109 protein-coding genes, 2 tRNA genes, 2 rRNA genes and 1 pseudogene (2 of these 114 cut by a window edge) are annotated in these 113,492 nt (G+C 59.1%); 41 read left to right on the plus strand and 73 right to left on the minus strand.

Going from position 1 to position 113,492, the window contains the following annotated elements; genetic code table 11:
• From CRP02_RS08075 to CRP02_RS08120, 10 genes are all read left to right on the plus strand, one after another.
• Window positions 1-1,466: ribosomal RNA gene (locus CRP02_RS08075) — 23S ribosomal RNA — on the plus strand (it extends 1,341 nt beyond the left edge of the window).
• A 283-nt stretch (window positions 1,467-1,749) separates the two neighbouring features.
• A 5S ribosomal RNA gene (gene rrf, locus CRP02_RS08080) occupies window positions 1,750-1,864 on the plus strand.
• A gap of 230 nt (window positions 1,865-2,094) precedes the next feature.
• Window positions 2,095-2,171 (plus strand) — tRNA-Met (locus tag CRP02_RS08085).
• A gap of 310 nt (window positions 2,172-2,481) precedes the next feature.
• The gene (locus tag CRP02_RS08090) at window positions 2,482-2,916 is read left to right on the plus strand and encodes an acetyl-CoA carboxylase biotin carboxyl carrier protein (RefSeq protein WP_097170749.1); all 435 of its coding nucleotides are present in this window, start codon (window positions 2,482-2,484) and stop codon (window positions 2,914-2,916) included.
• The gene (gene accC, locus CRP02_RS08095) at window positions 2,916-4,304 is read left to right on the plus strand and encodes an acetyl-CoA carboxylase biotin carboxylase subunit (RefSeq protein WP_097170750.1); all 1,389 of its coding nucleotides are present in this window, start codon (window positions 2,916-2,918) and stop codon (window positions 4,302-4,304) included. The genes CRP02_RS08090 and accC overlap by 1 nt, the downstream gene beginning before the upstream one ends.
• On the plus strand, window positions 4,301-4,729 hold the full coding sequence (locus CRP02_RS08100) for an acetyl-CoA carboxylase (RefSeq protein ID WP_097170751.1): 429 nt from the start codon (window positions 4,301-4,303) through the stop codon (window positions 4,727-4,729). The genes accC and CRP02_RS08100 overlap by 4 nt, the downstream gene beginning before the upstream one ends.
• A complete protein-coding gene (pxpB, locus tag CRP02_RS08105) occupies window positions 4,726-5,433 on the plus strand; it encodes a 5-oxoprolinase subunit PxpB (protein WP_097170752.1) in 708 nt (235 codons plus the stop codon). Before CRP02_RS08100 ends, pxpB begins: the two co-directional genes overlap by 4 nt.
• Window positions 5,430-6,425, plus strand: coding sequence for a biotin-dependent carboxyltransferase family protein (locus CRP02_RS08110; RefSeq protein WP_097170753.1), 996 nt, complete (start codon window positions 5,430-5,432; stop codon window positions 6,423-6,425). Before pxpB ends, CRP02_RS08110 begins: the two co-directional genes overlap by 4 nt.
• 31 nt (window positions 6,426-6,456) lie before the next feature.
• Window positions 6,457-7,224, plus strand: a complete 768-nt coding sequence (locus tag CRP02_RS08115) for a 5-oxoprolinase subunit PxpA (RefSeq protein WP_097170754.1) — start codon at window positions 6,457-6,459, stop codon at window positions 7,222-7,224.
• 49 nt (window positions 7,225-7,273) lie between these two features.
• Window positions 7,274-8,479, plus strand: a complete 1,206-nt coding sequence (locus CRP02_RS08120; protein ID WP_097171295.1) for a pyridoxal phosphate-dependent aminotransferase — start codon at window positions 7,274-7,276, stop codon at window positions 8,477-8,479.
• Between the two features lie 45 nt (window positions 8,480-8,524).
• On the opposite strand, the gene nac is transcribed toward CRP02_RS08120, so the two are convergent.
• Window positions 8,525-9,430 (minus strand): nitrogen assimilation transcriptional regulator NAC, encoded by a 906-nt coding sequence (gene nac / locus CRP02_RS08125; RefSeq protein ID WP_097170755.1) that lies wholly within the window; start codon window positions 9,428-9,430, stop codon window positions 8,525-8,527.
• Window positions 9,431-9,640: 210 nt separating this feature from the next.
• On the opposite strand from nac, the gene CRP02_RS08130 reads away from it, so the two are divergent.
• From CRP02_RS08130 to CRP02_RS08155, 6 genes are all read left to right on the plus strand, one after another.
• Window positions 9,641-10,420 carry an SDR family oxidoreductase gene (locus CRP02_RS08130; RefSeq protein WP_097100425.1) on the plus strand — a complete coding sequence of 260 codons (780 nt, stop codon included), beginning with the start codon at window positions 9,641-9,643 and terminating at the stop codon, window positions 10,418-10,420.
• Window positions 10,417-11,124, plus strand: coding sequence for an amino acid ABC transporter permease (locus CRP02_RS08135; RefSeq protein ID WP_003518018.1), 708 nt, complete (start codon window positions 10,417-10,419; stop codon window positions 11,122-11,124). The genes CRP02_RS08130 and CRP02_RS08135 overlap by 4 nt, the downstream gene beginning before the upstream one ends.
• Window positions 11,121-11,879, plus strand: coding sequence for an amino acid ABC transporter permease (locus CRP02_RS08140; RefSeq protein ID WP_097170756.1), 759 nt, complete (start codon window positions 11,121-11,123; stop codon window positions 11,877-11,879). The genes CRP02_RS08135 and CRP02_RS08140 overlap by 4 nt, the downstream gene beginning before the upstream one ends.
• A complete protein-coding gene (locus CRP02_RS08145; RefSeq protein WP_003518020.1) occupies window positions 11,876-12,637 on the plus strand; it encodes an amino acid ABC transporter ATP-binding protein in 762 nt (253 codons plus the stop codon). The genes CRP02_RS08140 and CRP02_RS08145 overlap by 4 nt, the downstream gene beginning before the upstream one ends.
• Window positions 12,638-12,667: 30 nt before the next feature.
• A complete protein-coding gene (locus CRP02_RS08150; protein WP_097099805.1) occupies window positions 12,668-13,504 on the plus strand; it encodes an ABC transporter substrate-binding protein in 837 nt (278 codons plus the stop codon).
• Between the two features lie 101 nt (window positions 13,505-13,605).
• Window positions 13,606-14,280 carry a 4-carboxy-4-hydroxy-2-oxoadipate aldolase/oxaloacetate decarboxylase gene (locus CRP02_RS08155; RefSeq protein WP_003518022.1) on the plus strand — a complete coding sequence of 225 codons (675 nt, stop codon included), beginning with the start codon at window positions 13,606-13,608 and terminating at the stop codon, window positions 14,278-14,280.
• 212 nt (window positions 14,281-14,492) lie between these two features.
• On the opposite strand, the gene speB is transcribed toward CRP02_RS08155, so the two are convergent.
• The 5 genes from speB to CRP02_RS08180 are packed head-to-tail and all read right to left on the minus strand — an operon-like array spanning window position 14,493 to window position 18,409.
• Entirely contained in the window at window positions 14,493-15,446 is a 954-nt protein-coding gene (speB, locus tag CRP02_RS08160) for an agmatinase (RefSeq protein WP_097170757.1), read from the minus strand.
• A 19-nt stretch (window positions 15,447-15,465) separates the two neighbouring features.
• Entirely contained in the window at window positions 15,466-16,248 is a 783-nt protein-coding gene (locus tag CRP02_RS08165) for an amino acid ABC transporter ATP-binding protein (RefSeq protein ID WP_003518027.1), read from the minus strand.
• A 1-nt stretch (window position 16,249) separates the two neighbouring features.
• Window positions 16,250-16,900 carry an amino acid ABC transporter permease gene (locus CRP02_RS08170; RefSeq protein WP_097170758.1) on the minus strand — a complete coding sequence of 217 codons (651 nt, stop codon included), beginning with the start codon at window positions 16,898-16,900 and terminating at the stop codon, window positions 16,250-16,252.
• Window positions 16,897-17,547 carry an amino acid ABC transporter permease gene (locus tag CRP02_RS08175; RefSeq protein WP_097170759.1) on the minus strand — a complete coding sequence of 217 codons (651 nt, stop codon included), beginning with the start codon at window positions 17,545-17,547 and terminating at the stop codon, window positions 16,897-16,899. The genes CRP02_RS08170 and CRP02_RS08175 overlap by 4 nt, the downstream gene beginning before the upstream one ends.
• Window positions 17,548-17,566: 19 nt before the next feature.
• Entirely contained in the window at window positions 17,567-18,409 is an 843-nt protein-coding gene (locus CRP02_RS08180; RefSeq protein ID WP_097170760.1) for a transporter substrate-binding domain-containing protein, read from the minus strand.
• 112 nt (window positions 18,410-18,521) lie between these two features.
• Between CRP02_RS08180 and CRP02_RS08185 the strand changes: the two genes are divergently transcribed.
• From CRP02_RS08185 to arsK, 3 genes are all read left to right on the plus strand, one after another.
• A complete protein-coding gene (locus CRP02_RS08185; RefSeq protein WP_097170761.1) occupies window positions 18,522-19,445 on the plus strand; it encodes a LysR family transcriptional regulator in 924 nt (307 codons plus the stop codon).
• 140 nt (window positions 19,446-19,585) lie between these two features.
• A complete protein-coding gene (locus tag CRP02_RS08190) occupies window positions 19,586-19,957 on the plus strand; it encodes an ArsR/SmtB family transcription factor (protein ID WP_097170762.1) in 372 nt (123 codons plus the stop codon).
• On the plus strand, window positions 19,935-21,158 hold the full coding sequence (gene arsK / locus CRP02_RS08195; protein WP_179783997.1) for an arsenite efflux MFS transporter ArsK: 1,224 nt from the start codon (window positions 19,935-19,937) through the stop codon (window positions 21,156-21,158). Before CRP02_RS08190 ends, arsK begins: the two co-directional genes overlap by 23 nt.
• 4 nt (window positions 21,159-21,162) lie before the next feature.
• Here arsK and arsH read toward each other — a convergent pair whose 3' ends face one another.
• From arsH to CRP02_RS08265, 14 genes are all read right to left on the minus strand, one after another.
• Window positions 21,163-21,891 carry an arsenical resistance protein ArsH gene (gene arsH, locus CRP02_RS08200; RefSeq protein ID WP_097170764.1) on the minus strand — a complete coding sequence of 243 codons (729 nt, stop codon included), beginning with the start codon at window positions 21,889-21,891 and terminating at the stop codon, window positions 21,163-21,165.
• Window positions 21,866-22,291, minus strand: a complete 426-nt coding sequence (arsC, locus tag CRP02_RS08205; RefSeq protein WP_097170765.1) for an arsenate reductase (glutaredoxin) — start codon at window positions 22,289-22,291, stop codon at window positions 21,866-21,868. The genes arsH and arsC overlap by 26 nt, the downstream gene beginning before the upstream one ends.
• A 2-nt stretch (window positions 22,292-22,293) precedes the next feature.
• Window positions 22,294-23,352, minus strand: a complete 1,059-nt coding sequence (gene arsB / locus CRP02_RS08210) for an ACR3 family arsenite efflux transporter (RefSeq protein WP_097170766.1) — start codon at window positions 23,350-23,352, stop codon at window positions 22,294-22,296.
• Window positions 23,352-23,708: an ArsR/SmtB family transcription factor gene (locus tag CRP02_RS08215; RefSeq protein ID WP_097170767.1), complete on the minus strand. Its 357-nt coding sequence runs from the start codon at window positions 23,706-23,708 to the stop codon at window positions 23,352-23,354. Before CRP02_RS08215 ends, arsB begins: the two co-directional genes overlap by 1 nt.
• A 261-nt stretch (window positions 23,709-23,969) precedes the next feature.
• A complete protein-coding gene (locus tag CRP02_RS08220) occupies window positions 23,970-24,689 on the minus strand; it encodes a ribonuclease activity regulator RraA (RefSeq protein WP_097170768.1) in 720 nt (239 codons plus the stop codon).
• Window positions 24,690-24,723: 34 nt separating this feature from the next.
• On the minus strand, window positions 24,724-25,521 hold the full coding sequence (locus CRP02_RS08225) for an NAD-dependent epimerase/dehydratase family protein (RefSeq protein WP_097170769.1): 798 nt from the start codon (window positions 25,519-25,521) through the stop codon (window positions 24,724-24,726).
• Window positions 25,522-25,537: 16 nt separating this feature from the next.
• A complete protein-coding gene (gene araD / locus CRP02_RS08230) occupies window positions 25,538-27,262 on the minus strand; it encodes an L-arabinonate dehydratase (protein ID WP_097170770.1) in 1,725 nt (574 codons plus the stop codon).
• Between the two features lie 39 nt (window positions 27,263-27,301).
• Window positions 27,302-28,381 (minus strand): ABC transporter ATP-binding protein, encoded by a 1,080-nt coding sequence (locus CRP02_RS08235; protein ID WP_097170771.1) that lies wholly within the window; start codon window positions 28,379-28,381, stop codon window positions 27,302-27,304.
• Between the two features lie 23 nt (window positions 28,382-28,404).
• The gene (locus tag CRP02_RS08240) at window positions 28,405-29,448 is read right to left on the minus strand and encodes a carbohydrate ABC transporter permease (protein WP_097170772.1); all 1,044 of its coding nucleotides are present in this window, start codon (window positions 29,446-29,448) and stop codon (window positions 28,405-28,407) included.
• A complete protein-coding gene (locus tag CRP02_RS08245) occupies window positions 29,441-30,409 on the minus strand; it encodes a carbohydrate ABC transporter permease (protein ID WP_003518048.1) in 969 nt (322 codons plus the stop codon). Before CRP02_RS08245 ends, CRP02_RS08240 begins: the two co-directional genes overlap by 8 nt.
• A 57-nt stretch (window positions 30,410-30,466) precedes the next feature.
• On the minus strand, window positions 30,467-31,735 hold the full coding sequence (locus CRP02_RS08250; RefSeq protein ID WP_097170773.1) for an ABC transporter substrate-binding protein: 1,269 nt from the start codon (window positions 31,733-31,735) through the stop codon (window positions 30,467-30,469).
• A 22-nt stretch (window positions 31,736-31,757) separates the two neighbouring features.
• Window positions 31,758-32,831, minus strand: coding sequence for a Gfo/Idh/MocA family protein (locus CRP02_RS08255; RefSeq protein ID WP_097099795.1), 1,074 nt, complete (start codon window positions 32,829-32,831; stop codon window positions 31,758-31,760).
• Entirely contained in the window at window positions 32,828-33,844 is a 1,017-nt protein-coding gene (locus CRP02_RS08260) for a Gfo/Idh/MocA family protein (protein WP_097099794.1), read from the minus strand. The genes CRP02_RS08255 and CRP02_RS08260 overlap by 4 nt, the downstream gene beginning before the upstream one ends.
• Window positions 33,837-34,889: a Gfo/Idh/MocA family protein gene (locus CRP02_RS08265; RefSeq protein WP_097170774.1), complete on the minus strand. Its 1,053-nt coding sequence runs from the start codon at window positions 34,887-34,889 to the stop codon at window positions 33,837-33,839. Before CRP02_RS08265 ends, CRP02_RS08260 begins: the two co-directional genes overlap by 8 nt.
• A 106-nt stretch (window positions 34,890-34,995) precedes the next feature.
• On the opposite strand from CRP02_RS08265, the gene CRP02_RS08270 reads away from it, so the two are divergent.
• Window positions 34,996-35,709, plus strand: a complete 714-nt coding sequence (locus CRP02_RS08270) for a GntR family transcriptional regulator (protein ID WP_174003823.1) — start codon at window positions 34,996-34,998, stop codon at window positions 35,707-35,709.
• 35 nt (window positions 35,710-35,744) lie between these two features.
• Window positions 35,745-36,668, plus strand: coding sequence for an SMP-30/gluconolactonase/LRE family protein (locus tag CRP02_RS08275; RefSeq protein ID WP_179783965.1), 924 nt, complete (start codon window positions 35,745-35,747; stop codon window positions 36,666-36,668).
• Window positions 36,669-36,817: 149 nt separating this feature from the next.
• Here CRP02_RS08275 and CRP02_RS08280 read toward each other — a convergent pair whose 3' ends face one another.
• From CRP02_RS08280 to CRP02_RS08300, 5 genes are all read right to left on the minus strand, one after another.
• Window positions 36,818-37,414 carry an NUDIX domain-containing protein gene (locus CRP02_RS08280; RefSeq protein WP_097170775.1) on the minus strand — a complete coding sequence of 199 codons (597 nt, stop codon included), beginning with the start codon at window positions 37,412-37,414 and terminating at the stop codon, window positions 36,818-36,820.
• A gap of 27 nt (window positions 37,415-37,441) precedes the next feature.
• Window positions 37,442-38,287, minus strand: a complete 846-nt coding sequence (locus CRP02_RS08285) for a PhzF family phenazine biosynthesis protein (protein WP_097170776.1) — start codon at window positions 38,285-38,287, stop codon at window positions 37,442-37,444.
• Window positions 38,288-38,330: 43 nt separating this feature from the next.
• Window positions 38,331-39,113: a pyrroline-5-carboxylate reductase gene (locus tag CRP02_RS08290; protein ID WP_097170777.1), complete on the minus strand. Its 783-nt coding sequence runs from the start codon at window positions 39,111-39,113 to the stop codon at window positions 38,331-38,333.
• Window positions 39,114-39,258: 145 nt separating this feature from the next.
• Window positions 39,259-40,782 carry an FAD-dependent monooxygenase gene (locus tag CRP02_RS08295; RefSeq protein WP_097171297.1) on the minus strand — a complete coding sequence of 508 codons (1,524 nt, stop codon included), beginning with the start codon at window positions 40,780-40,782 and terminating at the stop codon, window positions 39,259-39,261.
• Window positions 40,783-41,017: 235 nt separating this feature from the next.
• Window positions 41,018-41,866 carry a LysR family transcriptional regulator gene (locus CRP02_RS08300; protein WP_025595263.1) on the minus strand — a complete coding sequence of 283 codons (849 nt, stop codon included), beginning with the start codon at window positions 41,864-41,866 and terminating at the stop codon, window positions 41,018-41,020.
• Between the two features lie 151 nt (window positions 41,867-42,017).
• On the opposite strand from CRP02_RS08300, the gene CRP02_RS08305 reads away from it, so the two are divergent.
• Window positions 42,018-43,538, plus strand: a complete 1,521-nt coding sequence (locus tag CRP02_RS08305; RefSeq protein WP_097170778.1) for an MFS transporter — start codon at window positions 42,018-42,020, stop codon at window positions 43,536-43,538.
• Between the two features lie 25 nt (window positions 43,539-43,563).
• Here CRP02_RS08305 and CRP02_RS08310 read toward each other — a convergent pair whose 3' ends face one another.
• From CRP02_RS08310 to CRP02_RS08375, 14 genes are all read right to left on the minus strand, one after another.
• Entirely contained in the window at window positions 43,564-44,745 is a 1,182-nt protein-coding gene (locus tag CRP02_RS08310) for an acyl-CoA dehydrogenase family protein (protein ID WP_097170779.1), read from the minus strand.
• Between the two features lie 112 nt (window positions 44,746-44,857).
• Window positions 44,858-45,961, minus strand: a complete 1,104-nt coding sequence (locus CRP02_RS08315; protein ID WP_003518064.1) for an LLM class flavin-dependent oxidoreductase — start codon at window positions 45,959-45,961, stop codon at window positions 44,858-44,860.
• A 192-nt stretch (window positions 45,962-46,153) separates the two neighbouring features.
• The gene (locus CRP02_RS08320; RefSeq protein WP_097170780.1) at window positions 46,154-47,233 is read right to left on the minus strand and encodes an LLM class flavin-dependent oxidoreductase; all 1,080 of its coding nucleotides are present in this window, start codon (window positions 47,231-47,233) and stop codon (window positions 46,154-46,156) included.
• On the minus strand, window positions 47,230-48,969 hold the full coding sequence (locus CRP02_RS08325) for a dipeptide ABC transporter ATP-binding protein (RefSeq protein ID WP_097170781.1): 1,740 nt from the start codon (window positions 48,967-48,969) through the stop codon (window positions 47,230-47,232). Before CRP02_RS08325 ends, CRP02_RS08320 begins: the two co-directional genes overlap by 4 nt.
• On the minus strand, window positions 48,948-49,796 hold the full coding sequence (locus CRP02_RS08330) for an ABC transporter permease (RefSeq protein ID WP_097170782.1): 849 nt from the start codon (window positions 49,794-49,796) through the stop codon (window positions 48,948-48,950). Before CRP02_RS08330 ends, CRP02_RS08325 begins: the two co-directional genes overlap by 22 nt.
• Window positions 49,793-50,797: an ABC transporter permease gene (locus CRP02_RS08335; protein ID WP_097170783.1), complete on the minus strand. Its 1,005-nt coding sequence runs from the start codon at window positions 50,795-50,797 to the stop codon at window positions 49,793-49,795. The genes CRP02_RS08330 and CRP02_RS08335 overlap by 4 nt, the downstream gene beginning before the upstream one ends.
• Before the next feature lie 37 nt (window positions 50,798-50,834).
• Window positions 50,835-52,484 (minus strand): ABC transporter substrate-binding protein, encoded by a 1,650-nt coding sequence (locus CRP02_RS08340; RefSeq protein ID WP_097170784.1) that lies wholly within the window; start codon window positions 52,482-52,484, stop codon window positions 50,835-50,837.
• A 462-nt stretch (window positions 52,485-52,946) separates the two neighbouring features.
• Window positions 52,947-55,241 (minus strand): molybdopterin guanine dinucleotide-containing S/N-oxide reductase, encoded by a 2,295-nt coding sequence (locus CRP02_RS08345; RefSeq protein WP_097170785.1) that lies wholly within the window; start codon window positions 55,239-55,241, stop codon window positions 52,947-52,949.
• 18 nt (window positions 55,242-55,259) lie between these two features.
• Window positions 55,260-56,666, minus strand: coding sequence for an FAD-binding oxidoreductase (locus tag CRP02_RS08350; protein WP_097170786.1), 1,407 nt, complete (start codon window positions 56,664-56,666; stop codon window positions 55,260-55,262).
• Between the two features lie 121 nt (window positions 56,667-56,787).
• Entirely contained in the window at window positions 56,788-57,390 is a 603-nt protein-coding gene (locus CRP02_RS08355; RefSeq protein ID WP_097170787.1) for a 2-hydroxychromene-2-carboxylate isomerase, read from the minus strand.
• On the minus strand, window positions 57,387-57,965 hold the full coding sequence (locus CRP02_RS08360; RefSeq protein ID WP_097170788.1) for a TetR/AcrR family transcriptional regulator: 579 nt from the start codon (window positions 57,963-57,965) through the stop codon (window positions 57,387-57,389). The genes CRP02_RS08355 and CRP02_RS08360 overlap by 4 nt, the downstream gene beginning before the upstream one ends.
• A 49-nt stretch (window positions 57,966-58,014) precedes the next feature.
• The gene (locus tag CRP02_RS08365) at window positions 58,015-59,043 is read right to left on the minus strand and encodes a ketopantoate reductase family protein (RefSeq protein ID WP_097171298.1); all 1,029 of its coding nucleotides are present in this window, start codon (window positions 59,041-59,043) and stop codon (window positions 58,015-58,017) included.
• 320 nt (window positions 59,044-59,363) lie between these two features.
• Window positions 59,364-60,521, minus strand: coding sequence for an ATP-binding protein (locus CRP02_RS08370; protein ID WP_097170789.1), 1,158 nt, complete (start codon window positions 60,519-60,521; stop codon window positions 59,364-59,366).
• Window positions 60,518-61,216 carry a response regulator gene (locus tag CRP02_RS08375; protein WP_097170790.1) on the minus strand — a complete coding sequence of 233 codons (699 nt, stop codon included), beginning with the start codon at window positions 61,214-61,216 and terminating at the stop codon, window positions 60,518-60,520. The genes CRP02_RS08370 and CRP02_RS08375 overlap by 4 nt, the downstream gene beginning before the upstream one ends.
• A 170-nt stretch (window positions 61,217-61,386) precedes the next feature.
• Here CRP02_RS08375 and CRP02_RS08380 point away from each other — a divergent pair, with 170 nt between their 5' ends.
• Window positions 61,387-62,223 (plus strand): phosphatase PAP2 family protein, encoded by an 837-nt coding sequence (locus CRP02_RS08380; RefSeq protein WP_097170791.1) that lies wholly within the window; start codon window positions 61,387-61,389, stop codon window positions 62,221-62,223.
• Window positions 62,224-62,312: 89 nt separating this feature from the next.
• On the opposite strand, the gene CRP02_RS08385 is transcribed toward CRP02_RS08380, so the two are convergent.
• The 9 genes and pseudogenes from CRP02_RS08385 to CRP02_RS08425 form a co-directional block, all read right to left on the minus strand.
• Entirely contained in the window at window positions 62,313-62,597 is a 285-nt protein-coding gene (locus CRP02_RS08385) for a copper-binding protein (RefSeq protein ID WP_004431579.1), read from the minus strand.
• A 24-nt stretch (window positions 62,598-62,621) separates the two neighbouring features.
• Window positions 62,622-63,098 carry a plastocyanin/azurin family copper-binding protein gene (locus CRP02_RS08390; protein ID WP_004431582.1) on the minus strand — a complete coding sequence of 159 codons (477 nt, stop codon included), beginning with the start codon at window positions 63,096-63,098 and terminating at the stop codon, window positions 62,622-62,624.
• A gap of 41 nt (window positions 63,099-63,139) precedes the next feature.
• A complete protein-coding gene (locus tag CRP02_RS08395) occupies window positions 63,140-64,489 on the minus strand; it encodes a multicopper oxidase family protein (RefSeq protein WP_097170792.1) in 1,350 nt (449 codons plus the stop codon).
• A gap of 14 nt (window positions 64,490-64,503) precedes the next feature.
• Window positions 64,504-65,964, minus strand: coding sequence for a TolC family protein (locus CRP02_RS08400; protein WP_097170793.1), 1,461 nt, complete (start codon window positions 65,962-65,964; stop codon window positions 64,504-64,506).
• Window positions 65,961-66,191, minus strand: a complete 231-nt coding sequence (locus CRP02_RS08405) for a hypothetical protein (RefSeq protein WP_097170794.1) — start codon at window positions 66,189-66,191, stop codon at window positions 65,961-65,963. The genes CRP02_RS08400 and CRP02_RS08405 overlap by 4 nt, the downstream gene beginning before the upstream one ends.
• An 87-nt stretch (window positions 66,192-66,278) precedes the next feature.
• A complete protein-coding gene (locus CRP02_RS08410; RefSeq protein ID WP_097170795.1) occupies window positions 66,279-66,674 on the minus strand; it encodes a hypothetical protein in 396 nt (131 codons plus the stop codon).
• Between the two features lie 88 nt (window positions 66,675-66,762).
• The gene (locus tag CRP02_RS08415) at window positions 66,763-67,686 is read right to left on the minus strand and encodes a hypothetical protein (protein ID WP_097170796.1); all 924 of its coding nucleotides are present in this window, start codon (window positions 67,684-67,686) and stop codon (window positions 66,763-66,765) included.
• A gap of 122 nt (window positions 67,687-67,808) precedes the next feature.
• Complete coding sequence (locus tag CRP02_RS08420; RefSeq protein WP_179783966.1) at window positions 67,809-68,708, minus strand: helix-turn-helix transcriptional regulator; 900 nt, start codon at window positions 68,706-68,708, stop codon at window positions 67,809-67,811.
• A 105-nt stretch (window positions 68,709-68,813) separates the two neighbouring features.
• A pseudogene (locus CRP02_RS08425) lies at window positions 68,814-69,242 on the minus strand (acetyltransferase).
• Between the two features lie 239 nt (window positions 69,243-69,481).
• On the opposite strand from CRP02_RS08425, the gene bioB reads away from it, so the two are divergent.
• From bioB to CRP02_RS08450, 5 genes are read left to right on the plus strand one after another with little or no spacing between them, the layout of a single operon-like run.
• Complete coding sequence (bioB, locus tag CRP02_RS08430; protein ID WP_414896233.1) at window positions 69,482-70,486, plus strand: biotin synthase BioB; 1,005 nt, start codon at window positions 69,482-69,484, stop codon at window positions 70,484-70,486.
• The gene (locus CRP02_RS08435) at window positions 70,483-71,625 is read left to right on the plus strand and encodes an 8-amino-7-oxononanoate synthase (RefSeq protein ID WP_097170798.1); all 1,143 of its coding nucleotides are present in this window, start codon (window positions 70,483-70,485) and stop codon (window positions 71,623-71,625) included. The genes bioB and CRP02_RS08435 overlap by 4 nt, the downstream gene beginning before the upstream one ends.
• Window positions 71,622-72,260 carry a dethiobiotin synthase gene (gene bioD, locus CRP02_RS08440; protein WP_097170799.1) on the plus strand — a complete coding sequence of 213 codons (639 nt, stop codon included), beginning with the start codon at window positions 71,622-71,624 and terminating at the stop codon, window positions 72,258-72,260. Before CRP02_RS08435 ends, bioD begins: the two co-directional genes overlap by 4 nt.
• The gene (locus tag CRP02_RS08445) at window positions 72,257-73,570 is read left to right on the plus strand and encodes an adenosylmethionine--8-amino-7-oxononanoate transaminase (RefSeq protein WP_097170800.1); all 1,314 of its coding nucleotides are present in this window, start codon (window positions 72,257-72,259) and stop codon (window positions 73,568-73,570) included. The genes bioD and CRP02_RS08445 overlap by 4 nt, the downstream gene beginning before the upstream one ends.
• Window positions 73,571-73,572: 2 nt before the next feature.
• Window positions 73,573-74,559, plus strand: a complete 987-nt coding sequence (locus CRP02_RS08450) for a beta-ketoacyl-ACP synthase III (RefSeq protein ID WP_097170801.1) — start codon at window positions 73,573-73,575, stop codon at window positions 74,557-74,559.
• Window positions 74,560-74,680: 121 nt separating this feature from the next.
• On the opposite strand, the gene CRP02_RS08455 is transcribed toward CRP02_RS08450, so the two are convergent.
• Window positions 74,681-74,754: transfer RNA gene (locus CRP02_RS08455), tRNA-Gln, on the minus strand.
• Window positions 74,755-74,878: 124 nt separating this feature from the next.
• Complete coding sequence (locus CRP02_RS08460; protein WP_004431612.1) at window positions 74,879-75,316, minus strand: Lrp/AsnC family transcriptional regulator; 438 nt, start codon at window positions 75,314-75,316, stop codon at window positions 74,879-74,881.
• A 132-nt stretch (window positions 75,317-75,448) separates the two neighbouring features.
• On the opposite strand from CRP02_RS08460, the gene rocF reads away from it, so the two are divergent.
• A complete protein-coding gene (gene rocF, locus CRP02_RS08465; RefSeq protein ID WP_097170802.1) occupies window positions 75,449-76,369 on the plus strand; it encodes an arginase in 921 nt (306 codons plus the stop codon).
• A 13-nt stretch (window positions 76,370-76,382) separates the two neighbouring features.
• Complete coding sequence (locus CRP02_RS08470) at window positions 76,383-77,438, plus strand: ornithine cyclodeaminase (protein WP_097170803.1); 1,056 nt, start codon at window positions 76,383-76,385, stop codon at window positions 77,436-77,438.
• Between the two features lie 23 nt (window positions 77,439-77,461).
• Here the strand turns inward: CRP02_RS08470 and CRP02_RS08475 are convergent, their stop codons facing one another.
• From CRP02_RS08475 to CRP02_RS08500, 5 genes are all read right to left on the minus strand, one after another.
• Complete coding sequence (locus CRP02_RS08475; protein WP_097170804.1) at window positions 77,462-78,346, minus strand: DMT family transporter; 885 nt, start codon at window positions 78,344-78,346, stop codon at window positions 77,462-77,464.
• Window positions 78,347-78,610: 264 nt separating this feature from the next.
• The gene (gene iolG / locus CRP02_RS08480; RefSeq protein WP_097170805.1) at window positions 78,611-79,603 is read right to left on the minus strand and encodes an inositol 2-dehydrogenase; all 993 of its coding nucleotides are present in this window, start codon (window positions 79,601-79,603) and stop codon (window positions 78,611-78,613) included.
• Between the two features lie 232 nt (window positions 79,604-79,835).
• Window positions 79,836-81,086 (minus strand): adenylate/guanylate cyclase domain-containing protein, encoded by a 1,251-nt coding sequence (locus tag CRP02_RS08490; RefSeq protein ID WP_097170806.1) that lies wholly within the window; start codon window positions 81,084-81,086, stop codon window positions 79,836-79,838.
• Window positions 81,087-81,308: 222 nt separating this feature from the next.
• A complete protein-coding gene (locus CRP02_RS08495; RefSeq protein ID WP_004431634.1) occupies window positions 81,309-81,539 on the minus strand; it encodes a helix-turn-helix domain-containing protein in 231 nt (76 codons plus the stop codon).
• A gap of 258 nt (window positions 81,540-81,797) precedes the next feature.
• Window positions 81,798-82,913: an RHE_PE00001 family protein gene (locus CRP02_RS08500; RefSeq protein ID WP_097170807.1), complete on the minus strand. Its 1,116-nt coding sequence runs from the start codon at window positions 82,911-82,913 to the stop codon at window positions 81,798-81,800.
• A 222-nt stretch (window positions 82,914-83,135) separates the two neighbouring features.
• On the opposite strand from CRP02_RS08500, the gene CRP02_RS08505 reads away from it, so the two are divergent.
• Window positions 83,136-84,440: an MFS transporter gene (locus CRP02_RS08505; RefSeq protein ID WP_004431639.1), complete on the plus strand. Its 1,305-nt coding sequence runs from the start codon at window positions 83,136-83,138 to the stop codon at window positions 84,438-84,440.
• A gap of 62 nt (window positions 84,441-84,502) precedes the next feature.
• Here CRP02_RS08505 and CRP02_RS08510 read toward each other — a convergent pair whose 3' ends face one another.
• From CRP02_RS08510 to CRP02_RS08525, 4 genes are all read right to left on the minus strand, one after another.
• Window positions 84,503-85,840 (minus strand): sensor histidine kinase, encoded by a 1,338-nt coding sequence (locus CRP02_RS08510; protein ID WP_097170808.1) that lies wholly within the window; start codon window positions 85,838-85,840, stop codon window positions 84,503-84,505.
• A 6-nt stretch (window positions 85,841-85,846) separates the two neighbouring features.
• Window positions 85,847-86,500 (minus strand): response regulator transcription factor, encoded by a 654-nt coding sequence (locus CRP02_RS08515; protein ID WP_004431644.1) that lies wholly within the window; start codon window positions 86,498-86,500, stop codon window positions 85,847-85,849.
• A gap of 65 nt (window positions 86,501-86,565) precedes the next feature.
• Window positions 86,566-88,221, minus strand: coding sequence for a phosphoethanolamine transferase (locus tag CRP02_RS08520; RefSeq protein ID WP_097170809.1), 1,656 nt, complete (start codon window positions 88,219-88,221; stop codon window positions 86,566-86,568).
• A 211-nt stretch (window positions 88,222-88,432) separates the two neighbouring features.
• A complete protein-coding gene (locus CRP02_RS08525) occupies window positions 88,433-88,696 on the minus strand; it encodes a spike base protein, RCAP_Rcc01079 family (RefSeq protein WP_097170810.1) in 264 nt (87 codons plus the stop codon).
• A gap of 348 nt (window positions 88,697-89,044) precedes the next feature.
• On the opposite strand from CRP02_RS08525, the gene CRP02_RS08535 reads away from it, so the two are divergent.
• From CRP02_RS08535 to CRP02_RS08555, 5 genes are all read left to right on the plus strand, one after another.
• The gene (locus CRP02_RS08535) at window positions 89,045-89,947 is read left to right on the plus strand and encodes an iron-siderophore ABC transporter substrate-binding protein (RefSeq protein ID WP_179783967.1); all 903 of its coding nucleotides are present in this window, start codon (window positions 89,045-89,047) and stop codon (window positions 89,945-89,947) included.
• The gene (gene fhuB, locus CRP02_RS08540) at window positions 89,944-91,908 is read left to right on the plus strand and encodes a Fe(3+)-hydroxamate ABC transporter permease FhuB (protein ID WP_097170812.1); all 1,965 of its coding nucleotides are present in this window, start codon (window positions 89,944-89,946) and stop codon (window positions 91,906-91,908) included. Before CRP02_RS08535 ends, fhuB begins: the two co-directional genes overlap by 4 nt.
• 34 nt (window positions 91,909-91,942) lie before the next feature.
• On the plus strand, window positions 91,943-92,752 hold the full coding sequence (locus tag CRP02_RS08545; RefSeq protein WP_097099756.1) for an ATP-binding cassette domain-containing protein: 810 nt from the start codon (window positions 91,943-91,945) through the stop codon (window positions 92,750-92,752).
• A 248-nt stretch (window positions 92,753-93,000) separates the two neighbouring features.
• Window positions 93,001-93,528, plus strand: a complete 528-nt coding sequence (locus tag CRP02_RS08550; RefSeq protein WP_004431668.1) for a DUF992 domain-containing protein — start codon at window positions 93,001-93,003, stop codon at window positions 93,526-93,528.
• Between the two features lie 92 nt (window positions 93,529-93,620).
• Window positions 93,621-94,031 carry a c-type cytochrome gene (locus tag CRP02_RS08555; RefSeq protein WP_097170813.1) on the plus strand — a complete coding sequence of 137 codons (411 nt, stop codon included), beginning with the start codon at window positions 93,621-93,623 and terminating at the stop codon, window positions 94,029-94,031.
• Between the two features lie 3 nt (window positions 94,032-94,034).
• Here CRP02_RS08555 and recX read toward each other — a convergent pair whose 3' ends face one another.
• The 6 genes from recX to CRP02_RS08585 form a co-directional block, all read right to left on the minus strand.
• Complete coding sequence (recX, locus tag CRP02_RS08560; RefSeq protein ID WP_097170814.1) at window positions 94,035-94,625, minus strand: recombination regulator RecX; 591 nt, start codon at window positions 94,623-94,625, stop codon at window positions 94,035-94,037.
• A 72-nt stretch (window positions 94,626-94,697) separates the two neighbouring features.
• Complete coding sequence (locus CRP02_RS08565; RefSeq protein ID WP_097170815.1) at window positions 94,698-95,618, minus strand: SMP-30/gluconolactonase/LRE family protein; 921 nt, start codon at window positions 95,616-95,618, stop codon at window positions 94,698-94,700.
• A gap of 35 nt (window positions 95,619-95,653) precedes the next feature.
• A complete protein-coding gene (locus tag CRP02_RS08570) occupies window positions 95,654-96,601 on the minus strand; it encodes an ABC transporter permease (protein ID WP_097170816.1) in 948 nt (315 codons plus the stop codon).
• Window positions 96,598-97,539 carry an ABC transporter permease gene (locus tag CRP02_RS08575; protein ID WP_097170817.1) on the minus strand — a complete coding sequence of 314 codons (942 nt, stop codon included), beginning with the start codon at window positions 97,537-97,539 and terminating at the stop codon, window positions 96,598-96,600. Before CRP02_RS08575 ends, CRP02_RS08570 begins: the two co-directional genes overlap by 4 nt.
• Complete coding sequence (locus CRP02_RS08580; RefSeq protein WP_097171300.1) at window positions 97,536-98,999, minus strand: ATP-binding cassette domain-containing protein; 1,464 nt, start codon at window positions 98,997-98,999, stop codon at window positions 97,536-97,538. The genes CRP02_RS08575 and CRP02_RS08580 overlap by 4 nt, the downstream gene beginning before the upstream one ends.
• Before the next feature lie 101 nt (window positions 99,000-99,100).
• Window positions 99,101-100,117: an ABC transporter substrate-binding protein gene (locus CRP02_RS08585; RefSeq protein ID WP_097099750.1), complete on the minus strand. Its 1,017-nt coding sequence runs from the start codon at window positions 100,115-100,117 to the stop codon at window positions 99,101-99,103.
• A gap of 295 nt (window positions 100,118-100,412) precedes the next feature.
• Between CRP02_RS08585 and CRP02_RS08595 the strand changes: the two genes are divergently transcribed.
• Window positions 100,413-101,648 (plus strand): sensor histidine kinase, encoded by a 1,236-nt coding sequence (locus tag CRP02_RS08595; RefSeq protein WP_097170819.1) that lies wholly within the window; start codon window positions 100,413-100,415, stop codon window positions 101,646-101,648.
• A 1-nt stretch (window position 101,649) separates the two neighbouring features.
• Complete coding sequence (locus CRP02_RS08600; protein WP_097099748.1) at window positions 101,650-102,372, plus strand: response regulator transcription factor; 723 nt, start codon at window positions 101,650-101,652, stop codon at window positions 102,370-102,372.
• Between the two features lie 3 nt (window positions 102,373-102,375).
• Here CRP02_RS08600 and CRP02_RS08605 read toward each other — a convergent pair whose 3' ends face one another.
• On the minus strand, window positions 102,376-103,392 hold the full coding sequence (locus CRP02_RS08605) for a DNA topoisomerase IB (protein WP_097170820.1): 1,017 nt from the start codon (window positions 103,390-103,392) through the stop codon (window positions 102,376-102,378).
• Window positions 103,393-103,480: 88 nt separating this feature from the next.
• Entirely contained in the window at window positions 103,481-104,710 is a 1,230-nt protein-coding gene (locus CRP02_RS08610) for a PQQ-dependent sugar dehydrogenase (protein ID WP_097170821.1), read from the minus strand.
• A 187-nt stretch (window positions 104,711-104,897) separates the two neighbouring features.
• On the opposite strand from CRP02_RS08610, the gene CRP02_RS08615 reads away from it, so the two are divergent.
• Window positions 104,898-105,083: a hypothetical protein gene (locus CRP02_RS08615; RefSeq protein ID WP_097170822.1), complete on the plus strand. Its 186-nt coding sequence runs from the start codon at window positions 104,898-104,900 to the stop codon at window positions 105,081-105,083.
• Here the strand turns inward: CRP02_RS08615 and CRP02_RS08620 are convergent, their stop codons facing one another.
• Genes CRP02_RS08620 through CRP02_RS08630 form a run of 3 tightly spaced genes read right to left on the minus strand, consistent with a single transcriptional unit; the run spans window position 105,084 to window position 107,030 of the window.
• Window positions 105,084-105,710: a class I SAM-dependent methyltransferase gene (locus CRP02_RS08620; RefSeq protein ID WP_097170823.1), complete on the minus strand. Its 627-nt coding sequence runs from the start codon at window positions 105,708-105,710 to the stop codon at window positions 105,084-105,086.
• A gap of 8 nt (window positions 105,711-105,718) precedes the next feature.
• Window positions 105,719-106,387 carry a pseudouridine synthase gene (locus CRP02_RS08625; protein ID WP_097170824.1) on the minus strand — a complete coding sequence of 223 codons (669 nt, stop codon included), beginning with the start codon at window positions 106,385-106,387 and terminating at the stop codon, window positions 105,719-105,721.
• Window positions 106,388-106,442: 55 nt separating this feature from the next.
• Complete coding sequence (locus tag CRP02_RS08630) at window positions 106,443-107,030, minus strand: IMPACT family protein (RefSeq protein ID WP_097170825.1); 588 nt, start codon at window positions 107,028-107,030, stop codon at window positions 106,443-106,445.
• 66 nt (window positions 107,031-107,096) lie between these two features.
• Between CRP02_RS08630 and CRP02_RS08635 the strand changes: the two genes are divergently transcribed.
• Window positions 107,097-108,326: a TIGR03862 family flavoprotein gene (locus CRP02_RS08635; RefSeq protein WP_097170826.1), complete on the plus strand. Its 1,230-nt coding sequence runs from the start codon at window positions 107,097-107,099 to the stop codon at window positions 108,324-108,326.
• Here CRP02_RS08635 and CRP02_RS08640 read toward each other — a convergent pair.
• From CRP02_RS08640 to CRP02_RS08650, 3 genes are all read right to left on the minus strand, one after another.
• Window positions 108,323-109,378 (minus strand): quaternary amine ABC transporter ATP-binding protein, encoded by a 1,056-nt coding sequence (locus tag CRP02_RS08640; RefSeq protein WP_097099740.1) that lies wholly within the window; start codon window positions 109,376-109,378, stop codon window positions 108,323-108,325. The two genes, CRP02_RS08635 and CRP02_RS08640, sit on opposite strands and share 4 nt — an antisense overlap.
• Complete coding sequence (locus CRP02_RS08645) at window positions 109,371-110,258, minus strand: ABC transporter permease (RefSeq protein ID WP_097170827.1); 888 nt, start codon at window positions 110,256-110,258, stop codon at window positions 109,371-109,373. Before CRP02_RS08645 ends, CRP02_RS08640 begins: the two co-directional genes overlap by 8 nt.
• A 122-nt stretch (window positions 110,259-110,380) precedes the next feature.
• Window positions 110,381-111,379: an ABC transporter substrate-binding protein gene (locus tag CRP02_RS08650; RefSeq protein ID WP_004431723.1), complete on the minus strand. Its 999-nt coding sequence runs from the start codon at window positions 111,377-111,379 to the stop codon at window positions 110,381-110,383.
• Between the two features lie 317 nt (window positions 111,380-111,696).
• Between CRP02_RS08650 and CRP02_RS08655 the strand changes: the two genes are divergently transcribed.
• Window positions 111,697-113,492 carry the 5' portion of a PAS domain-containing protein gene (locus CRP02_RS08655; RefSeq protein WP_097170828.1) on the plus strand. Its footprint extends 1,180 nt past the window's final position, so only the first 1,796 of its 2,976 coding nucleotides appear in the window; it begins with the start codon at window positions 111,697-111,699; its stop codon lies off the right edge, out of view.

Consider the following 113,492-nt stretch of genomic DNA (forward strand, 5'->3'; position numbering starts at 1 on the left):
TCGCCGAAAGACCAAGGGTTCCTGCTTAAAGTTAATCTGAGCAGGGTTAGCCGGCCCCTAAGACGAGGCGGACACGCGTAGTCGATGGGAACCACGTTAATATTCGTGGGCCTGGTGGTAGTGACGGATCTCGTGTGTTGTACATTCTTACTGGATTGAATGTGCGGCGAAGAGGTTCCAGGAAATAGCTCCACCGTATAGACCGTACCCGAAACCGACACAGGTGGTCAGGTAGAGTATACCAAGGCGCTTGAGAGAACTATGTTGAAGGAACTCGGCAAATTGCACGCGTAACTTCGGAAGAAGCGTGACCCCATTTTACGCAAGTATGATGGGGTGGCACAGACCAGGGGGTAGCGACTGTTTATCAAAAACACAGGGCTCTGCGAAGTAGCAATACGACGTATAGGGTCTGACGCCTGCCCGGTGCTGGAAGGTTAAAGGGAGGGGTGCAAGCTCTGAACTGAAGCCCCAGTAAACGGCGGCCGTAACTATAACGGTCCTAAGGTAGCGAAATTCCTTGTCGGGTAAGTTCCGACCTGCACGAATGGCGTAACGACTTCCCCGCTGTCTCCAACATAGACTCAGTGAAATTGAATTCCCCGTGAAGATGCGGGGTTCCTGCGGTCAGACGGAAAGACCCCGTGCACCTTTACTATAGCTTTACACTGGCATTCGCCAAGGCATGTGTAGGATAGGTGGTAGGCTTTGAAGCAGGGACGCCAGTTCTTGTGGAGCCATCCTTGAAATACCACCCTTATCTTCGTGGATGTCTAACCGCGGTCCGTTATCCGGATCCGGGACAGTGTATGGTGGGTAGTTTGACTGGGGCGGTCGCCTCCGAAAGAGTAACGGAGGCGCGCGATGGTGGGCTCAGACCGGTCGGAAATCGGTCGTCGAGTGCAATGGCATAAGCCCGCCTGACTGCGAGACTGACAAGTCGAGCAGAGACGAAAGTCGGTCATAGTGATCCGGTGGTCCCGTGTGGAAGGGCCATCGCTCAACGGATAAAAGGTACGCCGGGGATAACAGGCTGATGACCCCCAAGAGTCCATATCGACGGGGTTGTTTGGCACCTCGATGTCGACTCATCGCATCCTGGGGCTGGAGCAGGTCCCAAGGGTATGGCTGTTCGCCATTTAAAGCGGTACGTGAGTTGGGTTCAGAACGTCGTGAGACAGTTCGGTCCCTATCTGCCGTGGGTGTAGGAATATTGACAGGATCTGTCCCTAGTACGAGAGGACCGGGATGGACGTATCTCTGGTGGATCTGTTGTCCTGCCAAGGGCATAGCAGAGTAGCTATATACGGAATGGATAACCGCTGAAGGCATCTAAGCGGGAAACCAACCTGAAAACGAGTGTTCCCTATCAGAGCCGTGGAAGACGACCACGTTGATAGGACGGGTGTGGAAGCATGGCAACATGTGAAGCTTACCGTTACTAATAGCTCGATCGACTTCTTCGTTCCCATTGTTCATGCTCATCAAAGATGAGCATCATCTCTTCTGTCTTCACGCTGTCGCGGCCAAGGCCGCTTCGCTGCAGACGGCGCGCCGTCAGGGTATTTTGCCAAGGCAAAAACCCGAGGCGACGGACTAGCGTCCTGTATGGCTGCCAAACTCAACCTTGAGCAAGGCAGGCAAACGGACCAGTCAAAGAAAGACGTGTTAAATTAAATGAAGCGCAAGCTTCCCAGCTTCTCGAAACAACACTCATGTGAAAACATGAACTGTGTTGCGTTTTGCCGACCTGGTGGTTATCGCGGGGCGGCTGCACCCGTTCCCATTCCGAACACGGCCGTGAAACGCCCCAGCGCCAATGGTACTCCGTCTCAAGACGCGGGAGAGTAGGTCGCTGCCAGGTCTGCAAAACGCAACGAATATCTTCTCAACCACACTCTTCGGCCCAGCCGACACAAAGGGCCGCTATCAAAGCGGCCTTTATGCATTGCGGACCATAAAAATATAAGGAAAACGCCTTGTGCGTCCCCTAAAGGAGACAAATCGCCTTCGGCAATTTGCTCCGAAACAGATCCGTCTTCGCTAAAGCAAAGACGGAAGCGCGACATTCGGCAGAGCCGAATGCGATGGTAACGCGGGGTGGAGCAGCCCGGTAGCTCGTCAGGCTCATAACCTGAAGGCCGCAGGTTCAAATCCTGCCCCCGCAACCAATATCTTCAAGACCATCAACAACAAAGCCCTCCCATCCCGGAGGGCGTTTTGCGTTTAGGGCGTTGGATACCGCAAATGACTTGCCGGCGGTATATCCCTCACGGGCTCTGATAGTGTGCAACGGTCGATCCATTGGGCCCACTGGAGCCTCGCGGACTCAACAGCTCACGGCCCCCTATTAATTGAACACCTCCATCAAAAGTTCTTCTGACCCCATCAAACAGCCTATCGTGCTAGGTCTAAGGCAGCCGAAAGTGACCCCGATCGTGCGGGATCACCGGGTGGCTTTGGACAATGCCGAGTACGCTTATGGACCTGCCGAAGATAAAGACGCTGATTGATTTTGTCGGACGAACGAACGTCACCGAACTCATGGTGACAGAGAAAAGCGTAACTGTGCGGATATTCAAAACCGCACCTCGAACAGAGGCTGGCAGTAATGTCTCGGTCAAAGCAGGGGATGACGCGCTGATCGATCAGTCGGAGTCGATCCTTCCTGCCACCACAACGGCCACCTCCGTTCATGCCCCGATTTTTGGCGTTTTGCATCGCGCTTCTGCGCCGGGACAACCTTCATTTGTTGAGGCTGGAGATGTGGTCGAGGAGGGCCAGGCCCTCTTCATCATTGAAGCCATGAAAGTTTTCAATAAAATTGTTGCCCCACGCGCTGGCCGGATCACCTATCTGACGGAGGTTGATGGTGGCGAGGTTGAGGCCAATGATTTGCTGGCGGAGATCGCGTAATGGCGGAAAATCTCAACGCCACATCGGATATGCCGGGTTTCGACACGGTCCTGATTGCCAACCGGGGTGAAATTGCTGCACGCATTCAGCGCGCCTGCCGCGAATTGGGCTTAAAGACCGTGGCCATCTGCTCTGAGGCGGACAGGCAGGCTCCATATGGTCAAACGGCTGACACCTTCCTTTGTGTTGGCCCGGCGAATGCTGCCAAGAGCTATCTCAATCAGAATGCCATCTTAATCGCTGCCCGTTTGACGGGAGCGGGTGCGATCCATCCCGGTTATGGATTTCTGTCCGAAAATGCCGCCTTTTCTCAGGCTGTCGAAGATGCCGGTCTCGTATTCATCGGTCCGGACGCAAGGTCGATCTCCACGATGGGCGACAAGATCGCTGCCAAACGGGCAATGATTGCGGCCGGTGTACCATGTGTACCGGGACCGGATACAGCGCTTCCCGAGGATGCCGCAACGGTGGAGCGTATCGCGAATGAGATCGGCTATCCAATCATCATCAAGGCTGCGGGCGGTGGTGGCGGGCGTGGCATGCGAGTGGTGCAGGAAGCTGCCTTGCTTCACGAAGCCATTACCCTGACGAGGGAGGAGGCGCGGCAGGCTTTTGGCTCTGCTGTCCTCTACATGGAGAAGTTTCTCCAGCATCCCCGTCATATCGAGATACAGGTCCTGTGCGACACGCACGGCAATGCCGTCTGGCTTGGTCACCGCGACTGTTCGATGCAGCGTCGTCATCAAAAAGTGGTGGAAGAAGCGCCAGCGCCTGGAATTTCGGTCGATGTGATCCAGCCGGTCGGTATGGCTTGTGTCGAGGCTTGCCGACAGATCGGTTATCGCGGGGTGGGAACTTTCGAATTTCTGTTTGAAGACGGCAAATTCTATTTCATCGAGATGAATACGCGCTTGCAGGTCGAACATCCAGTCACGGAAATGACGAGCGGCATCGACATCGTTCAGGCCCAGATCAAGGCGGCGCAGGGTAAGCCTCTGGACTTGCGGCAGGCAGATGTTGTCTGCGACGGACATTCCTTCGAATGCCGGATCAATGCCGAAGATCCTGATAAGTTTCTCCCCTCGGCGGGCGTCGTGACCGATCTTGTGCTGCCGGAAGGAGAGGGGATTCGCGTCGATACCCATATCCATGTCGGCTACCGGGTGTCACCCTATTATGATTCCTTGATCGCGAAGTTGATCGTACATGCGCCGACCCGTGCTGAAGCCATGGTTAGGATGCGCCAAGCGCTTGCGGGTACACGGGTGGAGGGTATTTCGACCAATCTTCCGCTCCTGCGCGCCCTGTTTGAGGACCAAGCTTTCGCGCAGGGCGAAACAGACATTCATTATCTTGAACAATGGCTAAAAGAACGGAGGGCAGCATGAGCAGGCCCGACTTTAGCGACCCCGTCTTACTCACAGCCTTGACTGATATGCTGACGGATGCAGGCGTGGACGGCGTAGAAATCACGACGCCTGAGGGTCAGGTACGCATTATTGTTTCTGCCTCGGCAAGATCTGCAATTTCCGTCGCCGGCACTGTCTGCTCACCAAAGGCCGGTGTTTCGAAAGTGGTGGTAAAAGCCCCGATTGCCGGTCTCTTCTACTCTTCTAAGCCTCCTCTGCCTGCAAAAACGCAAAATCGTCCGCGTTTGGTCGCTGCAGATGACGTGATTGGATTTATCCGCATCGACCACATTCTCATCCCCGTTGTCGCGGGTCGTAACGGTTCGCTCGTCAATCAGCTTGCCGTGCAGGATGCTCTGGTTGGTTTTGGTGATCCGCTGTTCGAAATCGAGCTTCAATCATGATTGCGACATCGAACACTCTTGTGCCTCGTCACGAAATCCAGCCCGTCATCAAAGGCCAAGCGCGTGTTTCGTTCATAGGCTCCCGGTCATTCTTGCTTGAAGCATCCGGCGAATTTGATCTGCCAGCACAACGTTGGATCTGGGCGCTTTCGCAAGCGGTAAAAGGCTGGCCAGGTGTTGCGGAAGTCATTCCCGGCATGACGAACCTTCTGGCGATTTTTAAGGAAACACCTGAAGATCCGGAGTTCATCGTGTCCCAGCTGCTCGATGCCTGGGATAAAGCAGCCAGTCTGGATATTGTCGGGAAGACAGTTGAAATACCGGTACATTATGGGGGCGAATACGCTGCCGACCTTCCAGCCCTCTGCGATTTTTCGGGGCTGAGCGACCGCGAAGTCGTGCGGATTCACCATGAGGCGACCTACCGTGTCTTCGCGCTTGGGAGTGCGCCGGGCTTTGGCTATCTGCATGGTCTTGATGCGCGCATCTATATGCCCCGAAAAACCGTGCCATCGATCAAGATGGAAAAGGGTTGCGTGACGATCGGTGGAATGCAGACGGGTGTAGCGATGTTGACCGGACCGAATGGGTGGAATTCCATCGGTTACGCCGATTTGCAGATGTTCGATCCCGCCTCTTCTGCGCCAGCTCTTTTGGCACCCGGAGATACGGTTCGCTTCATACCTACAGGGATTGAGCTATGATCGAGATCATCGAAACCGGCCCCTTCAACACCGTGCAAGACCTCGGTCGCCCCGGTTACCGTGACATCGGGGTTTCTGCTGGCGGTGCCATGGATCCTCTGTCGCTCAAGATCGGCAATATTCTGACTGGTAATGCCGCAGATGCGGCCGTCATCGAGGTCCAGACTTTTCCTTTCAAATTGCGTTTTACAAAAACAGCAACATTTGCCGTTACCGGAACGGATGGGTGCCCGTTGCTTGACGGGAAAGAGCTGCTTTCCTGGTGCGCTCATATCGTCAAGGAAGGTCAGATACTGGAACTGAGGCAGCCGCCGAAACTTGCCCGCGCCTATGTCGCCGTTGCGGGCGGAGTGGACGTTCCGGTTTTGATGGGATCTCGAAGCACAGCACTGCGCGGCAGTTTCGGCGGTCACGATGGGCGACCGCTTGCAAAAGGCGACAGGCTGGAAATAGGGGCTTCCGCCGATCTGTTACCACTGCCATCAAACGGGCTTGGTGTAGTTGAGCCTTCCGTGGCTTTGAGCGATATCTTCCCGCCTGTGGTGGACGGCGTTTTGCCGATACGCGCTATTCCGGCCGGTGAACAAAAGCTGTTTGCCAATGATGGCGAAGAATTCTGGAGCCAGATCTGGTGCATATCCTCCCGCAGCGACCGGACCGGTTACCGGTTGTCGGGTGATCCTATCAAACCGACCGAAACCATCGAAATGCGTTCCCACGGTGTGATGCCGGGCGTTGTACAGGTGCCGCCAGGTGGCGAGCCGATCATCCAGATGAGCGATGCAAATACGGCGGGAGGTTATCCAAAGATTGCCGGCGTGATCGAAGCCGACCTGTGGCGGTTAGGACAGGCACGCGCGGGTGGGAAGATCAAATTCGTGAAGTCCAATCACGAGGAAGCGCGTGTGGCCGAGCGGGCAGTTGCGAAATACGTCGATGATATTCGCCAGACCTCTCAAATGGTCAAGCGAGCACTGAATGCGATGAGTTGACGGAAAAACCAGGGAGCAAAGGGAGGAAACGATGAAGATCGATCTGAACTCCGACATGGGCGAAGGCTTCGGTCCTTACCGGCTCTGTGACGACGAAGCGATGATGAAGATCGTATCGTCGGCTAATATTGCCTGTGGTTTTCATGGCGGCGAGCCAGATACCATGGCGCGAATGGTTCGCCTTGCCAAAGAAAATGGCGTCGGCATCGGCGCGCATCCGGGATTACCTGATAGGGCAGGCTTCGGCCGACGCGAAATGCCCTTTCAGCCGGATGAGTTGAGACAGCAGATGCTCTATCAGCTCGGGGCCTTGATCGCGATTGCCAAAAGCGAAGGCGTCGAAGTCGGGCACTTCAGTTTTCATGCGGCCATGGGCAATATGGTCAATCGCGACCCGGCGCTTTCCGATATGATGATGAATGCCATTTCTGCCGTTGATCCGAAGCTTGTGGTGTTCGTAACGCCGGACAGCGAAATCGAGAGAGCGGCAAAACGCGCTGGATTGAAGACCCTGGCATTGTTTTTGGCCGATCGCGCCTATGACGCCAAGGGAAGCCTTGTCGCGCGGGGTCTTCCCGGCGCGCTGGTCAAGGATGAACCATCGGTGCGCGCCCGTGTCCGCCGGTTCCTGACCAATGGCACGGTCGAAGCCATCGATGGCACGATCATCACAATGCCGGCTCGCTCCATCCTCGTCCACAGCGATACGCCCGGTTCACTGGAGCTGGCGCGTATCGTGCGTAGTGAAATCAGCGCCTCCGGCGCAACGCTCGCGCCTGCCGCAGAACTCGCGTCTTAATGGGCCTCTGGTTGGCCCGTTCTCTAAATCTTACTGAAAGATCATGCAGATGCCCTCTACATCAGACCGCCTGAAAAACGTTTCCATCTCCGCTTCCGCCGCCATGACCCAACGCGCCAGAGAGCTGGCCGCGCAGGGTGTCAAGGTGGTCAGCCTCTCCTCAGGTGAACCGGACTTCCCGACGCCTGCTCACGCAATCGAGGCCGCGCACGAAGCAGCCCTTGGCGGGCAGACGAAATATCCACCGATGGATGGCACGCCTGCGCTGAAAGCCGCGATTGCCAGAAAGTTCAAGCGGGACAATAATCTGACATACGATGCCAGCCAGATCATCGTTTCCGCAGGCGGCAAACAGGTAATCTTCAACGCCATGCTTGCAACCTGCAATCCGGGCGACGAGGTCGTTATTCCCACCCCGTCATGGGTCAGCTATGCGGATATCGTCAAATTCGCGGGGGGTGTTCCCGTCGCTGTGCCGTGCGTCGAACAAACCGGTTTCAAACTGCGTGCCGAAGATTTGGAAGCTGCGATTACGCCACGTACCAAGTGGCTCATTCTCAATTTTCCCAACAACCCCACCGGCGCCGCCTGCTCCCGTGCGGAGATGAAAGCAATCGCAGAGGTTATGCTGCGTCATCCCCATGTCTGGATCCTGACTGACGATATTTACGAGCATCTTGTCTATGATGGCTTCGAATTCGGCACAATTGCCGATGTGGAGCCGCGGCTTTATGACCGCGTTCTGACAATGAACGGCGTGTCGAAGGCTTACGCCATGACGGGATGGCGTCTGGGCTATTGCGCCAGCGGCTCGAAGGAACTTATCGCCGCAATAAGCAATGTAAACGGTCAGAACGGCGGCGGCATTGCCACTGTTTCACAGGCAGCAGCCATTGCAGCGCTCGACGGTCCCCAGGATCTTCTTAAAGAACGCGCCGCTATCTATCGCGACCGTCGCGATTTTGTTCTGAGCAAACTCGCCGAGATTGACGGTTTGCGCTGCCATAAGCCGGAAGGCGCTTTTTACCTCTATCCCAATATGTCTGGGCTTATCGGCAAGACCACCAAGGGCGGACGCAAAATCGAAGGCGATGTGGATTTTGTGATGGCGCTGGTGGATGAGCATCATGTAGCAACGGTACAAGGCGCCGCCTATGGTATGAGCCCATACTTCCGGATTTCCTATGCAACGAGCATGGAGATGCTGAGCGAAGGTTGCGCCCGCATTGCGCAGTTCTGCCAGGATATGCGTTGATTCTGAAAACGGTCCTTTGGCTCGTCTGCCGGGCCAAAGGATACTCTAAAGTTTCAATTTTTCCGTCAGTTCCACCAGGATATCCTTGACGGCAAAAGCTGGCTCAGACAGCGAATTCTGGTCGGACATGCACAGCGACAGTGTTTCTTCGATCCGTGGCGACAGCAGCCGGCAAATAAGCGGTTCGCTCGTTTCCGAGACGATCCGGTTGGCAATGGCTTTTGGCATGATGGTTGCGCCGAGACCACTGGCAACGGCGCGGGCAAGTGTCCTGACGATCTCCACTTCCGCGACGACCTTCAGATGGATCCTGCTGCGGGTAAATGCCGTGTCTACAGCGCGCCGGACGAAATTATACGCGGGTGGCATCAGCATGGGCATGCCATCAAGCGCGGCAATCGGCACCGGTTTTGAATCGGCTTCGATTGCGAAATCGCGATGTGCGACAAGATAAAATTCTTCGCTGAGCATGGGCTCGAATTTTACGCCCTTGATTGGTCCGACGCCGTGGATCAATGCCAGTTCCAGACGTCCATTCATGATCATCTGGCTATAGGTTTGTCCCACACTTTCCGTCAGGTGGATCAATATCCCCGGATGTCGCTTCCGCGTTTCCGCCAACAGCTCCACGGAAAGCGTTGCAGCGCTGCTGAATGGGACCAGACCGACCGAGACGCGTCCCGCAATTGAGTTACCCGCCGCCGATACGTCGACCTGCGCCTGTTCCATCTGGCGCAATATGATCTGTGCATGGCGGTAAACGGCATGCCCCGCATCCGTCATCGTCACGCCCTGCTGGCTGCGGATGAGCAATTTCTGGCCGAAATGATCTTCAAGCGCAGCTAGTTGCTGGCTGAGTGCCGGTTGCGCCAGATGCAGAATATCTGCGGCGCGCGTGATGCTGCCACTGTCGACGATGACGATGAATGATTTGAGACGTCTTATATCCATGCTTGGCGCAGCTTACAGGCTCGCACGCGTTTTGCAATCTGGGCGCCAGAGCGGAAAGCTCCTGCCTGGAACAAGAATATCCCGGAATCCCGTCTCTAATTGCCTGTTTGCGGGTCTCCATAAAACTTACTTATTACTCCAAAAATAATCGGTCTTAGGCAAGCAGGGAAAGCTTCGCTAGTGTTGATGGTAACAAAAAAGGGGATCAGAATGCCATTCTCCGATTACAAGACCGCTTTGGTCACCGGTGCTTCATCCGGTATCGGTGCCGCTGTCGTCGAGCGGTTTTGCCGCGAAAACATTGAAGTCCACGCGGTTGCCCGCAGCGCCGGCGCCCTGAATGAACTTGCCGAACGCACCGGCTGTATACCGCACGCGATCGACGTTACGGATCGCGCTGCAATTGCCGATCTTGCAGACAAGGTGCAGTTCGACATTCTCGTGAACAATGCCGGCGTCGACAGGCCGAAGAAGTTCCTTCAGGCGGATGCCGAGGATATCGACCTTTTGATCGATGTGAATCTCCGTGCCGTTCTCCACATCTGCCGGCTGATTGTTCCGGGCATGGTGGAGCGTGATCGCGGGCATGTCGTCAATATCTCGTCCATCGCCGGAAACTATAATTTCGGCGGCAACTCGACCTATCATGCCGTTAAAGCTGGTGTTGCGATGCTGTCGAACCAGTTGAGGCTGGATGCATTCGGCAGACGCGTCCGCGTAACGGAGATCTGCCCCGGCCGGGTGGCAACGGATATCTTCACTCACGTTCACGGCAACGATCCGAGCGTGCGCGAGCGCTTCATCGATGGTTTCGAGTTGCCGAAAGCGGAAGATATTGCCGACGCGATTGCCTTTGCGGTTGCCGCGCCAGTTTCCATGAATATCGGCCATATGGAAATCACCCCGACATTGCAGGTGATGGGCGGACTTCAGACGGCCAAACCGCAGACTGTGGCGCAAGCTGACGCATCGAAGGAACAAAAGCCGTGAGCGGTTTCGACCTGTCGGCAATCCTGAGCGACCCGCAATATATTGCAATGCTTTGGCACGGATTGCAGATGACCTTCGTCATCTTTATCGGGTCCTGGTCTCTCGCCATGACGCTTGCGCTCGTTCTGCTATGCGTGCGGTTTTCATCGTCGCGTTTTGCTGATCGCGCCGTGGCGGCCTATGTTTCCTACCACCGCAATGTGCCCACACTAGTGCAATTGATGCTGTGGTATTTCGGGATATTCACGCTCCTGCCTTCAGGTTTGACGGACTGGCTGATCGGTCACAATGCCGAAGCGATCTTTGCCGTGGTGGGTCTTGGTCTCTGTCAGGCAGCCTATTTCAGTGAGGATCTGCGTTCAGGCCTGCGCTCCGTCAGCCCGGGACAGATGGAAGCGGCCAAGGCATTGGGCCACGGTTATCTCTCCGCGATGCGCTTCATCATCATGCCGCAAGGCGTGCGCAATGCCCTGCCGCCGCTCATCAATCACAGTGTCTCCCTGTTCAAGAACAGCAGCCTCGCCCTCATTATCGGCGCTTCCGAATTGACCCATGCCATCAAGGAAATCGAAAATCTCAGCTTCCAGACCTTCGAGATCTATCTTGTCGGAACTGTTCTGTACCTGTTCTTCTCGCTGTTGATCATGGGTGCCGGTGCGTATCTTTCGATGCGCCTTGATCCGGCGTGGAGGGCACGCGGATGATCGGCGATATGATTACCATCGTTTATGACAACTGGTTGCTGCTGTTGATCGGGCAATATCCGAACGGCCCGCTTGGCGGCCTTGCGAACACGATCATCCTGTCTGCCCTTGCCATCGCACTGGCCTTTCCTGTCAGCATCCTTATGGCGATGGCGCGCCTGTCCAAGTGGCGGCTCCTGCGGTGGCCGGTAACGGGGCTGGTCTATGTCACGCGCGGCGTGCCTTTGCTGATGCTCATCCTGTGGAGTTACTTCCTCGTTCCGCTCTGGACTGGCGCAGACGTGCCGAGCTTCGTCATCATGTTGACGACGCTTGTCATCTATCAGGGCGCATTTCTCAGCGAAGTCGTAAGAGCCGGTATTGTCGCTCTTGGTGCCGGGCAGATGGATGCGGCGAGAGCGCTTGGCCACAGCTATCTCGGTGCAATGCGCTTCATCATCTTGCCGCAGGCGCTTTACAACATGATCCCCAGCATGATCTCGACATTCGTCGCCACGATCAAGGATACGACGCTCGGTTACGTCATCAACGTACCCGACCTCACCTTTGCGGCAAGTCAGGTCAATAATCAGCTTCTGACCCAACCATTCCAGGTCTTCCTCATCCTCGCGGTTGTCTACTACGCCATTTGCTGGAGCTTGACGTATCTCGCAAATGCCGTCGAGTGGCGTATCGCCAAACGCCGTGCCGGTGTGGTCGGTCGCCGGCAACAGGCATTGCAGGCGCAGGCGAAAATCATAACGGAGCAGCCATGACAAACACGGCATCATCAACACAGCAGACCATCCGCATTTCCAATGTCTGCAAGAGTTATGGCGACTACGAGGTTTTGAAGAATGTCGACGCCGAAGTCGCGCGGGGCGAGGTTATCGTCATCTGCGGCCCTTCCGGCTCCGGCAAATCCACATTGATCCGTACCGTCAATCGTCTCGAAGAGATCAATAGCGGATCCATCACGCTCGATGGGCAGGATATTCACGCGGCAACCAAGACAAAGGAACTCAATCTTCTGCGCAGCAGAGTTGGTTTTGTGTTCCAGAATTTCAATCTCTTTCCGCACCTGTCCGTTGTCGAAAATGTCACGATTTCCCCGATCCGGGTGAAAGGCGTCGCACCTGATGTTGCCCGCCAGAAAGCTTTGAAGCTTCTGGATCGGGTAGGCCTCTCCGACAAGGCCGGCGCCTATCCGGGGCAATTGTCCGGCGGTCAGCAGCAGCGCGTGGCAATTGCGCGTGCGCTGGCCATGGAGCCGCCCGTCATGTTGTTCGATGAACCGACAAGCGCTCTCGACCCGGAAATGGTTGGAGAGGTGCTGGCCGTCATGAAGGGGCTCGCCGCAGAGGGCATGACCATGCTTTGCGTGACCCACGAAATGGGCTTTGCCCGTGAAGTTGCCGACCGCATCTGGTTCATCGACGCCGGCGAAATTCTCGAAAAAGCGACGCCGGAAGAGTTTTTCACAGCACCACGCCATCCGCGCGCGCAGCGGTTCCTTTCCGATCTGCGCCACTGATACCAATCAATCATAAGAGGAGAACTGACCATGAACTGGAAATGCCTGACACTTACCGTTGCACTGGCTGGAACCGCTCTCGCGTCACCAGCGGCGGCTGATCAACTCGATACGATCATGGCGAACAAGGTGCTCCGTTGCGCAACCTTTGCCGATGTCGTGCCATTCGCGGCACCCGATACGAAGACCCGTGAAATGGCCGGTTTTGACGTTGATCTTTGCAACGCGATCGCCAAGGAACTGGGCGTGAAGGCCGAAGTCAAACCGGTGTCGGTGGAAGCACGTGTGCCGGAAGTCAAACTTGGCCGCGTCGATATCACCGTCGCCAATCTCGCCTACACACAAAGCCGCGCCGAGCAGATTCAGTTCAGCGATCCCTATTATCTCGCCAAGGAAATGCTGATCGTGCCGGTTGATGATGCCGGCAAGAAGAAGTCGGATTACGAAGGCCAGCGTGTCGCCTCCACCAAGGGCTCGACCTCTGAAATGTCTATCAAGCTCAACAAGTCCGAGCCGCTGACCTTCCAGGATACTGCCTCTGCCTATCTTGCCGTTCAGCAGGGAAAGGCGCGGGGTATGGTGGCCAACACCATGACCACCACCAAGTTCGTCAATGAATCGAAGACCAAGGGCAAACCGATGCGCATGATCGAGGAGCCGATGCTCTATCAGCCGATCGGTGTCGGCATGGCAAAGGACAATCCTGCCCTGACAGCGAAGATCAATGAAGTGCTGCGCACACTCGACGCCTCCGGCGAGATAAACAAAATCTGGGACAAGTGGCTTGGCCCGAATACCGAATACAAAATGACCCGTACGGACAAGGTCGTCCCGCTCTCCGAGCTGAAATTCGACCCGATCCCCTGATCCCGCCTGGCTTCAAGCCACGGCAACGATTGACACATGACAATTAAACTCAATGCGAGTGGCGGGACGTTCCCGCCGCCAGCCTTACCGTGGGAGGTTTTATGATCCACATTAAAGATATAGCAGAACGGCCAAGCAAGGCAGACATCGAAGCCCTTTCGAAGTTTTCGCCGGCAACCATCCACGAGGCACAGGGTCGAAGGGGCGCACTTTCCTCCCGTATCAAGCCTGTCGATTACCGCATGAAACTGTGTGGTCCCGCCTTTACCGTCAAATGCGCGCCGCGTGACAACATCATGTTGCAGCTGGCCATTAATTACGCCAAGCCCGGCGACATCATCGTTGTTTCGGCTGGTGAGTACGAAGAGGCTGGTTCCTTTGGCGACGTGCTGGCAAATGCCTGCCTTGCAAAGGGGATCGGTGGTCTGGTGACTGATACCGGTGTGCGTGACACCTTGCAGCTTCGAGACCTTGGCTTCCCTGTATTCTCGTTCAGCGTCTGCATCAAGGGTACCGTCAAGGAAACGATTGCCGCAGTAAACGATACGATCATCATTGGCGATGAGATCGTCAATCCCGGCGACATCATTGTTGGCGATGCGGACGGTTTGGTGGTTGTGCGTCGTGCTGACGCTCAGGAATCGGCACGTCTTTCGCAAATTCGCGAAGATGCTGAAGCGGGCTTCATTGAAGCTTACAAGCAGGGCAAATCCGTTATCGAGGTTAGCAATCTGGAGCCCGTCCTGAAGGCAAAGGGGCTTGTCGTCGATATCTGATTTTTGCGTGGTGCACAGCAAGGCGCGTTTGGCGTTTCGGGACTTTTAAAACCGTCGCAACCGTAGCTACAATCAATGCAAACAAAAGCCCTCCCCCGTGGAGGGCTTTTGGCTTCATATCTGACGAGACCATCGAACTCCAGGAAGCCCCAAGGGCGGCCCTTTTTGCGCGCTGCCTGTCCAAGGATCCAGTACCGGCGGATCGCGGTTTTTTATGCGTTCCGAGCTATGAAGATACGTCCGATCGCGTTGAGCAGAATCTGCGCAGCCAGAATGGCGGTTGAGCCGGTGTGATCGTAATCAGGCGCGACCTCGACCAGATCAATGCCGACGATCTCGCCACGCTTTGCAAGACCTGCAATCAGTTCCAGTACCTCGTAATAGATGAAGCCGCCATGGCTCGGGGTCCCGGTTCCTGGCGCGATGGATGGGTCGAAGCCATCGATATCGATCGAAAGATAATAGCGCTTGCCCGCGGGGATGCGCTCCACTACGGCGTCCACGCCGAGTTTGCGGATCTGGCGCACGGAGAGAATATCCGAGCCCTGGGAGCGGGCATAGTCGTATCCTTCCTTTGCGGTGGAGGAGACGTTGCGGATACCGAGCTGGGTCATTCCGGTGACCCACGGTTTTTCCGAGGCGCGGCGCATGGGGCTGCCATGTCCGAAGCGGACGCCGTGACGCTCATCGACGAAATCCAGATGCGCGTCGATCTGCACCAGATGGATCGGCTCCTGATCGCTGAAGGCATTGATGCAGGGGATGTTGATGGAGTGGTCTCCGCCAAGCACCACAGGCAGTGCGCCGGCTTTAAGGATTTTGCGGACGCCGAACTCGATATTCGCGTGGCTGTTCACCGTATCGGTATGAACAATGTCGGCGTCGCCTATATCGACGATCTTCACGCCTTCCAGATATGTGACGTCGTCCTCGTGATCGTAGGCGCCCGCGTGGCCGAAGGAAAACAGGGTGGAGGCCTCACGGATGCTGCGCGGCCCGAAGCGGGCGCCGGGGCGCCATTGCGTCCCAAAATCGAACGGGGCACCGAGAACCGCAACATCCGCGTCGATCGCGTCCCAGTTTTCGACGTAGGGACTTTTGGCAAAGGTGGAAATACCGACGAATGGCAGGTTCAATCGTCCGCCGTCATAGCCGTGGGCAGTCATGGAAATGTCCTTTCAGATATCAAAGTGCGCGCTCGCGCCAGGTTTGCAGAAATTGGGAAAGGCGTTCGCTCTTCGGATTACTGAAAAGCGTCTGCGGCGCGCCTTCCTCAACGATCTTGCCGTCATCCATGAAGACGACACGGTTGGCCGCGTGCGCGGCAAAACCCATTTCGTGCGTGACGATGACCATGGTCATTCCTTCCGCCGCGAGCGTCTTCATGACGGAAAGCACTTCACCGACAAGTTCGGGATCGAGTGCCGAGGTCGGTTCGTCGAACAGCATGGCGCGAGGGTTCACCGCCAGTGCGCGGGCGATGGCGACACGTTGCTTCTGCCCACCGGACAGGCCGTCGGGTCGGCGGTCAGCGAAAGCGGCAAGCCCGACTTTATCCAGCATGGCGCGGCCGCGCTTTATCGCTTCGGCCTGGGGAAGACCATGGACGAGCCTGAGCGCCAATGTCACGTTTTTGATGACGCTCATATGCGGCCACAGATGAAAGTGCTGAAAGACCATTCCAAGCGGGCGGCGCGTCTCTGCCAGTTCTTTCGGACCGGCGCGTTCGCGGCCAAGCGGGGTTTCACGCCAGCCGATCAGGCGGCCGAAGACATCGACATCACCCGCGTCATAGGGATCGAGAAATGCAAGCGAGCGCAGAAGCGTGCTCTTGCCCGATCCCGAAGGTCCGATGATGCACAGGACATCACCCATATGAATGTCGAGATCGATACCTTTCAGAACGGTCTTGTCACCGAACCTTTTCTCCAGGCCGCGCGCGGAAATAACAACTGTTCGTTCGCTCATGTCAGGAGCCTTCGGTGGAAAGGCGGCGTTCGAGATAGAGGCCGAGCCGCGACAGGATTTCGACGATTGCCCAGTAGAGCAGGGCAATGGTGAGATAAGGGGTTACGACCGCGAAGGTGATCGAGCTGATCGTACCGGCGACCTTGGTCAGCTCGCTGAGCGTGATGACGGACAGAACTGCGGATTCCTTGACGAGATTAATGGCCTGGCCGACGGAAGCCGGCAGCGTCAGTGCCAGCGCCTGCGGCATCTGGATGTGGAGAAAGGTGTCGCCGGAGGTAATGCCCAGCATTCCCGCCGCTTCGATCTCGCCTCTTGGAACGGCATTGAAACCGGCGCGGAAAATCTCCGCAAAGGGGCCAGCGCCATAGAGGCCGAGACCGACGATGCCGGCGGCATAGGGGCTGAGGATCAGCCCCAATTGCGGGCCGCCATAATAGAAAAGAAACAGGATCAGCGCGAGCGGCGCGCCGCGGGCAAACTCCACATAAAGCCTTACCGGCAGGGAGATGGCCATGTACCGCGACCGTAGCGCCCCAGCCAGCACGATGCCGATGATGACGGCCAGTGCGATACCCGCAATGGAAACTGTCAGTGTTGTGAACAACCCGGCCGCATAGAGAGGAATATCGTTCAGGAAGCCGGAAATCATCGCGTCGCTCCCTTTGTCAGGTGCCGTTCGACAAGGAGGCCTATTCCCGCAAGCAGCGCTCCAACCGCGACATAAAGCAGGAGAGCCGAGAGATAGGCGTCGAGTGGCCGGAAGGTGGTGGCTGCATATTGCTGGGCACGGCGCGTCAAGTCGGTGACGGCGATGACCGAAACGAGTGAGGAGTTCTTCACGAGAGCCTGTATCTCGCCGACAAGTGCCGGCAACATGGTTCTGAAGGCCTGAGGCACTTCAATGTGCAGGAATGTACGACCTGCGGAAAGGCCAAGCATGGCGGCGGCTTCCCGCTCTCCCTTTGGAATGGATTGCAGGCCTGCCCTGTATATCTCCGACTGGAAGGCGGCTGTGTTTAGCGCCAGCGCCAAAGTTGCGGCAGCAACCGGCGTCAGATCCAGCCCCAGAAGTGGCAGGACGTAGAAGACGATCAGCAGCTGGACTAGAATGGGCGTGCCTCGCCAGAAGGAGATGTAAAGACCGGATGCCAGGCGGGACAGGCGGCCGCTGCGACCGCAGGCCCCGAGGAGAAGGGCCAGCGGCGCTCCCAGAAGAAGCGCCGAAAGGCTGACGGTCAGCGTGGTGAAGAGGCCGTCCAGAAGAACCGGCCAGATGGCAAAAGATATCTTGTCCATGACCGGTTCGACCTGCCGGTCACTCAGTCGCCGGCAGAGTGGCGGGCAGTTCCATCTGCGCGCCGAACCATTTCTTCTGGAATTCGGCCAGTTTGCCGGATGCATTGAGCTTTGCCAATTCACTGTCCATGAAGGCATTTAGCGTCGCACTGTCAGTATCGTTGCGGCCCGCCCATGAGAAATAGGTCTTCGGTCCGAAGGTCGGCAGAACGACTTCAAAAGCATCCGGCCGCTGGCGTGCAGCTTCCAGAAGGTTTGGAAGCGAGTTGACGACGGCGCGCAGGCGCCCGGCACCGAGGTCGGCATAAGCTTCCGAGAAATCCGTGTAGCTGGAGACCGTCGTGGCATCCTTGCCGGCGGCCTTCAGTTCGGCGGAAAACGTCTCAAGCGCCTTGAGCTGCGCGGAGCCCGCCTGCGAGCCGACGGGCTTACCCGCGATATCTTCCGGCTTGGAGATCTCGGCATCGCCCTTGCGTTTCAGGATTGCCATCGTCGCATCGGCAACGGGTGCTGAGAGCTTGTAGGCCTTCATGCGTTCCGGCGTCACGGTGACCGAGGTCACGACATAATCGAAGCGGCTGGCGGCAAGGCCTGGCAGGATGCCCTGCCAGGGCAGATCGAGACGCTTCAGCTCAACGCCTGGTAAGGCTTTCATGACTTCTTGCATGATGTCAGCGGAATAACCGACGATCTTGCCGTCATCGACAAATTCGAACGGCGCAAACCGGGCCTCGGTTGCGACAGTGAAAACCTTATCGGCCTTGATCTTTTCCAGAAGATCGGCGGCATGGGCGGATGCGCCGAGGCTGACGGCGAAAGCTGCGCAGAGTGTGAGAGATTTCAGAGTGAGCAGGTTTTGCATGGTTTCGTTCCCTTATTGGTTTGTGATTGGGGAGAAGGAAACCATGGACATTATTCCAGAAAAATAGGAAACTGATGGAGTTTATATTTGTAAAATTGATGTAACGATCCCCATGCAGCTCGCGCAATCCGACCTTCGTTCTCTCGCCGTCTTCCGCGCCGTCGTGGAGCACAAGAGTTTTCTCGGCGCGCAAATCACGCTCGGGCTGAGCCAGTCCGCTGTCAGTTTCCATATCAAGGCGCTGGAAGACAGGCTCGGTTTCAAGCTGTGTCGGCGAGGGCGATCGGGTTTTGAATTGACGGATCGCGGCGCGCTCGTACATGAGCGTTCGAAAGTGCTGTTCCTGGCGCTGAACGCCTTCGAAAGCGATATCGGTACGCTCAAGAACCGTATTACCGGCACGTTGCGACTGGGACTTGTGGACAACACGATTACCGATCACGACCTGCCCATTCACCGGATCATCGCCCGCATCAGCGAAAAGGCGCCGGAAGCACGTATCGAGCTGGTGATCGACACGCCGGACGCCCTGTTGTCGGAAATCGCCAATGGCGGCCTGGACATCGCGCTTTTACCGGAAACGCTGCCGTATCAGGGCCTGAAACTTTCGCGCTTCAGGGAAGAGGCGCATTCACTGTATTGCGCGAAGGGACACCAGCTCTTTCATCTTCCCGATGCCGAACTTTCCGTCGAGCGCATCGAATCCTTCGATTTTGTCGTACGGCCCTATGCCAATATGCGTGAGCTGCAATATTTCCCGCAGGCACGGGCGCGTGCTTCAGCCTCCAACATGGAGGCGCAGGCGATGTTCGTGATGTCCGGCCACTATGTTGGGTATCTGCCTGATCATTATGCGGATGATTGGGTCCAGAAAGGAATTTTCCGGCCGTTGATGGCAGCAAAGACCCGTATCCAGTCCACCTTCGTTATTGCCACGCGGTCCGCTGAAAAGCCTTCGACGGTGCTCGATTTCTTCATTCGCGAACTCGCCGGTTTCGCATCAGAGGCGTTTCACAAGAACGCGCGCAGGGCGTAGAGCATACGCCGCTCATAGCCCCGTCGCCGCGAACGCCTACGTATGCTCCAGAGGGGAAAGTGTGATCTCGGAAGAAATTGCCTTGCCGATGGCATCGCCGTTCGCTATCCATACTTCAATAATTCAAGGATTATTGAAGTATGGATCAGCATCAGGCTCTTTCGGCATTTGCTGCCCTCTCTCAGGAGACGCGCCTCGCGATCGTTCGAGCACTTGTCGTTGCCGGTCCTGACGGACTGGCCGCCGGTGCAATCGCCGAGCGCATGGGCGTCTCGGCGACCAACGTGTCGTTTCATCTCAAGGAACTGGAGCGGTCTGGCCTGGTCTCGCAACGACGAATGTCGCGGTCTATCCTTTACAGCGCCAGCTACGACACCTTGGCCGAGCTTGTGAAATTCCTGGTAGAAGACTGCTGTGCCGAACATCCGGCGATTCTGGAGAATGTCGAGCGAAGCGATGGATGCGCCAGTCCGGCCGGCACTTCGTCCGATGGGGGCAATATCGTTGCATAATTCGAAAGTATCCGCCGGCATTGTCTCAGCGCTTGGCCTCACGCAGATCATCGGTTACGGCACTCTCTATTACAGTTTCAGTATTCTTGCGCCCGGCATGGCGGAAGACCTCGGCCTGACATTGGCGGAGGTATTTGGCGTCTTCTCGGTGTCGCTATTCATCGGAGGTCTGTCGGCAACCTATATCGGCAGGCAGATGGATAGGATCGGAGCCGCCACGGTGATGACGGTCGGCTCAGGCCTTGCGGCCTTGATGCTGTCGCTCTGTGCCTGGTCACCGTCAGTCGCAATCTTCGCCGTTGCCATCATCCTGCTCGAGGTATCGTCCGGAATGGTGCAGTATCAGGCCGCATTCGCGACGCTCGTTGAAAGCGATCCCAGAACCGCCGCCCGCAGCATTACCTATTTGACCGTGATCGCCGGTTTCGCCTCGACAATCTTCTGGCCGATTTCGGTCGCATTGGCGGGAGTTATCTCTTGGCGGGAGATCTATCTCGTCTTCGCGGCATTAAACCTCTTTCTGTGCATGCCGCTCCACTACTGGATCATGCGCGCCGGAAAGGCTGGATCGAACAGCGATCTGGCGACTGGAACGCGTGAAACGGTGATGGGTGCACTACCAGTGCATGCGCGCAGACGCGGTATGGTCGTCGTGTCGTTTGCCTTCGCTGTACTGGGCTTCACGCTGACGGCAATGCTTGCGCATATGGTTCCAATGCTCGCGTCTATCGGGCTTGGTGCTGCTGCGGTGGTTGTCGGATCGCTCTTCGGTCCCGCTCAGGTATTAAGCCGGCTTATCAATATGGCGTTTGGAAAAAGCCTCTCGCCGCCGGCGCTGGCTGCGCTTTCCGCTATCCTGATCGTCGCCGGTGTTTTGATCCTGATGATGACGGGGAACTGGTTGCCGGGCGCCATTGCCTTTGCGATCTGTCTTGGTCTCGGGTCAGGCATCAACAGCATCGCGCAGGGAAGCCTGCCGCTTTATTTGTTTGGCTCTGAAGGATACGGAGCGATTACGGGCAGGATGGCGGCCGCGCGACTGGCGGTGAGTGCCGCAGCGCCATTCGTCTTTGCCGCGGCGATGGAAAATTTCGGGACAAGCTTTGCTCTCGCCGCCAATGCCTGCCTCGGGGCAATCGGTATCGCTGCATTCGTTGCGGTCGCGGTATCCTTGAGAACGCCTGCCACAGCAACGAATTGAAACGTCAGATCGACTTCAGCGAAACGCGCTTCTCGAGTTCTTCCGCCTGTTCCTTGCGTTCGCTGTAACGGTCCGTGAGAAAAGCGGAGGCGTCGCGTGTCAGTAGCGTGAACTTCACCAGCTCCTCGCAGACATCCACCACCCGGTCGTAATAGGGAGACGGCTTCATCCGTCCGTTAGCATCGAACTCCTGATACGCCCTTGCGACCGACGACTGGTTGGGGATTGTGATCATCCGCATCCATCGCCCGAGGATACGCATCTGGTTCACGGCATTGAAGGACTGGCTGCCGCCGGAAACCTCCATGACGGCGAGCGTCTTGCCCTGTGTCGGGCGAACAGATCCGAGCGAGAGAGGAATCCAGTCGATCTGCGACTTCATGATGCCGGTCATCGCGCCGTGGCGCTCGGGGCTTACCCAAACCTGCCCTTCCGACCATTGCGAGAGCTCACGCAATTCCTGCACCTTCGGGTGGCTCACCGGTGCTTCGTCGGGCAAAGGCAGGCCCTTCGGATCGAATATCCGAACCTCGCATCCAAGCCGTTCGAGCAGCCGCCCTGCTTCGAAGGCAAGCAAACGACTATAGGATACCTCGCGTAGCGAACCGTAGAGGATCAGAATGCGGGGCTTATGTGTCGAAAAGGCCGGACGCAGAGCATCGAGATCAATCGCGTGCAGGTGCTGGCCCTCAAGTGCGGGGAATGTGTCAGACAATGCGCTTTCCTTCATCATCGAGGACCTGTTCGCCGTCTTCTTTGGTAAACGGCCCCTTGAATGCGTCTGCCGGAAGTATATCCAGAACCACTTCCGAGGGGCGCGACAACCGCGTACCCATCGGGGTGATGACGAACGGCCGGTTGATCAGGATTGGTGTCTCGAGCATGGCATCGATCAACTGGTCATCGGTCAGTTCAGGATATCCAAGCCCAAGCACCGTATAGGGCGTGCCCTTCTCGCGGATCGCCTCGCGGACGGTCAGCCCGGCGTCGGCGATCATCTTGACGAGTTGCTCGCGGCTCGGCGGGGTTTTCAGATACTCGATCACAGTGGGTTGAATACCGGCGTGCTCAATGAGTGCGAGCGTGTTGCGCGAAGTGCCGCAATCCGGGTTGTGATAGATGGTGACGTCCATGCTCATTGCCTTTCGGTAATTGTGTTTCGGGAAACGGCTGGGGCCGCCTCGTACCAATCCTTCGAGCGGTTCACGATCCAGACGACGGACAGCATGACCGGAACCTCGATGAGGACGCCGACAACGGTTGCCAGTGCTGCGCCTGATTGAAAACCGAACAGGCTGATAGCGGCCGCAACCGCGAGTTCGAAGAAGTTGCTTGCACCGATCAGTGCCGACGGACCGGCAATGCAGTGCCGTTCGCCGCTCATCCGGTTCAGAAGATAGGCGAGCCCGGAGTTCAGATAGACCTGGATAAGGATGGGGATTGCAAGCAAGCCGATGACGGCCGGTTGGGCGATAATCTGCTCGCCCTGGAAGGCGAAGAGAAGAACCAGTGTTGCAAGCAGCGCTACCAGCGAAATCGGCTGCAGCCTTGCGAGAATGCGATCGAGCATCCGTGACGTTCCGTCCGCCATGAGCCGGTGCCGGATGAACTGCGCGAGGAAGACGGGCACGACGATATAGAGGGCAACGGAGAGGACAAGCGTGTCCCACGGAACGGTGATTGCGGACAGGCCAAGCAACAGGCCGACAATGGGAGCAAAGGCGATGACCATGATCGCATCGTTGAGTGCGACCTGCGAGAGCGTGAACAGCGGTTCGCCGCGGGTCAGGTTAGACCACACAAAGACCATGGCAGTGCAGGGCGCTGCGGCAAGAATGATCAGCCCCGCGATATAGGAGTCGATCTGGTCAGCGGCAAGATAGGGGCGGAACAGCCAGCCGATGAAGAGCCAGCCCAGCAGCGCCATCGAGAACGGCTTGACGGCCCAGTTGATGAACAGCGTGACGCCGATACCCCGCCAGTAGGTGCCGACCTGCGTGAGAGAGCGGAAATCGATCTTCAGCAGCATCGGAATGATCATCAGCCAGATCAGGATTGCGACCGGGATATTCACCTTGGCGATCTCGGCCGCGCCAATGAGCTGGAAGACGCCGGGCAGCAAATGGCCGAGGGCGACACCGACGATGATGCACAGAAACACCCAGACGGTTAGGTAACGTTCAAACGTGGACATCAGCCGGACTTTCCCGCCTGTGGATTGCAGCAGGGCGTTAACTCGGCGATCAGCGGAGCGCAAAGCTCTGCCGATCCACCACAACAATCTTTCAGGAGAAACAGCGTCATGTCGCGAAGCTGTTCTATCTGCGCGCGATACATGATGATCCTGCTCTGGCGTTGCGATGATACGAGGCCCGCGCGTGACAGAACATTCAGATGCGCGGACATGGTGTTTTGCGGCACCACCAGCGCGCGCGCGATGTCACCCGCCGGCAAGCCTTCCGGTGCGTGCCGCACAAGCAGCCGAAAAGTTTCGAGACGGGTTGGCTGCGCAAGCGCCGCCAAAGCGAGAATAGCCTGTTCTTGTTCCATATATCCAGATTAATGGAAATATAGATGTAGTCAATGTGTTTTTGCGGGTGTTACCAAACACTGCAAACTCAAGGGGATCATTTTACGAATATCGACAGAAGCCCATTTCGGGCCGGTTTTCAGTGCGGGAAAATCGTCGGCCCAGTCGCTTCGGCGACTTGGTATTATTGCACATGCGAGTCCGCCTGCATGAGTGGGACGCCACCCATACAGGCTTGCTTCAAGGCATTGTGGACGAAGCCGGCAAGCGTTCTGTGCGGCTCACTCGCCCGAACGGTCTCTTTGTTCGCGCCATACGGCGAAAGCCTTCTGGTGTTCGTCCTTCGTGCAGGGATAAAGGCCGATGATGGTTGCGCCGCCCTTCACCTGTTCGACCACGAAATCCTCGTAAGCGGTCATTTCCACCGCTTCTGTCGCGATTTCGTCGGCAATTCCGGCGGGGATGACTATGACGCAATCCGCATCGCCGACAATGATATCCCCGGGGAAAATCGGGGCATCGCCGCAGCCGATCGGTCCGTTGATTTCAATTGCTTCGTGTTTCGTGAGGTTTGTAGGGCTGGATGGTCGGGTGTGGTAGGCTGGAATATCCAGCTCCGCAATCGTCGCAGCATCGCGGAAACCGCCATCCGTAACGACGCCGGCAGCACCGCGCACCATCAGGCGGGTGATGAGAATATCACCAGCAGATGCGGCGCTCGGGTCTTTGCGGCTGTCCATGACCAGTACGTGGCCGGGCGGGCAGGTCTCAATGGCGACGCGCTGGGGATGTGCGGGATTGCGGAATTCCACCAGCTGGTTGCGGTCTTCGCGGGCGGGCATGTAACGCAGCGTGAATGCAGGCCCGACCATGTTCGCGCCCTTGTGGCCAAGCGGGTGGACGCCCTGAATGACCTGGTTGCGCAGGCCGCGCTTGTAGAGTGCGGTTGCGAGCGTGGCGACGGAAACCGTCATCAATTTTTCCCTGGTTTCTGTATTCATCTTATTCTCCTCGAATAGCGTGAGTGTCTGCACATCAGTTTTTATGGATCGGTTCGTCTATGAAAACGCCGCCCTGGTATTTCGCGATTGCGGTATCCGGATCAGGGCGAGGGACATCGCGTTCGATATCGGCCCGGAAGCGTGCGGCATTATCCCGCCGCTGCCAGCCGAGAAAATCGACGTGGGAATTATCCCACCAGCTATCGTCATTGGCAGAGACGCCCCAGATGACCGGGCAACCGAGTTTTGGCGCGTGAAATACGGCCTCTACCAGGGAGACCAGATCGTCATGGCTGAGCCAGGTGGATAACATGCGCCAGTTGGTGGGCTTCTCCTCGCAGGAGCCAATGCGGACGATGGCCGTTTCCTGTCCGAATTTGGAATTGTAGAGGCTCGCCATTGCCTCGCCGAAAATCTTCGAGACGCCGTAAAGGCCATCTGGCAAAAACGGCGTCTGCGGCGATAGCTGCTCACCCTGCGGATAATATCCGATAGTGTGGTTGCTGGAGGCAAACAGGATGCGTGGCATGCCAGCGAGCCTTGCTGCCTCGTAAAGATTATAGACACCGCGCAGATTGGCGGCCTCGATGGGATCGTAAGCCTTTTCGACGGAGATGCCGCCGAGATGGACGATGCCGTCGCAATCCTTCACCAGCGCATGGACGGCGCCACCGTCCTCCAGAGAGCAGCGGATGATCTCTTCATTCGCTGCCGCCGCACCCATATCAACCACATCCGAAACGCGGATGATCTCCGCGAGGTGGCCGAGCCTGCCGCGCAACATGCTGCCCAGCTTGCCGCCGGCGCCCGTAATCAGCAAACGTTTCATCATTTTGCGCGCTCCCGTCTCAGAATATGTCGGGTTCGCCAGCGGTGCGGCCGAAATCCGTCTGCAGGAAATCGAAATCGCATCCGGCATCCGCCTGGGTAACGTGTTTCGAGAAGATGTAGCCATAACCACGCTCGTAACGCGGCGGCGGCGCCTGCCATGCGGCCCGACGCTGGGCGATCTCCTCTTCGCTGACCAGCATGTCGAGACGGCGCTGGGGCAGATCGAGCCGCACGATATCGCCGGTCTTCAGCAGGGCAAGCGGCCCGCCGACGAAGCTTTCCGGCGCGACATGAAGAACGCAGGCGCCATAGGAGGTGCCGGACATGCGGGCATCGGAGATGCGCACCATATCGCGGTGACCCTTCTTGATCAGCGCCTTGGGGATGGGCAGCATGCCCCATTCGGGAAAGCCTGGGCCGCCAAGCGGGCCGGCATTACGCAGAACCAGAACGTGATCGGGCGTCACATCCAGATTTTCATCGTCGATTGCCGCCTTCATCTCGGGGTAGCTATCGAAGACCAGCGCTGGACCTTCATGGAAATGAAGTTTCGGATCGCAGGCGGCGGGCTTGATCACTGCACCATCCGGGCAAAGATTGCCGCGTAGAACGGCAAGCGATCCTTCGGCGTAAACAGGGTTATCCAGCGAGCGGATGACGTCGTCATTATAGACCTGCGCGCCTTCGAGGTTTTCGTCCATGCTCCGGCCGGTAACGGTGAGCACGGAACAGTCCAGACGGCTTTCGATCTGCTTCATCAGGGCTCGCAGACCGCCCGCATAATAAAAATCCTCCATCAGGTAATCTTTGCCGGAGGGGCGGACATTGGCGATAAGCGGCGTCACGCGGCCGAGTTCGTCCAGCTCGTCCAGCGTCATCGGCACACCGGCGCGGCGCGCCATGGCAATCAGATGCACGACGGCATTGGTGGAACAACCGGTCGCCATGGCAACGATGGCCGCATTCCGAAACGCGGGCGCAGTAAGAATACGATCCGGGGTCAGCTCCTCGGCTACCATTTCCACAATGCGACGGCCACAGCCTGCCGACATGCGCTGGTGTTCGGCGTCCACCGCAGGGATGGAGGAAGCGCCGGGCAAAGTGAGACCGAGCGCATCGGTGATTGCCGTCATGGTCGATGCCGTACCCATGGTCATGCAGACGCCGGCGGAGCGGGCAATGCCGCCCTGCACGCCGCGCCATTCTTCATCGGTCACGTTACCGGCCCGGCGCTCGTCCCAGTATTTCCAGGCATCGGAGCCGGAGCCCAGCACCTTGCCGGCATAGTTGCCGCGCAGCATCGGCCCAGCCGGCAGATAGATCATCGGCACGCCGGCCGAGATCGCTCCCATGACGAGGCCGGGGGTGGTCTTGTCGCAACCGCCCATCAGCACCACGCCGTCAAGCGGATGCGAACGGATCATTTCCTCCGTCTCCATGGCGAGCATGTTGCGATAGAGCATAGAGGTCGGCTTGGTGAAACTCTCATCGACCGAAAGCGAGGGCATCTCGACCGGGAAGCCGCCCGCCTGTAGGACGCCGCGCTTCACATCTTTCACACGTTCGGGAAAATGCGAGTGACAGGTATTTAGCTCCGACCAGGTGTTGAGAATGCCGATGACGGGCTTGCCGGCAAAATCCTCCTCCGAATAGCCAAGCTGCATCATGCGTGAGCGGTGGCCGAAACTGCGCAGATCGTCGGGCGCGAACCAGCGGGAGGAACGGAGTTTTTTGTCGGTCATGTCAAAGGTCCTGCTTTACGGGGGCGTGGCGACGGAGGCTTAGTCCTGCTTCAGCGTCAGCCCGCTTTTCGTATCGAAGAGGTGGATATGTTGCAGCGGCGCCGACATGCGGATGACTTCGCCAGCCGATGTCGATGTCTGCCCCGCAAGATGCAGGGTGACGTGGCTGCCGTCACCGAGGTTGCCATAGAGATAGGATTCCCCGCCGAGCTGCTCTGCCGTGCGCACGGACATGGTCACCGCACCGTCCGGTGTGGGCTGCACATGGTTGGGACGAATGCCGAGCGTGACCTTCTGGCCGGGTGCGTAGGAAAAGCCGCTCTGCGGCAACGGGATCAATTCGCCGGTCGCGATTTTAAGGGACGGCTGACCTTCCGCTACTACTTCGCCGGCGAAGAAATTCATCTTCGGGGAGCCGATGAAGCCTGCCACGAAAAGGTTTGCGGGGCGATTATAAAGATCGAGGGGAACGCCGAACTGCTCGAGCTTTCCGGCGCGCAGCACGGCAATCTTGTCGGCCATCGTCATGGCCTCCACCTGATCGTGGGTCACATAGATCATGGTGTTGCCAAGACGCCGATGCAGGCTGGAAATCTCGCCGCGCATATCCACGCGCAGTTCCGCATCGAGGTTCGACAGCGGCTCGTCAAACAGGAAAACCCGCGGTTCGCGCACGACAGCGCGACCGATCGCGACGCGCTGTCGCTGGCCGCCCGACAGATCCTTGGGCCGCCGCTCAAGCAGCTGGTCGATCTGCAGCATCTTGGACACCTGTGAGACCTTCTCGACGATGTCTTTTTTCGGCGTCCCGACGTTTTCCAGGCCGAAGGACAGGTTTTCCCGGACCGTCATATGCGGGTAGAGCGCATAGGACTGGAACACCATGGCAAGCCCGCGATCGGCAGCCGGAACCGCGTTCACCACATCGCCGCCGATGACGATATCGCCGCCGCTCAGCTCTTCAAGACCGGAGATCATGCGCAGCAGCGTCGATTTTCCGCAACCGGACGGGCCGACGAAAACACAGAACTCGCCGTGCTTGATATCGAGATCGATACCCTTGATGACGTCGAGGGCGCCATATGTTTTTTTGACCTGACGAAGCTCTATACTTGCCATTGTGTCATTCCCTCCCTTGAGGATCATTTTCCGCCGGTCGATGCGATGCCGGTGGCGATATATTTTTGCAGGAACATGAAGACCAGCGCGATTGGCGCCAATGTCAGCACCGTCATGGCCAGCAGGTTGCTCCACTCTGTCGTCATTTCTCCCTGGAAGGAGTTGAGCGCCAGTTGCAGGGTGAAATTGTCGTTGCGCGTCAGCACAATAAGCGGCCACAGGAAGTCGTTCCAACGCCACATGATGGCGAGGATGGCCAGCACCGCGAGCGCCGGTGCAGACAGCGGCAGGATGATGCGCCAGTAGATTTTCCATTCGCTGGCCTTGTCCATGCGTGCCGCATCAAGGATTTCATCCGGGATGGTCAGCATGTACTGGCGCAGCAGAAATACCCCTGTCGGTGTGGCCGCTCCTGGAATGATCACACCCCACAGGCTGTTGATCATGCCGAGCTGGCTGGTGATGAGAAAAAGCGGAACGAGCACGACGGTCTGCGGGATCATCAACGTTCCGACGACGAGTGCCAGAACCACGCCTCTGCCCTTGAAGCTGTATTTCGACAGTGCAAAGGCCGCCATGGAGTTCACGATCAGCATGATGACGGTCGACGTCACGGTGATGAAGGTCGAGTTCCAGAAATAAAGCGGAAAGTTGAAGCGCTGGAAAAGCTCGGTGTAGTTCTCCGTCGCCAGTGCCACCTTCTCGGCCGGGCGCAGCTCGTTGAACGGCATCTTCATGACTTCGCCGGGCTTTGCCGGATCCACCACCTGGGCGACGAGCCCGACGCGCCTGATCATGCCGAGCTTGCGGCCTTCCCTGTCGACAAAGGCCGGCAAAGGTGCGGCCTGACCGTCAATGACCACCGTTTCCTGCGCATAGGGAAGCAGGCGCGGCGGAAACCGCTGGAGGTCGGCTTCCGTCTTGAAGGAGGAGAGAACGAGCCAGAGAACGGGTCCGAACATCATCAGAACGGCAACGCCGAGATAGGCGTAGGACAGCCAGTCGGTCCAGTGCAATTTGCCGTTTCTGCCGCGTGTGCGGGTTAGAAATGCGCCAATCCTAGCCATCGACTTTGCTCCTGTTGGCCCGGAATTGCAGGGCAGTCAGCACCACGAGAACCACGGCAAGCAGCAGCGAAGCGGCCGCGGCCAGTCCGAAGTTGCGGGGTGTTCCGGCAAAACCAGTCTGATAGATGAATTGAATGATGAAGGTCGTCGCCGAACCCGGCCCACCGCCGGTAAATGCGAAGACTTCATCGAAGGTCTGCACGCCCTTGATGAGGGACAATACGAGAACCACGAGCATGGTCGGGGCGAGAAGCGGCATTGTGATCCGGCGGAAAATCCGCCACGGGCTTGCCTTGTCCAGCTGTGCCGCCTCATAGACGTCACGCGGAATGGCCTGAAGGCCGGCAAGCAGGATAAGCGTGTAAAAGCCCATATGCGCCCAGACGGACAGGAATACCGACCATCCAAAGGCAAGGTTGGCCTCCAGCAGCCAGTCCACCGAACCGATGCCGAGGGAATCGAGCGCAGCGTTCAGGACGCCGAAACGCTGCAATATCCACTTCCATATCAGCGCCACGACCACCGGTGAAAGCAGCACGGGAAAGAAGAAGACGGCGCGGAAGAAACCGCGTGCCCTGATGTCACGGTTGAGCACGACCGCCGTAATCAGCGAGAAGCCCACCATGAACCCGACCTGCAGCACGACGAAGAAAAGCGTGTTCCAGACGGAGCGCCAGAAAAGATCGCGCTGACAGGAATTTGGATCGAAATAGTTCTGGCACGAGAGAAGGACCGAGAAGTTTTCGCCGCCCACGGAGGGGCGTTCCGACAGCAGGATATGCTCGCTGCCGGTCACTGAATAAGCCATGTTGAGAACGATCGGCAAAAACGCGAAGACCGCAAACAACAGGAGATTGGGTGTCAGAAACACCCATGCGATGCGCCGATGCCCGAGCATTTTCTGCAAGAGGGCGAAAGGCAGCTCTATGATGCCCATGACGGGCGCAAGAAGTCTGTACATTGATGGTCCTCCTTCGATCCGGCGCGGCGCGGCAAGGCCGCGCCGGAAGGCGATGGATCACTTCGCCTGTTTCAACGCTTCCTCAAGATCGGCCTTCGCACGCGTCATGGCGTCGTCAACCGAGCTTTCGCCAACAATCGCCTGCGTGACGCGCTGGACTGAGATGTTGAACATCGCACGGTTGTTCTTGTAGCCCTGATAGGCGTAGGCGATGGGGCTGATACCGGGGACCTGATCCAGCCACGCGTTCATGGCCTTCTGGGTCGCCGGGGTTGCGCCGGTGTAGTCGATAGGCTTTGCGCCGACGGCCTTGTGAGCCGGGACGTTGCGGGTACGGACGGTGAAATCGAGGTAATTTTCGTCCTGCGCGAGGAAGTTCAGAATATCCGCGACGATCTTGGGGTTCTTGGTCTGTTTGAAGCCCACAATACCCGTTCCGCCCGGCATGCCGGTGCATGCGGCCGGTCCACATGGCTGCGACACGACTTCCCAGTCGAAAGCATCGCCGACCTGACTGTCGAAGCGCGCTGTCTGCCAGCTGCCGGAATAATAATAGACGAGCTGACCGTTGATGAATTCCTGCGCCGCATCGCGGTAGGTGTTGCCACCCTGGCCGGCCCAGACGTCACGCGCCATGGTGCCGTCCTTGTTCCACTCGACGAATTTCTTCACGAAAGTGGTGAAGCCCTCGTCGACCAGGATCGGCTTGCCGTCAGCGTCGAAAAGTTTCGCACCGTAGGAAATAGCCGGACCGGCGATACGGTGACCGGAGCGGTCGATCGCCATGGGATATGGCGAGCCGGTGGCCTTGGCCACTTCATTTGCGGCCTTCGCCCAGTCGTCAAAAGTCGCATCCTTGCCGGGAACGGCGACTTTCGCCTGATCGAACAAGGTGCGGTTGATGAAGGCGCCGGTAATGGTAAGCTGCGTCTGCACACCATAGATGCCCTTGTCGTCGGGGCCGCTACGATACCATTTCAGCACATCGCCGAAATTGTCCTGCCAGTACTTCGCATCCACATAGGGCGTCAGGTCGAGATAATAGCGATTGAGGCCGCCAAGATCGGTGACGGTTGCGAAATCCGGGCCGCTGCCGCCGGCCAGCTGCACCGGCAGGCCTTCGAGAAGCGCCTTGTAGGGCACGATATCCGTGACGATCTTGACGTCAGGATGCTGTTTTTCGTAACGCGACAGGATGTCCTTCAGGACTTCGCAGCCGTTGCCGTCATAGGCGCAGGTGAAGCGAACTTCCTGTGCCTCAGCGGCACCGGCAAAAGATGCCGTCCCCAGGGCCAAGGCAAACGCCAGGCTGTATTTTCTGCTCATCTGGTTTCCTCCCTTTAGATGATTATGCCGTGGCGGACGTGCGCGGAGCCCAACCCTTGAACCGCTCATTTTCCGCGGTAAGCGGCAGGCGAACGGGCGTGCCTTCCTGTACCGATGTGTAGATGGCGGTTACGAGTTCGATGGACTGCAAGCCGTCCGTAATCGTCACTTCCTTGCCCTCGCGACCCTCCATCGCATTGGCAATCGCCTCGACAAAACCGGTGAAACCGTTTTCGCCATCTTTAACCGTTGCGAGAACGGCGTCGATCTGATCCTGCGTGGTCGGTGCCCGCGCGGTGAAGTGCCATTTATCTTCCGCCGGACGATAAGGCAGCGTTCCGCTTTCGGCCGTGAAGCCTTCGAAGCAGAACCGCAGACGGGACGTGTCGTCGGCGGCGCCAAGCGTGACCGAGGAGGTGGCGAGCGCGCCGCTCTTCATGCGGAAGCTAATGGCGGCGCAGTCTTCCGTCTCGATCTTGTTCACCCGTGTATCAGCCATGGCGAAGACCTGTTCCACCGGACCTAGGACATGGCAGAGAAGATCGTGGGCATGGATGGCGTGACCGAGGATCGCGCCGCCGCATTCACCCTTCCAGGTGCCGCGCCATGGAATATCATAATAGCTCGCGCCACGGTTCCAGTGAACTTCCGAGCTTGCCACATAGGCCTTGCCGGCAAGGCCGGCGTCGATGAGGGCGCGCAGCTGCCGCAGGGCGGGGCCAAAACGATACTGGAAAACCGGAAAGACGCGCCGTCCGGTCTTCTTGACAGATTCCATCAGCGCATTTGCTTCCTCCAGCGAACGCACCAGCGGCTTTTCGCAGACCACGTCCTTGCCGGCCGCGTGGGCCTTCAGCATTACGGGGAAATGCAGATGCGGCGGCAGGCAGACGTCTATGAGCGAAATGCTTTCATCGGCGAGGACTTCTTCGAGATCCGCCGTGATGCGGATGGAAGAACCTTCGCCAGCCACCGCCCGTGCCCGCTCCACATCAAGATCGCAGATCGCCTTGACGGTGAAACGTTCCGGCAGCGCCAGATAACCGCTCAGATGCTGTGCGCCGATACCGGCACCGATAATGGCGACGCCGATCATGCTGCGGTTCCTTCAGCCTTGGCCTGCGCCTGAAGCGAGAGGTCACACACCTTGAAGACGTGTTCCTGCGTCATGGCAGTTTCCGTGCGGTTGCGGATATCGTCGCATACACGGGCGAAGTAGGGCAGGCCGGCATCTGATGCATCGATATATTCGCAGCGGTCGCCATTCACGAGGATCAGCCGGTCGGTGCCCTCCGTGTTGCCGACATCGACGTATTTGCGCAGTTCGATGTAACCTTCGGTGCCGAGGATCGTCAGGCGGCCGTCGCCCCAAGTCGGCAACGCATCTGGCGTGTACCAGTCAACGCGAATGTAGCCATGGCCGCGGTCACCGCGCAGCAGCACTTCGCCGAAATCCTGAAGGCCCGGGTCGCCCGGGTTGGCATAGTTGGCAACCGTGGCTGACACGATTTCCACCTCGGTCGAACCCGTGAAGAACATGAACTGGTCGATCTGGTGGCTGGCAATATCGGTGAGAATGCCGCCATAGGCCTCACGTTCGAAAAACCATTTCGGGCGAATCTGCCGGTTCAGGCGGTGTGGCCCGACACCGACCGTCTGGATGACGCGGCCGATGGCGCCCTGCGCGACCAGCTCGGCGGCTTTCGTGACGCTCGGAACTTCGAAGCGCTCGGAAAAGTCGACGGTCCAGATTCTTTTGGTCTTGGCAACGGTCTGGCGCAGGCGCTCAAGCTGGTCGAACGTGGTGCAGCCCGGCTTGTCGGACATGACGTCCTTGCCCGCTTCCATGGCAGCGATGGCAAGATCGGCACGCTTGGACGGAATGTCGGCAATGATGACGAGATCGATGGTTTGGTCAGCCAGCAAATCCTCCTTGGAAGCAGCACGCGGCACGTCCGGGAAGCGCTTTACAAAACCTTCGACCACGTCCGGCTCGCCTTGCGTCCACCAGCCCGCAAATTGCGCACCGGCATCCAGCATGTTCTGCGCCATGCCGAAAATGTGCCTGTGCTCTATGCCGAGAGCCACGAACTTGATTGGTTTACTCATCCTGCAGTTCCACTTCCTTGCCGGTTTCGGCCGAGTTGATGATCGCGTCGATCAGTCTGTGAGACAAAAGAGCTGCTTCACCGGTGACGACCGGCGGGCGCCCTGAAGAAATGGCGTCGACGAAATCGTCGAAAACGCCCTGATGCCATTCATGCGTGAAAGCCATGGGATCGGCGCCACCGCCGGTGCCGGAAGCGGCACCACCGAAGGTTTCCTGGCTACCGTCGCGCCAGTCGACATGCAGCAGGCCGGATGCGAGCCGCAGGCTTGCCTTGTCGAAATGGAGAAGAATGGATTCAGGCGCACCGGGAAAGCTTGCGGTGCTCGCGACGAGCGAGCCGACGGCGCCGTTTTTGAAACGAAGGCCGGCCGATACGTAATCCTCGGTTTCCATCTTGTGAAAACGCGTCGTTGCCGCCATGGCCTGCACGCGGGCCACAGGGCCTGTAAGGCTCAGGGCCAGATCGATCGTGTGGATTGCCTGCGATATCAGAACGCCGCCGCCGTCACGCGCAAGCGTGCCGCGTCCCGGCTCATCATAATAGGCCTGGGTACGCCACCATGGCACGGAAATCTCGCAAAGGCCGAGTTCGCCAAGCCTGCCGGATGCGACCAGCTCGCGTGCCTTTTGCGATGCGGCGCGCATGCGGTGCTGGAAAATGATGCCGAGCGTGACGCCTGCGTTCCGACACAGCGCAACGAGATCACTCGCTTCCTGTGTGTTACGGGCAACCGGCTTTTCGAGAAGAATGTGTTTACCGGCCTTTACAAGCGGCCCGACGATATCGGCGCGGGCATTGGGCGGCGTTGCGATGATGGCGAAATCGACATCTCCGTCACGCGCGGCTTCCTCGATTGACGCGTATACGGCAACGTCGTGGCCGGTATGCCTGGCGGCTTCGGCAGCCAGCGCTTTCGCGCGGCCGGAGCCACCGTCGACAATAGCTTTCAAGCGGATTTTTTCAGGGCTTGCCGCGCAGGCGAGCACATGCGTCTTCGCTACCATTCCGGCACCAACGATGACGCAGGTCTTGATATTTTGCATTCGGGAGCCTCCTTCCCATGGCCATTCAATTGCATACCGGTATGCCGGTTGTCAACACACCAGTGTTCCGGTATACCGGTTACAGAGAAAGACATTTGGAGAGCCCATGCCAAAAATCCCGATGACAGGCGGCACGGTGCCGACGATGGAAAGACTTGATTTCAACCGCCCGGTTGTGGACCAGATCTATTCGGCGCTGAAATCGGCCATCCTTTCGCGGGAGCTTTTTCCGGGTCAGGCGGTGTCGGAAAACGAGATTGGCCAGTCCTTCAACTCCAGCCGCACCCCGGTGCGCGAGGCGCTGAGCCGGCTGCGTGACGACGGGTTGATCGTTACCCTGCCGAGCCGTGGGACCTATGTTTCCAGACTATCGGAAAAACATATCCGCAGTGCACAGTTCATTCGTGAGGCGCTGGAGGTCGCGGCCGCTCGCAGGCTCTGCCAGACCGGCATCTCAGCCGAGGCGGACCAGGAAATTCTGCATGCGCTAAACGGCCAGCGTGTGGCGATGGAGCTTGGCGACAAAAAGGCCTTCCGTATCCATGACGACCAGTTCCACAGCGCCCTTGCCGCCGCAACCGGCCTTGAAAGGCTGGAGACCCTGCTGATCCGGGAAAAGGCTGGGCTAGACCGCCTGCGAGCGCTGGCGATTACCGACGAAGCACACATGGCCAGACTGCTGACGGAGCATGAGGCCGTCTACAATGCAATCAAGGCGCGTGAGGAGGAGAGCGCGGTGGATTATCTGCGTCAGCATCTCCGCCGCGTCCTTGGCATTCTGTCGCAGATTTTCGAAGCACATCATGAATATTTCGAATAACGCCACGCTGCGCAATTCAACGGTTCAGACAGAAAATGACAACAGCAAATTTCGACAACGCGCCTGCGATCGATCAGGCCGGACTACTGTGCGACGAAATCAGCATTCTTGCGGAAAGCCCGGTGTGGGACGAAAGACGTCAGGTCCTGTTCTGGTGCGACATTCTTGGCAAGAAGCTACGTTCAGCTGGGCTGGGCGGCGTCCAGTATCGTGAATGGACGTTCCCGGAAACCGTCTCCAGTCTCGGGCTCTGTCAGAGCGGTGATCTGATTGTCGCTTGCGGGATGGACATACTCATCCTCAATCCGGAAAGCGGCGCGCGGCGCACCCTTCATTCCATTTCCGCACCTCAAGGCATCGCCTGCCGGCTGAATGACGGACGTGTGGGTCCGGATGGAGCTTTCTGGGTTGGCACCATGCACAATGTCCCGCTTTCGCAGATGCAGCCCCACGGAGAGCTCTGGCGTATTACGAATAACGGGGCCGAACGTATCCAGACCGGACTGACATGTCCCAACGGCCTCGCTTTTTCGCAGGACGGTTCCGTCATGTGGCAAAGCGATTCCGTGCAGAAATGGATACGCAGGCGGAATTTCGACAAAACCAGCGGTGTATTTGATGAAGGCGTGCTCGTCGCACAAATGCAGGAAGAGACCGGAAGGCCCGATGGTGGATGTCTTGACATAAGCGGCCAATATTGGAGCGCGGGTGTCTCTGCCGGCGTCTTGAACATTTTCTCGGAAGACGGCAGTCAACAGATCGGGACGATAAGGATGCCTGTTCCGCATCCAACGATGCCCTGCTTTGGCGGGCCGGATTTCGGCTCGCTTTTCGTCACATCGCACCGCCATAACATGACGGAAGACAGGCTGAGCGAGGTACCTCTTTCCGGTGGCGTTTGGGTTATTCCTTCAGAGATCAAGGGCTTTCCCGCATTCCGTTTTGAGGATGGCAGGTGAAGCCCAAATCGTAAGTCTTTGATCTTTGCCGCCCCTCCAACGCAAGTGATGGGTTTCGGCCAGTCTACGGCAGGCAAATTCGTCCTGTTAATCCTGTAGTCTGGCCGGTAATCAGCATCGGGTCCGCATTGGTAATATTGCGGTCGGGATCAGCGTGTTCCGTGCTTTTCCTGCAAAAGCCGGATGGTGAGGTGCTGAAGCAGAATAATCGTCTTGGCGTCGCGAATATCGCCGCGGCCGATCATCCGCATGGCTTCTGGCAGAGCGATTTCCAGCACGTCTATGTCTTCTCCCTCGTCCGCGGAGCCGCCGCCTGCGCCCACTTTATGGTTATCGGCATATTCGCCGTAGAAAAAGGCGAGGTATTCGGTGACCGATCCGGGACTCATATAGATATCGAACAGATGGGTGAGTTCGGAAACCTCATAACCGGTCTCCTCCATCAGTTCCGCACGCATGCGCGCTGTCGGTTCAGCGCCTTCCAGCAGCCCCGCCGGTGTCTCGATCAGCGACTCGAGGCCGCCGTTCAAGAGAACCGGCAAACGGAACTGGCGGGTGAGCAAAACATGGTCGTTTGCGGGGTTGTACAACAGGCATGTCGCTCCGTTGCCGCGATCATACGCCTCCCGGGTCTGCCGTTGCCAGCTTCCGTCCCTTAGCTGAAGTTCATACTCATATTTGGTCAGCCGTCCCCAATCATCCGCCAATACGCGTTGCGAAATCGGGCGGTAAACACTGCTATTCATCAAGTCACCTCGTCATTATCTGTCTTTTCAAAGGCCGTGCAGCCGGCCTTTCACGTGCGTGCTTGTCTCGCCGCCGACCCATATCTGGCCGGTATCATCGCGAGTCAGGTAAATGCGGCCTTGACGGCCAAGACGTGTGCCCTGAGCGGCGACATAGTCTTCCGCGACCACGCCTGTCCCAAACAGCCATTGCGCCAGCGAGGCGTTGAGGCTTCCGGTGACGGGATCCTCGGCGATGGTGCCAAGATGATCGCTGAAGAAGGCGCGAACCTCGAAGGCGGCTTCGCCGCCATTTGCGTGCGGACCAACGACGCCAACGTCAATGCGGCCGGGCCAGCTGCGGACCGGCTCAAGGGCAAGCACCTTCTCAGCCGATGCCAGCCTGATCCCCAACCAGCCGGGGCCATTGTCGATCCATGCGGCATCAACGATGTCGTGGGTCTCTATTCCCAGCAGCTGCCGGGCCTCTTCCAGCTCGGCCGGCGTCGGCGCGCCGGAACGGATAAGGGGCGGAGCGGCAAAGGAAAGTCGACCGTGCGCGTGCCGGATCGTGACCAGACCGGCACCGCACTCCTGAACGATGCCCGTTTCGCTTTTGGGCAGGCCGTTTTCGCAGAGCCAGGCATGGCAAGTGCCGAGCGTAGGGTGTCCGGCAAAAGGCATCTCCCGGTCCAGTGAGAATATCCGGACACGGTAATCAGCCTGAGGGTGGGTGGGCGGCAGCAGAAACGTGGTTTCGGACAGATTGAACCACCGCGTCAATCGCTGCATGTCATCCGTGGTCAAGGTGTCTGCACCCGTGACGACCGCCAGCGGATTGCCAGAAAGCGGGCGGGAGCCGAATACATCGATCATATGGATAGCAAAGGTCATGGCATCGTTCTTTCAGTTCGGATCAATTGTCGGCGCGGACTGTCTATTGCGTAATCCGTTCCAGCACGCGGCTCAATGCCCGCTTCAATGCGCTCGAACCGCCATTGCCGTCAAAGTCCTGAAGAACCTGCTCGTTCAGGCCACCCTTGGTGGCGAATTCGCGGCTGAGTTCGGTGAAGTCCGTGTCCTTGCCGGCAAGCAGCGCCACTTCGGAGAGGCCGGCAAAGAGGGGTGCAAGATAGGCGCGGCCCTTTTCTTCCGGCAGGCCGTTTTCGGCCAACCACTCCGTCGTCTGTTGCAGAATGCCGAAATAGGTTGCCATCAGGGCGCTTGCGGCGGCGAGAAGGTCGTATTCCGCCTTTGTTTCACATTCCACCGCATTGCCGAGCACGTTGAAGATCGCGGCGGTATCCGCATCGGAGGGGTAAACGGCCGTGACGCCTTTGCGGCGGGCGACAAAGGGCAGCGGGATCGCCTGGGTCAGGCGCACATCCGCGCCGATCCAGTCAAGGAGTGCCTGTCGACCGGTTGCGGCAACGACGCTTATGACCTTCTGCCCCTCGCGAAACCGCAGCGGCCGGATGACGTCCTCGGCGATCTGCGGGCGGATGGCCAGCACGACGGTATCGCAGTCGTCAACAATCGCCTGATTGTCGCTGGAGACGATCACCTGCGGGAAATCGGCGGCAAGCCTGGCCGAGATATCCGCGCTGCGCTGGGACGCCATGACATGCGGCACGGCGGCAGGCGTGCTGAGCAGCCCCCGCACCATCGCATCGGTGATAGCGCCGGTTCCGATAAAGCCGATTTTCTGGGGAAGGGACATGATGACTCCATTGCATTGATAGGAAGGAACGATACATCGGTCCGGCTCATGCAGGAAGGCGATGAAACAATCTCGAGATTGCCGGGGGCTGGCATATCTGCCGAAGAAATGGCTTGGCAACCGGATCGGCCACTTCACATACCCGTCAAATCTCTCCGAACCAACGGGCTGCAGCCCTTGCGAATTCCTCCTTGTCCGGAACAGACTCCGTGGCCCAGGCGACGATACCATCGGGGCGCACCAGGACTGTGCTCAAGCCCAACTGGTCGATGGCATTGCCGGCGACATAGGAGATCCGGCCGTTCCAGCGGCCTGCCAGCGCTTCAAGCGATGCGTCCGTGCTAAAATTCAAAAGCAGACCTTTGCCCTCTCTCAGAAGTTCGCCTGTCCTCCTCCCGTCCGCCAGTGCGAAGTCCGGAACGCTGCAGCCCACCAGCGGATGGTTGTCGCCTAGCTCATAGCGGAGGGAAATGCCCCATACGCGCTCGGCGAAATATGTCGCGCCATCGCGGGTCTCGATGAGATCGCGGATGATGGCTTCCAGCGCCCGTGTGCTCCGGCTTGGGCGCATCAGTGCGACCTGGGCGCGCGACCAGTCAAGGACCTGTGCACCCACTGGGTGTCGCTCGCTGGTATAGGTGTCCAGCAATTCGTCCGGTGCATCGCCGTGGATCGTCGCTGCAAGTTTCCAGCCCAGATTAATCGCATCACCCAGCCCGAGGTTGAGGCCCTGCCCACCGAGCGGAGAGTGGATATGGGCGGCATCGCCCGCCAGCAACACCCGGCCTTTGCGGTAGGTCGTGGCCTGATAGGCGCGATCCGTCCATGTGGTTGCAAGGAGAAGGCTTGTCACGGTGACGTCGGTGCCGGAAACATGCCGCAGCACCGTCTGTACATGTTCCGCCGTGATCTGATGGGTTCGATGAAACCGGCCTCCGTCAAAATCGACCATCGCGATGGTTCCGGGTTTTTGACAGGTGTACATGCCGGTCGGCGTGTAGTGGCGGCCGGAAGAGAGTTTTTCCGCATCCGCCATTTCGACCGTAACGGAATAGCCCGTGAATTCGGGATCTGTGCCGACGAAATCGAAACCGCCAGCCTTGCGCACGGTGCTGCGGCCGCCATCGCAGCCAACCAGCCATCGTCCATGAAATGTCTGGCCGCCAGCGCGAATGGTCAGGACTTCATCCGACTGCTCGAAGCCGTCAACACCGGTGCCGCGCCTGATCTCGGCACCCATCGCGTTTGCGCGGTATTCCAGAATGGATTCGATCTCTTCCATGTTGGAGGCCATGGTGACAGGTGTCGAACCCGGCAGGTGATACGGCCATTTCGAAATGTCGATATCGTCGTGGAAGAACTGAATGCCGGCGAAGTGGCCGCCCGGCCGGCGCTGCTGGTGCATCCAGTGTGCGGCCATTGCGTTGCTGACATTTGCCTGCTTTTCGGCGAGATAATCCAGTAACCCGCGCCTGTCGAAGCTCTCGATGGTGGGTGCAGAAAGACCGCGCATGCCGAAGGGGAGTTTCTTGAGCGGGGAGTAAGGGTCGGTCGCCTGCTCCAGCACCAGAACGGAGAGGTTTGCGAGACGCAGCTCGCAGGCGAGAAACAGGCCGACGGGACCGGCACCGGCGATCACAACATCATAAGTCTTGGAGTTATTTGACATCAACTGCTCCTTTGGGTCGTTCGACCGGAGCGGCTCGTCGTTTTTGAGAACCACACGGACGAACAATGTGACGCCTGAACAGCGTCGTTGTTCGTCGTGGGACTCATGCACTGGGCATGGACAGATCTTTCGTTTCCGAAAGGACTTGGGCTAGACCACACCAAGTCGTGCCTTTTTCGACAGGCGTTCTATAACGCCGGAACGATCGGTCGGCAAGAGTCGTCATCGCTCACAGTCACGGCCGATGCTCCCGGAAAGCGGCGGCCAGTGTGCGCAGCGCCTCACGGGATCTGCTGTCGGTGAGGGTCGAGAACATCACAATCTCGGTGGAAGGCAGCGGCGGGAGGCTGAAACGCTGGCTGACCTCGATTGTACCGGGTGGCGCCAGGCGGCAGGAGAATGCCGAAATGGCGAGACCTGCCGAAACGGCCGCGGTCACCATCGATGAGGTGCCGCCAAGAAAGACTTCCGTCCACGCGATGGCGGCAGAATCAAGAGCACGGGCGGCGATGTCGCGTACGCCGCAGGCGGGCGAAAGTGCAGCCAGTCGCAGCGGCTCGCCCTGACGATGCTCGAATTGCGGGGCTGCGAACCAGCCGAAATGCTCTGGCCCGAGCACTTCACCATCACGCCTGTCATCCTCGCGCCGGATGATTGCAGCGTCGATCTCGCCGCGGTCGAAGGCATCCAGCAACGTGCGGGAATTGTCCATTCGCACTTCTATCGTCAGTCCTGGATCGTGCGCGTTGAGCCGCGCCAGCAGCGTTGGCACTTCCGGCCCGGCAACATGGGCGGCGATGCCAAGGCCAAAGCGTCGGCGCGTGGAAAAAAGCCCTGCCATGGCGCGATCATGCGCGGCAAGGAATTCGCGGGCAGGTGTGAGAAACACGGCGCCTTGCGCGGAAAGCCGCACCGAACGCGGCGTCCGTTCAAGAAGCCGCTGGCCGAGCCGGTCTTCCAGCCGCTTGAGCTTGACGCTGATGGCACCCTGCGTGGTTCCTAGCGTTTCGGCAGCGCGGGTGAAGCTCTGCAGATCGGCGATGGTGACGAAAGCCTGAACGGCATCCACATCCAGAGTGGTCACTTTAATAATCCAAATTTGTTGTCTCTGAAATATCCAAGCATCCAATTCAGTTATGGTCAAGCTTTCACTAATTTGCCTTGGACTCTGCAAAACACGGATCGAAGCGAGCATGTCTTCCGCTGCTTCGGTCCGAACCACGAAAGGCTGAAGAATGACCCTAGCCGTTACCGCCCCGACCCGGAGTAGAAGTGCCATCGCGCTCGCTGCGGTCTGTCTCTCCGCTCTGATGTTCGGGCTGGAAATCTCCAGCGTGCCGGCAATCCTGCCGACGCTCGAGCAGGTGCTGCACGCGGATTTCCGGCAGCTTCAGTGGATCATGAACGCCTATACGATCGGCGTGACGATGGTACTGATGGCAACCGGCGCGTTGGCCGACCGCTTCGGTCGCAAACGCGTCTTCATCGCGACCATCGCCGCTTTCGCCATTTCCTCCCTCGCCTGCGGCATGACTGAAAGCGTGGCGGTGCTGATCGGCGCCCGCTTCCTTCAGGGACTAAGCGGTGGAGCGATGCTGGTATGCCAGATCGCCATTCTGTCACATCAATTCCGCACGGCCCGCGAGCGTGGAATGGCTTTCGGCTGGTGGGGTATTGTCTCCGGCGTGGGGCTGGGTTTCGGGCCGATCATCGGCGGAGCCATCGTTGCGCTGTGGAGCTGGGAGTGGGTATTCCTCGTTCACGTGGCGCTCGGCATCGTGACACTGTTCCTTGCCGCAAGCGGTGTGGAAGAATCGCGTGATCCGGATGCGACCCGTCTTGATCTTGCCGGTATCGCCACACTCTCGGTTGCCGTGTTCTGCCTTGCGTTTTTCATCACCCAGGGACCGGAACTCGGCTTTGCCAGTTCAAAGGCACTTCTGATCCTTGGTCTATCAGTCGCGAGTTTCATCGCCTTTGTGATCGTCGAAAAGCTCACGCCAAGGCCGATGTTCGATTTCTCCGTATTTCGCATCCGGCCATTTTCCGGCGCGATTATCGGCTCGGCGGCGATGAACATCAGCTTCTGGCCGTTCATGATCTATCTGCCGATCTGGTTTCAGGCGGGCCTTGGTTATGACAGCGTCACCGCCGGTCTCGGTCTGCTTGCCTATACGCTGCCAGCGCTGGTCGTACCGCCGTTGGCCGAGCGCCTGTCGCTGCGTTATCAACCCCGTCTTGTCGTCCCGGCCGGGCTGTTCACCATCGGTCTCGGTTTCATGCTGATGAAACTTGGCAGCAGTGTCGCAGATGCGAGCTGGCTCACCATGCTGCCCGGCTGCATCCTGTCCGGTGTCGGGCTTGGCCTCACCAACACGCCGGTCACCAATACGACTACCGGTGCCGTTCCCGCTGCCCGTTCCGGCATGGCCTCCGGCATCGACATGAGCGCGCGAATGATCTCGCTTGCCATCAACATCCCGGTCATGGGCTTCATTCTGGTTGAGGGCGTCTGGTCGTCGCTTAGGGCCAATCTGCCGTCCGGCGCGGATTTGCCCGCCCTGCGTTCGCTCGCGGAGAAGATCGCGGCGGGAACCGCGGGATCGTCGGTGGAGCGTGTTTCGGATGCACTCGTCCATCAGGCACTCGCAGACGGTTTCGGTCTGGTCATGCTTTATGCCGGCATCAGTGTCTGGTTGCTCGCCGCTCTGAGCTTTGTGGTCTTCGGCCCGGCGCGAAAGCTTGCCGACGGTTAGTGGTGTCTTGGCGCTGGGACGATAGTCAGGCTGTTTTCAGGATTTGCATTCCTGCCGAAGGTTGGGCGGCCGCAGTCTCTTCGCGGCTCCAGCGGCCAAAGGCGGAGCGACCCAGAATCGCAATCGACGTATCCTCCTGCGGCGCATGGACGAGCACGGTCTGAATGTCGCGGAAATGCCGTTCGAGGCCCAGCTCGCTACCAAGACCTGGATTGCCGATGCCGCGCACTGCGATCTCAACGGCATCACGCAGCTGCCGGCCGGCAAGCAGCCTTGCCCTGATGAAGCCTTCCGCATCGCCATTGTTGTTTTCGAGCGTGCCGAAAATGATCTGGCGGGCGCCGGAGACCAGAAGGTCGATTTCACCTGAAAGCGCTATGAAACGTTCCGTGCGGGCGATGGGATGGCCGAGATTGGCCGGCACACGCTCATGCGCGAAGCGGATGAACTTGGCCTGAGCGGCTTCGGCCACGCCGAGATAAAGCGCTGTCAAAGCCAGCGTGAGTGCCGCATGCGCCCGGTTATCCTGCTGGGCGACCGATGGATCGACGAGGTCGATGACGTTTTCCGCCGGGATTTCGACATTGGTATATTCGACATCGTGCGATCCCGTAGCGCGCATGCCGAGGCTCTGCCAGTTCTCGATGACCTTGATGCCCGGCAACCCGTTCGGCACCACGAATGTTCCCACCCGCGCCGGCGTTTCGTCAGTATGCGCCCAGACAAGGAAATGCGTGAGACCATATGCGCCCGTCACGAAACGTTTTCGGCCCGTGATAGACCAGCCATTGTTTGTCCGGCGGGCGAGCGTCGCGGGCAGGCCACCGCGCGCCGGCGACCCCAGTTCCGGCTCGACACGCGCGGCATTGAGCAGCAACGGCCGTTGTTTGGCGTCCGTCAGAAGCCGCCGGTAGAGATCTTCCGGCCAGTGGTTTTTTGCGGCCTGGGCGAGATGGGTAAAGATCGTCATGGCGCTGATCAGCGCCACGGATGGATCACCCCGGCCAAGTGCCGCCAGAATGTGGGCAGTATCGGCAAGCGTCGCCCCTTGGCCGCCATAACGTGTCGCAACCGTGCTTTCGAGGAGGCCGCTTTCGTGAACGGCACGGATACCCGTCCAGGGAAATTGGCCAGTCTGGTCCGCATCCGGAGCGGCCTGTTCAAGGATGCGAGCGGTTGCGTCTAGGACAGTTGGGTCATGGGACATGCGTGGTCGAGGCTCTCTGGCTGTGGGGAACACAATTTCCCCATCAGGGGCGACTGGCTCCGTCTGCACTTCAAAAAAGTGCCCGGTCAGGCGACCGGGCCGGATCGCGGCATCAGGCAGCGGTCTTTTTCTTCGCATCTTCCCGTTCGCGAATGCCTTCGCGGACAAGCGGCAGGATGTAGCGGCCATAGTCCACCGCGTCGTTGTAATTGTCGTAGCCGCGGATCGAGATCAGGTCGGCGCCAAGATCGATGTAGTCGAGGATGGAATCCGCAATGGTGCGTGGCGAACCGACCAGCGCAGTGGTGGCGCCGCTGGCATTGGTGGCGGTGACCGTCGGATACCAGAGGGCGCGATCATGCACATCGCCGCGTGCGGCGATTTCCAGAAGCCGTTGCGAACCGACATTGGCCGGGCGCGGCGCGTTGAGCGGCGCGCGTGTTACGCCTTTCTGGCGGTTCTCGTTCAACCGATCCAGAGTTCTGTGAGCCTTTTCCCAGGCAAGCTCATCCGTCTCGGCGACGATCGGCCGGAACGTGACCCAGATCCGGGGGCGATCCGTGCGGCCCGCCTTTGCGGCTTCCGCATAGACCCGCTCGATCTGCTGCTTGGTTTCGGCAAGCGGCTCTCCCCACAGGCCGAAAATATCGCAGAGCGAACCACCGATGCGATAGGCGGCGTCCGAGGAGCCGCCGAGCGAAATTGGAATAAGCCCGTTTGTGGGCCGCACCGCGCTGCGGAATTGCTTGAACTGGTAATATTTTCCGTCGAAGTCGAAGGGTTCTTTCGAGGTCCAGGCCAGGCGCAGGATGCGGATATATTCCTCCTGCCGCTCATAGCGTTCTTCCTTGTTGAGGAAATCGCCTTCACGCGCCTGTTCTTCATCGCTGCCGCCGGCAATGAAGTGCACCACGACACGCCCGCCGCTCAACTGATCGAGCGTTGCGAGCGACTTGGCGGCAACTGTGGGATAAACCGTGTTCGGCCGCAGGGCGACGATGATCTTGATGTTTTTCGTGTGCGCCAGCACCGTGGCGCCCAGCGTAAAAGGATCGAAAGACGATGAGGAGTAAGGGATCAGCGTATAGTTGAAACCGTAATCATCAAGGGCGCGGGCATAGCGCTCCAGAAAAACAGGATCCACAGGTGCGTCTGGAACGGGGTTTAGATCGTTCGATGCATTGGGAAAGCTTACGCTGATAAATTCCGCGGACATGGGCGCTCCTTCAGGTTCAATGCAAGCATGTTAGGGCGCGGCGCATGAGCGAGGAAGACAGGTCTTTCTTTTTCTATCGAATATGTAGAAAATATTCCCTGCGACGGCCTTCGATATAGGACCAGCAACCGCCGCCGCGTTCCCGTCTTCAAGTCGCTGCCACGAAGTGGCAATCGCTGGGTGCCCTAACGGTTACAAGGTGGGCGCCCAGCCCAAGCTCGGAGCCACCGTGTCCGCCAGATCGGTCAGCAGTTGTATGTTTTCGCCGAGACCGAATGCAGGCGGCAAAAACAGCACGACCTCATCGGCGGCTGCAAGGCCCGGATCGTTGAATACCGCTTCCAGCACCTGATCGGGCGTGCCTTGGAAAACGGGCGAAATTTGAAACCCCGCTGGCTGGGCTGCCTGTTCGAGAGCGCCTTTGGGGCGAGACGCGGCAATACCCTTGGTACGCCGCTCCAGATCATAGGCGGCGTATTTTTCGCGAAGCTCGGCCGTGGTGCCAACCAGGATGGAGGCGGCGACGGCGACCGGCGGCGGTTCCGTTGTCCATGTCTTGCGCCATGTGGAACGGAAGGCCTCGATGATGCGGGCCTGATATTCCCCGAAGCTCTCGCCTTCTGCCTGATCGTGCTGGACGGTTCCCGAGATAAGGCCGATGCCGAGTTCCGCCGCCTGCACAGCCGAAGCAATGCTTGCTGCACCCTGCCGGATGCGTGAACGCAGTGTCGGGCTATGCGGCGTGACACGCAGTGCCGTGCCCTCCGGGTTGGATTGGCCGCCTTCGACACGGTGCAGGACATCGCCAGCGATTGCCGAGAGGAAGCGGGCCTGACGACGTCTGGCCTCTGTGCGGGCATCGGTGTCGACCGTGCCGAATACCGCGTCAAACGCGGCATTTGCGCCGGTCGAAATGGCAAGTTCCAGTCGCCCATCAATCAAAAGATCGGTCGTGCCGGCCGCCTCGGCAAGCAGGATCGGATCCTGATAGCGCATGGGGATGACCGCAGAACCGAGCGTAATATGCCGGGTATGCTGGCCGGCAGCGGCGAAGAACGGAAGTGGCGAGGACAGATAGTGATCGAAATGCCGCTGATAGGCCCAGCCGGACTGGTAGCCCAGTTGTTCGGCAGCCTTGAACAGTTCGATACCCTCACGCAGCCCCTGCGCCGGCCCGGCATCGTCGCTGAAGGATACACGGGTATTGAAGCCGAGCCGCTGTTTGGGGCGGAAGGACTTGGACGCAGTATCGATGGGTGCGGCGATGGTCATGCGATCTTTTCCTTATCGTGAACCCGCCGGGGCAGCGGCTGTGGCGCACGGGCGATGGTTGCGGCACCGGATGGAATCGATTCCAGAAGCGACGCGGTATAGGGGTGCTGCGGATTGTCGAAGATATCGACGACCGTTCCATGTTCGACGATACGCCCGCGCTGCATCACCGAAACGGTGTGGGCGAGCTGGCGTACCAGTGCCAGATCATGCGACACGAAAACATAGGTCAGGCCGAGCTTCGCCTGCAGCGAGAGCAGCACATCGACGATGTCTGCCTGGACGCTGACATCAAGTGCGGAGGTCGGCTCGTCGAGCACGATCACATCCGGTCGGAGAACCAGCGCCCTTGCAATGGCAACGCGCTGGCGCTGGCCACCCGAAAGGGCCGTCGGCTTGCGGTTGAGAAGGTGTTCGCTCAAGCCCACATTGGCCAAAGCCTCACGAACAGTTTCGAGCCGTTCCGCACGGGTTCCGATCTTGAAACGATCAAGCGGCTCGCGCACCAGCTGTTCGACATTCCAGGTGGGATCAAGCGAGGTAAACGGGTTCTGGTAGACGAACTGAAGATGGCGCCAGGTTGCACGCAGCGACGTGCGGGAGCGGCCGGTCAATTCTTCGCCGGCTACTGATATTGTGCCGGTGTCGGGTTCCTCGAGGCCAAGCAGCAGCCGAATGGTTGTCGTCTTGCCAGAGCCGGACTCGCCAACCAGCGCATGGGTGGTACCTGCAGGCACGTTGAAGGAGACGTTGTTGACCGCCGTCAACACCCTGTCGCCGACCCTGAAATTCTTGGTGACGGCATTGACCGCGATCTTTGGCGTCGCTGTGGACTCTGCCTTCAGCAGACGGAAACCCGGATCGCGCAGCCGGGCGTAGCGATCCGGATTGAGTGCCGGCACGTCCGCATGCAGCTTCCTTGCATAGGCAGAGGCCGGTGCGGAAAACACCGATGCGGTGCTTCCGGCTTCCTGAACCTTGCCACCCTTCAGGACTACCAGCGAATCCGCCCGTTCGGCGGCAATCGCCAGATCGTGTGTGATGAGGAGCAGGCTGATATCCAGCTCGTGCTGCAACCGCGAGAGCAGATCGAGGATCCGCTTCTGGATCGTCACATCGAGCGCAGACGTTGGCTCGTCTGCGACCAGAAGTGACGGGCGCGGCAGAACCGCAAGGCCTATGAGCACCCGCTGCAACATGCCGCCGGATAATTGGTGCGGGTAGGACTCGTAGACGACACCCGGGTTGTCCAATCCCACCTGCGCGAAGGTCTCGAGAATGAGGGCCTTGCGGATCGCCTTGTCAGGCTCGTCGAGAAGTGCGGCCGCCTCCATGGCCTGCGCGCCGATTGTCCGCACCGGATTGAGCGAATTGCCTGGATCCTGCGGGACAAAGCCGATGGCGCGTCCCCGCAGCGGTCGGAAGTTGCGCTCTGGCAGTCCCAATATCTCCTGATCACCAAAGGTGACGTGGCCGGTGGCATGTCCCCCGCTTGGCAAAAGCCGCAGGACCGCACGGGCGATCGTCGATTTGCCGGAGCCGGACTCGCCGATGAGGGCAAGGCTCTTGCCACGGCCGAGTTCGAAACCGACATTGCTGACGACCTCCTGGCCTCCATAGGCAACCGAAAGATCGTTAACCCGGAGAAGCGGTACAGGAGCCTGCTGCGGCTGCGGTCTGGCCGCAAAGGTAACGGGGCGGGCGATAGTGGTGGTCAGTCTGTCTTGCGTAGCCATCGGCTGATCCTGTTTACAGAGAGGACGGTCGCGATTGTGACGAAGGCGGGGGCGTATACGAGCCACGGCCATTTGAGGTAATCCTTGCCGATCGAGATCAGCAGGCCCCAGTCGGAGGCGGGCGGCGGGTCGCCGTATCCGAGAAAGGCAAGGCTTGCGATCACGAGGATCGACTCGCCGAACTGCAACACGGCAAGCGGCAGCACCGAGCGTGACGCGTTAGGCAGAACGTGGCGCAGAAGGATGAACCAGCGCGAGCCGCCGAGCAGGTAAGAAGCCTCCACGAATGTCGCCTGTCTGGTCTTGATGACCTCCGCACGCGTGACGCGGGCAAAGACCGCCACGGCGGAGACGCCGGTGGCGATGGCGGCATTGATGGTCTCGAAACCAATGGCGGTGACCACGATCACCGCCAGCAGAAACTTTGGAATTGCCAAGAGCACATCGACCAGCCGGGCAAGTGTGATATCGACCCAGCCGCCGAGAAAGCCCGCAAGAAGCCCGATGAGTCCGCCGGCGAAGACGCCGATGACGACCGCGACGAGTGCGCTGGAGACGGAAGAGGACGTGCCATAAACGACGCGTGCGTAGACATCGCGGCCGAGGTGGTCGGTGCCGAACCAATGCGCAAGACTTGGGCCGAGCAATTTGTCCGTCGGCACCCCGACGACCGGGCTGTGACTGGTAAACAGGCCGGGCGCAAGTGACCAGGCGACGACGAGCGCGATAATGGCGAAGGACAAGGCGACGGTCAGCGGTATCCGCAGCCCTGTCAGCCTGTTTGCAGGGGTCGCACCCGGCAGGGAGGCGTTTGCGGCGAAAGTCATGGTGTCACCGCCTTGGTGGTGGAGGGATTCTCTGTGATGGCCAAGCGAGGCTTTCGCGCGCCTAGAATTTGCACGCGTGGATCGAGCAGGGGGTAGAGAAGATCGGCAATCAGGTTGACGAGCACGAACACCACGGCTCCCAGCGAAACGATCGCTTGTAGGACAGGCAGGTCCTGCGTGCTCACGGAGCGCTGCACCAGGCTGCCGAGACCGGTTCGCCCAAAGACAGACTCGGTGATCAGTGAATTGCCAAGCAGTTCACCGACGGTGATGGCGATGACGGTGACGACGGGCAACGAGGCAGGCTTGAGCAGATGCTGTGCAAACAGCCGCGCCTGTCCGATGCCGCGGCTGCGGGCGACCGCCGCGTATTCCTGTTCTGCCTCCCTGTCGAGGTTCGCTATAAGCACCTCGGCGATTTGAGCAGAGAAAGGAATTCCGATTGTGATTGCTGCAAACGCCGTTGCCCAGAAGCTATCGGGTTCGATAACGCGGAAGAGGCGCAGCTGGAAGCCGAAGAGATGGATCAGTATCAGGCCAATCACAAAATTCGGTGTCGAGAGAAACAGCGATGGGAAAGCTCTTAGCAATCCCTGGCCGTAGCGCTTTGGTACCACCTGGGTTCCGTAGGCAACGGCCATTGCCAGAATCAAGGCGACGGCAAGTCCCGTGGATGCAAGGATCAGCGTCGATGGCAGCACTTCAGCGATGAGGGTCGCCACCGGCCGGTTGGAGCGCATCGACATGCCCAGATCGCCAGTGAGAAACCCCGACAGGGATGACCACAGCTGCACGAGAACCGGTCTGTCGAGGCCCTGCGCGGCGATGATTTCCGCGATCTCCTGCTCGGTGAACCCGTTTTGCGGGTTCCTGAGCACGCTGGTGATCGGGTCGCCAGGCAGGATGCTGACGACCACGAAGGTGAAGACATAGGCCAGCAGTATGACGACGACCGCCTGGCCAAGCCGCTTTGCGGCGTAGGTTAGGTAGGCATTGCTCATGCCGGTGACCTCCTTCAACGTTGCCTTGTTGTGTGCGTCAGTCGCTGATGGAGGCGGTGTAGTAGCTGGCATAAGCCACGCCGTTATACACTTCGCCCTTCAGCTTCGGGGACTGCACGTAGATCCTCTGCACGATCTGCGTTCGCGGAATGAAATAGCCCTGCTCAAGGACATATTTCTGCAGCTCATCGAGAAGCGGGCTGCGCTCGTCGACAGAGCCGGCGCCGGCGATCTTGTCGCGCAATCCGTTGAGCGTCGCGTCGCGGTCGTCAAGGGCGAACCAGTTCTCGCCATTATTGGCGTTGGTGAGAATGCTGGCGACGGTGCCTGCGTCGATGAAGCTGCGCGTCACCTCATAGGTCGGGATGGCCGCACCGCCGAATTTGACCTTTTCACCAAAGGTCACGACGTCGTAAGCGCGGATAGCGACTTTCCAACCGAGCTTGCCGAGTTGCTGGGCAATGAGTTCATCGACCGACTTGGATGTCGCGAGATATGGATTGGAGTGGATCGTCAGCGACAGCGGTTTGCCGTCTTTGGTCCGGATACCATCGGCACCCTTGACCCAGCCCGCCTCGTCGAGCAGCTTTTCGGCCTTGGCGGGATCGTAAGCGAGAAGTGCGCTGTGGTCGGTCGCGCCCGGCACGTTGCTCTGGATGAAGGACGTGGCGAGCTTCCAGTCCGGCGTATAGACGGTGTCGATGATTTCCTGACGGTTTACGCCGGCCTGAAGTGCCTGGCGAACCTTCACATCATCATAGGGCGGAAGCTTGGTATTAACCGCCCAGCCGTTGACGAAGCCGAGATAACGCGGCGTTGCGACGGTAAAGCCCTCTTCGTGCAGCGACTTCAGTTCCTGCGGCGAAGCATTATAGGCGACATCGGCCTGGCCGGACTGGACCGAGGCGACACGCAACGACGGTTCCGACACCAGCTTATAGGTGATGGAATCGAGGAAGGCCGGGCCGGTGTGGCCAACGGCGGCAGGACCCCAATTGTAGTCCTTGCGCTTGACCAGCTTGACGTAATCTCCCTCCTTCCAGGATTCGACCACATAGGGGCCGCTGCCGGAAGTCTTGCTGAGATCGGCCTGCTGGGTGGCGGGCTGGGCGATGGTCTTCGGCGAGATCAGGATCGAGCCGTGGTAACCGAGCGTCGGAACAAAGCCGAGCGTCGGCTTCTTGAAGAAGACCTTCACCGTGGATGCGTCCACCGCTTCAGCATGGTCGTAGGTCTTGGGGAAAAGACCGATCGGGTTGATGCCTTCGCTCTTGCGTCCGGCATACCAGATGTCGAGATTGGCGACGACCGCCGCTGCATCCAGCGGTGTGCCATCGGAGAAGGTCACGCCGTTTTTGAGGTGAAGCGTGAATTCGGTGGCATTGTCGTTCTGCTCCCAGCGCTCGGCAAGCCAGGGGCTGACCTTACCGTCGGCATCGACATAAAGAAGCTTGTCGGCGACATGGCCCCAGATATGGCCCTGAAAGCTGGAAATGGCGCTGTTGTTCGGGATCCAGGTGTCGCCGAGAGAATCGATGAGGAAGGTGATGTCGCCGCCATTGTGCGGGGTATCTGCGGCCTCAACCGGAGCAGTCCCCATCGTCGTCAGAAGCGCGATTGCTCCTGCGAGAGTGGTGGTCAGCAGACCCCGACGGGAGAAGGAAAAAAGCGAAGAACGTATCGTCATTAAAAAATCCTGATTGGTCGCGTTGTTTCTTGTCTTTGTGATTTCAGGAACTATCACCGCTCTGCGCCGGTCTTTTGCGGGCACACGAAAGGCTTCACACGACAGCCTTGCCGGTGGTTTCAATGTCCTGAAATCGGGAAAAATGTGCCTGCGTTACCTCTTGGAGGGTCCGACCGATGTTACGGCTTAGCCGTTACTTTCAGCCATTGACGGCTCGTTCGATCGCAGGCCGTGCTTGCTGATACATCGTGCGGTCATGACGCGGTCCCTTGTTTTGAAATTCGGATCTTGATGTCTAACGTAGCAGGGTGGCCAGAAGGAGAAAGACCAGTTGTTCTTTTTCTATCGAATTAATGGATTATTTTGCCGCGGTTTCCGAAGGTGGTAGGATCAGCTTTTCCGACGCCCGAAATACGTTGGCGGTGCGATTTTCCGGGCAGTGCCGGAACACCCGTCCCTCACTTATTTTGCAAATGTCATCTTTTCGAAAATCTGCACCGGAGGCGCCTCACCGGTAAAACGTTCGACCTCCACTCTGGTAATCTGACCGGTTGATCCCTGCGCCAGTTTCGAGGTGCCGATGTCACGCGTCAGGATGTTCGGATTGCCGTGAATGCACATCGCTTGCTCTGCATGCCGGTCATGCGGTTCGAACCACGCACCCGTCGCCAGCTGCATCACGCCGTTGCGCACATCCGTGCTCAGGACGGCTGCGGCGAGGCAGCTGCCACGACTGTTGAACAGCCTGATGATATCGCCATCGGCAATGCCCCGGCGGGCTGCATCTTCGGGGTTGATGCGCACGGGTTCCCGGCCCTTAATCTTGGTGGAGCGGCTGAAGGCTCCATAGTCGAGTTGGCTGTGCAGACGCTGATGCGGCTGGTTGCAGACCAGATGCAGCGGATAGAGCGCTTCGTCTTCCGGTTTCGTCCTGCCGGGATACCATTGCGGATGGCCGCCGCAATCGTCATAGCCAAAACCCTCGATCGTCTCGGAGAAGATTTCGATTTTACCGGATGGTGTCTTCAGAGGGAAGGCTACGGGATCATCACGGAAGGCACGCGCAGGCCCTCCGTCATCCGGCTTGAGCGGCAGACTTATCTCTCCACGTTCCCAGAACGTTTCGAAATCGGGAGCCTCATGCCCACCGGCGGCAAGCGCCCCACGCGTTGTTTCATAGAGGAAGGCAAGCCATTCCCGGCTGCTGCGACCTTCGGTGAAGGTTTCGAATTTGCCGAGCCGGCGCGCGATCTCGGAGAAGATTTCATAGTCGTCCCGTGCCTCTCCAACCGGTTCGATCAGCTTTTTCATCGCGATCATCAGAGGATCGCGGTCGGCGGCGCCAATGTCGTCGCGTTCCAGAGTTGTCGTCGCCGGCAGCACGATATCGGCATGCCGCGCGGATGATGTCCATGCGGTTTCGTGCACGATGATGGTCTCGGGCCTTCTGAACGCCGCGCGCAGCCTGTTGATATCCTGATGGTGGTGAAATGGGTTGCCGCCCGCCCAGTAAACCAAGCGGATATCGGGATAGTGCATCCTCTGGCCGTTATAGTGACATTCCCCACCCGGATTGAGCAGCATGTCGGCAATGCGCGCGACCGGAATGAAATCCGCGACCGGGTTTTTGAACTGGCTAAGTGTCGGCAGGGGAACGGCCAGCAGGTTCTTGCCGACATTGCCCAAAGCGCCGAGGGAATAGGAATATCCGCCGCCGTCGAGGCCCATCTGACCGAGCATGGCGGCAAGAACGATCCCCAGCCAGACGGGTTGCTCACCATAATCGGCGCGCTGAAGCGAATGGCTGACAGTGATCAATGTTCTCGCGCGCGCCATGGTGCGGGCGAGTTCTTTAATAGTGTCCGTGCCGATGCCGCAAATGCCGGATGCCCATTCGGGGCTTTTCGCCACACCATCGGTCCGGCCGAGCAGATAGTCTTCGAAACGCTGATAGCCGACGGTATAGCGGTCAAGAAACGCCCGATCGTGCAGGCCCTCGGTGACGAGAACATGTGCAAGTCCGAGCATCAGCGCAACATCGGTACCGGGTATGATCGGCAGCCATTCCGCATTGAGGTCTTTCGAAAAATCGTCTTTCAGCGGGCTGATCAGCACGAAACGTGCGCCGCGTGCACGTGCGCCATTCAGCTTCTGCGGCACGATATGCACGCTGTTGCCGCCGCCATGCACGTCCGTATTCTTGATCGCCATGCCACCGAAGGCGACGATCAATTCGCTGCTGCGCTCGATTGCATCCCAGGTAACGCTCTTGCGGTCGAAATGATCATAGGGTCCGAGCACATGCGGAATAATGACCATCGCCGCGCCGGAACTATAGGTGTTGACGGAGCGCACATATCCGCCAAGCGTATTCAGAAAACGGTGGACCTGACTTTGCGCGTGATGGAAACGTCCGGCGCTCGACCAGCCGTAGGAGCCGCCGAACACGGCCTGTGGGCCGTAATCGCCGTAAACCCTTTGAAGCTCCTTTGCGACGAGGTCCGCCGCCTGCGGCCAATCGACGTCCACATAGTCGTCCGCCCCGCGCATCTGCGCGTTGCCCGGTTTTCCCTCCAGCCAGCCGCACCGGATGGCCGGGCGCCGGATGCGCGCGGCACTATCGGCGATTGCCGGCAGATTGGCGAGCAAGGGCGAGGGGTGTGGATCGTCCGGATGCGGACGGATATCGAGCTTGCCATTCCGGTAGCTGCCGGAAAAGGCACCCCAGTGGGAGCTGTGGGTCTTGTAATTATCCATCTGCGAAATCCCGCACGGTCAAAGCGTTTCTCGGCGGCTGGGCAAGTCTTGGCTCGGCAGGATCTTGCCCGGATTCATGATGCCGGCCGGATCTATGGCGTTTTTGATGATCGCCATGAGGTCCACCGCGTCGCCGTGTTCCTGCCGCAGATAAGCGATCTTGCCGGTGCCGACTCCATGCTCACCGGTGGAAGTGCCGCCAACCGAGATGGCGTGCTGCACCATCTTCTTGTTGATTGCCGCCACCTCGTCGAGTTCGGCCTGATTTGCAGGGTCTACGGCAAAGACCACATGATAGTTGCCATCGCCGACATGGCCGAGAATGGCGGCGGGCACGCTGCAATCGCGTAGCAATTCCCGGGTCCTGACGATGCAGCCGCTCAACTCGGATACCGGCACGCAGACGTCGGAAGACCAGCCCTTGGCGTTCGGGCGCTGCGAGACCACGGCGTAAAACGCGTTGTGGCGCGCCTTCCACAGGCGGTTGCGGTCCTCCGGCGCATTCGCCCATTCGAAATCCCTGCCGCCATTGTCTTCCACTATGGCAGCGACCATCTCGACCTGCTCCTTCACGCCAGCAGGCGAGCCGTGGAACTCGAAGGCAAGCGTATCCTCGACCTTGAGGGAAAGACTGGAATAGGCGTTGACGGCTTCGATCAGGCCACGGTCCATTAATTCCATTCTCGCAACTGGAATGCCGAGCTGCACGACCGTAATGGCTGCCGCAACTGCCTGTTCGACGCTTTCAAAGGAGCAAAGTGCAGCTGAGATGGTTTCGGGAATTCCGTAGAGTCGCAACGTCACTTCCGTGATGATGCCGAGCGTCCCCTCGGAGCCGACGAACAGCCGCGTTAGGTCATAACCTGCTGACGATTTACGCGCCCGCCCGCCGGTGCGGATGACCTGGCCGTTGGGCAAAACGACTGTCAGCGACAGCACGTTTTCTCGCATTGTGCCGTAACGCACGGCGTTTGTGCCGGAAGCGCGGGTTGCGGCCATGCCGCCGATGGACGCATTGGCGCCAGGATCGATCGGAAAGAACAGGCCCATGTCGCGCAGATGCGTGTTCAGTTGCTCGCGCGTGACGCCGGCCTCCACCGTGCAATCGAGATCCTCGGCGCTGATGCGGACAATTTTCGACATGCGCGACAGATCGACGGAGACACCGCCACGCACCGCCGTCAGATGGCCTTCGAGCGAAGTGCCGGTGCCGAAGGCGATGACGGGAACACCTTCAGCGGCGCAAAGCCGCACGGTTTCCGCCACATCATCCGTGCTCTCGGCGAAAACGACGGCATCCGGGATCGCCGGAGTATGGTGGGATTCGCCACGGCCGTGCTGTTCCCGCAATGCCTGCGCGGTGGAAAAACGCTCGCCGAAACGGTTGCGCAAAGCGTCCGAGAGAGCGGGAGGCAGTGCGCTCATCGCGATACTCCGCGCGAGGAGGGCGGGAAAAGAGACATGAGAAACTCCACGGGAATGGTCTGGAGAGAGCCATGGCCGGGTTGCGGCCACGGCGTGACAGCCGCCCGGTTTTCGGCGGGGATCAGGCGGCCAGTTTTTCGCCCTTGAGATGACGTTCGAGGAAGGGCAGGCTGTCCTGTCCCCAATACAGTTCGTCCTCGTAGCGGAATGTCGGAAGCCCGAACACACCGGCTGCCTTTGCGGCCTCATAATTGGCTTTCCGGATGGCTTCCACGGCATCGCTTCCGCCGCGTTCGTCTAGCGCCGCACCGTCGAAACCGGCTTTGTCCGCGATAGCGCGGCGAACGTCAGCGTTGCCGATATCTTCGCCGCCTTCCCAGAAAGCTTCCTGAAGCGCCTTTGTCAGCCTCAACCAGTCCTCGCCCGCATCGATCGCGGCAATGACCATGAAGCCGGCCGGCGTGGGATCGGAAAGGGCGGCGCGATTGTCGAAGTTAAGGGACTTGCCGCGCAACGCCGCCCATCGCTTCAAATCCTTGGTCCAATAGGCGCGGCGCGCTTCCGGACGGTTGCGTGAGTAGATGGCGCCATTATCCTCGATCAGCGGGATGACATAGGGCCGGATCGTGGCGTTCTGCTCGGCGGCGAGCGCGGCGAAAGGCTCCAGGCCGAGAAAGGCCCAGGGGGAGCCGATGCCGAAGAAATAGTCGATGGTCTTGGTCATATCTTGTCTCCTGAGGATATCTTGCCGGTGGCGAGATCGAACACCGAGAGCGCACAGTCCCGGGCGATGAGTACGGCATGCGGATCGCGCCCGACCGCGACCGTGGCAAGTGCGCCTTCGTAAAGAAGCGAAAGGTGGGAGGCGGCCTGATCCAGCCGCACCCCGGCCTTCGACATGACGGCCTCAAAAATATCCCGCACCATTCTTTTGTGGGTTCGCGCCATGGTGACGACCCGTTCGGAATCGCCGTGTTCGGCAACCGCGAGTGCAAAGGCACAGCCCCTGAATTCAGGGCTGTCGGCCTTCTCGTAAAGCCGCTCGAAAATCACCCGCAGCTGGTCCCTTGGATCAATCGTCGCCGTCAGAACATCCTTTAGCGAGCGAATGACACGGTCGTGGCGATCCTGAAGATAGGCCGCGACAAGATGATCTTTGGACGGAAAATGCCGATAGAGAGTAGCTTTTGCGACCTTCGCTTCTTCGATGATGCGATCGATACCGACTGCCCTGATACCTTCGGTATAAAACAGCGCTCCGGCGGCGGTGAGAATCTGGTCTGGAATGGCTTCTCTCATTTTATCGCTTCAGCTTGGTGGTTTTCATGGGGAGAACGGGGCGCACGCATCATTGCGCGGCGGCGAGACCGGTTTTGTCGCGCTCGTGGAGCTGCCCGACAAAAGACAGGATCGCGTCAAGCGGCACCGCCTTCGAGAAGCCGCCCTGATGCGCCAGCCTGCCGGCAAGAGACTGGATAGCCTCGTTATACGGTGTCGCGACGTTATGCAGACGGCCGAGCAGCACGATTTCACCGTTGAGAAAATCGACCTCGCTGGAAGCGCCCCGGGCAAAGCTCTGCCAGGTCGATTGCTGGCCGGGCTGAATGCCGCTGTTTTGAGCGATGCTCCAGCCTGAAATATCGACAGCCCGTTCAGAGGGAGAGGCGAGATTGTAGCCTGCTACCTCAAGCGTCTGGCGGGCTTCATTGACCAGCGCTTCGGCGATCGATGCTCGCAGATCGTCTTCTCCGTCGAACAGATCCAGCGCATTGCGGACGTTATGAAGCAGTTTTGCCGATTTCCAGCGGCGGATATCGCTGCTGGTTTCCGCAAGATAATTGGCGCGTGTGAGGTCTGCGGCAATCTCCTTCGCCGTTTCGTCGGAACCGGCCGGGAAGCGCCCGATCGTGACCACGCCGACCTGCGGATTGCCGCCCGCCGCAACCGCGCCGGTTTGTGTAAACCGGGCAGGGGTCAGAATACTGGCGCCGTAGACATTGGCGAAGGTCCTGAGCGCCAGCGCTTCTGTCGCCAGACCGTTCTGAAAGGTAACCACCGGCAATTGAGTGGCTGTTAGACCTTCCACATCCGATACCTGTCGCCATGACCAGTCTGCCAGAGTGGCTGCCGCATCCTGCGTTTTGACGGTCAGCAGCAGGATATCGTCGGGTGCCAGTTCAGGAGGAGCGGATATGTCGAAGGCGTTCAGCCTGATTTGCTGCGTGCCTGAGGGGCGTTGGTAGCTCAGCCCCTGTTCAATGATGGAGGCAATTTGTGCGCCGCGTCCGACCAGAGCATATTTGATGCCGGAAAGCTCGAACTGTGCGGCAAGGCTTGCGCCAACCGCGCCTGCGCCAATGATAACGTATCGTGTCACCTTTTCCTCCAATTCAACCGGGCCGATAATGCGCCAGTATCAATTGCAGCGGTGCAGTTTGCTGGATCGATACGGGATTTCGTTCAACATCGATCCTCCCTGATGGCGACCAATGATGACAGCTAAACTAGGCATGAGGAGCGTCTCAAGAAAGACAGGTCGTTCTTTTTCTATCTATTTTATAGAAAATAATTCGACGTAGGGAAAATTTGCGATCACCTTATTCCCGACAGCAGTCCTGGCGCGGTGAAACCGTGGAATAAGCCCCAACGAAGCACACCGTCAGCGCGCGCGGAAGAGCATCAACTCGCCGGGATTTTTCAGGTGGCTGCCTTGAAGAGAACCGTGACGACGGTTCCGCCATCCTGTCGCGGATCTATCTGCAAATCGCTGTCATGCGCCCTTGCGATCGCTCGAGCAATCGACAGGCCGAGGCCGGTGCCACCGGTCTTGCGTGCACGCGACGGCTCTGTGCGCCAGAAGAGTTCGATGCCATGTGCCTCGATGCCGGGCGGGAAACCCGGCCCCTTGTCTTCGATTGTTATGAAGGGACGTCCTTCTCGGACTCCGGTCGAGCAGATGAGGCTTTCACCGCTCGCGGCATAGCGGCGTACATTGTCCATCAAAATGAGCAGCAGCTGTTGCAGGCGTTGAGCGTCGCCGTGAACGGGAGCCGTCTCCAGAGACATCTCGAGACGAATTCCGGCCTCTTCCAGAAGAGGCCGCGCGGATTCCGCCACTGCCGCGCATTCGACAGCAAGATCAAGTGGCTTCATCTCTGTAACGAGACTGTTGGTTTCCGCCAGCGAAAGCGTCCGCAGGTCATCGACAAGACGCGCAAGTCCTTCCACATGACCGATGAGGTGGCGAATGGCCTGCTTGTCGAGTGGAAAGACGTCATCGGCAATACCGTGCAACCGGCCTTGCAAGATCGTAAGCGGGGTGCGCAGTTCGTGGGCCACCGCCATGGTGTTGAACTTCAACCGGCGCTCCATCGTCTGAAGCTCCTGTGTCAAACTCTCGAAACTATCGACCAGAAAAGTGATCTCGACGATGCGGCTCGCCTTGATCTTCTCGCCTCCACTGAAGTCGCCGGTTGCCATGCGCCGCGCCGCGTCGGCAAGCTCGCTGAGAGGCGCTGCAATGCGCCGGGAAATGAAATAGCCAAGCAAGCTGCACAGGATGACACCGAGTAATCCGAAGAAGAACAATGATGCGAGAAGCTCGTTATCTGCGGCACTCTCCACGCCCGGCAAAACCTCAATAAGGGCCTGAAGCTGGTTTCGATCCGGCATCACGCCCCGGTCAATATCCGAGAAAGCCTTGGCGGCATCAGGCGACAGTTCGGCAAGGACGCGCTCCTCAATGGTGTCCGAATACCAGGAAACGCCGTAATAGACCAACGCAACGGCAAAGATGAGCATTGTGGTGATTGTTATCGCCGTCATCGTGCTGAGGCGGAGCCGCCGGAACCTCATGATGTCTGCTCCCTGGCAAGCCGGTAGCCAATGCTGCGCACCGACACCAGATAGCCGCCAGCACCGTGATCCGTCAGTTTTTTACGCAGATTGGCGATGTGCGTATCGACCGTGCGTGCCAGCGCATCGCTTTCCGGCAGGCAGGCATCCAGAAGATCGGCCCGCTGAAAGGCATAGGTGGGGCGACGTGTCATATGGGCGAGAATCCTGAATTCGCTCAGCGTCAGCGGCAAAACGGTTCGCCCCGCGTCAGTGCAAACAGCCGCGGTGTAAGCTTCGGTATCTATTTCGATGGTGCCGAAACGCAGAATTCCTCCGCTGGATGGCTGACGCGTGCGTTTCAGCACGGCATGCACCCGCGCGACCATTTCCTGCGGGTTGAAAGGTTTGACGATATAGTCGTCGGCACCCAGGCGCAGACCGGTCAGCTTGTCCATATCTTCGGCAAGGGCGGTGACCATGATGATCGGCGTATCGCGCTCCCGCCGGATGCGTGTCAGCACATCGATGCCATCGAGCTTTGGTAGCCCGATATCGAGAAGAATGAGATCCGGCCGCAGCATGGAGAAATGCGTCATGGCCGTCTCTCCATCCCCGGCTCTGACAGTTCTGTATCCGTCACGAATGAGATAGGCGTCCAGAATCTGCATGATGTCGGGGTCGTCTTCGACGATGAGAATGAGCCCTTTGTCCATGCTAACCCTACGAACTTACTGATATTACCGCTTTATTGCCGGGACGCTAAGCCGACGCAAAGCGCCGGGCAAGAGCTGCCCCCCGAGATTGATGCTGCAGGCACGCTTTTCCTCTCAGTCTTGGGACTTCCTCCGCAGAACCTTGACATTTCTGCGGAAGAAAACCGGCCATGCACCAGTATCTCTCCCATAAGACCGAGCAGAAATGGCTAGGCCGGCCCGAAAAACCGAAGTTCCGCTTTGCCGTCATCCCCACGGCGCGCCAGACTTTCGCATGGGTTTCCGGCAGCCCATCTCTGCTCGCGCTTTCGACCACGCTTGCAATGATGGTCTTCTTCACCGTCAGGCCGGATATCGATCTTGATGCCAGTCGCTGGTTCTGGACAGATGGTTTTCGTCTTGGCGAGGATCAATTCCTGATTTCCGTCCGCGATCTGAACCGCGCACTTCCCGCCATTTTATTGTCTGGGCTTGTCTGCCTGCTCCTTGTCACGCCATTTGTCTCCGGCGTGCGGCGTGCCATCCGCCCTCACAAACTGCTACTTGTTCTCACCTTTTATGCGCTGGGGCCGGGTGCGACCGTTCACGTCCTGAAAAACCTGTTCGGACGTGCCAGACCGCGGCATATCAGTGAATTCGGGGCGGATTTGTTTTTTACGCCCGTTCTTTCTCTTGATGGCAGCTGTTCGCGCAACTGTTCCTTTCCATCCGGCGAAAGCGCGTCCGCAATCGCCCTGCTGGCGTTCATCATCTTCCTGCCGGAAAAATTCCGCCTGAGCGCCACGGCGATCTCGATGCCGTTCATCGTGCTTTGCTCCCTAAACAGGGCCGCTATGGGCGCACATTTTCTCTCCGATGTCCTGATTGCATGGCCACTGATGCTCGCCGTGTTCCTCTCACTGCATCGGCTGTTCACGAAGCATGGGGACACAATCGACACTGCGTTTCTGCGCAAATTCATGGGAATACGGCATAGCGCCGAACAAAGGTCATGCCCCGAGCAATAAATTTGTGTTCGGGGTTCGTCCGCCGCCTGCTCAAATCGCACATGCCCGTGCCTGTGGTCTGGTACGGGCATGTGCAGACGGTGACTGCCTTATTTCACCTGCGCGACGACCAGCTTGCCGTCCGCACGTTCGGCGATGAACTCGATGTTCGCGCCTTCCTTGAGCTTGGCGAGCAGGGCATCGTCCTTGACGCGGAACACCATCGTCATGGCGGGCATGTCGAGGTTCTTCAGTTCCTCATGAATGATGGTGACTTTCTTGGCGGTAGCGTCGACCTTTTTCACCGTACCCTTGGTGAATTCCTGTGCGAATGCGCCAAAGGGGGCTGTAAGCAACAAAGCGGCTGCGAGGGTAATTTTAACGATCGTCTTCATGGTCAGATTCCTTTTTTCGATTGGTTACTTGGCCGAAACTTTGAGATCGCCGCGCATGCCGGCCTCGTAATGTCCGGGCTTCAGGCAGGCGAATTCGAACATGCCGTCATTGGTGAATTTCCAGATGATTTCGCCGCTTTCGCCCGGCGCAAGGCTGATTGCGTTCGGATTGTCGTGTTCCATCTCCGGGGCCTTTGCCATGGCGGCCTTGTGCTCCAGATTTGCGCTCTGTTCGTCGAGAATGAACTCATGGTCCAGCTCGCCGACATTCTTCACGGCAAAGCGAACGGTCTTGCCCTTCTTGAATTCGAACTTGGCGGGCGTGAACAGCATCTTGCCATCAGGCGTTTCTTTCATGGTGACCTGTATGGTCTGGGTCACCTTGGATTTGTCGCCGGGTTCGCCGATTGCCATCGCTTCATGGCCGCCGCCGTGGGTGCCCGATGCGAAGGCGGGTGTGGCAAGAGCGGTGAGAAGCAGTGCAAGTTTCAGTCTGGTCATCGAATTTTTCCTTGGTTTTGGTGGGGATATGGTCTGCACGATCAGCCGTGTTTCATCGGTTTCGGCGTGATCTGTGTTTTCGGATCATTGGTCTTTTCGGTATCCGGCACGTCGCCGGTCCATTCCCAGGCCTGGGTACCGGGCGGGTTTTGGTACCAGCCGGGATCTGAGTAATCGCCCGCGGAGATGCCTTCGCGGACCTTCACCACGGAGAACATGCCACCCATTTCGATGGGGCCGTGCGGACCCCAGCCGGTCATCATGGGAACGGTGTTCTCAGGGATTTCCATTTCCATCGCGCCCATATCGGCCATGCCGGCTGTACCCATCGGCATGTATTCCGGCCGCACCTTGCGGATCTTTTCGGTGACGGTCTTCTTGTCGACGCCGATGAAGGTCGGGACATCGTGTCCCATCGCATTCATCGTGTGGTGCGACTTGTGGCAATGGATCGCCCAGTCGCCGACATATTTGGCGTCGAATTCATAGGCCCGCATGGCGCCGACGGGTATGTCGATGCTCACTTCTGGCCACCGCGCCTCCGGCCGCACCCAGCCGCCATCCGTGCAGGTCACCTCGAAATCGTAACCGTGCATGTGGATCGGGTGGTTGGTCATGGTCAGGTTGCCGACCCTGATACGCACCCGGTCGTCCTTGGAAACCACCAGCGGATCGATACCCGGAAACACCCGGCTGTTCCATGACCACAGATTGAAATCCGTCATGGTCATGATTTTCGGAACGTAGGAGCCGGGATTGATGTCGAAGGCGTTGATCAGGAACACGAAGTCGCGATCAACAGGCATGAAGGTCGGGTCCTTCGGATGGACCACGAAAAAGCCCATCATGCCCATCGCCATCTGCACCATCTCGTCCGAATGCGGGTGGTACATGAAGGTGCCGGACTTCACGAGATCGAACTCGTAGACGAAGGTTTTGCCAACAGGGATATGCGGTTGCGACAGGCCGCCGACACCGTCCATGCCTGATGGCAGGATCATGCCGTGCCAGTGGACCGTCGTATGTTCCGGCAGTTTGTTGGTTACGAAAATGCGTACCCGGTCGCCTTCCACGGCCTCGATGGTCGGGCCGGGCGACTGGCCGTTATAGCCCCAGAGGCGGGCGGTCATACCCTCCGCCATCTCGCGCTCCACCGGCTCGGCGACAAGGTGGAATTCCTTGACGCCATTGTTCATCCGGAAGGGCAGGGTCCAGCCGTTGAGGGTGACGACCGGATTGTAATCGGGACCGGTAGTGGGCTTGACGGGGGCTTGCGTCGCTGCCGTGTCCATCACGGCCGCTTCCGGCAGGCTGCTATTCGATGTCTTTGCCCAGGCTGCGGTGGAGACCATCGCGGCGCCGACGCCCAGAAAGTTTCTTCTATTGAACATGGTCGTTTCCTTTCTCAGTGTCCGCCGCCGCCGCCACCAGCGGCGGCAACTTCGGTCTCTGCGCCCACCGCACCCGCGCCACCGCCGTAAATGGCGGGAGCGAGGCCGGCTTCCGCGAGCCAGAAGTCACGTTTGGCATTGATGGCGAGCAGGTTCGAATTGACCTTTTCGCGGCTATCGGCGAGCAGTTCGAAGGTGTTGGTGAGCATGCCGTTATAGGTCAGCAGCGACTCCTCCTCGATCTTGGTCCGCAGCGGCACCACGCTGTTGCGATAGTGCCGGGCGATGTCGTAGTTCGAGCGATAGGCCTGATAGGCGGAGCGGGCTTCGGAGCGGATATTGACCGCCTTTTCGGCCAGCAGGTTTGCTGCGCGCATATAGGCGAGTTCGGATTCCCGCATTCTTGCCCGACCGGAATCGAAGATCGGAATGACGAATTCCAGCTCGGCATTGCCGGTCGTCTGTTTGTGTTTTTCGCCGTCTTCAAGTTCGCGTTCGGTCTCGAAGCCGGAACGAAGCTCGAGATCGGTAACGTATCGGGTGGCTTCTGTGAGTTTGAACGACCGGGCGGTTGATTCCAGATCGAGCTTCGCCATCTGCAAATCCACCCGGCGTTGCAGTGCCTCGGCCTCGATCATCTCACGTTTGGCCAGATCCTTCGGAAGCTGCGGCAGGCGGTTGGGGATGGAGTAGTCTATGTCCGCGCCCCACAGGCCCATCAGCCTTGTCAGTTCCTCCTTCGCAAGCCGGGCTTCAAGCCGCGCCTTGGCGATCTGGCCGGTCAGTTCGGCATAGAAGACCTGCTCGCGAGCCTGGCCTTCCTTGTTCAGCGAGCCTGCTTCGCCAAGCTTCCTCGCAAGTTCCGAGGCGGCATCCGCGGCTGTCTGGGCCTGCGCCAGCTGGCCGACATTTTCCCAGGCAGCAACCGCCGTGATCCAGGCGCGGCGGGTATCCGCTGCTAGCTGCAACGTCTTCAGCGCGGCTGCGAGCTGCGCCTTGCGGAAGCCGGTATCGGCAATCTCGACATTCTGTTTGAGCGTGGCCAGTGCCAGAATATTGGTGACGATCACACCCTCGATCGCCTTGTAGGCGCGGAGCCCCGGAGTGCCGATCCCCGTCAGTCCGACGCCGACCCTCGGATTGACCAGCATGGTCGATTGCCAGGCGGTTGCGGCCGATTCACCCAGATCGGCATAGGTCGCCTGAAGGCCCTTGTTGTTGAGGAGCGCGACCTGAACCGCCGTCTCGACATCGATTGTTTTCGCTGACATCAGCGATTTGACACGGGTTGCGGTTGCCTGCGCCTCGGCCCGGGTCTGTATCCAGACAGTCTGCTTTCCCGTCGCCTCGGTCGCCCTGGCCGAAACGGTGGTGAAGCCTGCGTTCTTCGAGGTGTAGTCGGCGGCCGTGACACAGCCGCCAAGAACCAGCGGGACGGAAAGGACGGCCGTGAGTTTGATCACGCGTAGCGTCATGATGCGTCTCCTTTGGGAGCCTGCGCATCGTTCTGGTTACGCCAGGGCTTCGGGTCCACCGGAGCACGGTGCGAATAGCCTGCGACCGGTGTCTGATAACGCAGAGGGGTGACGCCGAGCGACGGATTTGCCGCGTCTTCATACGAGGCGGTCTCGTTCATCGAGGATGTGGCTGTGCAGCCGCCCAGCAAAAGAGGCGCTGCAACCACGATGTAGATAGGGTCCATGGTAATTTCCGAACAGGAGATGCAACGGCGCGACGGCGCTAAAGCCGTTCACGCACGATCATTGCCCGAGAGGCGGGCTTTGCCTGTTCAGATATTCGGTGGACGGTGAAGCAGCGGGATCTGGCCCACGGTCTTGCTGTCGTCAAGGAAAGAACGGATGGAATTGACGACGGGTCCGCCAAGGGCGTCATGCGCAATCAGCACCGCCATGCCGAGACAGAAATCATTGCAGCATTCCTGCTTCACGGGCTTTTTGACGCCGCTGTCGTGGTCTGCCGTATCCATATTATGGTGGTCGCCGGACATCATGGCCGAACCGCCATGGTCCATCATCATGGCGGATTGGGTGGTCTGCATTTCCGCGGTATCGGGACCATGCATTGCGGCATTGACGGTGGAAACGCTGTAGCCCGCCAGTGACAATATCATCACCAGTCGAAACAGCAGTGCCGTCAATTTCGATGTTCGCAACATCCCACGCATACGCTCTAGAAGAGCCGCAGTCCCGAAGTTTGTCAATGGATATCGCTCATAACCATCAATAAATAGCACGTCCGCCGGTTCTTAAACCTCACACTGTCTCCATAAAGGCATCGTCGAGAATGAGGAGTTTACGCGCCTGCATGCGGGCATATTCCTCGTAAAAGCCCTGGGAGATCCAGAGAGCGGAACGTCCCTTCCGTCCGCTCCAGCCGATTCCGCCGATCAGTTCGGCCGCGCCAAGCTTGCGACTGACATGGATTCGGGAAAGGGAGAGCGATGTCGCCAGTTGCGATGCTGTTTTCACATCCGTCAGGTGTCTGCCCTGTTCTGTCGGCTTTTCCCAGTCGATCCCGGCGATCAGGCGGTCCATCAGCAGCCCGCCCGCGTCGAACCAGTTGAAGATGATGGAAAGCGGGCCGGGGCAGCGCACTTCCGGATTGGACAGCAGCGCCTGCGCCACGCGGGGATGGATGTGTGCGAGCATGGTTTCGGATCGCTCGATGAACCGAGAGGCCCTGAACCCCTCATCGATGAGGTCCAGCGCCTGAAAATGCACGTCGTACCATTGGGCAAGCATCGCCAGGGTGGACGGTGACGGCACCACGCCATCGGCCCGCTTTTCGCCGGATTGGTGCGCCGGTTTTGTCAGGCCGCGTTTCAGCGCCTCTTTGAAGAAGGCATAGGCGACATCATGGCTGGCAAGGCCGTGCTGGAGCGCGAGTTGGCCGAAATCTTCCCGCGTCAGGGCGGGTTCGTCCGTTTCGGTCTTGCGCTTTTGAAAATAGAGCGCCAACAGCGCGTGGCAAAGAAGCCGGCTCTGGCGCGTGGCGAAAAGCGCGGTTATGTCGGGCGAACCTTCGTAGAGGGCGATGAAACTTCCCGCCAACAGCCGTAGTGCTGCCGCGAAAGCACCCGTTTGAAGCAACCGGTCGATTTCGCTGGGTGGTAGCCTGCGGCCAACAGCGGAGGCGTCCGGCAACCCGGAGATCGCGAAATCGAAAAAATTGGTCATGGGCAGCGCTCCTCGAATTGCCGGCACCACCTTCCTTGCGGAGTGAGATGGGGATTGGATGATCCACGGCCTTATAAGGGTCGGGATGAGGCGTCTTCTCATTGCGCGCAGAGGTGACACTTTTAGGCCGTCGGCATGCCCGTGGCGCGGGCTTCGCCGGGCGTCATGCCATAGGTGCCGCTGAACACCCGGTAGAAGGTTGGAAGACTGTCGAAGCCGCAGCCATAGGCGACCTGCGTGATTGGCAGGGCGGGAGATTCCAGCAGCAGGCGTCGCGCTTCCTCGATCCGCATGGAGGCGAGCGTGCGGGAAAAAGACAGCTCCGCGCCTTCGAAAACGACGTGCAGTTGCCGAAGCGAAATGCCCAGTTCCTTTGCCACTGCGGCAGGCGTGAGGTTCTGCCAGGATTTTTTGCGCATCATGATGTCCTGGGCCGCATAACAAAGCCCGGTGCGGAGTGCGGCGCGCACTTCCGGCATCGCAGGCGAAAGCCGTCCGCGCGCCGTCATGGCTAGTCGGGCGATATGCGTCACATCGCGCACGGGATCGATGAGCCTGCCGTGTTCGGCGTTCAGCGCGTTGAAGAGCGCTCGGAACGGCCGCGAGAAGGCGGTCTTGTCTGCGTAACGCGTGGCAAACAGGTCATCGGCCGTTCGGCCAAGCATGACTTCGTAGTCGACAGGGATCTTGAGCATCTTGTAGTGAAAATCCGCTTCGCCGCCGGGTATCGCGTCATAGGGCAAGTCCGAATAGTTGATGGTGAAATCACCACGGCTGACGGAATGGACCCTGTCTCGGCCGGCATGCAGCAACCCCGAACCCTTGACCTGCAAGCCAATGCAGAGGCTGTCGCCGGCAATCCGGGCAATATCGGCTTCCGTGCGGTTGACCCGGTAAGAGGAAGCGCGCATTTCGCTTACGACGGCGCCTGCGACAGAGCGCGCCTGAAACGACCCGCTGAAGACCTGGCGGCGATCCGGCGCAAGCTCGATCGTTACGCCAAACAGGCTTTTGCCGCGCACTTCGCGCCATTGGTCGAAGCGGTGCTCGGGCTGAAAATCCTCGGTTGCGAAACGGATGATGGTGTTCGTGGCTTGCTCCCCCCAGATGAGCCATGTCCCCGCGGCTTATTGTTCGGTTGCGCGGGGATAGGGCCGTCCCTGCCCGTCGAGGTCGGAGCGTCCCGTCGGCTTGAAACCGAGCCGGCGATAAAAGCCCATGGCCTGCGTATTCTGTTCGTTGACATCGGTGGTCAGCGCGGGGTGTGCGGCAAGCGCTGCCTGCACGAGCGCCTAGCCGATGCCTCTGCCGTGATAATCCGGATCGATGAAAAGCGCTTCCATGTGCCCTTCATGCAGAAACATGAACCCGAGAGGCTTATCCGACGCATCGACGGCGAGCGTCAAAGCGGCCTCGGGAAGAAAAGCAGTCACTTCTTCCTCGATTGCGGCGCGATCCGCTCTGTGAAGAAAATTATGGGTAGCGTCTACGGCCTTACGCCATATTTCAAGGATGCGGGCCGTGTCGCGAGCGTTGGCGGGACGACGTGTGATCATGCCTCACCCTTAGCAATTGTGGGGTTTTTGCGCCATGGGTCTTTTCCGCAAGGCGTTTTCCCCATTCGCTAAATTCCCGCAGCCAAATGCCGCAGTCTTGTCCCGCATATTTCTTCGATCTCCGGTGCCGGACATTTTTCTCGAAAAAAGTCCTTGCAAAAGGGCCCGATAAAAAAATAGATAAAAATAGGTTCTATCTATTTATTTGAAGAGGAGATCGCTGGATGGATCAGATTATCATGGAAATTGAACAAAATCAGGCGCAGATTTACTCAATCAAAGCGGATTCTTCACTCGAAGAAGCAAAAATTATCTATAATTTGCCATTTAATGATCTCCTGTTCCGGGCGCAGCAAGTGCATCGTCGCCATTTCGACGCCAACGCCATCCAGATGAGCCGGCTTTTATCGATCAAGACCGGCGGCTGCCCGGAAGATTGTGGTTATTGCAGCCAGTCCGCCCGCAATCCAACAGGTCTGAAGGCTTCCAAACTGATGGAGGTGGAGCGAGTGCTGGCAGAGGCGCGCAAGGCGAAAGAGGGCGGGGCGACGCGCTATTGCATGGGGGCAGCGTGGCGCAACCCTAAGGAGCGCGACATGGAAGCGGTGGTGGCCATGGTCGAAGGCGTCAAGGCGCTCGGCATGGAAACCTGCATGACGCTCGGCATGCTGACGCCGGAACAATCCGAACGTCTCGCTCACGCCGGGCTAGATTACTACAATCACAACGTCGATACGTCGGAGCGGTTCTATTCGGAGATCATCACCACCCGCACCTTCGAGGATCGGCTTAAAACGCTCGCCAATGTTCGTGATGCCGGCATGAAGGTCTGCGCCGGCGGCATTCTCGGCATGGGAGAAACGGTCGAGGACCGTATTTCCATGCTGGTAACCCTTGCCAATCTGCCGGTTCCGCCGGAAAGCGTGCCGATCAACATGCTGATCCCGATCCCCGGCTCGAAGCTTGCCAAGGCCGACCCGGTTGATCCGATCGACTTTGTCCGCACCATTGCGCTTGCGCGCATCCTCATGCCCCGTTCGCATGTGAGGCTTTCCGCCGGACGTACCGAAATGAGTGATGAGACGCAGGCGCTCTGTTTTCTGGCCGGGGCGAATTCCATCTTCGTCGGCGAGACGCTGCTGACGGCGGATAATCCGGGCGAAGATCACGATACGGCGCTGTTCCGGCGGCTGGGCCTGAAGCCGATGGCGTTGCAAACGGCGGAAGCGGGAGAGACCCAGTGAATTCGTCGGCGCTCTCCGCCTATGAGCTGAAGCTTGCCGGTCTGCACCGCAAGTCGCGCCTGCGGGCGCTAGCGCCCCGGCAGGGTATCGACTTCACCTCCAACGACTATCTCGGGCTTGCCGATGCACCCCGGCTGAAGGCGGCGATCACCGACGCAATCGAGAGGGGCGTGCCTGTGGGTGCCGGTGGTTCGCGGCTGCTTCGTGGCAACCATCCCGAACATGAGGCGCTTGAAACGGAGGCGGCGGTATTTTTCGGCGCTGAGAGGGCCATCTATTTCGGCAGCGGATTTGCCGCCAATGTTGCACTTTTTTCCGCACTGCCGCTGCGGGACGACCTCGTTCTCTACGATGCGCTGATCCATGCCAGCGTGCATGACGGCATTGCCGCCGGCAAGGCGAAGGCGGTCGCTGTGCCGCATAATCAGGTTGAGACATTCGAACGGGAAATAAACCGATGGAGGCAGGCGGGCGGGAAAGGTCGCCCGTGGATCGCGGTGGAGAGCCTCTATTCCATGGATGGTGACCGGGCGCCGGTTGCGGCCCTTGCCGATCTCGCCGGGCGACATGGCGGCTTTCTCGTCGTCGATGAGGCGCATGCCACCGGCGTGTTCGGGCCGGGTGGGCGCGGCCTGGCCGCTGAACTGGAAGGTCGGGGTAATGTCGTGGCGCTGCACACCTGCGGCAAGGGACTTGGCCTTTCCGGCGCGCTCATCAGTCTGCCTGCGGTTCTTGCCGATTACCTCACCAACCGCGCCCGCGGTTTCATCTATTCGACCGCGCCGTCACCGCTGATGACGGCGGTTGTGCGGGAGGCCTTGCGGATCGTCGCCGACGAACCCTGGCGGCGCATCCGTCTGGAAGAACTGATAAATTTCGCCAGCGAACAATTACGATCCCGGCTGGGCGTGACGCCCGGCGGCTCGCAGATATTGCCGGTGATGATTGGTGACAATGCGCGTGCACTGAAGATCGCCATGCGTATACGCGACGGCGGTTTCGACGTGCGCGCTATCCGCCCGCCAACGGTGCCGGAAGGCACGGCACGCCTGCGCATATCCATTACGCTCAATGTCGAGGAAAGCCAGATCGCCGACATGGTCGGGCTGCTCGCCCTCGCCATGGAGGAAGAACGATGAGCCTTCGTTTCGTCGTCTCTGGCACCGATACGGGTATCGGTAAGACCGTTTTTTCTGCGGCGCTCACCCACGCATTGCAAGCCCACTACTGGAAGCCGGTGCAATCCGGGCTGGAGGAAGAGACCGACAGCGAGGTGGTGGAGCGGCTGGGTGGCGTGCCGCGCACGCGCATCCTGCCGGAGGCCTATCGCCTGAAAATGCCGGCCTCACCGCATCTTTCGGCCCGCCTCGACAATGTCACGATCGAGCCCGAGCTTTTGCTACCGCCGGAAACGGATGGACCGCTGGTGATCGAAGGGGCGGGCGGTCTGCTGGTGCCACTGACTGACACATTGCTGTTTGTCGATATCTTCGCCCGCTGGCGAATTCCGCTGATCCTGTGCGCCAGAACCTCTCTCGGCACCATCAACCACACGCTGCTATCGTTCGAGGCGCTGCGGCTGAGAGCCATTCCGGTGCACGGCGTGGTCTTCATCGGTGATGAGAACCGGGAAAATCAGCGCATTATCGCCGATATTGGCCGGGTTCGCTCGCTTGGCCGCTTGCCTCGCATACCTGAGATGACCGGCGAGGCGCTGCACCATGCATTCACTCAACAATTCGATCTCGCTGATTTTCTGGAGGTGCCGGCATGAGCTGTTCCCCCGTCTGGCATCCTTTCACCCAACACGGGCTGGAGCCGCCGATGAAACGCATCGTCTCGGCGGAGGGCGCCTATCTGGTCGATGAGGATGGCCAGCGGCTGTTCGATGCAATTTCATCCTGGTGGGTCATCACTCACGGCCACCGGCACCCGGCAATCATGTCCGCCATCCGCGCAGCGACCGAGGTCTTCGACCAGATCATTTTCGCCGAGTTTTCGCACGAGCCGGCCGAAATGCTGGCGAAAGGGCTGATCGAACTGGCGCCTGCCGGACTAAGCCATGTGTTTTATTCCGATAGCGGTTCGACCTCGGTGGAAGTGGCGCTGAAAATGGCGCTCGGTTATTTTCACAATTGTGGTGAAAAGCGAGATCGCATCGTGGTCATGGAGCACGGCTACCACGGTGATACGATCGGCGCCATGTCGACGGGCGAACGCGGCGTGTTCAATGCTGCGTATGAACCACTGCTATTCGGCGTCGACCGACTTGCTTTTCCGAAAGCGGATTGTGAGCAGGAGACGCTCGACATGTTCGAGAGCTTTTGTCGTTCGGGCCGAGTCGCCGCCTTGCTGATCGAGCCCCTTGTTCTCGGTGCCGGTGGCATGAAGATTTACCGCGCGGAAGTTCTCGCCGGACTGAAACAAATTGCCGAACGCTACGGTTGCCTGATGGTCGCCGACGAGGTGATGACGGGCTGGGGCCGGACGGGAACCATGTTCGCCTGCGAGCAGGCGGGAGTTTCGCCGGATATTCTGTGCACCTCCAAGGGGCTGACCGGCGGCTCCCTGCCGTTGGCAGCGACCTTGTGCAGTGGCGAAATCTTCGACGCGCACTTCTCGACCGATCGCCGCAAGACCTTTTTCCATTCGAGTTCCTACACCGCCAATCCGATTGCCTGCGCTGCCGCTGTCGCCAATCTGCAGGTCTGGCGGGATGAGCCGGTAGTGCAGCGCATCGGGCAACTGCAAGAAGTGCTGCGCGACAATCTCGGTCGATTTGCGGATGACAGGCGCTTCACCAACATACGCCAGGTTGGAACCATCGCAGCGCTTGACCTCGTCGTGCCCTCCGACGGTTATCTCGCGGAGGCGGGGCCACGCATGCGGCAATTGTTCCGAGAGCGCGGGCTCATCATCCGCCCGCTCGGCAATGTGCTCTATCTGATGCCGCCCTATTGTTCGTCGGCGCAAGACCTCACCCGTGCCTTCGACGCTATGGACGAAGTGGCCTCGATCGTGACTGAAGCCGCTCCGGGAGAAACCGGCGCGGTCGCTATCAAAAACAGTCTCCGAAAGGCCTGACAATGCAGACCCGTTCTTCCCGCATGGCTGGCTTCGGGCATGCCGTGCCAGTGCGATGTGTCCGCAACGCCGAGATTGAGACGCGTCTCGGGCTGGAGGCTGGCTGGATAGAGCGTCGGACGGGGATCCGCACACGTTATTGGGCGCAAGAGGGCGAGACGCTGAGCGGCCTTGCCGAAAAAGCCGGCCGCATGGCGCTGGAAAATGCGAAAATTGGCGCCGAGGATATCGCACTGACATTGCTTGCGACCTCCACGCCAGACCATCTTTTGCCGCCTTCGGCCCCGCTGCTTGCGCACCGGCTGGGCCTCACACAATCCGGAGCGATCGATCTTGCCGGGGCCTGTTCCGGTTTTCTCTATGCGCTCACCCTTGCGGATGGTTTTGTCCGCACCCACGGCCGCGCGGTGCTGGTTGTTGCCGCCAATATCTTAAGCCGTCGTATCAATCCGGCGGAAAGGGCAACTGCGGTTCTGTTCGCCGATGCTGCCGGTGCCGTCGTGCTTGTCCCCTGCCGGGATGCGCAGCGCGGCCTTTTGTCTGCCGATCTCGTTTCGGATGGGAGCGGTTACGACCTGATACAAATCGCGGCGGGCGGCAGCAGCCAGCCTTTTTCCACTGATACACAGGCTGAAGATACCCTGATGACGATGCGGGACGGACGCGAGGTCTTTTCCCGTGCCGTCGCCACGATGACGCAGACCTCACAGCGCGCTCTGCAACGGGCAGAAATGACGGCCGCCGATATCAACCGGTTCGTGCCGCATCAGGCCAATGCCCGCATGTTCGATGCCGTCTGCGGCAATATCGGCATCGACCGGCAAAAGACGGTGCGTACAGTCGAAACTTTCGGCAACTCTTCTGCAGCCACTATTCCGCTTTCGCTTTCCGTTTCCAATGCTGAGCGGCCCATCGCAGAGGGTGAAACGCTGTTATTGACGGCGGCAGGGGCGGGGATGACTGGGGGCGCGGTGGTGTATCGAGGCTAGGCCAGCTGGATACGGAAATGTCTGAGTCGGATCGAGCCGCGCGTACAACGTTGACAGATATAGGCAGAGCGCGGTGAAGCAGCTTAGTGCTCGAAACAGTTTGATTTTGTTTGGAGAAATTTGGCTGGGGAACCTGGACTCGAACCAAGATTAACGGAGTCAGAGTCCGTCGTTCTACCATTGAACTATTCCCCAAAAGCCTGAAGCGCGTTGCCGCGTTCGCTTTGGTGGGTCGTCATATAGATGATTTCTTGCGGGGCGCAAGTCGAAAAAATCGAAAAATGCGTTTTCGTCGCTCTTTTGCGTTTAGTCTCCTGCGTCAGAGCCGCGCGCGGGTGGAGCGTGGGGTGGAGAGCAGAAGGCTGGTCTCGCTGCCGGTAATGCCTGGGACAAGGCGGATACGGCGGAGCACCGCGTCGAAATCGCTGAGCGTGGCGGCGTTAAGTTCTACGATCAGGTCCCAGCGGCCGTTCGTGCTGTGAATTTCGGATATTTCCGGGAAACCGCCGAGCGTGCGGATGACGCGGTCCGTCACATGGCCTTCAATCTCGATCATCATGATGCCGCGGATCGCCGCCTCCACCGCATCGGCACGCAGGATGACGGTATAACCGATGATAGTGCCGTCATTTTCCATTTTTTCGATGCGGGAGCGTACCGTTGCGCGCGAGGTTTCCGTCTCGATCGCCAGATCGGAAATGCTGCGTCTGCCGTTATGCCTCAAAAGGGTCACGAGCCGTTCGTCGAGATCATCCATTGGTAGCCATTCTGATAAATAGATTTGACCAAATCGATAGCCTGTTTCGATAATATTGCCAATATTTGATGTTCATTCCGCCATGTCTGTGTGGTTTAGTGAGGTTATCGGTTTATAAAAGCGAGGGCTCAAATGGATATCAGGCTGATCGGTGCGCCGTTGCAAATCGGAGCCGGGCAATTGGGGTGTGAGATGGGGCCGAGTGCGTATCGCATCGCCGGTCTCACGCGGGCGCTCGAAGATCTGGGCCATCGGGTGGTCGATACCGGAAATGTGACGCCGGCGCCGCTCAGGGAGTTTAGCCACCCCAATCCGGCGGTGCATCATCTCGCTGAGACGGTGGCCTGGACCGAGGCGCTGACGGAGGCCGCCTATCGCGAAAGTGCTGCCGCCGTGCCGATCTTTCTTGGCGGCGACCACGCAATTTCCGCGGGAACCGTCGCCGGCATGGCGCGGCGGGTGGCGGAGAGTGGCCGGCCGTTTTTCGTGCTCTGGCTCGATGCCCATACCGATTACCACACGCTTGAAACGACGCGCAGCGGCAACCTGCATGGCACGCCGGTCGCTTACTTCAGTGGTCGCGACGGATTTTCGGGTTACTTCCCGCCGCTCTCCCATGCGGTTCCTGAGGAAAATATCGGCATGATCGGCATCCGCAGCGTCGATCCAGCCGAGAGAGCCGCACTGGAAGACAGCGGCATCACCGTTCACGACATGCGCTCGATAGACGAACATGGTGTCGCGGTTCTGCTGCGCGCGTTCCTTGCGCGGGTGCAGGCGGTAAACGGCCTGTTGCATGTCAGTCTCGATGTCGATTTCCTGGAACCGTCGATCGCGCCTGCGGTCGGCACCACGGTTCCGGGTGGGGCTACGTTCCGTGAGGCGCATCTGGTGATGGAGATGCTGCATGATAGCGGGCTGGTGTGCAGTCTCGATCTCGTGGAGCTTAACCCGTTTCTCGACGAGCGCGGCAGGACGGCGACGCTGATGGTTGACCTGGCTGCCAGCCTGATGGGCAAGCGGGTTATGGACCGCCCGACGCGGGCTGGCTGAGGGGGAAGATGCAATGACGATTATACCGAACCTTAATATCGTACCTTTCGTCAGCGTCGATCATATGATGAAACTCGTGCTGCGCGTGGGGATCGATACGTTTCTGCGCGAGCTGGCCGACGTGGTGGAAGAGGATTTCCGTCGCTGGGAAAGTTTCGACAAGACGCCACGCATCGCATCGCATTCCCAAGAGGGCGTCATCGAGCTGATGCCGACCAGCGATGGAACGCTTTATGGCTTCAAATATGTGAACGGCCATCCTAAAAACATGAAGGAGGGCCGCCAGACGGTGACCGCCTTTGGGGTGCTATCCGATGTCGGCAACGGCTATCCGCTGCTCCTGACCGAAATGACCATTCTGACGGCGCTGCGCACCGCTGCTACTTCGGCTGTCGCTGCAAAACACCTTGCCCGCAAAAATGCCCGCTCGATGGCCATCATCGGCAATGGCGCACAGAGCGAGTTCCAGGCGCGGGCCTTCAAGGCTATTCTTGGCATCGACACGGTGCGGCTTTTCGATATCGACCGGACCGCCAGCGAAAAATGCGCCCGCAATCTTGCCGGGCAGGGCTTTAACATCGAAATTTGCGATAGCGCGCAGGTCGCGGTGGAAGGTGCCGATATCATCACCACCGTAACCGCCGACAAGCAATATGCGACAATCCTGACCGACAACATGGTTGGTCCCGGCATTCACATCAATGCCGTCGGCGGCGATTGTCCCGGCAAGACGGAACTGCACCGGGACATTCTGCTGCGGTCGGATATTTTCGTCGAATACCCACCGCAGACGCGCATCGAAGGTGAAATCCAGCAATTGCCCGAAGACTACCCCGTTACCGAGCTATGGCAGGTAATATCAGGTGAAAAGCAGGGGCGGGTAAACGACAGGCAGATCACGCTGTTCGACAGCGTTGGTTTCGCGACCGAGGATTTTTCGGCGCTGCGTTATGTGCGCTCGAAACTGGCCGCCACCGGGCTTTATACGGAACTGGATCTGCTGGCCGATCCGGATGAGCCGCGCGATCTGTTTGGAATGCTGTTGCGCTGCGAGGCGGCTCTCGCCTGAGAGGACGTTCAACGGGAATGACGTCAGTCAGCCCGCCGGCGTTCCCTCCGGGCAACGGCATGTTCCCGCCAGATGGTGAAGAGACCGGCGGCGATCACGATTGCAGCACCCAGAACCATGTTGGATGTAACGACCTCGCCATAGATGGTGACGCCGATGATGGAGACGAGCACGAGCTGGTAATAGGAAAACGGCTGCACGGAGGCCGCATCCGCCAGCTCGAATGCCTTGATCAGGCAATAATGACCGCTCATGCCGGTAATGCACAGCGCCAGCATCCAGCCCCAATCCTGGGGTGCGAGGCTAACCCAATAAAACGGACCCACCAGCGTCAGCGCCGCCGCACCGGCCACGCCGGTATAAAAGAAGCTCGTCATCGCTGAATCGCTCTTGCTGCCAAGGCGGGTCAGGACGCTGTAGAGCGCAAGCATGAAGGCGGCGATGAAGGTGATCAGCAGGCGGTTGTCGAACCCTTCGCCATCGGGTTTCAGAATGACGAGAACGCCGACGAAGCCGACAAAAATGGCGCACCAGCGCCGCCAGCCCACATGTTCGCCAAGCAACGGCACGGACAGTGCGGCGACGATCAGCGGCGCCGAAGCGAGGATAGAGTGGCTGTGCGCCAGCCCGACAACGGCGAAGGAGAAGATGGAAAAAACAATCTGCACGGCAAGAAGGACGCCGCGGCTGATCTGCAGCCACGGACGGTTGGCCATGACAGCACCCCGAATGCCGCCGGAGGACCTTGCAGCCATCAATAAAACGAAGACGGCGAAGGCCCAGTATCGAAGCATGGCGACGAAGACGGGTGGATAAGAACTGCCAAGATGTTTGGATATGCCATCCTGCGCCGCAAAGATCGTGAAGGCTATGAGCGCATAAAGATAACCGGTCTTGGGTGATGGCATAAATAAACCACTGTCCGGCTGTTGCCGGCAAAAAGAGGATTCGGCGTGACTAAGGTGAATAGCAGCCATATGGTCTGGCCGTATCTTGTCAGACAACCTTATTTTCCGAATAGCTGCCATGCAAGTCCGAAGACCACCTCTGCCCGGTCAAGTTCACGGGTGGCGCTGATGCTGGCGAAAGCTTTGCAAATAGCTGTTTTCCTGTCCGCCATGCGTTAACGCACCGCGGACAGGATGTTGATTACGGAGTGATTTCTGCGTCGATCAGCCGATCGTCACGGCCGCCTTCGAGGTGACGGATTTCAGCGCAGCGTCGGCCAGTTTCAATGCGATCAGCCCATCCTTGATGGAGGGTGACGGAGCCACATTGTTTTCGACGCAATCGATGAAAGCGGTAATTTCCGCCGCATAGGCCGCCGTATAACGCGTCATGAAGAAATCATGCAGCGGCGGGCGAGTGTAGCCTTCAGCATTGGCGATCTCGATGGAGACCGGCCGCTGGTTCTCGGCCGCTGCCGAACCGAGCGAACCATGCACTTCGATACGCTGGTCGTACCCATAGGTCGCGCGTCGCGAATTCGAAATGCTCGCCTGCCTGCCGCTTTTCGTCGTCAGAATGATGCTGGCGCTATCGAAATCGCCGAGTGCACCGATCTCCGGATTGACGAGAACGGAACCGGTGGCGAATACGCTTTCCACTTCCTCGCCGAGCAGGAACCGCGCCATGTCGAAATCATGAATAGTCATGTCGCGGAAAATGCCGCCGGAAACCTTGATATATTCGGCTGGCGGCGGGCCGGGATCACGGCTGGTGATGGTCACCATTTCCACCTTGCCGATGCGGCCATCCTCGATTGCCTTGTGCACGGCCTGGAAATGCGGATCGAAACGCCGGTTGAAACCGAGCATCACCTTTGCACCGGTTTCCTCAACCACCTTGGCGCAGGCTTCCGCCCGGGCCACATCCAGATCGACGGGTTTTTCGCAGAAGATGGCCTTGCCGGCACGGGCAAAACGCTCGATCAGATCGGCATGGGTATTGGTCGGCGTGCAGATGATGACGGCGTCGATCGTCTTGTCGGCCAGAACCTCGTCGATTGTGCTGACCTTGCACTGCGCTTCGCGGGCGATTGCTTCCGCAGCACCTGCAACGGCGTCCACAACGGCCACCAGCTTCGCACGGCTGTCGGTGGTGATCGCCTTGGCGTGGACCTTGCCGATCCGTCCAGCGCCGAGCAGTGCCAATTTCGTAACCATCTTTCCTCCGGTTCCTCACACCCGTCTTCCACTCCCGGAAAGACAGAATATGAACGCAAACAATGTTTCGATATGGAATATATGTTCTATTTTGCTAGATCGACATCGGAGGCGTGTCAAGCGTTTTGACGACGGGCAGGGCAGCCGAAATCATCTCTTCGGGAGGTTGCGCAGCACGGGTGAGCGCTGCGTTGAAAAAGCGTTGAAACGGGAACAAAGTCCTGACCGGCAATCAGTCGACAGAGGGTGTGAGGACCTCATGTTGGGGAAGCGCATAAACCTCGACCGGGGTTTCGAGGCCGCGCAGAAGCCATGGGCCGAGATTGTCCAGCTTGTCCTCGTGTCCGGCCATACGGACGAATTCTTCGGAAAACAGCACGTTGCGGCCGGTTTCCTTGGTCAGGGTTTCAAGCCGTGATGCGATGTTCACGGCAGGACCGATGACGGTAAAATCGAGGCGGGTTTTCGAGCCGATATTGCCATACATGACATCGCCGACATGGACGCCGATGCCGTAACCCAGAGGGTCATGGCCTTTTTGGCAATTGATGTCGTTGAGGGCAACGAGGCTTTTCTGCGCGCTGGCAATGGCTTTAAGCAGGTTTTCACAAGCCTGCGGATCGCTGAGCGGGAAAATCGCCAGCAGCCCATCGCCCATGAATTTCAGGATTTCACCACCGAATTCCTCGATCGGATCGCACATGGCGTCGAAATAACCGTTCAGCAGCTCGATCACATCATCGCGCGGCCAGAGGTCGGAAATGTGGGTGAAGTTGCGCAGGTCGCAGATCAGGATCGCCGCGCCTACAGTTATGCCGCTGCCGCGCGTCGTTGCGCCATTGAGAATTTTTTCACCCGCATGCGGCCCGACATAGGTCTCCAGCAGGGTGCGCGTCATGCGGTTTTTCAGGCGAATTTCGCTGACAAGCGCGAGCGCCGGTAGCAGGTTTTTCAACGCAAGGACTTCCGCTTCCAAAAAACCACCGGGCCGATCGCTGGAAAAAGTGGCGACATGGCGCTTGCCGAACGTATGTTCGATCGGCCAGGCGAAATAATCCGTCAGCCCGTCGGCGCGCAATTCCTCATAGATCGGATAAGCGGATGGCTCGATCTCGTCTCCGGTCAACCGGTGGCGGATTTCGGTCGCGCCCTGATGGATGTCGTTGATGGGGCTGTTCAGATATTCGGGCGAGCTCTCCGCCCCATAGCCATAGGTGGTGATCTCGGCCGACGATATGCCGGCCTTCCACAGGATGCGCGCGCCAAGCCATTGCGGGTGACGAATGCGGAAGGCAAGTGCGCCCCGCGCTATAGAAATTCCACTCTCGCGCAACCTGCTGCACAGCTCGAAGAATATCTCATCGATAAAGCGCTCGTCCTTCGTGCCGGTGACGAGCCAGTCGAGAATTTCCGTTTTCTCCGTTGGCCACAATTCATCCAATGCTGAAGAAACCCGTTCTTCGGTGTTAAGGCTGAGTGTCATGGCAGGATTCCGGAAATTATTGGTGCTCTCGCGCAGGCGGGCCACATGCCGAACATGTCCCGTGCGGACATCATGTGGTGCCGGATAACGGAAATGTTAAGAGAGCGGAGCGGAAAATGTTCCGGAGAGACTTGTGGCGTTCAAACCGTTACGCGCCGCCCGGATGTTGCGTGAACATCGTCCCCGGCGGCGCTGAGATTTGGTTCGGATCGTTGTGAACGATCAGATAACGGTTTCGACTGGAATATGCAGGGCGGCGGCAACGCGCCTGATGCGCAGAGGATCGCTGTCTGAGCCGTCTTCCAGGGCGCGGATTTCATTGGCCGTCAGGCCGCAGGTGATGGCAAGCTGATCGACCGTATATCCGGCGAGATTGCGCGCCATCAGGACTTTTCGGGCGAAAGGAGCATCTGTTTCCTGATCGGAATCGAGTTGTGAGACTGAAATTGTCATTTTTTGCATCTCCCTCATGGTGGACACTTTAATGCGGATGGCAAAGAAAGGTTGCCGGAGCCGAATGCGACCGCGTTACCGGAGAAAAATCGTGTTGCAACGCAGCGAGAACATAGCCGCTTCATCCACCTACGCAATAGTTAAATTTTGTTAAGATTCGTGATCGCAGGATTCTTCCGGGATTTATCGCAGGAACAAGGGGTTGAGAAAAATATTATTTATCCGGGGTTTAGGCGGATGAAGACTGAGCGGCCTGTGCTACAGCATGCCCCAGGCACGGAAGCGGCCTCGGCCCGTAACCTCCCTCAACTCCAGCTGATTGGCGAGCCCGATCGCACCCTGCGGCGTGGTGCCGAGTTCCCTGACGATCATGGCCGCCGAAACCACCGGCCGAGAGACGACAAGCTCCACGAGTTCTGGCAGACGCGAAGAGGAGCGTCGGCCGGCCAGCTTGCGCATCATGCGTTCTCTGGCGTGGGTCAGCCTGTCATGTTCCTTCATGCTGGCCAGTGCCGCCTCGTAAAAGCTGTCGAGAAGGGCGATTAAGCGTTGCGTCTGGTTTCTGGCGTGCCGGCGCTCGCGCGGGACGGCACGAAGACCAGCGCTGAGCGCCGGCAGATGGTCGGGAGAGACAGCCCCGTCGCGCAGAAAAGCGGCGGCCATAAGCCTGCCGAGCCAGGGGCTGCGTTGCAGAACCTCGATCATATTCCAGGCATCCAGCAGGATTGCGGTGCGCAGGATCACGGGCAACTCCTCCGTCTGGCCATGGACCTGCCGCCATTCCTTCAGCCTTTCCTCCTCGTCCCAGTCGGGATCGTTGATCATCGGATGGGCCTCTTCCCGATGTGTCACCGGCGCAAGTGTGGTGCCGGCGGTGATCGCGTCCAGCGTGGCGGCGCTTCGCGCCAGAAGTGCGTCCAGCTCGGAAAAGGCCCCGTCCAGCGGTGTCTCGCCGTCTGCATCAGCCTCCTCGTTGCCGGAATGATCCAGCTTTTCCGGGGTAAATGCCGTCTCGTCGGCGGCAATTCCCATTCTGCCGCGCAGGCGGGAAAGGCCTGGTGCGGTGAAGGCCCAGCCTGGCGCGTTGGAAAAAATCAGCCGTCTCGAGCGGACGATCCGGTGCGCCGCCGTCATTTCATGGGTTGGCGCCCGCACATCCATATGGGCGTCATGCAGGACCAGATCTTCCATATGGACGAGTTCGCCATCCACCCACATGGAGGAAATCGCGTCGGTAAAGTCCTGCCTTTCGATGAAGCCGTGTTTCATCGGCGACCGGCTTATCCTCTCGTCCAGCCGTGCCAGTGCTTCACCCGCGCGCGCGGCGGGGATGAGAAGCTTTTCGATATGAATGTCCGATATATCGTAAATCATTGATATTTTTTAGTTTGAGCACGGCCGGGTGACAAGGCGGATTAGAATGGTCCGGCGCGGAAGATGGCGAGTAGACGCTGCAATTGCCATGCTGCGATGCGGCGTAAACTTGCGCATTGCAATATGGCGGGTATATACCCCCTCCGAGAGCGACAAATTATCACACCTTCCGTTCGCCCTTCCACCTCCAGGCGAGATGAATTGGAGTTTACCGTGAATATTATGGCAAATGGTCCCGCTACGGCACCGGATCAGAAAACCCGTTTGAAATCCATTATCGGCGGATCGGCGGGCAACCTCGTCGAATGGTACGACTGGTATGTTTATTCGGCCTTCACCCTTTATTTCGCGCCGGTGTTTTTCCCTTCCGGAAACCAGACCGCCGAATTGCTGAGCGCGGCCGCCGTTTTTGCCGTCGGATTTCTGATGCGGCCCATCGGTGCGTGGTTCATGGGAACCTATGCCGACCGCAAGGGCCGCAAGGCCGGCCTGACCTTGTCCGTTACCTTGATGTGCCTAGGCTCGCTGTTGATCGCTATTACGCCGGGCCATGAGACGATCGGCATTGCAGCGCCTGCCATTCTGGTGTTTGCCCGCCTGCTGCAGGGCATCAGCGTCGGCGGTGAATATGGCGCCAGCGCGACCTATCTCAGCGAAATGGCCGGCAAGAACCGCCGTGGCTTTTTCTCCAGTTTCCAGTATGTGACGCTGATTTCCGGCCAGCTTCTGGCGCTGGCGGTGTTGCTGGTTCTGCAGCGGGTTCTGACACCCGAGCAGCTCGGCGCCTGGGGCTGGCGCATTCCCTTCTTCATCGGTGGCGTTCTTGCAATTGCGGTGTTTTACATCCGTCGCGGCCTTGCCGAGACGCAGTCCTTTGAAAATGCCAAGGCGGGCAATGCGGACAAGCCGAAATCGAGCGGATGGGCGCTGTTCAAGCACTATCCGCGAGAAGCGATGATGGTCATGGCGCTGACATCAGGCGGCACGCTCGCCTTTTACGCCTACACGACCTATCTGCAGAAATTCCTCGTCAATACCTCTGGCTTCAGCAAGGAAAGCGCGACCGAAATCACCACGGCAGCACTCTTCGTCTTCATGCTGTGCCAGCCGATTGCCGGTGCGCTGTCGGACAAGGTGGGTCGCAAGCCGCTGATGGTCGGCTTCGGCATTCTTGGAACGCTGTTCACCTATCTCATCTTCACGACGCTGGCGACGACAACCGACCCGATAATGGCTTTCGCTCTCGTTCTGGTCGGCCTGTTGATCGTCACCGGCTACACTTCCATCAATGCGGTGGTGAAGGCGGAAATGTTCCCCGCCCACATCCGGGCGCTCGGTGTGGCTCTGCCCTACGCGCTGGCGAACACGATTTTCGGGGGAACGGCAGAATTCGTAGCCTTGAAGTTCAAGCAGATCGGCCACGAAAACTGGTTCTTCTGGTACGTTACGATCATGATCGCACTGTCGCTGGTGGTTTATGTGAAGATGCGCGATACGCGCGACCATAGCCATATTCACGAGGATTGAGCGGCCACAATTATACCAACAAAAGCCCCGCCCCCTGGCGGGGCTTTTTGTTTTCAGCACATTCAGGCGGCTTCGACCGGAAGCACGATACGGGCCTCAAAACCGTCTTGTCTGCCGGGTGCGGGGGAGGATAGCACGAGTTCGCCGCCAATCTGTTCCATCAGGCTTCTGACGATGGCGAGGCCAAGCCCGGTACCATCAGCCTTGGACGGGCCTCGGACAAAGCGCGTCGTCAGTTTGGGAAGGAGCGCCTTGTCGATCGCCGCGCCGGAATTGACGACGCGGATCGTACCGTCCTCTTCGGCCAGTATCTGCACCGGGCTTTCCGCCGGACTGTGGATCAGGGCGTTTTCGAGAAGGTTGCGGATGATGATGCCGAAGGCATCCGTGCCCAGCTTGCAGTTCAGGCCGCCTTCGCAGCGATTGGTGAAGCGGATGCGGGACGTGCCGATCGCCGTTCTGCTCATGTCGTCGATGATGAGTTCGAGAATGGGGATGAGGTCGGTCGCCGTGTCTGTTAACCCGATCCTTGCTTCCGCGCGCGACATCTGCAGCAGTTTTTCGGCGAGATGGCCGAGATGCAGCAGGGCTTTCTCGATATTTTCCACGCGCGGTGCAAGTTCAGGCGGAATATCGGCGTGCAGCCGCTGCGCCTGCGCCAGCGCGCCGGCAATCGGCGTTCGCAATTCATGGGCGCTGTTGGCGGTAAACTCCCTTTCCGCCTCGATTGTCGATCGCAGCCGCCTCAGCAGCAGATTGACCGAGCGGGCAATCGGGTGAAGTTCAGCCGGAAACGGCAGGGTTTCCAGCGGCGCGAGATTGCCACCGTCTTTTTTCCAGATCTCGTCGCGCAAGGTCTGTATCGGTTGCAGGGTTTTGCGCACCACGAAGATGACGGCAAAGATGCTGGCGGGGATGAGAATGAGAACGGGCAGCAAAATTGCAGTGCCGGCTTCCTCGATCGCCTCACGCCGGTTGGCGAAGGCATCTGCGACCTGAAGGAAGTAATTCCCGTCCGGTGTCGCCACCGTGTAGATGCGCTGGGTCGCCGTTTCGGAAAAACCGGCGTCGAGAGAGACCTCGAAAGGTTCGGTCGAACTGTCATGCGAATGCAGGACGACCTGTCCTTCCCGGTCGCGAACCTGATAGGTCAGATATTCCGCCGCATGTGCCGACTGGTTGAGTTTTTGCGAGGCGGGGCCCGTATTGTTTTCCCTGAGATCGTCCACCAGCAGTGGCAGCAGTCTTTCGGCTGTTTCCTCAACGCCAGCGTCGAAAATTTCAGCGAACTCGTCCTGCATCACCATGACGCCCAACCCGCAGGCGATAAGCCAGGATATGGCGACAACGCTCGTCAGCGCCGTGACGAGCTTGCGGGTCATGCTGGTCGGTCTGGCCATTTCTGTCTACCTGATGGTGTAGCCGACACCGCGCACGGTCTCGACGCGGTCATGGCCGATCTTCTTGCGCAGCCGGCTGATATAGACCTCGACCGTATTGCTTTCTATTTCCGCGCCGAATTCGTAGAGCGTGTCGTGCAGTTGAGATTTCGAGACGACCGCACCGGGATGCTCAACCAGCTTTTCCAGCACGGCCCATTCTCTGGCGCTGAGCGTTTGCGCTGTTCCGTCAACGACGATATTGCGCGCCACCTGGTTGATTTCGATGCCGGGCAGGCGAATGACGGGGGCGGAGCGCCCCTCGTAACGCCGCGAGACCGCCAGCATGCGTGCCGAAAGCTCGTTGAGATCGAAGGGCTTGACCAGATAGTCGTCCGCACCGGCATTCAGCCCGGCAATCCGGTCGGACACCTGGTCGTGCGCCGTCAAAATGATCACCGGCGTCGAGTCGTCACGGTTGCGCAGTGATTGCAAAAGGGTGATGCCATCGCCGTCCGGCAGCCGCATGTCGAGCAGGATGAGCCCGTAAGCCATGGTCAGCGTCGCCGCCGTGGCGTCGTCGAGCAACTTGAACCAGTCGACGGCGTGGCCTGCCGCGGCGACATGGTCTCGCAGCGCCTCGCCCAGCACATGATCGTCTTCAACAAGCAGAACCCGCAAGACAGCTCCTTTATCGCGTCGTCCTGCGTATCGCTTTCACGGGATAAGCGTCAAGCACTGTATGTTCAGCTATTCTGGCGCTGGGTGCAGCCGCCGAACACGTCCTGCGCGGAATCGTAGACGGAGGTGGAGACGTTCATCATTCCAAGGATACTGTGGAAATAATTGTCGTGCGAGCGCCCGCCCTTTGCTGCGCCTTTTGCAAGGCAGGCACGATCCAGCCCCATGGATTTGGCGAAATCTTCATCGAACCAGACGAGAAACGGCACATGGGTCTGCTGGTCGGGTGCCAGCAGATAGGGTGCGCCGTGCAGATAGACGCCGTTCTCACCAAGCGATTCACCATGGTCCGAGGCGTAGATCATCCCCGTTGCCAGCGTGTTGGAGCGTGCCTTCAGCTTGTCGATCACGGTCGACAGGAAATGATCGGTGTAGAGAAGCGTGTTGTCATAGGAGTTCACGATTTGCGCGTCCGTACAATTGCCAAGCTCGGCGGTTCGACAGTCAGGGGTGAATTTCCGGAATTCGTCGGTGTAACGCAGATAGTAGGTCGGCCCATGGCTGCCCATCTGGTGCAACACGATGACACTGTCCTTCTTGACGTTGTCGAGCCAGGCGTCAAGCTTGTCGAAGAAGATGTCGTCGCGGCATTCTCCGCCGGTGCAGAAGCGGGTGTCGTTGGTGGAAGGCAGGTCGAAAAAGGGAATGCGGTCGGCCACGTTCTTGCTGCCGGTGTTGTTGTCCAGCCAGGTTGCACCGACACCGGCATGGACGAGAACATCCATGACGTTCTCGTTGGCGAGCGCCTTGTTGTGGCTGTACTCAGAACGCGGGAATTTTGAGAACATGCAGGGAATGGAAATCGCCGTCGCAGTGCCACAGCTGGTTGTATCAGGGAAATAGATCACGTCGCGCTTTGCCAGTTCCGGGTTGGTGTCGCGCCCATAGCCGTTCAGGGAAAAGTTCGCGGCGCGTGCGGTCTCACCAGCCACGATGACGGTGATGCGTGGTTTGTGGATGCCACCCAGCGCCGGCAGGATTTTCGCATCCTTGCCGATCGGGCTCACCTGTATGTCAGCTTCCTTTTCCGCCTGCGTCAGATAGTGAATGGTGGATATGATCGGCGACAAGGGATTGACGCTTTTGACGATATCCTTGTGCTGGCGCACGGCGGTGGTGAATGTTTTGGAATTCGCAAAGCTGATGATGCCGGCAACGGTGAGGCAGACCAGGATGCTGACGGTGTTCCACAGCAACTTGTCGATGATCGGCCGATGCCGAACCCGGACGGTGGCGATGACGAGCGACGGCACCAGCCCGTAGATCGTCAGATGCCAGAAAAGGCCAGGTGTCATCAGATTGCCCGCTTCCGCCCGCGTGGTCTCCACGGCGTTGCGGATCATGTCGCTGTCGATGATGATGCCGTAGCGGTCCATGAACCAGGAAGCCGCCGCGGCCGCGAATACCAGCAAGATCAGAAACGGCTTGATGAGATATTTGGCGGAAAAAATGGTGATGAGCGCGCCGAGAAGCGCCGCTATGGCGAGATAAAGCCCGACGATGGCAACCGGATAGGCGGAAAGATAGGTGTGAACCTTCGACCAGAACGTCTGGTTTGTAAAAAACAGCAGATAGGCTGCCGTCAGCAGACAGAGCGGCACGCTGCCGATTTCCGGACGAAGAATTACAGTCCCAGTCGTTTTCGCGGTAAAAAGCGCCACTATCAGGTCCCACCAGATTCAGAACAGCGGGCATAAGCAAAGAAAGTGCGAACGCCCGTATTTAAGTTGCCTCAGAGGCCAGTGGATGGCGGTTGCATCATTTAGCTGACGTCAACCTGAATGATTGTCATGAATCTGTAACGTTGCGCCGCGCGCCATGCGGCGGTGGACGTGGTTTCAGGTCGATGAACAGCTCTCGAGCGGATATCAACTAATTCAGCCCGACGAGTCCTGTCGCCGTGGTGCGCGTTGAAAACACGCGCGTGGCCCGGACCGGTAGCAGGCTGCCCGCGGGCAGGTTCTGGAAGGTCACCGTCGCCCCGGACAGCAGGGTTAGGCATAGCTGCCCGCCATTGCCGACATAAATGGCGCGTGTGACTGACGGCAGCAGGTTGGTATCATCAGGAACGATATCGAAACCGTGAGACGCCGGTGATTCGAGGCCGGCGCTATGATGTGTGTAAGTCTCAGCCATTGCGGTCTCCCGTAAATCAAAATCCGCCGTGATTATGCGGTGAACCGGGGCGACGGGGACAAGCGGGGAAGACAAATGTCGGCGCAGGTTCCGGTCCCTCAACGGGTTCAGCCGGAAAGACTTATGGTCCTTACGCAATTTCATGGGGTTGGCCGTATCGCCATTCCTGTCGGCCAACAGGATGGCGGCGAATTTTTATCCCCGGGATCGCGCATTGTTGTAAAACTTGACTGATGAAGAATATATTTCTAGTTGCTCCACTTTCGGATGGTATTACGGTGACGGAAGAACCGTTGCGCGCAAGCTGACCCATCGGTGGTAACGCATATCAAGTGAAGCAGCAGGGGCATGAAGCGCAGAGATCGATTGATGTCTTCCGGTTGGGGGCGGCGTGAATTTCTGGGGCTGCTTGCCGCTTCGGCTCTTGCGGGCAAGGCGCGGGCGGCGGTGACGCCGCGTCTTGCCGTGATCGACTGGGCCATGCTGGAAACCTCCGTCGCGCTCGGTATCATGCCGGTTGCCGCAACTGAACTCATCCAGTTCAGGGCAGGTGCCGTCGAGCCGGAAATTCCTGAAACCGTCTCTGATCTTGGTCTGCGCGGCGCGCCGAATTTGGAGCTTCTGCAACTGACCCGGCCCGACCTCATCCTCATTTCACCTTTCTACACACGTTATACCGGCCGGCTGGAAGCGATAGCGCCGGTGTTTTCATTGCCATTTTACGTGAAGGGCGAGCCGCCGTTTGAAAAGTCGCTTGCCGCGGTCTCGGCACTTGGCGAAAAGCTGGGCAGGGCTGACGCAGCCCGCAAGGTTCTGGACGAGACACACCTTGCGCTGCAAGCCATGCGGGCGCGCCTGGCAGGTTTTGCGTCGCGGCCGACCTATGTGATCAACATCGGCGATGCCCGGCATTTCCGCGCCTTCGGTGAAGACAGCATGTTCGGCGATATTCTTGGCCGGCTGGGGCTGACCAACGCCTGGGTCGACCGTTCGCAGTTCACCTTCGCCGCCCCGGTTCCGCTCGAAAATCTAGCCGAAGTGGCCGATGCCCGCATTGTCATTGTTTCGGATGTTCCGGTGGAGGCCCGCGAGAGCTTGCGCAACAGTGCCATCTGGCGTGCGCTTCCGGCCGTGCGGGAAAACCGGGTGGTCACCCTCGGTAATGTCAGCCCCTATGGCGGTATCACCGCAGCCATGCGTTTTGCGCGGCTTTTGACCGAGGCTCTGGCGATCCACGGAGAGGCATTGTGACGGCACGGCCTCTCCAGCTTTTCTTCGGCCTCGTCTTTCTTCTGGCCTGCGGGCTTTCCCTGCATGCCGGATTGCTGCGGTTACCTCTCGGCGCTTGGCCCGGCCTGCCGTTCGATGCTGCGTCCATGTCGATGGATCAGGTCATTTTCGCCTTCAGCCTGATGCCGCGTGTGGCGGTTGCCATTCTGGCGGGGGCGATGCTGGGATTGTCGGGTGCGCTTTTCCAGCAGTTGCTGCGCAATCCGATTGCTGACCCCTCCACCCTTGGCATCTCTGCCGGCGCCCAGCTGGCAATCGTCATCGCGACCCTGTCCTTCCCCTCGGTGCTGGATGGCAACCGCACATGGGTGGCGCTCGCCGGCGGTACCGCTGCGGCCTCTGTGGTGTTTCTTCTCGGCTGGCGGCGGTCCTTCGAGCCCGTCACCATGGTGGTGTCCGGACTGCTGGTGGGCATCACCGCCGCTTCCGTTGCCGCCGCGCTGACGCTTGCACGAGGCGAATATCTGATGTCGCTTGTGGTCTGGAATGGCGGTTCGCTCAGCCAGCAGGACTGGTCGAATGCGTTTGTGCTTGCCGCCCAACTTCTCGCTGGACTCGTTCTCACCGGGCTGCTGATAAGGCCAATGACGGTTCTGGGTCTCGGCGATTCCGGTGCGCGATCGCTCGGCGTATCGCTCTTTTCGATCAGGCTGGCGGTGGCGGCCGTCGCCGTGATGCTGGCGGCTTTCGTCGCAGCGGCAGTTGGCCTCGTCAGTTTTATCGGCCTTGCAGCACCTGCGCTTACCCGTGCGCTGGGTGTGCGACGTGCATCCTCCGTGCTGTTCGTTTCGCCGCTTCTGGGCGGTCTGCTGCTCTGGTTCTGCGACGGTCTCGTGCAGCTTCTGGCGAGTACGACAGCGGAAGTGTTTCCGACGGGTGCGGTCACGGCTCTCATCGGCGGGCCTTTGCTGCTTTGGCTGCTGCCGATAATCCCGCCCACGAATATCCATCGCAGTGAAGGCGGCGATCTCGCGATCAGACGCAGGCTTGCCTCCCTGCTGCCGGTGCTTGTCATCATGGCTGGGCTGGTTTTTGCAGCCCTCGCCATCGGCAAGGGACCGGAGGGCTGGACGGTGCTGAAATCTGGCGACCTGCAAAGCCTTCTGCCCTTTCGTTGGCCGCGGTTGATGGCGGCTTGTGCCGCCGGTGGTTTATTGGCGATGGCGGGCGCGCTTCTGCAGCGGCTGACCGGAAATCCTATGGCAAGCCCGGAGGTGATCGGTGTCAGCGGTGGCGCGGGTCTTGGTTTTGCCGCCGCCATCACGCTTTTTCCGGCCGCCGGGCTGTTCGAACTGTTTTGCGGCGCTGGCCTCGGCTCGGCAGCCGTCATGATGCTCGTTCTGTTCTTTTCGGTGCGTCGGCACCTGGCGTCTGAAAAAATACTGCTCGCCGGCATTGCCATCAGTTCGCTCTGCTCGGCGGTACTTTCGGCACTGCTTGCCATTGGTGATCAGCGGGCCTGGCAAATTCTCTCCTGGCTCAGCGGCTCGGGTTCGACGGCGACATCAGCTTCGGCGATCTTTCTTGCGGTGCTTTCCGTCGTGCTCCTGGCCGCTGCCCTGTCGGTGACGCGCTGGCTGGTGATCCTGCCGCTTGGCCGGGATGTGCCGCTCTCACTAGGTCTGCCGCTCGCTACGGCGCGTATTGCAGTCATCGCCGTGGCCGGCATTGCCACCGGTGCGGCCTCACTGCTGGTCGGTCCGCTGAGCTTCGTCGGGTTGATGGCACCGCACATTGCGCTTCGGGCCGGTTTCACCACACCGCGCGACCACCTGTTTGCATCGTTCCTGTTCGGTGCGGTGTTGATGGCGCTTTCCGATCTCGGGGCAAGAACCGTGACCTTTCCTTACGAGCTGCCGCTTGGGCTTTTTGCGGCTCTGGCCGGTGCGCCCTATCTGATCTGGCTTTCAGGCAGGCGATGATGATTTTTCTGAACGATTTACGGAGATGAGAACAATGGGTCAGGCCGCACCTGCCGTGGATTACGACGATATCCCGCTTTTCTCTCTGGAAGCGGTAACGATGGAGGTTCCGGGCAGGACATTGCTGCATCCGCTGACGGCAAGCTTTGCCACCGGCAAGACCATCGGTCTTATCGGCCATAACGGTTCGGGAAAATCGACGCTGCTCAAGATACTCGCGCGCATGCAGGATCCGACGGCGGGCAAGGTGTCGTTCGAGGGGCAGCCGTTAGGGAGCTGGGGCAACCGCGAATTCGCGCGAAAGCTTGCCTATCTGCCGCAATATACGCCGGCTGCCTCCGGCATGCTGGCCAAGGAACTGGTGGCGCTTGGCCGTTACCCCTGGCACGGCGCGCTCGGCCAATTCACCAAGGTGGATCAGGAAAGGGTGGACGAGGCTATCGAGCTGACCGACACCGTGGCCTTCAGGGACCGGCTGGTGGACACGCTTTCCGGCGGGGAGCGCCAGCGCGTGTGGCTGGCCATGCTGGTTGCCCAGAACGCCGAAAGCCTGCTTCTCGACGAACCTATATCGGCGCTCGACATGGCGCACCAGCTTGAGGTTCTCTCGCTGGTGCAAAGACTGTCGCGGGAAAAGGGTCTCGGCGTCATCGTGGTGCTGCACGATGTCAACATGGCGGCGCGGTTCTGCGATGAGATCGTCGCACTCCATTCCGGTAAACTGATCGCAAGGGGAACGCCGAAAGAAATCATGACGCCGGAAACGCTGGAGCGTATCTATGGCGTCCGTATGGATGTCATGACCCATGCTGCGACCGGCTTTCCCGTAGCACTGCCGTTTTGACATCGTTGCAGCAAAACAACGCCCTGACGTACTCGCCTTTAACAGGAATTCGACAGGCGTTTCCCGCCCTAACAATGTCTTAATGGCATCCTACCGCCAGTAGACATTGTTAACCGTTTTGCTTTCCTTGCACCCAATTCAGTTGTTTTGGATCGATTTCGGGGAACAAACGTTAACAGTGCGGAATTCAATATCCGGAGAGGGCAAGAAGGGCTGCTGCGGGTAGGAATAAAACAGGAGAAAATCAGATGAAAAAGGCTGTTGCCGTAACTTTTGCCGCATTGACGATGGGTCTCGGTGGAACCGTGTCCGCACTCGCTGCCGACCTTGCAAGATATGAGCCGGCTCCGCAGGAGCAGGACGAACGCAATGGCGTCAAGATCGGTTACCTCACCTGCGATATCGGCGGTGGCGTCGGTTACGTAATCGGCTCGGCCAAGGAACTGGATTGCACCTTCCAGTCCACCATGGGCGCGCGTCGCACCGACCATTACACCGGCGCTATCCGCAAGATGGGCGTTGACCTTGGCTTCACCACGCAGGGCCGTCTGGTCTGGGCCGTTTTCGCCCCGACAGCGGGTTACCACCGCGGTTCGCTCGGCGGCCTTTATCAGGGCGCCACGGCTGAAGTGACCGTTGGTCTCGGCGTTGGCACCAACATCCTCGTTGGCGGCACCTCGGGCTCCATCCAGCTTCAGACGGTCAGCGTAACGGGCCAGGTTGGCCTCAACCTCGCCGCAACCGGTACGTCCGTGACGCTCACGGCGATGAACTGATCATCGACGTACTGCCCGGCGTATAAAGCCGGGCATTCTGTCGCATGTTAAAAAACGCCCTCTTCGTTGTCAGACGGGGAGGGCGTTGTATTATGTGGGGCATGATGATCTCGGCATTCAGAACGCTTCCGGCTTCAATGGCTTTTTTCCTCTGTATTGCTGCGCCGGCATTGGCCGAAGGCAATGCGGTGCACGGGGAAAAAGTTTTCAGCCGCTGTTCCAACTGCCACAGCATCGATGCGCCGCGCACCCGCATGGGACCGCATCTGATGGGCGTGGTAGGCAGGCCGATGGCTTCCGTGGCTGATTACGGCCATTATTCGCAGGCGCTGAAGGATGCCGGTGCCGCGGGTCGGGTGTGGACGGAGGAGGAACTACAAAGTTTTATCTCGAGCCCTAAAAAGGCGATCCCCGGAACCTCGATGCGCTTTTTCGGGCTGTGGAGCGAAACGGATATTGCGGATCTGATCGCTTATCTGAAAACGCATCCGATGCCGCAATAACCCTTAAAGCGGTGCTTCCGAGACGATCTCTTCTGCCTCTTCCACCGTCATCGCCATTACCTTCGCGCCGATTTCGAAGCCGAAGCCGTTGCGGGCGAAGGCGGAAAATTCCTTCGACTTGCGTTTTTCATCAAGCTCGACACGGCGAAAGGGGCCGAAGGCGCGCTTGCGCGCAAAGATGACGGCCGCCACCAGATCGTTGGTTTCCTGCAGCGCGACTGCGGCCGTTTCCCGATCAATGCCCTTGATCTGAAGTTTTTGCGCAAGCCCGCGCTTCGACTTGCCGCTGCGCTGGCCACTTCGCACGGCAATTTCTGCATAAGCCGTATCGTCGAGCGCCTTGATGCCATAGGCAAAGGTCACGGCGAATTCGCCAAGGGCCTTTATCTGAGCGTGGCTGATATCCTCGAATTTTTCCCGCGCCTTGCGGGTGATCGCATCGCGCAGCTGCTTTTCCGTCATCATGCGCTGTTCCAGCCGGTAGAGAGCGGAATTGCGCGCCCATGACAGCATGCGGCTGGTGGGTTCGATGGCCTGCGTTTCGCCATCCAGTGCCATGTCGTCGGTCAGGAAGGGGCTGGAATCATCGTTCATCCCGCTTTTATAGCGCAGCGAAGTCGTCTTGCCAGTTCCCGTCCGTCATATGCCCTCCGGTTTTTCAGTGTCTCAAGGCGTCTGCGCGCCGGTTGCGGCGACGTAGACCGAATAGAGCGATTTCGTTGCGGTGATGAACAGGCGGTTCTTCTTCGGGCCGCCGAAGGTGAGGTTTGCGACCGTCTGCGGCACCTTGATCTTGCCAAGCAGCGTACCGTCAGGCGAGAAGCAGTGGACGCCATCGCCGGCACTGGTCCAGAGATTGCCCGCCGTATCCAGACGGAATCCATCAGGCAAGCCATTGTCGAGATTGCAGAATTCCCGGCCGTTTGTGAGCTTCACGCCGTCCACGACATCGAAGACGCGGATATGGCGCGGGCGGGATACATCATGGCTGTAGGAACTGTCTGCGACATAGAGCTTGGTTTCATCAGGCGAGAAAGCCAGACCGTTCGGCTGCACGAAGTCGTCGATGGCGATCTTGATCTCTCCGGTTGCCGGATCGAGCCGGTAGACGTTGCGCGTCTTCTGTTCGGGTTCCGCCTTGTAGCCCTCGTAATCGGAAAGAATGCCGTAAGTGGGATCGGTGAACCAGACGCTGCCATCGGATTTCACCACTACGTCATTGGGAGAGTTCAAACGCTTGCCGTCGTAACCGTCGGCAAGAACTGTGACCGAGCCGTCGACTTCGGTGCGGGTGACGCGGCGGCCGCCATGTTCGCAGGAAACCAGCCGTCCCTGCCGGTCGCGCGTATTGCCATTGGTGAAGTTGGAGGGGTGGCGGAACACAGAGACCCCGCCATCTGGCACCCAGCGCAACATGCGCTCATTGGGAATATCGCTGAACAGCAGGCAGTTCAGATCGGCAAACCACACCGGGCCTTCGGCCCAGCGGCAGCCGGAATAAAGCTCTTCCAGCTCGGCATTGCCGACGATCAGAAGACGGAAGCGTTCATCGTGAATTTCGTAAGGGGAGGCGTTTTCTGTGGTCATGAGCGTGGTCCGCTTGAGGGCTTTTCGTTCGGGGTTCAGCGTGTGGCCTTGGGGCCGCTTGCCAGAAGAATGACGGAAATGATGATGAGGCCGGTGAGGATGAGGCGGATGCCAGCGCCGAAACCATAGGTATTCAGCATCGAGACCACCAGGAACATGAAGAGCGAGGCTCCCCAGATACCGGGTACGTTGGAATCGCCGCCCGCAACCGCCGTGCCGCCGATCACCACCACGGCGATGGACATCAGCAGATATTCCGATCCCATGTTCAGTGCCGCGCCGCCGGAGAAGCTGGCGAGCAGATAACCGGCAATCGCCGCCAGAACCGCGCAGAGCACATAGGTGACGAAGCGTGTTCCGTCCACCGGAATGCCGGTCATGCGGGCTGCGAAAGTGCTCTGGCCGATGGCAGAAATCCAGCGTCCGTAAAAGGTGCGGTCAAGCAGCAGCCAGGCGATGACCGAGAGGACAAGCGCGACGAGGGCAACGTTCGGAATGCCGAGAGAGCTCGACGTGGCAAAAGTGGCCAGTGTTTCCGGCGGCTTGATGCGCAGGCCGCGGTTCGACCAGATGGCGATGGACTGCACGATGAAGCTCATGGACAACGTCGCAATGATCGGCGGGATGCGCAGGAGCTTGATCAGCGTGTAATTGCCGATGCCGATGGCGATGCCGATCAGAATGGCGATCAGCAATCCGGGCAGGATAAGGCCATCGGATACATCCATGTATTTGAGCGCCAGCGTGCCTGATAGCGTCATCGTGGCGGGAACGCAGAGGTCAATATTGCCCGGGCCGAGCGTGATGACGAACATCTGGCCGATGCCGACGATCACGGAAAAGGCTGCGAAGGTAAGGGCTGCGTGCGACAGGCCGAAGGAACTTGCGCCGCCGGTGAACATGACGGTGACGATCCAGACCGCAGCCGTAGCGGCGAACGACCATATCCATGGTTTTTTCGAGATGGACGAAAGCCCGTTCATTGGTTTTTCTCCCGCTTTTCGAGACGGTTGAGCAGGATACGGAGCGCCAGCACGATGATGAGGATCGCCCCCTGTGCGCCGATCTGCCAGTCCGGCGAAATGCGCATGAAGGACAGGAAGGAACCGGCAAGGGTGAGCGTCAGCGCGCCGATGACGGCACCGATGGGTGAAACCCGGCCGCCGACGAATTCGCCGCCGCCCAGAATAACGCCCGCAATCGACAGCAGCGTGTAGCGCAGCGCGATATTGGCGTCGGCCGATGTCGTTAGCCCGACGAGTGCTATGCCCGACAGCACCGCGAAGAAACCTGCCAGCGCGAAGGTGGCGGCACGTATGCCGATAACCGACCAGCCTGAGCGCTCGACGGAGCGGAAGTTACCGCCGACGCCGCGCATCAGCACGCCGAAGGAGGAGCGCATGACGATATAATGGGCGACGACCGCAATCACGATGCTGGCAACGATGGCAATTGGCACGAGCGGCGGTTTTGCCGTCATCAGCGCCCGGATGAAGGTCGGCGCCTGGCCGCCGGGCGAGGGGAGGATGAGGACGGCAAGGCCGCCCCAGACAAAGCTCATGCCAAGCGTGACGACGATGGAGGGCAGGGCGCGGATGTGGATGATGGCGCCCAGCATCGCATAAACCGCAATCGCACCGGCGAAGATCGCGATACCGAGCAGTTGTGTCGTTTGCAGGAAGGTGGCGGTGACGCAGGCGCAGAAACTGACGAAGGTACCCATCGACAGATCGAGATCGTTGACGGACATGATCAGCATCTGCGCAATGGTGGCAAGTGCAATCGGCACCGCCAGATTGAACAGCAGGTTGAGGCCGTTATAGCTCATGGCGCGCGGCTGCATGTAAAAGACGGCGGCAAGCAGGAAGGCGAGCGAGGCGGCGGGAATGATGAGACGAAGGGCACTGGCGGAGAGTTTCATGCGTGGTCCTCTCCGGAAAAGGAAGCGGCCAGCACATTCTGTTCGGTGATGTCCTCTCCCACCAGTTCGGCCTGAATGGCGCCGTCGCGGAACACATAGACCCGGTCGCAAAGGCGGATTTCATCCATCTCGGTAGAGTACCAGATGAAGGTACGGCCGTGGGATGCTTCGGTTCTCAAGATATCGTAGACCTCCTGTTTGGTGCCGATATCGACGCCGCGCATGGGGTCATCCATCAACACGGTGCTGGCCGTGGTGGCGAGTGCGCGGGCGAAAAGCACCTTCTGCTGGTTGCCGCCGGAGAGCGAAAGGATTTTATTGCCCATATCGGGCGTGCGGATTTCGATGCGCTTTTTCCACTGCGCGCCAAGCTCGGTTTCCTTGCCCCTGTCCACTATGCCTGCGGATGAAATATCCCGCAGCGAGGCGATGGAAAGGTTTTTGAGAATGCTCCACAGCGGGAAGGTGCCGTTCAGGCTGCGATCACCCGCCACAAAGGCGATATCGGTCTTGCGCGCGGGTAGCCAGCTGCTGTTGCGAGCAAGGTAGAGATCGAGCAGCGCTTCCGTCTGGCCGTGGCCGCCGAGACCGGCAAGGCCGATGATTTCACCGCGGAAAGCCTCGAAGGCGAGGCCTTCGCCCCGGCGCGCCGGCATCGAAAGCACCTTCTCTCCCGCCTTGCGGTTTTCGCCCTTTTGCCTGTCCTGTTCCTTGACGACGCTGCCCATGGCTTCCACCAGCGTGCGCGTCGTGAACTCGCCCGCTGCCCGATCAGCGACCACTCGGCCGTCCTTCATCACCACGATGCGGGTGGCTGTCGACAAAATCTCGCCGAGAATATGCGAGATCAGCAGAACGGAGCCGCCGGTGCGCACAAAACTGCGAACATAATCCATCAATTGTTCCGCAAGACCGGCATCAAGCGAGGAGGTCGGTTCATCGAGGATCACCAGTCTCGGCGCATCCGGGGTTCGACAGAAATTGATGGCGATTTCGACCATCTGCCGCTCGGCGATGGAGAGTTCTGCGATCGTCAATTCGCAATCGATACCGTGGCCGGGAAAAATTTCGTCCAGCGTATGTCGGATCATGGTGAGCGCACGTCCGCGCCAGTTCCGCCCGTTCATCGCGGCATGCATGATGCGGACGTTTTCGCTGATCGTCAGGTTCGGGCAGAGCGACAATTCCTGAAACACGCAGCGAACGCCGCTGGCGCGTGCTGCCGCGATTCCTTGACGGCCTTGTTCGCCGCGATAGGAAATGGACCCCTCATGCGGCGTCAGCCCGCCATTGATGACGTTGACGATGGTGGATTTTCCCGCACCGTTATGGCCGACGAGCCCCAGGCATTCGCCCGAACGGATGACGAGATCGGCCCCATCAAGCGCCCTTACCGCGCCGAACACGACCTTCACGCCGCGCGCGGCAACGACTTCTTCCGCCTCGATGATGTCATTCATGAGCATTCACGCCAGTGATCTGAAACTTGGATAATATTGGTGGCAGTTGCGGCGCCCGTTCAGGGAGCGCCGCAATCGCTTGTGTCCGGAAATTGTCCGGCCTATTTGGCGGAGGCGATGGCCTTCTGGGCGTCTTCCTGTGAATATTCCACATTCGCGACGCCGCCCTTCTGGGTGTTCTTGAGGTTTTCCTCAAGATTGCCCTGATCGATGCGTAGGAAAGGTACGGTCAAATCCTTTTTGACATCCTTGCCGTCGAGGATTTGCTGCGCCACCCAGAAAGCGAGCGTGGAAACGCCGGGGGCGATGGAGACCGACATGGTCTCGTAGCCGCTGGCATCCTTCTGCTGCTTCCACCATTGCAACTCGTCCTCGCGGTTGCCCATGACGATTGTCGGTGTCGGGCGCTTGGCGGCGGCGAAAGCCTGTGCCGCGCCGTAACCGTCACCGCCCTGGGTCACCACTGCCGCAACTTCGGGAAGGCTTGGCAGAATACCGGCGACAGCGCGCTGTGCGACGTCCTGCGCCCAGTCGCCATTGACCGAACCGACAATCTTGAACTGCGGGTTCTTGGCGACACCCGCAGCGATACCGGCGTGAATTTCGTCATCGACCGAAACGCCTGCAAGGCCACGGATTTCGAGCAGGTTTCCACCCTTTGGCATGGCCTTGGCGAGATAGTCGATCTGGCTTGCGCCCATGGCCTTGAAGTCTACGGCGATGCGCCAGGCGCAGGGCTCGGTGACGATGCCATCGAACGAGACGACGGTAATTCCGGCGTCGCAGGCTTCCTTCACGGCACCGTTAAGAGCGGTGGGCGAGGCGGCGTTGATGACGATGGCGTCGTAACCCTGAAGAATGAGGTTCTGGATCTGCGCCGCCTGTTCGGTCGCCTGATTTTCGGCTGTCGTGAAGGCGTCAGCGGCAGCGACCTGCTTGTCTGCAACCGCCTGCTTGGTGATCTTGTCCCAGCTCGTCAGCATTGCCTGACGCCAGGAATTGCCCGCGTAATTGTTCGAAAGCGCGATTTTTTTAGCCGAGGTATCGGCGTGAGCGGTGATCGGCAAAGCTGCGCATGCGACAGCGGCCGATGCCAGAAGCATCTTTCTGAAAGCCATTGATTTTCCTCCCTGGTGGCTTGCCCTTTTTGAGCTCGGAACCCGCTTTCCCGCAAATCTCCTCGGCGGCAGGCGGAATTCCTTTGCACTGGAGCTCCTTTCCCCAGTAAAAGCGAGAATGACCAAGAAGGTTTGGCTTGTACAGGCGGATAACGGCAATCTTCCTGCGGGTTTCCGCAGAAAGGATGCGGGAACCCGCAGGACGAAACGCCACCGCCGGGCGCAGAATAGCCGATACGGGGCAGGTCGCGCCGCCACAACTTGACAAGGCAGGCGCTTGGGAGGGTGTCCGCACATGCTGGATACGCCAAAAAGCGCTCTTTTCCATCACTATATGGGCATTTCGCGGCTGCTCGCCGGGCAGCTCGAATTCAACGCCATCATTCAGGCGGTCGCCACCGAAATCACCCATATCATTCCGCATGTCCATCTGGACGTCTGCATCAAGCAGCTGGATGACAAATTTCACATCGCTTATGAAAGCGGTCTGGCAAGTGCCTGGAGCCGCCAGCCGCCCGCCCTTCTGTCCGGCAGTCCCATCCGTTCCGTGCTCTCGGGCGAGGTGGAATACCTTTTGAGCGGCGATGCCTGCGCCGATCCGCGCTTCCATTTCGAAGGCGCATTTTCCAGCCCGATCATCGAGCTTGATCTGCATAGCCGCCTGCACGTGCCGATGAAGGTGCATGGTGACATTATCGGCGCGCTCAGTTGCTCCTCGCACCAGTCGGACGCCTATACGATGGAGGATGTCGCCAATGCCCGCGCGGTTGCGGATTTGCTGGCGCCCTATTTCTACGCCATCCGCGCCGCCGAACAGGCCAAACGGTCTGCGATCGAGGAGGCGCGCGCCAATGCCCGCGAGGAGGGGTTGCGGCTGGGTGCCCTGCAATTGACCGAAGCGCTGGAGGCCGAGCGGCAGCGGATCGGCATGGATTTGCACGACCAGACGCTGGCGGACCTGACGCGGCTTGCACGACGCATCGAGCGCATGAGCCACGCATCGGACGTGTCGGGCGAGATGCTGGAACCGGTGGTGCGCAGCCTGCAGCATTGCATGCAGGATCTGCGCGAGATCATCGAGGAGGCGAAACCCTCCATTCTGCAATTGTTCGGCGTCGTGCAGGCCATCGAGACCTATGTGGATCGCTCCGTGCGCGATAGCGGCTCTTCTATCGACTGGTCGGTTACGGACGAGACGGACGGGCTTGTGGAGACACTCGACAAGACGGTTGCCATCTCGCTGTTCCGCATCGTGCAGGAGGCGGTCAACAACGCCATTCGTCACGCGCAGCCGGAAACGATTGCGGTGACACTGTCGTTGACGGATGGCGGGTTGCGGGTGACCGTGAGCGATGACGGTAGCGGCCGTGGCGAGGGGGCTGTCTCTGGTGGCCTCGGCATCGGCAACATGAAGACGCGGGCACGGCTGATTTCAGCCAGATTCGATATTGGTGGCAATGGCAAAGGCGCTGGAACCCGCATTACCGTGACGTTGCCGGAAAGCGCTTTCGACCGGCGGGAGGAAATATGACATGGACGTGCTGATCGTTGAGGACGATGCGCTGCACCGCGCCTATCTGAACGAGGCGGTGAGAGCCGCCCTGCCGGAATGCGACAAGGTGCTGGAGGCGGCAAACGGCAGAACAGGCGAAAAGCTGGCGCGGGAAAACCGCGCCGCCCATATCGTCATGGATTTGCAGATGAACGAACGCAACGGCATCGAGGCGGCGCGCACCATCTGGAAGGAGCGGCCAGACACCCGCATCCTGTTCTGGTCCAACTATTCCGACGAGGCTTATGTGCGCGGCGTTTCCCGCATCGTGCCCGAAGGTGCTGCCTATGGCTACGTGCTGAAATCAGCATCTGACGACCGGTTGCGGCTGGCGTTGCGCAGCATCTTCATCGAGGCGCAATGCGTGATCGACCGGGAAGTGCGCGGCCTACAGGAAAAAAGTCTCGGCAAGGCGCATGGCTTCACCGATTCCGAATATGAAATCCTTGTTGATGTTGCGCTGGGCCTGACGGACAAGGCGATTGCGCGCCGCCGTAACCTTTCGCTGCGCAGCGTGCAGAACCGGCTGCAAAGCCTCTACGAAAAGCTGAACGTCCATCAGGCGGCCGGCGATGACGAGGCGGAAGGCCGTTATAATCTTCGAACCCGCGCCGTCACCGTCGCTTTCCTGCGCAAGCTGTTGAATTACAGCGCGCTCGAAAGGGCCGAGCGGGAACTGGGCGAATGGGCGACTAGCCGCTGATCATCACGGCAGGAAGGCAAGCAGGCGTCTTTCATCGGCCCTGAGGCCCGAGACCGGCTTTGCGCCCACCTTCAGAATACGGCCAAGCTTCTTCTGCGCCTTCTCCTCCGTCGCTATATCGAGAACGGCGGGATGTACGTAGCTCTTACGGCAAATGGCGGGTGTGTTGGACAGTTCCACCGCCGCTGCCTGACACATGCCCTTGATGCTGGGTTTTTCACCCGCAGCCACATGTTCCATCGCATGACAGAAGGCCGCAAGCGTTCCGCCCCAGGTACGGAAAGTCTTGGCGGAAATGCCTTGTCCGCCGACGCGGGAAAGATAGGCGTTGAGATCGCTTGAATCGACGGAATGAACCCGGTTTTCGCTGTCCTGCCAGACAAACAGCTCCTTGCCGGGCAGATCGGCGATTTCCTCGAGGATTTTCTGAAGGCGCGGGTGGCGCAATTGCCGCTTCACCTTCTGCCCGCCCTTGGCTGCAAAGCGCAATTCGATGGTCTCGCCAAAGGACACGTGGCGCTTGAGCAATGTGGTCGCGCCATAGGTGCCGTTGGTTTCGAGATAAGAACGGTTGCCGACGCGCAGATAGGCGGCATCGAGAAGCAGCGTCAGGGCCGCCAGTGTCATGTCCTGACCGTGATCCTGTTTTGCAATGTCAGCCATGGCGCGTCGCCGGATGGCGGGCAGCGCCTTGCCGAAGCTTTTCAGCTGAAAGAACTTCGTCTCACCGCGCAATGCGTGCCAGTCGGGATGGTAACGATATTGCTTTCGCCCGCGCGCATCAAAGCCCGTTGCCTGCAAATGCCCTGATGGGTCGATGCATATCCAGACATCCTTGTAGGCAGGCGGGACGCCGAGCGATTTGATACGCTGCAACTCCACGTTATCGGACAGAAGTTCGCCGCCCGGCAACCGGCAACAGAAACCGCGCCCGCGCCTTTCTCGGGCTATGCCCGGCTCCTGATCGTTGACATAGGCAAGTCCGATTTTGGCAAGAAGGCGGGTGGGCGGTTGTGGCATCGTTTTTTCCGGCAGGTTTCACGCTGCGGCAAACGAAAAACAGGCCACCTTCGTTCCGGTGGCCTGTCATGTGGATCATCTGTTTTTATCAACCGGCTTTGGCGATCCGCAGGATCTGCGACTCGCCGCCGCCGCGCTCCTCGGTTACGGCATAGACCGCGCCATCCGGCCCGATCTTCACGTCGCGTATGCGCGCTTTGAGCGGCAGCCGGCTTTCGGTCGCGACCTTGTCGCCATCGAGATGCAGGATGACGAGGCCCTGGCTCACCAGTCCGCCGACGATGAAGGCGCCCTTCCATTCGGGAATCTGGTCGCCGTTATAATAGGCCATGCCGGAGGGGCCGATGACCGGGTCCCAATAATAGGCAGGCTGTTCCATGCCCTCTTTGGCGGTCACGCCTTGGCCAACCGCCCCGCCGCTATATTCGATACCGTAGGTTATGACCGGCCAGCCGTAGTTAAGGCCCGCTTTCGGCAAGTTCAGCTCATCGCCGCCCCTCGGTCCGTGTTCCACGGTCCAGAGCCTGCCTTCTCCGTCCAGTGCTGCCGCCTGCAAGTTGCGGTGGCCATAGCTCCATATTTCGGGAAGAGCGTTCTGCTGACCCGCGAAGGGATTGCCTTCGAAAGCCTTTCCTTGCGTATCGATACGGAAGACCTTGCCGAGGCCGCTGGACAAATCCTGCGCCTGCACGCGCGGCGTCGCATCGGAACGTTCGCCGACGGTGACGTAAAGCTCGCTATTCGGCCCGAAGACAAGCCGGGAACCGAAATGCTTGTCGCCGTCATAGGTCGGCATCTGGCGGAAAATCACCGAGACATTTTCAAGTTTGGCCGCACCGCCTTCCTCGGTCAGTTTTGCGGAGGCGACCGAGGTGCCATTTCCACCATCGCGCGGTTCGGAGAAGGAGAAGAAGATCGTGCGCGATGTTTCGAAATCCGGCGCGAGCGCTATGTCAAGAAGTCCGCCCTGTCCGGCAGATGCGACTTCCGGTACGCCCGCGATGGCAGGGCTGGCTTTCCCGTCTGCGACGATGTGCATTGCGCCTTCCTTGGCCGCCACGATCATGCGGCCGTCGGGCAGGAATTCCATCGACCAGATATGCGGTAGGCCCTCGGCAATGACGGTTTTTTCGACGTCGGGCTGGGTGGCGGCCTGCGGCGCACGGGTCTGACCCTCGAAAGCCGGTTTCTGATCCGGCGCATTGGGCCGTTTCGTCTCGGCTGCCGGGGCGGTCTGTGCGTGGGCGGCGCCGGCAAGTGGTACGGCCAGCAGCGCGAATAGCATCGTCGAACTCAGAAATCGGTTGTTGCGGAACATGGGTCTCCCTTCCTTTGTCTGCATCGGGCAGAGAACCATTTGGGGAGGAATTCGTTTCTTGCGATAGTTTCAAGAAAACTTGATGAGGCCGTGACGGGCAGCATCCTCTTTTTTCATCCATGTGAACTTACAGGGAACCGCAAGCCCGCGCCTACGTTTTCACCCTGGTTACACGGAGGGCGCCGCCATGCAGATCATCGACAACAAGAACATAGACGGGAACAGAGCCAAGCCAATTCTCAATGTTGCGGAGTTTTGCCGCCGTTACCGGCTGGACAAGGTTGAGGAAACACGGTTGAGAAGGCTGTTCGGAGAATTCGCATCCCGGCACGAGCTTTTGATGAACGCGCAGCGCAAGCCGAACTTCCGCTGATCATTCCCCCGGATCGAGAGATTTTCCGAAAATCATGAAAACATCATACCGGGTGTTCTTGCCCGTTATCTGGTGGGACGGCTTGCGTATGCCGGGCATCGGTTCGGCGCGCAGAGGCCATTTTAGAACCACCCGCTTCGTCGCATGTTCAAGCGCCGCCTCCATCAGCTCTACCTGATCGGGATCGGAACCAACCAGTTCCCGCAGCACCCGCATTTCCTTTTTCACCAGCGCCGTATTGTGACGCGGCGGATGCATTGGGTCGACGATCACCACCTCCGGCGAAAGTTCTTTCAGCAGAAGCCGGGAATCGCCCTGCAGCAGCGTCATGCGGGAGGCAGCCTCGGCATAGGCTCCACCCGCCTCCAATGCGCGGCGAATGCCGTCAGCAAGGTGCGCGTGCATACCGGGTGAACGCTCTATCAGTGTGACGTCCGCGCCGAGAGATGCGAGCAGAAAGGCATCGCGCCCGAGCCCTGCCGTTGCATCGACGATTTTTGGCGTGCGGCCTTTGGTGAAGCCAGCGGCTTTCGGCAGAGCCTGTCCGCGCCCCTCGCCGGAGCGGAAACGGTGACCGACCGCACCGCCAACAAAATCCACCACGAAGCTTTCGTCTTGTTCTTTCATCGCAGGCCTCAGAAGGGGCAGGGCACGGTATAGGTGACGTCGCGGCCATCCGGGTGACGAAAGCCCACCGCCTCGGCATGCAGCATAAGACGCGGCGCGGCGGCGAGCGCTTCACCTTCTGCATAAAATTCATCGCCAAGGATAGGGTGGCCGAGAGCCTTCATATGCACCCGCAGTTGATGGGTGCGGCCGGTGAGAGGGGCAAGTGCGAGCCTCGTAGCGGGAAGCGGCAATCTTTCCAGCACGCGCCAAAGGCTTTGCGCCGGCTTGCCATGGTCGTGGTCCACCCGGTGGCGGGGCTTGTTTTCGGGGTCGATCGCGAGTGGCAGGTCCACCTTGCCCTCTTCACCCTCGACTTCACCCCAGACGACGGCGACATAGGATTTGCGGGTCTGGCGGTTCTCGAACTGGGCGGCGACGGCCGCGTGCGCCTTGCGGTTCAGGGACATCAACACGATGCCTGATGTATCCTTGTCCAGCCGGTTGATCATCAGTGCTTTTGGAAACTGTTTCTGCACGCGCGTCAAAAGACTGTCGGAGAGCGCGGGATCGCGTCCCGGCACCGAAAGAAGTCCGCTCGGCTTGTCCAGCACCAGTAGGTCGTCATCCCGGTGCACGATGGTGAGCCACGGTTCGAGCGGCGGATTATAGACGGGGTTGGATAGCGCAAGTGACATTGCGCTTCCTTAGCACAAATCGGGCATGGGGCCAGATGCCTGCTCCGCAATATGATTAGTCGGGAATATGAAGATTGACGCGACCACTGGTCAGATCGCTGATGAGCCGTGTCATACGCTCGGCTTCCTCTACGGGAACCGAAAGCTGCATATCCGCGCCTGTGCCGGTGAAATCCTCTTTCTCCACACGCAGGTTCTGCGTGGCGGCGAGGCGCGATTTTACCAGAGCCAGATCTGAAAACGGGCAACTCAAGGTCGCGCTGACATAGGCGATGACCGGTGACGTCTCGCCAAGCCGAAGGCAGGCCGCCGCCGTGCCGCCATAGGCGCGGATGAGGCCGCCGCTGCCGAGCAGAATGCCGCCGAACCAGCGGATGACGAGGACCGCGACATTGTCCAGCGCCTGGCCGTCGATAGCCTGAAGGATTGGCTTTCCCGCCGTGCCGGAAGGCTCGCCGTCGTCACTGAAACGATAGGTCTGGCCGGTTCGCCATGCCCAGCAATTGTGGTTTGCATCGAAGTCAGAATGCGCCGCAAGGAAGCTTTTCGCATCCTCCTCGCCAGTGACAGGTGCTGCAAAGGCAACGAAGCGGCTTTTCTTGATATCCTGCGAAAAGGTGACGGGTCGGTCGAGCGTGAACATGCGCGTTTCAATATCGCATATATTCGCGCGCGGAAATCGGTATAAGGCCACAATGGCTAAGATGCGATGGAGCGAGTTTTGAAGAAGGCAAGGCAGGTCGCAATTGTCGGCGGCGGGCCGGCGGGCCTGATGGCGGCCGAAATGCTGTCTGCGGCGGGCCATGCCGTGACGGTATTCGAAGCGATGCCGACCGTCGCGCGCAAATTGCTGATGGCCGGCAAATCCGGTCTCAACATCACCCATGCCGAAGACTACGGCAATTTCCTCCACCGTTTTGGCGATGCGGAGCAAAAGCTGCGCGCCGCCCTCGATGATTTCACGCCCGGCATGCTGCGTCACTGGGCGCAAGGTCTGGGGCAGGAGACCTTCGTCGGCACGTCGGGCCGGGTGTTTCCGACGGTCATGAAGGCCTCGCCGCTGTTGCGGGCATGGCTTGCCCGGCTGGAGGCGCACGGCGTTATCATCAAGACGCGGCATCGCTGGATGGGTTTTTCCGCAGACGGGCTGGTTTTCGCGACACCGGAGGGGGATGTCTTCATGAAGGCCGACGCCGTTCTTCTGGCGCTCGGCGGCGCAAGCTGGCCGCGTCTGGGTTCGGATGCCGCATGGGTGCCGGCACTCGCGGCTGAAGGCGTGGAGCTTAACCCTTTCCGCCCCGCCAATTGCGGCTTTGATGTCGATTGGAGCGATGTCTTCCGGCAGCGTTTTGCCGGTGAGGCGTTGAAATCCGTCACCACCATTTCCCCGGCCGGAGCGTTTCAGGGCGAGTTCGTGGTGACGCAGCACGGCATTGAGGGCAGCGTCATCTATGCCCACTCCGCCGCACTTCGCGACCAGCTGGAACACACGGGGAAGGCGATACTCGCCCTCGATCTGGCGCCGGGACGCACCGTGGAGCGCCTTGGCCGGGATCTGGCAAAGCTTGGCCGCAAGGAGAGTTTTGCAAACCGGTTGCGGAAGGCCGTGGGCCTCTCCGCCGTCAAGGTCGGACTTCTGCGTGAAATCTTTCACGATATCTCGGCGATGCCGGATGATCTGGTCGCTGCAAGAATCAAACATGCGGAGATACCGCTTGCACGGACGAGACCGATTGCCGAGGCGATTTCATCGGCTGGGGGCGTTGACTGGCAAGGTATCGATGAGAACTACATGCTGAAAAAACTCCCCGGCATTTTTGCTGCCGGGGAAATGCTGGACTGGGAGGCGCCGACCGGCGGTTATCTGCTGACCGCCTGTTTTGCCACCGGCAAGGCGGCCGCCAGGGGTATGACCAAATGGCTAGACGGCTTGGCCTAACCGGCCTCGGCCAATTTTTTTTCCGCACTTGGCGTGGTCCTGACGAGGCAGCGCATGATGGCATCTGTGGTGACGGAGCCGAGTGACTTGCCGTTTTCGCCGATGATGACGGCACTGCCGACATCCTCCCTGACGAGCGCGCGCAAGCCTTCCTCGACGGTCATGTCCGCATCGAGCTGAAGACGCGACTGGCCGGTAAACTCCGGCTGGACGATGGCGCCGAGACGAATGACCCGGCCCCGATTGACCTCTTCCACGAAGGCTTCGATATAGCTGTCTGCCGGGCTCATGACGATTTCGGCTGCCGTACCCTGCTGGATGATCTCGCCGTCGCGCAGAATGGCGATCTTGTCTCCCAGCCGAAGGGCCTCATCCAGATCGTGGGTGATGAAGACGACGGTCTTCTTCAGCTCTTTCTGCAACTCGAGCAGTACCGTCTGCATGTCGACGCGGATGAGTGGATCAAGCGCAGAATAGGCCTCATCCATCAGCAGGATTTCGGCGTTGTTGGTCAGCGCGCGGGCGAGACCCACGCGCTGCTGCATGCCACCTGAAAGCTGGTTCGGATAATGGCTCGAAAAGCCTTCCAGCCCCACCCGCTTGATCCAGATGTCTGCTTTTTCTTCCCGCTCGCCCTTGTCGACGCCCTGCACCTCAAGGCCATAGACGACGTTTTGCAGCACGTTGCGGTGCGGCAGCAGGCCGAATTTCTGGAATACCATCGCCGTCTTGTGGCGGCGGAATTCCAGAAGTTCCGCTTCGTTGAGGCGACAGACATCCGTTCCGCCATAAAGGATTTCTCCCGCTGTCGGGTCGATCAGGCGGTTGACGTGGCGGATCAGCGTCGATTTTCCCGAGCCGGAAAGGCCCATGATCACGGTGATCTGCCCGCCCGGCATGGTGATGTTGATGTCGCTGAGGCCGAGCACGTGGCCGTGCTTGGCGTTCAGTTCCGCCTTGGACATGCCACCCTTCACGGCGTCGATGTAATTCTCCGCCTTGGGGCCGAAAATCTTGTAAAGGCTGCGAATTTCGATCGATTGACTAGCCATGCGCCACTTCCCGGTGTTTTTGCAGGCGAAGGCCGTAGGCCTGGCTGATGCGGTCGAAGATGATGGCGATGCCGACGATTGCCAGGCCGTTGAACACACCGAGCGTGAAATACTGGTTGGCGATAGCCTTCAGAACCGGCTGGCCAAGGCCCTGAACACCGATCATGGAGGCGATGACGACCATGGCGAGCGCCATCATGATTGTCTGGTTGATGCCCGCCATGATGGTGGGGAGTGCAAGCGGCAGCTGCACCTTGAAAAGCTTCTGGCGCTTCGAGGAACCGTAGGCGTCTGCCGCTTCCAGCACGTCCCGGTCAACCATGCGGATGCCGAGATTGGTAAGCCGGATCATCGGCGGAATGGCGTAGATCACCACGGCGATGACGCCCGGGACCCGGCCGATGCCGAGCAGCATGACGACGGGAATGAGATAGACGAAACTCGGCATCGTCTGCATGACGTCGAGAATGGGGTTTACGATACTCTGCAGGCGGTTGGACCGCGCCATGGCGATGCCAATCGGCAAACCGATCACGATGGAGAGCACGGCGCAGACGAAGATCATCGAGATCGTCTTCATCGTGTCTTCCCACATGCCGAACCAGCCGATGGCAAAGAGAATACCGCAACATAGTGCAACAATGGTGGCGCTGCGGCTGGCAAACCAGGCGAGTACGCCGACAATAAGAATAACGACCGGCCAGGGGGTGCCGATCAAAAGCCTTTCCGCCCAGATGAGGAAGCTCTGGAGCGGTGTGAACAGCCCCTCTATCGTGCCGCCATAGGCTCTGGTGAAACCCCGAAACCCCTCGTCGATCACTTTCTTCAGCGCACGCAGGGCATCGTCATTCATGGTCGGAAATTTGAAAAGCCAATCCATATCCTGTTCTCCACGACGAACCGGGGCCGGCGGGCAATATCCGCCGCGCTCCGGAACTTAAAAACGGCCGGGCGCCGCCATTGGCGGGCCAAGCTGTCGACCACATATGTCGTGCCGCCCTTTTAGAGGGCAGCCTTGACCTTTTGCGCGACGTCGGGAGAAACCCAGCCCGTCCACAGAGCCTCGTTTTCCTTCAGGAAGTGCTTTGCGCCATCTTCGCCGGTTGCCTGATTGTCGGTCATCCAGGCGATCAGCTTGTTGACGGTGTCGTTGGTCCAGGCGCGTTTGTTCAGATAGTCCATGGCCGGGCCGGCACGGTCGGCAAAGGTCTTGCTGACCAGCGTCTGCACGTCGTCAACCTGCCATGCATTGGGCTTCGGGTCCGCGCAATCGGCAACCGAGGTGCAGCGCTTCCATTCGGCAGAGTCATATTCCGTGCCGAAGCCGAGCTTCACCATCTCATATTTGCCGAGCAGCGAGGTCGGAGCCCAGTAATAGCCTACCCACGGCTGTTTCGCTTCGTAAGCCTTGGCGACCGAGCCGTCGAGACCTGCGGCAGAACCGGTGTCCACGAGGGTGAAGCCGGCCTTTTCACCACCAAAAGCCTTGAAGAGCTGGGCGGTGACGACGGTGCCGCCCCAGCCCTGCGGGCCGTTGAAGACGGCGCCTTTTGCCTTGTCTTCAGGCGAGGGGAAAAGCTCGGGATGTTTGAAGAGATCAGGAATGGTCTTGAGATCGGGGTTTGCATCGGCGACATATTTCGGGATCCACCATCCCTGCACAGCGCCGTCCGACAGGATCTTGGCGGCCGCCACGACCTTGCCGCCCTCAAGTCCCTGTTTGACGATTTCCGGCTGCAGGCTGACCCAGGCCTCCGGCGCGATATCAGGCTGGCCCTTTTCGGCCATGGAGGTCAATGTCGGTACGGTATCGCCTGTGACGATCTCAGCGCTGCAACCGTAACCCTTTTCCAGAATGATCTTGTCGAGATTGGCGGCGACTTCAGCGGATTGCCAGTTCATGCTGGCGATCGTGACGTTTCCACAGTCCGCAGCAAAGGCTGCACCGCCTGTAAGGGCGAAGCCGGCGGAAAGAATTGTGGCACCCAAAAGTATTTTCATTTTTGTTCCCTCTGGTCGCGGTGTGCGAAGACCCGGGCGCCGACGGCACCGCGACCGCCAGCACCCGCATTGAGCGTTAATAATTACTTTGTTGCCGTTCCGTTTGCGGCAGTTTTTGGCGTATTGAGGATGGCAATCGTCAATCAATCATCACGCTTGTGGCGTGCTTCTGCGAAATTTGCGGCGTGCGCATGCCCCAGTCTTGCCGACCGCGCTTCTGAAAAGCCGGGAACAACAAGCAGAAGTTTCTGTTTTCTTGGACATTTATTCCGTTCTGTACTACGGAAAATTTCGTCTCTTTTTTGTGGTGATATTGAATGACCAATCTTCGTGCTGCCCCGGTATGGCCGATCGGTGGCGGTGAAACGGGTGAGCTTGTGCGCGGCTTCGACTGGTCGAAGACATCGCTCGGTCCGATTAGCGACTGGCCGCAGAATTTGAGGCAGAAGGCCAATTCCGTCGTCAACTCTCCCATTCCGCAGGTGCTGATGTGGGGTGCGGATCATGTGATGATCTACAATGACGGCTATGCGGAAATTGCCGGCAATTATCACCCGCGGGCGCTGGGCGGAACGGTGCCAGGTATCTGGCCCGAGATCTGGGACTGGAACAGCCGCATTCTGGAGGCTGGCTTTCGTGGCGAGGTCATGGCTTATCGCGACCAGCCGATGACGCTGATGCGGCACGGTCAGCCGGAAGAGGTGATCTTCGATCTGTTCTATACGCCGATCTACAATGATGGCGGCGCGGTGGACGGCGTCCTTTGCACGGTGCTTGAAAACACCGAAAAGGTGAAGGCCGTGGAGGCGCTGGAGCAGAGCCGCAAGGAGCTGAGCCGGCTTACCAATGCCCTGCCGATCCTGGTGGGATATGTCGATCGCGACTATGTCTATAAATTCGCCAATGACGGTTATCTGGAGTGGTTCGGGCGCAGCGCCGAGGAGGTGATCGGCCGCAGCGTTCCTGAAATTGTTGGAGACGCGTTCTTCAGTTCGCGCAGGGCCTATCTCGATCGTGCGCTCGGCGGCGAAAAGATCGTTTCGGATACGGTGATCAGCAGACCGGATGGCAGCAAGCGAGCCGCCGAAATCCGTTATGTTCCCCGTTATATCGCCGATGGCTCGGTTGACGGCATTTATGTGCTGATCATCGATATCGAGGACCGGAAACGTTCCGAGCACGAAATTGTGCTTAGCAATAACCGTTTCCGCGCCGCTGTTGATGCGGTCCACGGCGTGCTCTGGACCAACACCGCCGACGGCATGATGCTGGGTGAGCAGCCTGCGTGGGGTGCACTTACCGGGCAGAGCTTCGACGAGTATCAGGGCTTCGGCTGGGTCGAAGCGGTTCATCCCGAAGACAGGGACCATTCGCTGGAAAGCTGGACAAAAGCCGTTTCCGCGCGGGCGACCTATGTTTGGGAGCATCGCGTTCGCCGCCATGACGGCGTCTACCGCACATTTGCGATCCGTGGCGTTCCGATTTTCGACAAATCCGGTGACATTGCGGAATGGGTCGGTGTCCACACGGATATCACCGAACAGCGACTGGCCGAGAACACGCTTAAAGAACATGCCAGCAATCTGGAACGCGAAATTCGCCACCGCATAAGAGCGGAAGAGCAGCTTCGCCAACTGAATGAAGGGCTGGAAGCGCGGGTCGAGACGGAAATCGCCGAGCGCCGACAAACCGAAAGGGCGTTGCAGCAGGCGCAGAAAATGGAATCCATCGGCCAGTTGACCGGTGGCGTCGCGCATGATTTCAACAATCTTCTTCAGGTGATCGCGGGCAATCTGCAATTGCTGTCGAAGGACGTAATCGGCAACGAGCGTGCCGAACGGCGGCTGGAGAATGCGCTGGCCGGCGTTCATCGCGGTGCCAAGCTTGCAAGCCAGCTTCTGGCCTTTGGCCGCCGTCAGGCGCTGGAACCGCGCGTTATCAACATCTCTCGCTTCGTTACCGGCATGGACGATCTCCTGCGCCGTTCGCTTGGTGAGGCGATCGAGGTTGAGGTCATCACCTCCGGCGGCCTGTGGAACACCTATGCCGACCCCAACCAGGTGGAAAACGCTCTCCTTAATCTGGCGATCAATGCGCGTGATGCCATGGAAGG

This window comes from Rhizobium sp. AN5, assembly GCF_900215255.1.
GTDB lineage: Bacteria > Pseudomonadota > Alphaproteobacteria > Rhizobiales > Rhizobiaceae > Agrobacterium > Agrobacterium tumefaciens.

Coding starts and splice junctions, on each gene's coding strand:
- CRP02_RS08090 (WP_097170749.1), top strand. CDS start 2,482: ATGGACCTGCCGAAGATAAAGACGCTGATTGATTTTGTCGGACGAACG.
- accC (WP_097170750.1), top strand. CDS start 2,916: ATGGCGGAAAATCTCAACGCCACATCGGATATGCCGGGTTTCGACACG.
- CRP02_RS08100 (WP_097170751.1), top strand. CDS start 4,301: ATGAGCAGGCCCGACTTTAGCGACCCCGTCTTACTCACAGCCTTGACT.
- pxpB (WP_097170752.1), top strand. CDS start 4,726: ATGATTGCGACATCGAACACTCTTGTGCCTCGTCACGAAATCCAGCCC.
- CRP02_RS08110 (WP_097170753.1), top strand. CDS start 5,430: ATGATCGAGATCATCGAAACCGGCCCCTTCAACACCGTGCAAGACCTC.
- CRP02_RS08115 (WP_097170754.1), top strand. CDS start 6,457: ATGAAGATCGATCTGAACTCCGACATGGGCGAAGGCTTCGGTCCTTAC.
- CRP02_RS08120 (WP_097171295.1), top strand. CDS start 7,274: ATGCCCTCTACATCAGACCGCCTGAAAAACGTTTCCATCTCCGCTTCC.
- nac (WP_097170755.1), bottom strand. CDS start 9,430: ATGGATATAAGACGTCTCAAATCATTCATCGTCATCGTCGACAGTGGC.
- CRP02_RS08130 (WP_097100425.1), top strand. CDS start 9,641: ATGCCATTCTCCGATTACAAGACCGCTTTGGTCACCGGTGCTTCATCC.
- CRP02_RS08140 (WP_097170756.1), top strand. CDS start 11,121: ATGATCGGCGATATGATTACCATCGTTTATGACAACTGGTTGCTGCTG.
- CRP02_RS08145 (WP_003518020.1), top strand. CDS start 11,876: ATGACAAACACGGCATCATCAACACAGCAGACCATCCGCATTTCCAAT.
- CRP02_RS08150 (WP_097099805.1), top strand. CDS start 12,668: ATGAACTGGAAATGCCTGACACTTACCGTTGCACTGGCTGGAACCGCT.
- CRP02_RS08155 (WP_003518022.1), top strand. CDS start 13,606: ATGATCCACATTAAAGATATAGCAGAACGGCCAAGCAAGGCAGACATC.
- speB (WP_097170757.1), bottom strand. CDS start 15,446: ATGACTGCCCACGGCTATGACGGCGGACGATTGAACCTGCCATTCGTC.
- CRP02_RS08165 (WP_003518027.1), bottom strand. CDS start 16,248: ATGAGCGAACGAACAGTTGTTATTTCCGCGCGCGGCCTGGAGAAAAGG.
- CRP02_RS08170 (WP_097170758.1), bottom strand. CDS start 16,900: ATGATTTCCGGCTTCCTGAACGATATTCCTCTCTATGCGGCCGGGTTG.
- CRP02_RS08175 (WP_097170759.1), bottom strand. CDS start 17,547: ATGGACAAGATATCTTTTGCCATCTGGCCGGTTCTTCTGGACGGCCTC.
- CRP02_RS08180 (WP_097170760.1), bottom strand. CDS start 18,409: ATGCAAAACCTGCTCACTCTGAAATCTCTCACACTCTGCGCAGCTTTC.
- CRP02_RS08185 (WP_097170761.1), top strand. CDS start 18,522: ATGCAGCTCGCGCAATCCGACCTTCGTTCTCTCGCCGTCTTCCGCGCC.
- CRP02_RS08190 (WP_097170762.1), top strand. CDS start 19,586: ATGGATCAGCATCAGGCTCTTTCGGCATTTGCTGCCCTCTCTCAGGAG.
- arsK (WP_179783997.1), top strand. CDS start 19,935: ATGGGGGCAATATCGTTGCATAATTCGAAAGTATCCGCCGGCATTGTC.
- arsH (WP_097170764.1), bottom strand. CDS start 21,891: ATGATGAAGGAAAGCGCATTGTCTGACACATTCCCCGCACTTGAGGGC.
- arsC (WP_097170765.1), bottom strand. CDS start 22,291: ATGGACGTCACCATCTATCACAACCCGGATTGCGGCACTTCGCGCAAC.
- arsB (WP_097170766.1), bottom strand. CDS start 23,352: ATGTCCACGTTTGAACGTTACCTAACCGTCTGGGTGTTTCTGTGCATC.
- CRP02_RS08215 (WP_097170767.1), bottom strand. CDS start 23,708: ATGGAACAAGAACAGGCTATTCTCGCTTTGGCGGCGCTTGCGCAGCCA.
- CRP02_RS08220 (WP_097170768.1), bottom strand. CDS start 24,689: ATGAATACAGAAACCAGGGAAAAATTGATGACGGTTTCCGTCGCCACG.
- CRP02_RS08225 (WP_097170769.1), bottom strand. CDS start 25,521: ATGATGAAACGTTTGCTGATTACGGGCGCCGGCGGCAAGCTGGGCAGC.
- araD (WP_097170770.1), bottom strand. CDS start 27,262: ATGACCGACAAAAAACTCCGTTCCTCCCGCTGGTTCGCGCCCGACGAT.
- CRP02_RS08235 (WP_097170771.1), bottom strand. CDS start 28,381: ATGGCAAGTATAGAGCTTCGTCAGGTCAAAAAAACATATGGCGCCCTC.
- CRP02_RS08240 (WP_097170772.1), bottom strand. CDS start 29,448: ATGGCTAGGATTGGCGCATTTCTAACCCGCACACGCGGCAGAAACGGC.
- CRP02_RS08245 (WP_003518048.1), bottom strand. CDS start 30,409: ATGTACAGACTTCTTGCGCCCGTCATGGGCATCATAGAGCTGCCTTTC.
- CRP02_RS08250 (WP_097170773.1), bottom strand. CDS start 31,735: ATGAGCAGAAAATACAGCCTGGCGTTTGCCTTGGCCCTGGGGACGGCA.
- CRP02_RS08255 (WP_097099795.1), bottom strand. CDS start 32,831: ATGATCGGCGTCGCCATTATCGGTGCCGGTATCGGCGCACAGCATCTG.
- CRP02_RS08260 (WP_097099794.1), bottom strand. CDS start 33,844: ATGAGTAAACCAATCAAGTTCGTGGCTCTCGGCATAGAGCACAGGCAC.
- CRP02_RS08265 (WP_097170774.1), bottom strand. CDS start 34,889: ATGCAAAATATCAAGACCTGCGTCATCGTTGGTGCCGGAATGGTAGCG.
- CRP02_RS08270 (WP_174003823.1), top strand. CDS start 34,996: ATGCCAAAAATCCCGATGACAGGCGGCACGGTGCCGACGATGGAAAGA.
- CRP02_RS08275 (WP_179783965.1), top strand. CDS start 35,745: ATGACAACAGCAAATTTCGACAACGCGCCTGCGATCGATCAGGCCGGA.
- CRP02_RS08280 (WP_097170775.1), bottom strand. CDS start 37,414: ATGAATAGCAGTGTTTACCGCCCGATTTCGCAACGCGTATTGGCGGAT.
- CRP02_RS08285 (WP_097170776.1), bottom strand. CDS start 38,287: ATGACCTTTGCTATCCATATGATCGATGTATTCGGCTCCCGCCCGCTT.
- CRP02_RS08290 (WP_097170777.1), bottom strand. CDS start 39,113: ATGTCCCTTCCCCAGAAAATCGGCTTTATCGGAACCGGCGCTATCACC.
- CRP02_RS08295 (WP_097171297.1), bottom strand. CDS start 40,782: ATGTCAAATAACTCCAAGACTTATGATGTTGTGATCGCCGGTGCCGGT.
- CRP02_RS08305 (WP_097170778.1), top strand. CDS start 42,018: ATGACCCTAGCCGTTACCGCCCCGACCCGGAGTAGAAGTGCCATCGCG.
- CRP02_RS08310 (WP_097170779.1), bottom strand. CDS start 44,745: ATGTCCCATGACCCAACTGTCCTAGACGCAACCGCTCGCATCCTTGAA.
- CRP02_RS08315 (WP_003518064.1), bottom strand. CDS start 45,961: ATGTCCGCGGAATTTATCAGCGTAAGCTTTCCCAATGCATCGAACGAT.
- CRP02_RS08320 (WP_097170780.1), bottom strand. CDS start 47,233: ATGACCATCGCCGCACCCATCGATACTGCGTCCAAGTCCTTCCGCCCC.
- CRP02_RS08325 (WP_097170781.1), bottom strand. CDS start 48,969: ATGGCTACGCAAGACAGACTGACCACCACTATCGCCCGCCCCGTTACC.
- CRP02_RS08330 (WP_097170782.1), bottom strand. CDS start 49,796: ATGACTTTCGCCGCAAACGCCTCCCTGCCGGGTGCGACCCCTGCAAAC.
- CRP02_RS08335 (WP_097170783.1), bottom strand. CDS start 50,797: ATGAGCAATGCCTACCTAACCTACGCCGCAAAGCGGCTTGGCCAGGCG.
- CRP02_RS08340 (WP_097170784.1), bottom strand. CDS start 52,484: ATGACGATACGTTCTTCGCTTTTTTCCTTCTCCCGTCGGGGTCTGCTG.
- CRP02_RS08345 (WP_097170785.1), bottom strand. CDS start 55,241: ATGGATAATTACAAGACCCACAGCTCCCACTGGGGTGCCTTTTCCGGC.
- CRP02_RS08350 (WP_097170786.1), bottom strand. CDS start 56,666: ATGAGCGCACTGCCTCCCGCTCTCTCGGACGCTTTGCGCAACCGTTTC.
- CRP02_RS08355 (WP_097170787.1), bottom strand. CDS start 57,390: ATGACCAAGACCATCGACTATTTCTTCGGCATCGGCTCCCCCTGGGCC.
- CRP02_RS08360 (WP_097170788.1), bottom strand. CDS start 57,965: ATGAGAGAAGCCATTCCAGACCAGATTCTCACCGCCGCCGGAGCGCTG.
- CRP02_RS08370 (WP_097170789.1), bottom strand. CDS start 60,521: ATGAGGTTCCGGCGGCTCCGCCTCAGCACGATGACGGCGATAACAATC.
- CRP02_RS08375 (WP_097170790.1), bottom strand. CDS start 61,216: ATGGACAAAGGGCTCATTCTCATCGTCGAAGACGACCCCGACATCATG.
- CRP02_RS08380 (WP_097170791.1), top strand. CDS start 61,387: ATGCACCAGTATCTCTCCCATAAGACCGAGCAGAAATGGCTAGGCCGG.
- CRP02_RS08385 (WP_004431579.1), bottom strand. CDS start 62,597: ATGAAGACGATCGTTAAAATTACCCTCGCAGCCGCTTTGTTGCTTACA.
- CRP02_RS08390 (WP_004431582.1), bottom strand. CDS start 63,098: ATGACCAGACTGAAACTTGCACTGCTTCTCACCGCTCTTGCCACACCC.
- CRP02_RS08395 (WP_097170792.1), bottom strand. CDS start 64,489: ATGTTCAATAGAAGAAACTTTCTGGGCGTCGGCGCCGCGATGGTCTCC.
- CRP02_RS08400 (WP_097170793.1), bottom strand. CDS start 65,964: ATGACGCTACGCGTGATCAAACTCACGGCCGTCCTTTCCGTCCCGCTG.
- CRP02_RS08405 (WP_097170794.1), bottom strand. CDS start 66,191: ATGGACCCTATCTACATCGTGGTTGCAGCGCCTCTTTTGCTGGGCGGC.
- CRP02_RS08410 (WP_097170795.1), bottom strand. CDS start 66,674: ATGCGTGGGATGTTGCGAACATCGAAATTGACGGCACTGCTGTTTCGA.
- CRP02_RS08415 (WP_097170796.1), bottom strand. CDS start 67,686: ATGACCAATTTTTTCGATTTCGCGATCTCCGGGTTGCCGGACGCCTCC.
- bioB (WP_414896233.1), top strand. CDS start 69,482: ATGGAAATTGAACAAAATCAGGCGCAGATTTACTCAATCAAAGCGGAT.
- bioD (WP_097170799.1), top strand. CDS start 71,622: ATGAGCCTTCGTTTCGTCGTCTCTGGCACCGATACGGGTATCGGTAAG.
- CRP02_RS08445 (WP_097170800.1), top strand. CDS start 72,257: ATGAGCTGTTCCCCCGTCTGGCATCCTTTCACCCAACACGGGCTGGAG.
- CRP02_RS08450 (WP_097170801.1), top strand. CDS start 73,573: ATGCAGACCCGTTCTTCCCGCATGGCTGGCTTCGGGCATGCCGTGCCA.
- CRP02_RS08460 (WP_004431612.1), bottom strand. CDS start 75,316: ATGGATGATCTCGACGAACGGCTCGTGACCCTTTTGAGGCATAACGGC.
- rocF (WP_097170802.1), top strand. CDS start 75,449: ATGGATATCAGGCTGATCGGTGCGCCGTTGCAAATCGGAGCCGGGCAA.
- CRP02_RS08470 (WP_097170803.1), top strand. CDS start 76,383: ATGACGATTATACCGAACCTTAATATCGTACCTTTCGTCAGCGTCGAT.
- CRP02_RS08475 (WP_097170804.1), bottom strand. CDS start 78,346: ATGCCATCACCCAAGACCGGTTATCTTTATGCGCTCATAGCCTTCACG.
- iolG (WP_097170805.1), bottom strand. CDS start 79,603: ATGGTTACGAAATTGGCACTGCTCGGCGCTGGACGGATCGGCAAGGTC.
- CRP02_RS08490 (WP_097170806.1), bottom strand. CDS start 81,086: ATGACACTCAGCCTTAACACCGAAGAACGGGTTTCTTCAGCATTGGAT.
- CRP02_RS08495 (WP_004431634.1), bottom strand. CDS start 81,539: ATGACAATTTCAGTCTCACAACTCGATTCCGATCAGGAAACAGATGCT.
- CRP02_RS08500 (WP_097170807.1), bottom strand. CDS start 82,913: ATGATTTACGATATATCGGACATTCATATCGAAAAGCTTCTCATCCCC.
- CRP02_RS08505 (WP_004431639.1), top strand. CDS start 83,136: ATGGCAAATGGTCCCGCTACGGCACCGGATCAGAAAACCCGTTTGAAA.
- CRP02_RS08510 (WP_097170808.1), bottom strand. CDS start 85,840: ATGGCCAGACCGACCAGCATGACCCGCAAGCTCGTCACGGCGCTGACG.
- CRP02_RS08525 (WP_097170810.1), bottom strand. CDS start 88,696: ATGGCTGAGACTTACACACATCATAGCGCCGGCCTCGAATCACCGGCG.
- CRP02_RS08535 (WP_179783967.1), top strand. CDS start 89,045: ATGAAGCGCAGAGATCGATTGATGTCTTCCGGTTGGGGGCGGCGTGAA.
- CRP02_RS08545 (WP_097099756.1), top strand. CDS start 91,943: ATGGGTCAGGCCGCACCTGCCGTGGATTACGACGATATCCCGCTTTTC.
- CRP02_RS08550 (WP_004431668.1), top strand. CDS start 93,001: ATGAAAAAGGCTGTTGCCGTAACTTTTGCCGCATTGACGATGGGTCTC.
- CRP02_RS08555 (WP_097170813.1), top strand. CDS start 93,621: ATGTGGGGCATGATGATCTCGGCATTCAGAACGCTTCCGGCTTCAATG.
- recX (WP_097170814.1), bottom strand. CDS start 94,625: ATGAACGATGATTCCAGCCCCTTCCTGACCGACGACATGGCACTGGAT.
- CRP02_RS08565 (WP_097170815.1), bottom strand. CDS start 95,618: ATGACCACAGAAAACGCCTCCCCTTACGAAATTCACGATGAACGCTTC.
- CRP02_RS08570 (WP_097170816.1), bottom strand. CDS start 96,601: ATGAACGGGCTTTCGTCCATCTCGAAAAAACCATGGATATGGTCGTTC.
- CRP02_RS08575 (WP_097170817.1), bottom strand. CDS start 97,539: ATGAAACTCTCCGCCAGTGCCCTTCGTCTCATCATTCCCGCCGCCTCG.
- CRP02_RS08580 (WP_097171300.1), bottom strand. CDS start 98,999: ATGAATGACATCATCGAGGCGGAAGAAGTCGTTGCCGCGCGCGGCGTG.
- CRP02_RS08585 (WP_097099750.1), bottom strand. CDS start 100,117: ATGGCTTTCAGAAAGATGCTTCTGGCATCGGCCGCTGTCGCATGCGCA.
- CRP02_RS08595 (WP_097170819.1), top strand. CDS start 100,413: ATGCTGGATACGCCAAAAAGCGCTCTTTTCCATCACTATATGGGCATT.
- CRP02_RS08600 (WP_097099748.1), top strand. CDS start 101,650: ATGGACGTGCTGATCGTTGAGGACGATGCGCTGCACCGCGCCTATCTG.
- CRP02_RS08605 (WP_097170820.1), bottom strand. CDS start 103,392: ATGCCACAACCGCCCACCCGCCTTCTTGCCAAAATCGGACTTGCCTAT.
- CRP02_RS08610 (WP_097170821.1), bottom strand. CDS start 104,710: ATGTTCCGCAACAACCGATTTCTGAGTTCGACGATGCTATTCGCGCTG.
- CRP02_RS08615 (WP_097170822.1), top strand. CDS start 104,898: ATGCAGATCATCGACAACAAGAACATAGACGGGAACAGAGCCAAGCCA.
- CRP02_RS08620 (WP_097170823.1), bottom strand. CDS start 105,710: ATGAAAGAACAAGACGAAAGCTTCGTGGTGGATTTTGTTGGCGGTGCG.
- CRP02_RS08625 (WP_097170824.1), bottom strand. CDS start 106,387: ATGTCACTTGCGCTATCCAACCCCGTCTATAATCCGCCGCTCGAACCG.
- CRP02_RS08630 (WP_097170825.1), bottom strand. CDS start 107,030: ATGTTCACGCTCGACCGACCCGTCACCTTTTCGCAGGATATCAAGAAA.
- CRP02_RS08635 (WP_097170826.1), top strand. CDS start 107,097: ATGGAGCGAGTTTTGAAGAAGGCAAGGCAGGTCGCAATTGTCGGCGGC.
- CRP02_RS08640 (WP_097099740.1), bottom strand. CDS start 109,378: ATGGCTAGTCAATCGATCGAAATTCGCAGCCTTTACAAGATTTTCGGC.
- CRP02_RS08645 (WP_097170827.1), bottom strand. CDS start 110,258: ATGGATTGGCTTTTCAAATTTCCGACCATGAATGACGATGCCCTGCGT.
- CRP02_RS08650 (WP_004431723.1), bottom strand. CDS start 111,379: ATGAAAATACTTTTGGGTGCCACAATTCTTTCCGCCGGCTTCGCCCTT.